This is a genomic window from Haliea sp. (genome assembly GCF_041395985.1).
In the GTDB taxonomy this organism is placed as follows: Bacteria; Pseudomonadota; Gammaproteobacteria; order Pseudomonadales; family Halieaceae; genus Haliea.
This window is the reverse complement of sequence record NZ_JAWKZJ010000002.1, coordinates 498,681-613,322: the sequence shown is the minus strand read 5'-3', so window position 1 is coordinate 613,322 and position 114,642 is coordinate 498,681. Positions and strand designations below refer to the sequence as shown.

Annotated in this window: 104 protein-coding genes, 2 tRNA genes and 3 pseudogenes (2 of these 109 running past the window's edge); 74 read left to right on the top strand and 35 right to left on the bottom strand. The window is 62.7% G+C overall.

Features of this window, described 5'->3' with window-relative positions; all coding sequences use genetic code 11:
- The 8 genes and pseudogenes from R3E49_RS06410 to R3E49_RS06375 form a co-directional block, all read left to right on the top strand.
- A protein-coding gene (locus R3E49_RS06410; protein ID WP_371294278.1) for an efflux RND transporter permease subunit crosses the window boundary here: on the top strand, positions 1-766 show its 3' portion. It extends 2,330 nt beyond the left edge of the window; 766 of the gene's 3,096 nt are visible here — the last part of the coding sequence; the start codon falls outside the window, past its left edge; the stop codon is at positions 764-766.
- Positions 766-1,830: an efflux RND transporter periplasmic adaptor subunit gene (locus R3E49_RS06405; protein ID WP_371294300.1), complete on the top strand. Its 1,065-nt coding sequence runs from the start codon at positions 766-768 to the stop codon at positions 1,828-1,830. The genes R3E49_RS06410 and R3E49_RS06405 overlap by 1 nt, the downstream gene beginning before the upstream one ends.
- Positions 1,831-1,926: 96 nt before the next feature.
- A complete protein-coding gene (locus R3E49_RS06400; protein WP_371294277.1) occupies positions 1,927-2,496 on the top strand; it encodes a hypothetical protein in 570 nt (189 codons plus the stop codon).
- Between the two features lie 267 nt (positions 2,497-2,763).
- Entirely contained in the window at positions 2,764-3,186 is a 423-nt protein-coding gene (locus R3E49_RS06395; protein ID WP_371294276.1) for a MarR family winged helix-turn-helix transcriptional regulator, read from the top strand.
- A gap of 10 nt (positions 3,187-3,196) precedes the next feature.
- The gene (locus R3E49_RS06390) at positions 3,197-3,490 is read left to right on the top strand and encodes a GFA family protein (RefSeq protein WP_371294275.1); all 294 of its coding nucleotides are present in this window, start codon (positions 3,197-3,199) and stop codon (positions 3,488-3,490) included.
- Between the two features lie 231 nt (positions 3,491-3,721).
- Complete coding sequence (locus tag R3E49_RS06385) at positions 3,722-4,321, top strand: exonuclease SbcCD subunit D (RefSeq protein WP_371294274.1); 600 nt, start codon at positions 3,722-3,724, stop codon at positions 4,319-4,321.
- Positions 4,322-4,816: 495 nt separating this feature from the next.
- Positions 4,817-5,002: pseudogene (locus R3E49_RS06380) on the top strand (AAA family ATPase); the annotation flags it as partial.
- 29 nt (positions 5,003-5,031) lie between these two features.
- Positions 5,032-5,574, top strand: a complete 543-nt coding sequence (locus R3E49_RS06375) for a hypothetical protein (protein WP_371294302.1) — start codon at positions 5,032-5,034, stop codon at positions 5,572-5,574.
- Here the strand turns inward: R3E49_RS06375 and R3E49_RS06370 are convergent.
- Entirely contained in the window at positions 5,537-5,941 is a 405-nt protein-coding gene (locus R3E49_RS06370; RefSeq protein WP_371294273.1) for a hypothetical protein, read from the bottom strand. The genes R3E49_RS06375 and R3E49_RS06370 overlap by 38 nt on opposite strands.
- Before the next feature lie 13 nt (positions 5,942-5,954).
- On the opposite strand from R3E49_RS06370, the gene R3E49_RS06365 reads away from it, so the two are divergent.
- On the top strand, positions 5,955-6,326 hold the full coding sequence (locus R3E49_RS06365; RefSeq protein WP_371294272.1) for a hypothetical protein: 372 nt from the start codon (positions 5,955-5,957) through the stop codon (positions 6,324-6,326).
- A gap of 58 nt (positions 6,327-6,384) precedes the next feature.
- A complete protein-coding gene (locus tag R3E49_RS06360) occupies positions 6,385-6,675 on the top strand; it encodes a hypothetical protein (protein WP_371294271.1) in 291 nt (96 codons plus the stop codon).
- Between the two features lie 892 nt (positions 6,676-7,567).
- Here the strand turns inward: R3E49_RS06360 and R3E49_RS06355 are convergent.
- The gene (locus R3E49_RS06355) at positions 7,568-7,849 is read right to left on the bottom strand and encodes a hypothetical protein (RefSeq protein WP_371294270.1); all 282 of its coding nucleotides are present in this window, start codon (positions 7,847-7,849) and stop codon (positions 7,568-7,570) included.
- A gap of 868 nt (positions 7,850-8,717) precedes the next feature.
- Here R3E49_RS06355 and R3E49_RS06350 point away from each other — a divergent pair.
- The 12 genes and pseudogenes from R3E49_RS06350 to R3E49_RS06295 all read left to right on the top strand — a co-directional run bounded on the left by R3E49_RS06350 (position 8,718) and on the right by R3E49_RS06295 (position 18,935).
- The gene (locus R3E49_RS06350) at positions 8,718-9,098 is read left to right on the top strand and encodes a DUF2726 domain-containing protein (RefSeq protein ID WP_371294269.1); all 381 of its coding nucleotides are present in this window, start codon (positions 8,718-8,720) and stop codon (positions 9,096-9,098) included.
- A gap of 737 nt (positions 9,099-9,835) precedes the next feature.
- Positions 9,836-10,300: a phospholipase D-like domain-containing protein gene (locus tag R3E49_RS06345; RefSeq protein ID WP_371294268.1), complete on the top strand. Its 465-nt coding sequence runs from the start codon at positions 9,836-9,838 to the stop codon at positions 10,298-10,300.
- Positions 10,301-10,566: 266 nt separating this feature from the next.
- Positions 10,567-11,043, top strand: a pseudogene (locus R3E49_RS06340) (DEAD/DEAH box helicase family protein); the annotation flags it as partial.
- A gap of 314 nt (positions 11,044-11,357) precedes the next feature.
- Positions 11,358-11,486 (top strand): annotated as a pseudogene (locus R3E49_RS06335) (helicase-related protein); the annotation flags it as partial.
- Between the two features lie 634 nt (positions 11,487-12,120).
- The gene (locus tag R3E49_RS06330) at positions 12,121-12,645 is read left to right on the top strand and encodes a DUF3427 domain-containing protein (RefSeq protein ID WP_371294299.1); all 525 of its coding nucleotides are present in this window, start codon (positions 12,121-12,123) and stop codon (positions 12,643-12,645) included.
- 86 nt (positions 12,646-12,731) lie between these two features.
- Positions 12,732-13,004 (top strand): class I SAM-dependent methyltransferase, encoded by a 273-nt coding sequence (locus tag R3E49_RS06325; RefSeq protein WP_371294267.1) that lies wholly within the window; start codon positions 12,732-12,734, stop codon positions 13,002-13,004.
- 150 nt (positions 13,005-13,154) lie between these two features.
- Positions 13,155-14,411: an HNH endonuclease domain-containing protein gene (locus tag R3E49_RS06320; protein WP_371294266.1), complete on the top strand. Its 1,257-nt coding sequence runs from the start codon at positions 13,155-13,157 to the stop codon at positions 14,409-14,411.
- Positions 14,412-14,744: 333 nt separating this feature from the next.
- Positions 14,745-16,208 carry a VOC family protein gene (locus R3E49_RS06315; RefSeq protein ID WP_371294265.1) on the top strand — a complete coding sequence of 488 codons (1,464 nt, stop codon included), beginning with the start codon at positions 14,745-14,747 and terminating at the stop codon, positions 16,206-16,208.
- A 116-nt stretch (positions 16,209-16,324) separates the two neighbouring features.
- Complete coding sequence (locus R3E49_RS06310; protein WP_371294264.1) at positions 16,325-16,945, top strand: nuclear transport factor 2 family protein; 621 nt, start codon at positions 16,325-16,327, stop codon at positions 16,943-16,945.
- 453 nt (positions 16,946-17,398) lie between these two features.
- On the top strand, positions 17,399-18,322 hold the full coding sequence (locus R3E49_RS06305) for an Rpn family recombination-promoting nuclease/putative transposase (protein WP_371294263.1): 924 nt from the start codon (positions 17,399-17,401) through the stop codon (positions 18,320-18,322).
- A 10-nt stretch (positions 18,323-18,332) separates the two neighbouring features.
- The gene (locus tag R3E49_RS06300; RefSeq protein WP_371294262.1) at positions 18,333-18,509 is read left to right on the top strand and encodes a hypothetical protein; all 177 of its coding nucleotides are present in this window, start codon (positions 18,333-18,335) and stop codon (positions 18,507-18,509) included.
- 24 nt (positions 18,510-18,533) lie between these two features.
- Complete coding sequence (locus R3E49_RS06295; protein ID WP_371294261.1) at positions 18,534-18,935, top strand: nuclear transport factor 2 family protein; 402 nt, start codon at positions 18,534-18,536, stop codon at positions 18,933-18,935.
- Between the two features lie 8 nt (positions 18,936-18,943).
- Here R3E49_RS06295 and R3E49_RS06290 read toward each other — a convergent pair whose 3' ends face one another.
- Positions 18,944-20,056, bottom strand: coding sequence for an NAD(P)-dependent alcohol dehydrogenase (locus R3E49_RS06290; RefSeq protein ID WP_371294260.1), 1,113 nt, complete (start codon positions 20,054-20,056; stop codon positions 18,944-18,946).
- A gap of 142 nt (positions 20,057-20,198) precedes the next feature.
- Between R3E49_RS06290 and R3E49_RS06285 the strand changes: the two genes are divergently transcribed.
- A complete protein-coding gene (locus R3E49_RS06285; protein WP_371294259.1) occupies positions 20,199-21,323 on the top strand; it encodes a DUF3524 domain-containing protein in 1,125 nt (374 codons plus the stop codon).
- On the opposite strand, the gene R3E49_RS06280 is transcribed toward R3E49_RS06285, so the two are convergent.
- Positions 21,292-21,471, bottom strand: a complete 180-nt coding sequence (locus R3E49_RS06280) for a PLDc N-terminal domain-containing protein (protein ID WP_339638443.1) — start codon at positions 21,469-21,471, stop codon at positions 21,292-21,294. The genes R3E49_RS06285 and R3E49_RS06280 overlap by 32 nt on opposite strands.
- Before the next feature lie 147 nt (positions 21,472-21,618).
- Positions 21,619-23,163, bottom strand: coding sequence for a tannase/feruloyl esterase family alpha/beta hydrolase (locus tag R3E49_RS06275; RefSeq protein WP_371294258.1), 1,545 nt, complete (start codon positions 23,161-23,163; stop codon positions 21,619-21,621).
- A gap of 281 nt (positions 23,164-23,444) precedes the next feature.
- On the opposite strand from R3E49_RS06275, the gene R3E49_RS06270 reads away from it, so the two are divergent.
- Positions 23,445-24,017, top strand: coding sequence for a heme-binding protein (locus tag R3E49_RS06270; protein ID WP_371294257.1), 573 nt, complete (start codon positions 23,445-23,447; stop codon positions 24,015-24,017).
- A 121-nt stretch (positions 24,018-24,138) separates the two neighbouring features.
- A complete protein-coding gene (locus R3E49_RS06265) occupies positions 24,139-25,359 on the top strand; it encodes a cytochrome P450 (protein ID WP_371294256.1) in 1,221 nt (406 codons plus the stop codon).
- 28 nt (positions 25,360-25,387) lie between these two features.
- On the opposite strand, the gene R3E49_RS06260 is transcribed toward R3E49_RS06265, so the two are convergent.
- Together R3E49_RS06260 and R3E49_RS06255 are read right to left on the bottom strand one after the other, a co-directional pair.
- Positions 25,388-26,920 carry an FAD-binding domain-containing protein gene (locus tag R3E49_RS06260; RefSeq protein ID WP_371294255.1) on the bottom strand — a complete coding sequence of 511 codons (1,533 nt, stop codon included), beginning with the start codon at positions 26,918-26,920 and terminating at the stop codon, positions 25,388-25,390.
- A 5-nt stretch (positions 26,921-26,925) separates the two neighbouring features.
- Positions 26,926-27,855 (bottom strand): LysR family transcriptional regulator, encoded by a 930-nt coding sequence (locus R3E49_RS06255; protein WP_371294254.1) that lies wholly within the window; start codon positions 27,853-27,855, stop codon positions 26,926-26,928.
- A gap of 132 nt (positions 27,856-27,987) precedes the next feature.
- On the opposite strand from R3E49_RS06255, the gene R3E49_RS06250 reads away from it, so the two are divergent.
- The 4 genes from R3E49_RS06250 (at position 27,988) to R3E49_RS06235 (ending at position 32,302) form a co-directional block, all read left to right on the top strand.
- Positions 27,988-28,821, top strand: a complete 834-nt coding sequence (locus R3E49_RS06250) for a DUF6671 family protein (RefSeq protein ID WP_371294253.1) — start codon at positions 27,988-27,990, stop codon at positions 28,819-28,821.
- 115 nt (positions 28,822-28,936) lie between these two features.
- Complete coding sequence (gene ilvD / locus R3E49_RS06245) at positions 28,937-30,610, top strand: dihydroxy-acid dehydratase (RefSeq protein ID WP_371294252.1); 1,674 nt, start codon at positions 28,937-28,939, stop codon at positions 30,608-30,610.
- Positions 30,611-30,620: 10 nt separating this feature from the next.
- Positions 30,621-30,911: a hypothetical protein gene (locus tag R3E49_RS06240; RefSeq protein ID WP_339638452.1), complete on the top strand. Its 291-nt coding sequence runs from the start codon at positions 30,621-30,623 to the stop codon at positions 30,909-30,911.
- Between the two features lie 89 nt (positions 30,912-31,000).
- Positions 31,001-32,302 (top strand): spinster family MFS transporter, encoded by a 1,302-nt coding sequence (locus tag R3E49_RS06235; RefSeq protein WP_371294251.1) that lies wholly within the window; start codon positions 31,001-31,003, stop codon positions 32,300-32,302.
- Positions 32,303-32,317: 15 nt separating this feature from the next.
- Here the strand turns inward: R3E49_RS06235 and R3E49_RS06230 are convergent, their stop codons facing one another.
- Genes R3E49_RS06230 through R3E49_RS06215 form a run of 4 tightly spaced genes read right to left on the bottom strand, consistent with a single transcriptional unit; the run spans position 32,318 to position 35,868 of the window.
- The gene (locus tag R3E49_RS06230) at positions 32,318-33,376 is read right to left on the bottom strand and encodes an alpha/beta fold hydrolase (protein WP_371294250.1); all 1,059 of its coding nucleotides are present in this window, start codon (positions 33,374-33,376) and stop codon (positions 32,318-32,320) included.
- 17 nt (positions 33,377-33,393) lie between these two features.
- On the bottom strand, positions 33,394-34,251 hold the full coding sequence (locus R3E49_RS06225) for a TIGR03619 family F420-dependent LLM class oxidoreductase (RefSeq protein ID WP_339638457.1): 858 nt from the start codon (positions 34,249-34,251) through the stop codon (positions 33,394-33,396).
- Positions 34,252-34,295: 44 nt separating this feature from the next.
- A complete protein-coding gene (locus tag R3E49_RS06220; RefSeq protein ID WP_371294249.1) occupies positions 34,296-35,423 on the bottom strand; it encodes an MltA domain-containing protein in 1,128 nt (375 codons plus the stop codon).
- A gap of 10 nt (positions 35,424-35,433) precedes the next feature.
- On the bottom strand, positions 35,434-35,868 hold the full coding sequence (locus tag R3E49_RS06215; protein WP_339638461.1) for an MAPEG family protein: 435 nt from the start codon (positions 35,866-35,868) through the stop codon (positions 35,434-35,436).
- 132 nt (positions 35,869-36,000) lie between these two features.
- On the opposite strand from R3E49_RS06215, the gene R3E49_RS06210 reads away from it, so the two are divergent.
- From R3E49_RS06210 to R3E49_RS06195, 4 genes are all read left to right on the top strand, one after another.
- Positions 36,001-37,332, top strand: a complete 1,332-nt coding sequence (locus tag R3E49_RS06210) for a serine hydrolase domain-containing protein (protein WP_371294248.1) — start codon at positions 36,001-36,003, stop codon at positions 37,330-37,332.
- A gap of 285 nt (positions 37,333-37,617) precedes the next feature.
- Positions 37,618-37,899 (top strand): hypothetical protein, encoded by a 282-nt coding sequence (locus tag R3E49_RS06205; protein WP_371294247.1) that lies wholly within the window; start codon positions 37,618-37,620, stop codon positions 37,897-37,899.
- A 100-nt stretch (positions 37,900-37,999) separates the two neighbouring features.
- Complete coding sequence (locus R3E49_RS06200) at positions 38,000-40,393, top strand: Lon protease family protein (protein ID WP_371294246.1); 2,394 nt, start codon at positions 38,000-38,002, stop codon at positions 40,391-40,393.
- Positions 40,383-41,129: a universal stress protein gene (locus R3E49_RS06195; protein WP_371294245.1), complete on the top strand. Its 747-nt coding sequence runs from the start codon at positions 40,383-40,385 to the stop codon at positions 41,127-41,129. Before R3E49_RS06200 ends, R3E49_RS06195 begins: the two co-directional genes overlap by 11 nt.
- Here R3E49_RS06195 and R3E49_RS06190 read toward each other — a convergent pair.
- Positions 41,104-41,574, bottom strand: a complete 471-nt coding sequence (locus R3E49_RS06190) for a pyridoxamine 5'-phosphate oxidase family protein (RefSeq protein WP_371294244.1) — start codon at positions 41,572-41,574, stop codon at positions 41,104-41,106. The two genes, R3E49_RS06195 and R3E49_RS06190, sit on opposite strands and share 26 nt — an antisense overlap.
- Before the next feature lie 186 nt (positions 41,575-41,760).
- On the opposite strand from R3E49_RS06190, the gene R3E49_RS06185 reads away from it, so the two are divergent.
- From R3E49_RS06185 to R3E49_RS06170, 4 genes are read left to right on the top strand one after another with little or no spacing between them, the layout of a single operon-like run.
- Positions 41,761-43,620, top strand: coding sequence for a DUF1302 domain-containing protein (locus R3E49_RS06185; protein WP_371294243.1), 1,860 nt, complete (start codon positions 41,761-41,763; stop codon positions 43,618-43,620).
- A 24-nt stretch (positions 43,621-43,644) separates the two neighbouring features.
- Complete coding sequence (locus tag R3E49_RS06180; protein WP_339638473.1) at positions 43,645-45,009, top strand: DUF1329 domain-containing protein; 1,365 nt, start codon at positions 43,645-43,647, stop codon at positions 45,007-45,009.
- Between the two features lie 10 nt (positions 45,010-45,019).
- Complete coding sequence (locus R3E49_RS06175; RefSeq protein WP_371294242.1) at positions 45,020-46,159, top strand: WD40/YVTN/BNR-like repeat-containing protein; 1,140 nt, start codon at positions 45,020-45,022, stop codon at positions 46,157-46,159.
- Positions 46,156-48,516 (top strand): RND family transporter, encoded by a 2,361-nt coding sequence (locus tag R3E49_RS06170; protein WP_371294241.1) that lies wholly within the window; start codon positions 46,156-46,158, stop codon positions 48,514-48,516. The genes R3E49_RS06175 and R3E49_RS06170 overlap by 4 nt, the downstream gene beginning before the upstream one ends.
- Here R3E49_RS06170 and R3E49_RS06165 read toward each other — a convergent pair.
- The 3 genes from R3E49_RS06165 to R3E49_RS06155 are packed head-to-tail and all read right to left on the bottom strand — an operon-like array spanning position 48,506 to position 54,110.
- Complete coding sequence (locus R3E49_RS06165) at positions 48,506-50,443, bottom strand: PQQ-binding-like beta-propeller repeat protein (RefSeq protein ID WP_371294240.1); 1,938 nt, start codon at positions 50,441-50,443, stop codon at positions 48,506-48,508. The two genes, R3E49_RS06170 and R3E49_RS06165, sit on opposite strands and share 11 nt — an antisense overlap.
- Before the next feature lie 2 nt (positions 50,444-50,445).
- A complete protein-coding gene (locus R3E49_RS06160; RefSeq protein WP_371294239.1) occupies positions 50,446-52,350 on the bottom strand; it encodes a pyrroloquinoline quinone-dependent dehydrogenase in 1,905 nt (634 codons plus the stop codon).
- Positions 52,347-54,110: a lyase gene (locus R3E49_RS06155; protein WP_371294238.1), complete on the bottom strand. Its 1,764-nt coding sequence runs from the start codon at positions 54,108-54,110 to the stop codon at positions 52,347-52,349. The genes R3E49_RS06160 and R3E49_RS06155 overlap by 4 nt, the downstream gene beginning before the upstream one ends.
- 159 nt (positions 54,111-54,269) lie before the next feature.
- Between R3E49_RS06155 and R3E49_RS06150 the strand changes: the two genes are divergently transcribed.
- A complete protein-coding gene (locus R3E49_RS06150) occupies positions 54,270-54,905 on the top strand; it encodes a DUF4136 domain-containing protein (RefSeq protein WP_371294237.1) in 636 nt (211 codons plus the stop codon).
- A gap of 22 nt (positions 54,906-54,927) precedes the next feature.
- Here R3E49_RS06150 and R3E49_RS06145 read toward each other — a convergent pair whose 3' ends face one another.
- From R3E49_RS06145 to R3E49_RS06130, 4 genes are all read right to left on the bottom strand, one after another.
- Entirely contained in the window at positions 54,928-55,755 is an 828-nt protein-coding gene (locus tag R3E49_RS06145; protein ID WP_371294236.1) for an HAD-IIB family hydrolase, read from the bottom strand.
- A gap of 132 nt (positions 55,756-55,887) precedes the next feature.
- The gene (locus tag R3E49_RS06140) at positions 55,888-56,625 is read right to left on the bottom strand and encodes an SDR family NAD(P)-dependent oxidoreductase (protein ID WP_371294235.1); all 738 of its coding nucleotides are present in this window, start codon (positions 56,623-56,625) and stop codon (positions 55,888-55,890) included.
- Positions 56,615-57,013, bottom strand: a complete 399-nt coding sequence (locus R3E49_RS06135) for an HIT domain-containing protein (protein WP_371294234.1) — start codon at positions 57,011-57,013, stop codon at positions 56,615-56,617. Before R3E49_RS06135 ends, R3E49_RS06140 begins: the two co-directional genes overlap by 11 nt.
- Positions 57,006-58,229, bottom strand: coding sequence for an acyl-CoA dehydrogenase family protein (locus R3E49_RS06130; protein ID WP_371294233.1), 1,224 nt, complete (start codon positions 58,227-58,229; stop codon positions 57,006-57,008). The genes R3E49_RS06135 and R3E49_RS06130 overlap by 8 nt, the downstream gene beginning before the upstream one ends.
- Positions 58,230-58,393: 164 nt before the next feature.
- Here R3E49_RS06130 and R3E49_RS06125 point away from each other — a divergent pair, with 164 nt between their 5' ends.
- The 10 genes from R3E49_RS06125 to R3E49_RS06080 all read left to right on the top strand — a co-directional run bounded on the left by R3E49_RS06125 (position 58,394) and on the right by R3E49_RS06080 (position 68,153).
- A complete protein-coding gene (locus tag R3E49_RS06125) occupies positions 58,394-59,071 on the top strand; it encodes a methylamine utilization protein (RefSeq protein ID WP_371294232.1) in 678 nt (225 codons plus the stop codon).
- Positions 59,049-61,385, top strand: coding sequence for a putative bifunctional diguanylate cyclase/phosphodiesterase (locus R3E49_RS06120; protein WP_371294231.1), 2,337 nt, complete (start codon positions 59,049-59,051; stop codon positions 61,383-61,385). Before R3E49_RS06125 ends, R3E49_RS06120 begins: the two co-directional genes overlap by 23 nt.
- On the top strand, positions 61,382-62,206 hold the full coding sequence (locus tag R3E49_RS06115) for a DUF3034 family protein (RefSeq protein WP_371294230.1): 825 nt from the start codon (positions 61,382-61,384) through the stop codon (positions 62,204-62,206). The genes R3E49_RS06120 and R3E49_RS06115 overlap by 4 nt, the downstream gene beginning before the upstream one ends.
- A 9-nt stretch (positions 62,207-62,215) precedes the next feature.
- Positions 62,216-62,644 carry a group 1 truncated hemoglobin gene (locus tag R3E49_RS06110; RefSeq protein ID WP_371294229.1) on the top strand — a complete coding sequence of 143 codons (429 nt, stop codon included), beginning with the start codon at positions 62,216-62,218 and terminating at the stop codon, positions 62,642-62,644.
- A gap of 110 nt (positions 62,645-62,754) precedes the next feature.
- On the top strand, positions 62,755-63,213 hold the full coding sequence (locus R3E49_RS06105) for a hypothetical protein (RefSeq protein WP_371294228.1): 459 nt from the start codon (positions 62,755-62,757) through the stop codon (positions 63,211-63,213).
- An 88-nt stretch (positions 63,214-63,301) separates the two neighbouring features.
- Positions 63,302-63,712, top strand: a complete 411-nt coding sequence (locus R3E49_RS06100) for a hypothetical protein (RefSeq protein WP_371294227.1) — start codon at positions 63,302-63,304, stop codon at positions 63,710-63,712.
- Position 63,713: 1 nt separating this feature from the next.
- Positions 63,714-65,411, top strand: a complete 1,698-nt coding sequence (locus R3E49_RS06095; protein WP_371294226.1) for an FAD-binding oxidoreductase — start codon at positions 63,714-63,716, stop codon at positions 65,409-65,411.
- A 64-nt stretch (positions 65,412-65,475) separates the two neighbouring features.
- A tRNA-Arg gene (locus R3E49_RS06090) sits at positions 65,476-65,552 on the top strand.
- A gap of 352 nt (positions 65,553-65,904) precedes the next feature.
- On the top strand, positions 65,905-67,464 hold the full coding sequence (locus tag R3E49_RS06085; protein WP_371294225.1) for an ATP-binding protein: 1,560 nt from the start codon (positions 65,905-65,907) through the stop codon (positions 67,462-67,464).
- Positions 67,461-68,153: a response regulator transcription factor gene (locus R3E49_RS06080; protein WP_371294224.1), complete on the top strand. Its 693-nt coding sequence runs from the start codon at positions 67,461-67,463 to the stop codon at positions 68,151-68,153. Before R3E49_RS06085 ends, R3E49_RS06080 begins: the two co-directional genes overlap by 4 nt.
- Before the next feature lie 110 nt (positions 68,154-68,263).
- Here R3E49_RS06080 and R3E49_RS06075 read toward each other — a convergent pair whose 3' ends face one another.
- Both R3E49_RS06075 and R3E49_RS06070 read right to left on the bottom strand, forming a co-directional pair.
- Positions 68,264-68,818 (bottom strand): hypothetical protein, encoded by a 555-nt coding sequence (locus R3E49_RS06075; protein WP_339638503.1) that lies wholly within the window; start codon positions 68,816-68,818, stop codon positions 68,264-68,266.
- A 68-nt stretch (positions 68,819-68,886) separates the two neighbouring features.
- Positions 68,887-69,558, bottom strand: coding sequence for an OmpW family protein (locus tag R3E49_RS06070; RefSeq protein WP_371294223.1), 672 nt, complete (start codon positions 69,556-69,558; stop codon positions 68,887-68,889).
- Positions 69,559-69,808: 250 nt separating this feature from the next.
- Here R3E49_RS06070 and R3E49_RS06065 point away from each other — a divergent pair, with 250 nt between their 5' ends.
- Both R3E49_RS06065 and R3E49_RS06060 read left to right on the top strand, forming a co-directional pair.
- Positions 69,809-71,221: an amidase gene (locus R3E49_RS06065; RefSeq protein ID WP_371294222.1), complete on the top strand. Its 1,413-nt coding sequence runs from the start codon at positions 69,809-69,811 to the stop codon at positions 71,219-71,221.
- Positions 71,222-71,230: 9 nt separating this feature from the next.
- The gene (locus tag R3E49_RS06060) at positions 71,231-72,430 is read left to right on the top strand and encodes a pyridoxal phosphate-dependent aminotransferase (RefSeq protein ID WP_371294221.1); all 1,200 of its coding nucleotides are present in this window, start codon (positions 71,231-71,233) and stop codon (positions 72,428-72,430) included.
- 42 nt (positions 72,431-72,472) lie between these two features.
- Here R3E49_RS06060 and R3E49_RS06055 read toward each other — a convergent pair whose 3' ends face one another.
- Positions 72,473-73,138, bottom strand: coding sequence for an energy-coupling factor ABC transporter permease (locus R3E49_RS06055; protein ID WP_371294220.1), 666 nt, complete (start codon positions 73,136-73,138; stop codon positions 72,473-72,475).
- 164 nt (positions 73,139-73,302) lie between these two features.
- Between R3E49_RS06055 and R3E49_RS06050 the strand changes: the two genes are divergently transcribed.
- The 5 genes from R3E49_RS06050 to R3E49_RS06030 all read left to right on the top strand — a co-directional run bounded on the left by R3E49_RS06050 (position 73,303) and on the right by R3E49_RS06030 (position 76,747).
- Positions 73,303-74,001: a tellurite resistance TerB family protein gene (locus R3E49_RS06050; protein WP_371294219.1), complete on the top strand. Its 699-nt coding sequence runs from the start codon at positions 73,303-73,305 to the stop codon at positions 73,999-74,001.
- A 73-nt stretch (positions 74,002-74,074) separates the two neighbouring features.
- Positions 74,075-74,392 (top strand): PepSY domain-containing protein, encoded by a 318-nt coding sequence (locus R3E49_RS06045; RefSeq protein WP_371294218.1) that lies wholly within the window; start codon positions 74,075-74,077, stop codon positions 74,390-74,392.
- Positions 74,385-74,696 carry a PepSY domain-containing protein gene (locus R3E49_RS06040; RefSeq protein ID WP_371294217.1) on the top strand — a complete coding sequence of 104 codons (312 nt, stop codon included), beginning with the start codon at positions 74,385-74,387 and terminating at the stop codon, positions 74,694-74,696. Before R3E49_RS06045 ends, R3E49_RS06040 begins: the two co-directional genes overlap by 8 nt.
- Before the next feature lie 30 nt (positions 74,697-74,726).
- Complete coding sequence (locus R3E49_RS06035; RefSeq protein WP_371294216.1) at positions 74,727-75,395, top strand: response regulator transcription factor; 669 nt, start codon at positions 74,727-74,729, stop codon at positions 75,393-75,395.
- Entirely contained in the window at positions 75,392-76,747 is a 1,356-nt protein-coding gene (locus tag R3E49_RS06030) for a sensor histidine kinase (protein WP_371294215.1), read from the top strand. Before R3E49_RS06035 ends, R3E49_RS06030 begins: the two co-directional genes overlap by 4 nt.
- 6 nt (positions 76,748-76,753) lie before the next feature.
- On the opposite strand, the gene R3E49_RS06025 is transcribed toward R3E49_RS06030, so the two are convergent.
- Positions 76,754-77,902 carry a class I SAM-dependent RNA methyltransferase gene (locus R3E49_RS06025; protein WP_371294214.1) on the bottom strand — a complete coding sequence of 383 codons (1,149 nt, stop codon included), beginning with the start codon at positions 77,900-77,902 and terminating at the stop codon, positions 76,754-76,756.
- Positions 77,903-77,905: 3 nt separating this feature from the next.
- Positions 77,906-78,823: a bile acid:sodium symporter family protein gene (locus R3E49_RS06020; protein ID WP_371294213.1), complete on the bottom strand. Its 918-nt coding sequence runs from the start codon at positions 78,821-78,823 to the stop codon at positions 77,906-77,908.
- Between the two features lie 91 nt (positions 78,824-78,914).
- On the opposite strand from R3E49_RS06020, the gene R3E49_RS06015 reads away from it, so the two are divergent.
- The 12 genes from R3E49_RS06015 (at position 78,915) to R3E49_RS05960 (ending at position 95,749) form a co-directional block, all read left to right on the top strand.
- Positions 78,915-79,619, top strand: coding sequence for an AzlC family ABC transporter permease (locus R3E49_RS06015; protein WP_371294212.1), 705 nt, complete (start codon positions 78,915-78,917; stop codon positions 79,617-79,619).
- Positions 79,616-79,921 carry an AzlD family protein gene (locus R3E49_RS06010; RefSeq protein WP_371294211.1) on the top strand — a complete coding sequence of 102 codons (306 nt, stop codon included), beginning with the start codon at positions 79,616-79,618 and terminating at the stop codon, positions 79,919-79,921. Before R3E49_RS06015 ends, R3E49_RS06010 begins: the two co-directional genes overlap by 4 nt.
- A 130-nt stretch (positions 79,922-80,051) precedes the next feature.
- Entirely contained in the window at positions 80,052-81,632 is a 1,581-nt protein-coding gene (locus tag R3E49_RS06005) for a wax ester/triacylglycerol synthase family O-acyltransferase (protein WP_371294210.1), read from the top strand.
- A gap of 1 nt (position 81,633) precedes the next feature.
- Positions 81,634-82,653, top strand: coding sequence for an SDR family NAD(P)-dependent oxidoreductase (locus R3E49_RS06000; protein WP_371294209.1), 1,020 nt, complete (start codon positions 81,634-81,636; stop codon positions 82,651-82,653).
- Positions 82,654-82,704: 51 nt separating this feature from the next.
- Positions 82,705-83,460: an alpha/beta fold hydrolase gene (locus R3E49_RS05995; RefSeq protein WP_371294208.1), complete on the top strand. Its 756-nt coding sequence runs from the start codon at positions 82,705-82,707 to the stop codon at positions 83,458-83,460.
- Positions 83,461-83,548: 88 nt separating this feature from the next.
- Positions 83,549-84,604, top strand: a complete 1,056-nt coding sequence (locus R3E49_RS05990; protein WP_371294207.1) for an HD-GYP domain-containing protein — start codon at positions 83,549-83,551, stop codon at positions 84,602-84,604.
- Between the two features lie 196 nt (positions 84,605-84,800).
- Positions 84,801-90,140, top strand: coding sequence for a PAS domain S-box protein (locus R3E49_RS05985; RefSeq protein WP_371294206.1), 5,340 nt, complete (start codon positions 84,801-84,803; stop codon positions 90,138-90,140).
- Positions 90,141-90,282: 142 nt separating this feature from the next.
- Complete coding sequence (locus R3E49_RS05980; protein ID WP_371294205.1) at positions 90,283-91,980, top strand: FAD-binding protein; 1,698 nt, start codon at positions 90,283-90,285, stop codon at positions 91,978-91,980.
- Entirely contained in the window at positions 91,973-93,016 is a 1,044-nt protein-coding gene (locus R3E49_RS05975) for a Rieske 2Fe-2S domain-containing protein (RefSeq protein WP_371294204.1), read from the top strand. The genes R3E49_RS05980 and R3E49_RS05975 overlap by 8 nt, the downstream gene beginning before the upstream one ends.
- Positions 93,017-93,156: 140 nt before the next feature.
- On the top strand, positions 93,157-94,482 hold the full coding sequence (locus R3E49_RS05970) for an alkyl sulfatase dimerization domain-containing protein (protein ID WP_371294203.1): 1,326 nt from the start codon (positions 93,157-93,159) through the stop codon (positions 94,480-94,482).
- Entirely contained in the window at positions 94,479-95,291 is an 813-nt protein-coding gene (locus R3E49_RS05965; RefSeq protein WP_371294202.1) for an SDR family NAD(P)-dependent oxidoreductase, read from the top strand. The genes R3E49_RS05970 and R3E49_RS05965 overlap by 4 nt, the downstream gene beginning before the upstream one ends.
- Complete coding sequence (locus tag R3E49_RS05960; RefSeq protein WP_371294201.1) at positions 95,288-95,749, top strand: nuclear transport factor 2 family protein; 462 nt, start codon at positions 95,288-95,290, stop codon at positions 95,747-95,749. Before R3E49_RS05965 ends, R3E49_RS05960 begins: the two co-directional genes overlap by 4 nt.
- Before the next feature lie 13 nt (positions 95,750-95,762).
- Here R3E49_RS05960 and R3E49_RS05955 read toward each other — a convergent pair whose 3' ends face one another.
- The 6 genes from R3E49_RS05955 to R3E49_RS05930 all read right to left on the bottom strand — a co-directional run bounded on the left by R3E49_RS05955 (position 95,763) and on the right by R3E49_RS05930 (position 102,871).
- On the bottom strand, positions 95,763-96,848 hold the full coding sequence (locus tag R3E49_RS05955; protein WP_371294200.1) for a DUF2855 family protein: 1,086 nt from the start codon (positions 96,846-96,848) through the stop codon (positions 95,763-95,765).
- Between the two features lie 75 nt (positions 96,849-96,923).
- Complete coding sequence (locus R3E49_RS05950) at positions 96,924-99,065, bottom strand: pyrroloquinoline quinone-dependent dehydrogenase (protein ID WP_371294199.1); 2,142 nt, start codon at positions 99,063-99,065, stop codon at positions 96,924-96,926.
- A gap of 2 nt (positions 99,066-99,067) precedes the next feature.
- Positions 99,068-99,490, bottom strand: coding sequence for a PaaI family thioesterase (locus R3E49_RS05945; RefSeq protein WP_371294198.1), 423 nt, complete (start codon positions 99,488-99,490; stop codon positions 99,068-99,070).
- Positions 99,491-99,522: 32 nt separating this feature from the next.
- On the bottom strand, positions 99,523-100,068 hold the full coding sequence (locus tag R3E49_RS05940; RefSeq protein WP_371294197.1) for a nuclear transport factor 2 family protein: 546 nt from the start codon (positions 100,066-100,068) through the stop codon (positions 99,523-99,525).
- Between the two features lie 82 nt (positions 100,069-100,150).
- Positions 100,151-102,391 (bottom strand): TonB-dependent receptor, encoded by a 2,241-nt coding sequence (locus R3E49_RS05935; protein WP_371294196.1) that lies wholly within the window; start codon positions 102,389-102,391, stop codon positions 100,151-100,153.
- Between the two features lie 108 nt (positions 102,392-102,499).
- Positions 102,500-102,871, bottom strand: a complete 372-nt coding sequence (locus R3E49_RS05930) for a VOC family protein (RefSeq protein WP_371294195.1) — start codon at positions 102,869-102,871, stop codon at positions 102,500-102,502.
- 138 nt (positions 102,872-103,009) lie between these two features.
- Between R3E49_RS05930 and R3E49_RS05925 the strand changes: the two genes are divergently transcribed.
- On the top strand, positions 103,010-104,362 hold the full coding sequence (locus tag R3E49_RS05925; RefSeq protein ID WP_371294194.1) for a YihY/virulence factor BrkB family protein: 1,353 nt from the start codon (positions 103,010-103,012) through the stop codon (positions 104,360-104,362).
- Positions 104,363-104,374: 12 nt separating this feature from the next.
- Here R3E49_RS05925 and R3E49_RS05920 read toward each other — a convergent pair whose 3' ends face one another.
- Positions 104,375-106,060: an alpha/beta fold hydrolase gene (locus R3E49_RS05920; protein ID WP_371294193.1), complete on the bottom strand. Its 1,686-nt coding sequence runs from the start codon at positions 106,058-106,060 to the stop codon at positions 104,375-104,377.
- Positions 106,061-106,242: 182 nt separating this feature from the next.
- On the opposite strand from R3E49_RS05920, the gene R3E49_RS05915 reads away from it, so the two are divergent.
- From R3E49_RS05915 to R3E49_RS05905, 3 genes are all read left to right on the top strand, one after another.
- Positions 106,243-106,632: a DUF4398 domain-containing protein gene (locus R3E49_RS05915; protein ID WP_371294192.1), complete on the top strand. Its 390-nt coding sequence runs from the start codon at positions 106,243-106,245 to the stop codon at positions 106,630-106,632.
- A 29-nt stretch (positions 106,633-106,661) separates the two neighbouring features.
- Positions 106,662-107,456, top strand: coding sequence for an OmpA family protein (locus R3E49_RS05910; RefSeq protein WP_371294191.1), 795 nt, complete (start codon positions 106,662-106,664; stop codon positions 107,454-107,456).
- A gap of 225 nt (positions 107,457-107,681) precedes the next feature.
- Positions 107,682-109,814, top strand: a complete 2,133-nt coding sequence (locus R3E49_RS05905; protein WP_371294190.1) for a VWA domain-containing protein — start codon at positions 107,682-107,684, stop codon at positions 109,812-109,814.
- 38 nt (positions 109,815-109,852) lie between these two features.
- Here the strand turns inward: R3E49_RS05905 and R3E49_RS05900 are convergent, their stop codons facing one another.
- Positions 109,853-110,566: an SIMPL domain-containing protein gene (locus R3E49_RS05900; protein WP_371294189.1), complete on the bottom strand. Its 714-nt coding sequence runs from the start codon at positions 110,564-110,566 to the stop codon at positions 109,853-109,855.
- 192 nt (positions 110,567-110,758) lie between these two features.
- Here R3E49_RS05900 and R3E49_RS05895 point away from each other — a divergent pair, with 192 nt between their 5' ends.
- The 3 genes from R3E49_RS05895 (at position 110,759) to R3E49_RS05885 (ending at position 112,885) form a co-directional block, all read left to right on the top strand.
- A complete protein-coding gene (locus R3E49_RS05895) occupies positions 110,759-111,211 on the top strand; it encodes a MarR family winged helix-turn-helix transcriptional regulator (protein WP_371294188.1) in 453 nt (150 codons plus the stop codon).
- Complete coding sequence (locus R3E49_RS05890; protein WP_371294187.1) at positions 111,212-111,988, top strand: enoyl-CoA hydratase; 777 nt, start codon at positions 111,212-111,214, stop codon at positions 111,986-111,988.
- Between the two features lie 69 nt (positions 111,989-112,057).
- Positions 112,058-112,885: an SDR family NAD(P)-dependent oxidoreductase gene (locus R3E49_RS05885; RefSeq protein WP_371294186.1), complete on the top strand. Its 828-nt coding sequence runs from the start codon at positions 112,058-112,060 to the stop codon at positions 112,883-112,885.
- A gap of 42 nt (positions 112,886-112,927) precedes the next feature.
- Here the strand turns inward: R3E49_RS05885 and R3E49_RS05880 are convergent.
- From R3E49_RS05880 to R3E49_RS05870, 3 genes are all read right to left on the bottom strand, one after another.
- Positions 112,928-113,003: transfer RNA gene (locus R3E49_RS05880), tRNA-Thr, on the bottom strand.
- A 56-nt stretch (positions 113,004-113,059) separates the two neighbouring features.
- Positions 113,060-114,433 (bottom strand): wax ester/triacylglycerol synthase family O-acyltransferase, encoded by a 1,374-nt coding sequence (locus R3E49_RS05875; RefSeq protein WP_371294185.1) that lies wholly within the window; start codon positions 114,431-114,433, stop codon positions 113,060-113,062.
- A gap of 8 nt (positions 114,434-114,441) precedes the next feature.
- Positions 114,442-114,642, bottom strand: partial view of a carboxypeptidase M32 gene (locus tag R3E49_RS05870; protein ID WP_371294184.1) — the 3' end only. It continues 1,299 nt past the right edge of the window; only the last 201 of its 1,500 coding nucleotides appear in the window; its start codon lies beyond the right edge, outside the window; it ends in the stop codon at positions 114,442-114,444.

The following is a 114,642-nucleotide window of genomic DNA, read 5'->3' as shown; positions in this document are numbered from 1 at the left end:
GAGCATTGAATACACCGTGGGCCCGGTGCAGTTGCAGCGCGTTGATGGCCTGCGCACCGTCACCATCAACGTCCTGCCGCCGGAGCACGTGACGCTGGAGGAAGCCATAGAGCGACTGCGCGCAGAGCTGGACCCGGCACTACAGGCCATGTTGCCGCCGGGCGCGTCCATTGCCTACCGCGGCAGCGCCGACCGCCTGCAGGAGGCGGTGAGCAAGATGCTGGTGAACTTTGCCATCGCATCCCTGATTCTGTTTGCCATCATGGCGGCGGTCTTTCGCTCCGCCTGGGACAGTCTGCTGGTGCTGCTGGTCATGCCGCCAGCCGTTGCCGGGGGCGTAATGGCCCTCAAGGCCTTCAATCTGTTCACATACCAATCTCTGGATATGCTGACCATGGTGGGGTTTATCATTCTGCTGGGGCTGGTGGTCAACAACGCCATTCTGCTCGTCGACCAGACACGCAGCAGGGAGCGCGAGGGCGCCACGCGCCGGCAGGCGATCCACGACGCTGTGCTGACCAGGGCACGGCCCGTTTTCATGAGCACCCTGACCAGCATTTTCGGCATGCTGCCACTGATGTTGATGCCGGGGGTGGGTTCCGAGATCTATCGCGGTCTGGCCGCGGTGATTGTGGGCGGCATGATCTCCAGCGGCGCGCTTACCCTGCTGCTGATGCCGAGTTTACTGGGCATGGGTGCGGCCAGGGCACCGTCACTGCCAGACGCTGCTGCCGAGGCGGCAAACGTGCCCGGGGGGCAGATGTGATGAAGCCGTTGCGGGAGTATTGTAGGTGCCGGGTGATGTGGGCGCCGGTGTTGCTGTTGATGTCGCTGTCGCAGCCGGGGCTGGCGCAAGAGCCTGCCGTGGTGGAAACCGGCAGGGTGGAGCGTGTAGCCATGGGCGCACGCCTGCCTCTGAATGGCAGCGTTTTCAGCCGCAACGACGTGGCGGTGACTGCGGCGGTCGCCGGTGAACTGGACTGGGTTGCCGAGCCAGGTACCCGACTTGCAGCGGGGGAGTCCATCGCACGGCTCGACCAGGCACCGCTGCGCTTGCGGCGGGAAGAACTGCAGGGGCTGCTGGAGCGGGAGGCGGTGAACGCTGCCTATCACGGCAAAGTGGTGGACCGTTATGCCGCGCTCAGCGAGGCACAGAACCTCTCCGTGTTCCTGCTTGATGAAGCCCTGTCGCGGCGGGACATTGCGCGCAAGGATATGGCCATCCTGGAGGCCCGCATCCGTCAGCTGGATGACGAAATCGACCGCTCCGAAGTCCGCGCCCGCTTTCCGGGTGTTCTGGTGGAGCGGGAGAAACTGGGGGGAGAGTACGTGGTGCCCGGTGAGATCATTGGCCGCTTCGTTGACATGGACCGGCTCGAGGTGCGGGTGGACGTGCCCATTCGCTACCGGGCCCGGGTGGCGCAGGGCGATCGCCTCGATGTTGTCGCAGGCGACCGGGTGCACCCGGGTGTGGTGCGCACGCGCATCGCGGCCGGCGACCCGGTGTCGCAAACCTTTGAACTGCGGATTGACCTTCCCTCGGCGAACAGCGACAGCATCATGCCCGGTCAGCTGGTCAAGGTGGAGATTCCGCTGGCGGACAGCAGCATGACCCTGGCGGTACCGCGGGATGCGGTGGTCATTCGCAGCGAGGGCAGCTATGTCTACCGCGTCAGCGAGGGTGATATTGCCGAGCGGATCAGTGTTGTCGTGGGCGCGGGCGATGCCAGTCTGGTCGCTGTCGAGGGCGAGCTGGCGGAAGGCCAGCGCATCGTCGTGCGCGGTGCCGACCGCCTGCAGCATGGCCAGGCGGTTGAGGAGCCGCAGTGACCGCGGCACAGGGCAAAATCGCGGTTTTGTGCTAATTTCAGAGTGGGCGCGCGATGGTGCGCGCTCGCAGACTTCACTTAACGCAGGACGACTCGAATGACAACAATCCGCTTGCTACTCGCCACGGCGCTGCTCGCCTTGGCCGCACTGGCTACCGCCGCTGACGACGCGCTGCCCGCCGTATCCGCCAGCCGCATGGTCGAGGCATCGGCCTCGGTGGCCGCGATCAATCACGAAACGCGGGAGGTCACCCTGACCACCGAGGGGGGAGAGTCCGTCTCCTTCACTGCCGGTGACAACGTGCGCAACCTCGACCAGGTCGCCGTCGGTGACGTCGTCACCATGACGGTACTGGAGGAAATCAGCCTGTCACTGGTGCGCCCCGACGAGCCCATGGCAGCCATGGAGGGCGGTATGGAAGCCGCCGCCACCGCCGCTGAGGGCGACAAGCCCGGCGTGGTGCTGGCTGACATCGAAGTCATCACCGCCACGGTGGAGGCCATCGACCTCGAGGCCGGAACTTTCTCGCTGAAAGGCCCCGAGGGCAACGTGATGGAGTTTGCAGCGCGTAACCCGGAAAACCTCAAGCAAGCCAGTGTGGGCGACCTCGTGGTATTCGAACTGGACCGCGCCATCAGCCTGGTGGTGGAAGCTCCAACGCTGTAAACCAGTACTGCATTCCTCGCGTCGCACGGCTGCGCCGGTGACGCGCCGGATGTTGTCCGCTGCCTGCCCCTCTCATGTACCTTGCGACCGTTCAGTCCTGACCGTCAACGCGACAGCCGCGTTGTCTCGCGACAGCCCCGAAACGCGTCAGGTCCCTGTTTTTCATCGCCGCGATGTGATCGCCCGACGTAGGAATGAAATCGTGCATTGACACTGTAGTATTATCACATATACTGTACTAATCAAGTATATGGGAAGTATATCGTCATGAACGTTGAAGACAAATACGGCGCAATCAGCAAAAGCCTGTGGCTGAAATCGGCCGTGATCTCTAAACATCTGGACAATAGTCTGGGTGCCATTCACGGCATCGGCTTAGCGGAATATATGGTATTGCTGAATCTGATGAAGGCGCCCAATCACGCGCTGCGGCGCATAGACATCGCTGAAGCGCTCGCGCGAACGGCATCGGGGATCACGAGAATGCTGATGCCGATGGAGAAAATCGGCCTTGTCAGCAAGGAAACCAACGCTAGAGACGCTCGGGTGAGCCTGGTGAAGATCACGCCTGCGGGAAAAGACCTATTCAGGAACGCCACCGTCACCCTTGATGCGAAATCGCAGTCACTCCTCAGAAACATCGACAGTGAGTCCGCCGATAAGATGCTGGCTTTACTGCAGTCGATATAAGGGCGCCAACATGGACATGATCAGCGGAAGTTGCCTCTGCGGACGTGTGGAGTTCAGTGTTCAGGATGCATTTGTGTATTCGGGCTATTGTCATTGTTCGCTGTGCAGAAAGGCATCCGGCGCGTCGGGAACTGCCATAGGTGGTATCCCCAAGGCACTTTTCTCAATTAAAAAGGGTGAGCAGCACCTGAAGAAATTCAGTCGCAGCAAAGAAAGTGTGTCTTGCTTTTGCCGACAGTGTGGCTCCATGCTCTATGGTGAAAAGCCGGCTACCGGTATGGTGCATGTGAGATACGGCGCCTGAACAGCAGCCCGACACGCTTGCCCCAGGCGCATATGCAATGCTTCAAAGGCCGATTGGTACGAGATCTCTGACACGTTGCCGCAGTTCAGAATTTCCTCCCCGGGCTGCGCCACCTGACCCTGTTTGACGCCCATGCCAGTACTGTGATGTACGTCAAAGTCAATCACAGCGTGCGTAGGCAGGTACGGTTTCCCCCCCATACTTCTGACAATTGGGGGGAAATAACAACACGTGAAATTCATCCACACATCCGACCGGCAGATCGGCATGACGCGGGCTTTCCTCAGCCAGGAAGCCGCCGCGCGCTACAGCCAGGCGCGCATTGATGCCATTCGCGCCCTGGGCCATCTGGCCGAGGAGCACGAGGCCAGTTTTATGGTGGTGGCGGGGGACGTGTTCGAGTCCAACCAGCTTTCCGCGCAAACCCTGAGCCGGGCGCTGGATGCGCTGAACAGCGTGCCGGTGCCGGTGTTCCTGCTGCCGGGCAACCACGACCCGCTGGACGCCTCCACCCTTTTCCGCAGCAAGGCCTTCCGCGAGCAGGCCCGCAGCCACATTATCGTGGTGGAGAACAGCGAGCCGATTCCCGTACCGAGGCTGGCCAATGTGGAGGTGGTGGGCGCGCCCTGGTTCAGCAAGCGCCCGGGGGTGGACCTGTGTGCCCAGGCACTGAAAGCCCTGGAGCCTGCTCCGGGCGTCTCCCGCATTCTGCTCGGCCACGGCCAGGTGGATTCCCTGTCGCCAGATCACAGCCAGCCCGGCGTTATCAGCCAGGCGCTGCTGGAACAGGCGCTGGCAGAGCGGCTGATACAGTACGTGGTCTTTGGGTGACCGACACTCCCTGACCAGGGTCGGCAACAGCGGCCGCCTGTGCTATTCCGGCACGCCATTGGTGACGGATTTCGATGAATTGGAACCGAACCAGGCCCTGCTGGTGGAGCTGGACAAAGGGGCCCGCCGGCTGACGCCGCTCACCACCGGTTTCGGGAGTTCCAGGCCCTGCAGCGGGATATCGATGGGCGCGGGAAGACCGCCGCGTTTGCCCAGTGGTTGACGCCGTGCGCGGCAAGGAGTGCACTGTGCCCAAGGTGGCTTCACCGGCAGCGAGTCAACCTGGCGCTGGCGGCGCAGCTGGACGCCCTGCTGGAAACCCAGTCCCCCTGTTTGCCAGCCTCAAACGCCGGAACGCACCACGGACCTCGCCGTCATCCCCGACGCCCTGGACGACAATGCCATAGCGCTCAGCGGCTACGCCGACGCCACCTGGAAGGCCCCCAGCGGGCTCCGGCCGCCAGCGACGACACCGCCACCGACGCCCTGCGCCTGATGTACCGGCTGGCCAGTGCGCCGGCGGCAATGACAGGGGGCGGCATGAAGCTGCTCACCCTCACCCTCGATAACTGGCGCGGGGTCAGCCACAGCGAGATCGAATTCGACAATGCAGTCACCCTGATCGAAGGCCGCAACGAGGTCGGCAAGTCCTCCCTGGTGGAGGCCCTGCGCATGCTGTTCCGGGAGAAGTCCGGTTCGAAGAAAAGGAAGTGCAGGCCGCAGCCAGTGGGCCAGACGTCGGCAGCAGCGTCGCCGCCGAGGTCCGCTGCGGCGACTACCACTTCCACTACAGCAAGACCTACAACCGCAAGGCCGGCACCGAACTGCGCATCCTCGCGCCGCGGGCGGAACAGCTCACCGGCGACGACGCCCACAACCGCGCCTGGGAGATCCTCAGCAGCCACATGGACATGGCCCTGTGGGACGCCCTGCTGGTGGAGCAGGGCAAGGAGATCGGCGGCGTCAGACTGGCGGACTCCGACGGCCTGGCCCGGGCCCTGGACAACGCCGCCGGCGGCGCCGGGGTCAGCGGTGAAGAAAGCGCCCTATTCGATGCGGTGCAGGCCGAATACGAACGATACTTCACCCTGAAGACCGGCAAGCCGCGCTACACCGACGCGCAGCAAGGGTGGAGCAACACCAGGAGCGCGCGTGCAGAAACTGCAGGCCACCCTGCGCGACCTGGACGACGACCTGCGCCGCTTGGAGAACGTTTCAGGAGAGATTGCCCGCCTGCAGCGCGCGGTGCCTGAACTGACAGCGGCGCAGGAGCAACACGCCCAGCGCCGGGCGGCCATCGACGGCCTGCAGTCCCGCCTGGCTGCGAAAGAGCATGATGCCAAGCCCTGCAAGACCTTGCCGCACAACGCTCGCAACCAGTGGCAGCCGCGCCAGCAGGCGGCGGCGGATATCGCCCACCGGGAACAGCAGTTGCAACAACAGCAGGGCGCACCGCAGCCGCTGGCCGAACAGGTGGCGCAACTGGAGCGCACCGTGCAGGCTGCCGAAGCCACCCAGCGGGAACCAGAACCCAGCGCCGCCCTGCAACAGGCCCCGCAGCAGGCCCGACGGGATGCCGACTATCTGCAGGATGCCGCCGAACTGAAACGCGTTGAGCAATTGCTGGAAAAAGGTGAATGCCCAGCGCGGCGAGCTGCTGGCTGCACGCGAAACCCTCTCGGGTATCCATATCACCCGTGCCGGGCGCAAGGCCATCCAGGCCGCCGCCAGCGCGCTGGACGTGGCCACCCGCACCCGCGACAACGCCGCCACCTGCCTTACCATCGAGGCCCAGCAGGCGCTGGACTGGCAGCTGGATGGTGAGCCCGTCACACTGCGCGCGGGTGAAACACTGGATCGGCACGTCGCGGCCGCCCTGCAGCTGGAGATTCCCGAGCTGGCGCACATTCGCATCGCCCCCGCAACCTCCGCCGGCGAACTGGCGGCGGAAGTGGACGCACGGCAGCAGGAAACTGGATACTCCTGCTGGCCCGCTTCCAGGTAGGCAGCGTGCGGAGCAGGCCATCACCCTGGATGAACGGCGAGTGGATGCGGAACAGGTTGTGAATACCCTGCGCGAGCGCATCGAGGACATGCTGCAGGGCGCGGATGAAGCATCCCTGCAGGCGGATTGCGCGCGGCTGCAGCAGGCCTGTGCAGCGGCCCTGCAACAGCGCGACCCCGGCCAGCCCCTGCCCGCGAACGCCCACGAGGCCAAGCAGCAGCTGGAAACCGCCGGTGAAGCACTGATGCCTGCGAATCCGAGCTGGACCAGGAAAACGGCCGGCTGGAGGAACAGCGCGCCGAACTTACCCGCGCCCAGGCCAGCCTGCATCAGGCCAGCATTGAGGTGAATGCGCTGACCAGCGTGCTGGAAGAGAAGCGCAACAGCCTGGCGCAGGCGGTAGCCGCCGAGCCGGATGCCGCGCTGGAGCAGGCTGTAACGGCGCGGGAGCAGCAGCTCGCGGCAATCACCGAGGAGTTGGAACAGCTGCGGGCAGAGCTAGAAGCCGCAGACCCAGGTACCGCAAAGCCGGTAACTGGACAACGCCAGCCACGCCCTGCGTCGGGCCGAACGCGACATCATCGACCAGCAGCAGGAGCAGGCCGTACTGCCGCCTGGACCGCGCCCAGGCCAATGGCCTGTTCGAAGAACTGGAAGCCGCCGAGCAGGCGCTGGCGGAAGCCGAGGACACCCTGGCCGCCACCGAGCGCCTGCGCCGCTGCCGCCAAACTACTGTGGGAGACCCTCAACGAACACCGCGACGCCCCGCCAGGCCTACGTGCGCCCTCTGCGGGAAGGCATCCAGAACCTGGGCAAGATCGTCTTCGGCAGCGACTTCGACATCGCGCGCTCGCCGAGGACTGACCATCCTCAGTCACTTCCGTAGCGGCCGAAACTGCACCCTCTGACCTCCCTCAGCGTGGGCGCCAAAGAAGCTCGGTATCCTCACCCCGCCCGGCCGCCGCCTGCATCGTCGACGACCAGGGCGGCGTGCCGGTAATCATCGACGACGCCCTGGGCTTCCTCTGATCCTGGCTGACTGCAAAAGCATGGGTGCGGCGATTGCCGCGGCGGGGAGGGATGCGCAGGTGGTGGTGCTGACGTGCACGCCGGGGCGGTTTATGTATTTGGGGGAGGTGGGGGTTAGGAGGTTGTGAGTGCGAGCAGCGCATTTCGAGGGCCTCTTAATCCCGTTGATTGTGGGTGGGAAGAGTGTATATCTATATGAATGTATGGGAAACCTACGAGGCCTGGGCGAGAGGTTTGGGAGTTAGCCGGCCCGGCATTATACGGCCCGGTCTTTCTAATACGCTGTTAATCCTCAAGGAGATATCCGGTTGAGTATTAATATTCGAAAAGAACAACCAAGGGATGCTCAAAGCATCCATGAGGTTACTGTTGCCGCCTTTCTTGAAGCGCCACACACCGATCATACGGAGCAGTTTATTGTTAGCACTTCGTGAGTCAGGCGCATTATCAATTTCACTTGTTGCCGAAGAAGAAGTTGTAATGTCGTTGGGCATGTGGCGCTTCTCCGGTTACTACTTCTGACAATACAGATAGTTGGTATGGTCTGGTCCAATATCAAATTTTTCCTGACAAGCAGGGTAAAGGTATTGGCTCAAAAGCTTATGAGCGCTGCCATCCAAGAGCTAAAGAATATAAGCTAAAGGTTGTGTATTGCTTGGAGATCCAGACTTTTACCATCGCTTTGGCTTTAAATCCCAGAGAAGGTTTAGTACTTCCCAGTTCCACCCGGAATATTTCCAAGCTTTGGTATTTCAAGGTGATTTACCTCAAGGAAAGGTTAATACCATGAGTCTTTTTCAGCAAGGGTTAACAAGTCAAAGCACTGGACGCAGCAAAGCTGCGCCGGTGTTTGAGGCGTTATGTGACGTAACCAGGAGCAAGAAGGTTTATGGATGACGCATTTTCACAGTTCTCAACGACGGTGTACACCAAAGATTAAAGCGCGACTGTCTTGTCGGGATTTTTAACTATATCGTTTTGGGCCTTATTTGTAGGCGCGCTGGCTTGGGTAGGGAGAGCGTAAAACACATTACTAGCTTGGTGGTGATATGCATTTTCGTTTCGATAGAAATTGCTCGCAATGTCAGATAGTGGTCAGGCATACGCCTCCTTCGATCGCCGGATCAAGCCATGTCGGGCGCTGAACTAGCACTACGTTGATGGACGTTAAATTCCGCGTGGTTTGCCGCCGATACAAGCGGCTTCAGGCATTTAGAGGAAGTACTGGATGAATACCTTGCTGCTTGCTGTAAGCATCATTTTTGTAGTGGTCCTCCTCTTGGCGCTTGCCAAGAGCAGGATCTCGGGCTTACCTGCATCAGTTATCCAAGTTTCTTCTCTCGAAGGCGGAGCGATCTTTCTATGGGGTCCTCGTACAAGCTGTCGGTGGCTCCGGGATTGTGTTCGAAGGTTCGTGTGGCCGATGTAATCTCCCAAGAAAGGCGCAAAGCCGATCCGATTGGCAGCGTGCGTTCAATGCTATTTCATCAGCACTTTGACTTTATCGTGTGCGAACCTACGGATTGCTCAGTCAAACTGGCTGTTGAATTGGATGATTCGAGTCATGGGTCATCTAAAGCCCAGAAGCGAGATGACCTGCTCAACGGAGCTTGTCAATCAGCCGGCTTGCCGCTTCTCCGGGTCATGGCAAAGTCATATGTTGTAGCAGAGTTGCAACGTCAAATTACGGGGGCCATGTCACCGCGCAACCGGTTGTGCCAGCAGAATCAGGACCTTCTATAACACTGAAATCGTCTATACTGTTTGAACAGTCTGAAGACAGTACAGCGCCTTTCTGAGCCCGGGTCTGCCATAGATCAGGGCCCAGTTCTATTTGAGACCGAATATAAAACAGAAGCGCAAACGCTTTTTGAAGTGTATGTCGATTCCCGGAAGGCCAAATCTGGAGCCGATGCAGGACAGGAATTTTGGGGTTGCAGTGCTTCCCAAGTGCCGAACCGTAGTGCACCGCCGGTGCCTAGCAAATCGTTGCAACGGGATGTTTAACCGCCACGCACTTTTGTTGTCGCAGAAGCACGCATCGCCGCAAATGCTGGCGTACTGCGTCGAGCGGCGCTGTATCTATCTCACAGCGCACGCTGCTTTCGCCTGCAGATCCCGGAGGCGGGGTGCAGCTTCAATGTGCTCCTGCAGAGATACCTATCCGTTCACAGCTTAACCAACTGGCGAAATAATGATGAAAGGTTTACCGGTTGGCCTCTACGAGCGTTTGTTGGACGAAGAGCTCCAAGAGCTTTTGGAATCCAAGCCAGAGCTGAAGGCGGTTTTGAGGTCAATCGATGACGAGTCACAACCTTATACCTATTCTCGGTTTCTGTTCGATGCTGGAGCAGGCGCTGCGAGCGAGAAGCCTGATGGAAGGCGCGCGCTGGTCAATCGAATTGTTCAGCTGGTGTCAGAAACCGATGGGCTGGTAATACCTAATCAAGCGGAAGATCCTCGCAAGGAAAGAGCAACTCTTGCTGGAAGTACAGAGCGACACCCGGAGAAGTGTCCGACCTGCGACGCCGCTATCGACCAGCATTTTGCTCACAGGACAACGCGGGGATCCGCCACTGGAGCACGAGTTGCGTGCGGAGATGGCGACCGCTGATCGGGTCGATATCTTGGTTTCATTTATAAAATGGTCCGGACTGAGATTGCTGCGCCCGGCATTTGAGTCGTTGGTGGGTTCGGGAGTTCGGGTCAGGATTATTTCCACCAGCTACATGGGTGCTAGCGATCCGGAAGCACTCGAGTGGCTGGCATCCCAGCCCAATATAGAAGTTCGTCTATCATACGACACAGGCGGTACGCGTCTACACGCCAAAGCTTACCAGTTCATCAGGGACACCGGTTTCTCGACGGCTTACATCGGCTCTGCAAACATGTCCCATGCGGCCATGACCAGTGGTTTAGAGTGGACGGTGAAGGTCACAGAGTGATATGGCTAACGTTCTGGAGCGTTTTTCAGCAGAATTTGCAAGTTATTGGGACAGCTCCAGAGTTTGAGCCGTTTCTCAAAGACGATTTTGCCAGGTTTAGAACGGCTATCGGTCGTGCTCGGGCGAGAGATGCAAGCATTCCGGTGTTCTGCTGATATCACTGCCAGACCCTTTCAGGAAAGTGGTTTTAGAGGCCTCCAGCGGCCGCAAGGGAGAGTGGAGAAAATCGAAACCTTGTCGTTGTTGCAACGGGAACCGGTAAGACGGTAATCTCGGCACTTGATTATCGCCGTTTCGTGGAGGCGTCAGGTGGGCTACCCAATTTGTTGTTCGTCGCACACCGCAAAGAGATTCTCCAACAGGCGCAGAGTTGTTTCCGAACAGTACTTCGCGACGCCAATTTTGGCGAACTTCTTGTCGACGGTCAGTCGCCACTTGAATGGAAGCATGTATTCGCGTCTGTACAGAGTCTGCGTGGAGGGCAGCCTTGGCAATCGCTTGGAGACAAACATTTCAAATTCGTAGTGATCGACGAAGCTCATCACCTGCTCATGGGTAGCTACCGACCCATCATCAACAACTTGCGCCCTGAGTTACTGTTGGGTCTGACTGCCACACCCGAGAGAATGGACGGAAGCTCGATCCTGTCCGACTTTGGTGGGCGCTATGCTGCAGAGATCAGGCTACCCGAGGCGTTGGAAGAGCGGCTGCTATGTCCTTTTCCATTATTTTGGGGTAACTGACACTATAGACTTGAGCGTGAGGAGCGGTTCTGGAGCAATGGGAAATACAACTCTGCTGGAGCTGGAAGCGGTCTATACGGGAGATGATTTCCGCAGCGCGGCAGCGGCTTGATTCGATTCTGAAGGCGCTTGCAAATTACCAACCCGACCTGTCAGACACCAAAGGCATTGGCTTTTGTGCTGGTGTGGTCCATGCGAAATATATGGCGGAAAGTTTTAGCGCGGCTGGGATACCGTCTGAAGTCCTTCTCGGAGACACGCCCTCCGGACGTTCGGCAGCAACGATTGCGTGATTTTAGAGAGGAACCACCGTTTTCCTGTTTACGGTTGATGTGTTGAGCGAAGGGGTAGACATTCCGGACATCAACCTCGTCATGTTTCTTCGGCCTACCGAGAGCCTCACCGCTTGCAACAGCTCGCGGTCTTCGTCATGCCCCCGGTAAGGATTGCCTGAGCTGTTCTCGATTTTGTAGGTCAGACCACAGACGGTACCGGTTGGATAGAAGTTTCCGCGCTGCTCACTGACGGTCGTATGCGGCTGGACAAAGAGGTGGAGCAAGACTTCCCCGAGTTCGCCAGCAGGATGCAATATCCAACTGGAGCGAGTTGCCAGAGATGAGGTCCTGAGAAAATCAGAGCGGTTCTGGAGATCTGAACAGTTTTATTCCGAAACGATTCGCACTCGGGAGTCTGAGTCAGATCAGCCCCTGCGGTTTGGATCCTTTATCGAAGCGACTGGCCCAGGTAAGCCGCCGATGTCTTGAGAACGAAAACCTGGTCAGAATGGAAGGCCGTAGCTCTCCGGGCGAGTCGCGGCCATCTGATGCCGATATATCAGCGGGTAGAAAAAGCGCTATCCAGAATTGCATGCGAACAGACCCGTTCTCCCAGGCAATTTCAAGAATGCCTTATCGAGAGGGACGAAGCCGGTATTGATGATGCGAGAGTAGGGGTGGCCCTGCATTACCTTCTCTGGGGGAAAACGGGCGCTACCGTTGGTGTAGCATCGGTGAATGAGTCAATTGGCAAATGGAGCGCGAATCCTACCCTTGTGAGTGATGCGGCTGATGATCGCGGATTGGCGGCTTTCAAGAGCAAGTACCGTCATGCCTGAAGTTCAGTTGCTCCTCTGGTCATCGCCTTCGGCTTCACGCGGAATACGGTTCGGCAGAAATCAAGTCGCTTCTGGATCTGGCCACGATAGACGCCTCGGGCTCTACCGGCGTCGGTGCTTTCCACTCCCGGGAGAACAAGTTCTACGTCAACCTAGTTACATTTCAGAAGGAAGAGAAGGATTTCTCTCCGACAACTCGGTACGAGGATTACCCGATTAGTCGAACCAAGCTCCATTGGCAAAGCCAGTCAGGAACGTCTCAGGACAGCGAGCGGGGCAAGGGCTATATCCATTTCAAGGAGAGAGGCTATGCCGTATTGTTTTTCGCGCGCCTCAAGAAGCGTGTAGGACGGGAAACGTCTCCCTTTGTGTTTTTGGGGCCCGTGAGTGAGCTGCTCTCCTACGAAGGTGACAGGCCGATCTCGATGGTCTGGGAACTCGAGTACCCTATGCCTGCTCACTTGTTCGAACATGCCCGTCCTGCGTAGCGCTTGTGATGAACACCAAACCCCCAAACTATTATAGTGCTCGCAGCTAAAGGCTATCTGAGCAGTACCAGGCACTATCCTCCGAAATGGTGCACGGTGGGTGGGTAAAAGGTAACTTACCGGAGGCCCCCGGCTTCGTTTGCGACATAGGCGCCGGCTCGGGCCGCGACGCCAACTGGCTTGCCGAGAAGGGCTGGGACGTCATCGCCGTCGAACCCAGCCGGGGCATGCGCGAACTGGCTATACCCAAATCCCATCCCAACGTCACCTGGCTGGACGACTCCCTGCCGGAGTTCTCTCGTCTGCGCGCTCGGCCACCGCTTCGACCTGGTGCTGCTCAGCGCCGTCTGGATGCATAAAGGCCGGGCCAGCGCGAGCGGGCCTTCCGCATCCTCACGGAGCTGCTCAAGCGTTACCGGGTTCGCCTAGCAACATGTCAACGTTAAATGCGTCGTACTGCAAGTAAATGACTCGAAATGATGACAAAACCAAGAAACCGGACCTGTCATTTGTCTAGCTCTTTAGAGCGCGGCTTCCATCCGGTATCCGCCGCGGAGCTCGCGGTCTTCGCCCAGCGCCGGGCGGTGGTGATGAAGGATCCCGTGCGGCAGCCGGACCAGACCCGCGCCCACGTGGAGTGGGAAACGGTGGTGTTCACCATCCCGGATGATGGCACCGGCAGCCTGCCGCTGCTGCGACACATCATCGTCAATGACAACAAGTCGGCGTCCTACAAGCTGGGGCTGCTGCGGGTGCTCACCCGGATTGCCGAGAGCGCGCCCGGGGTGGTGATGCGGCGCTCGGATGACTGGGTGGAGATTCCGCTCGGTATCGTCGGCCTCTACTGGCTGAAGCAGTACAAGCCCCTGTTGATCGACCATCAGCTGCGCGAACGCCCCGAGTCGGATCAGGGCTATGGCTTTGCCCGCGAAGCTTTCTGGAAGCTGGCACAGATATCGCCCTATGATCTGCGCGTGGGTGGCCATCTGGTGGATGACCATGCCGCCATCGTCACCCAGGCCATCCGCGATGCCTGCGCCAATATCACCACGATGCCCACCCGCTATATTACCTGGCCCGGCCGGGCTGACCCTGTATTTGAATTCGAACGGCGCGGGTTTCGTTTCCAGCCGCAGCCGCTGGTGATTTCCGCGGAGTACCTGGCGCGGTTCGGCGTGTTCCGTATTCCCGCCGCGATCTGGCAGACCCTGGGCCAGTACGCCTGCTGGCTGGAGCCCGCCATCCTGCGCGAGTGGGCGGCGCTGCACAGTCAGTGGAATGTGAGCGACCCCCGCGCCGGCGACCAGCAGGTATTTGCCTGGGAGGAGGGGCGGCGCGATACCAGCCTCGCCGCCGGCCGCTTGCTGGACCTGCGCCAGCAGGGTGTGGACGTTCCCTGCGTGTGGAGCGCCCGCCCGGTCCGCGAGGCGAACAGTCTGCATATCGACCACTGCTTCCCCTGGTCGCGCTGGTTCAACAACGACCTGTGGAACTTGCTGCCCGCCCGCAGCGACGTCAACCTGGCCAAGGGCGACAAGCTGCCATCCGCGCTCGCTCTGTCCTCCGCGCACGGGCGCATTCTGGACTGGTGGGACCAGGCGTGGCTGGGGTCGCCGTACCGTGAGCGCTTCCTGCTGGAGGCCGCGGTGTCACTGCCGACCCTGGTTGAGGAACCTGCCCTTGCGGATATCTATCAGGCCATGCTGCACCAGCGGGCGCGCCTGAAGGCGGATCAGCAGTTGGCGGAGTGGACGTTTGGGCGGTAAGTGCTGCGTTGCGGCTATCTGAAAAATAAATACAAAAAATACAATAAGATAGAGTCATTTTATCTGTCGAGAAACCGAGCCTCGCCAGGTGTAGAAGGAAGAAAAAAAATCTCCTCTACCGATAGGCTTGGCCGCGGAAAACGCAGCCAGTTCAGTAACGGTTCAAAATACTTGCAGGACACAAACAAGTGTCTATACTCAGTTTTCCGGGCTATAAGTCGTGGGCCGAGGCCCGGTTTGATTGCAGCGTTTTAATCCTGGATCCGCCTGGAGCCACGCCGGGTCTAACCCCGACGCCGGGCGTCATCAATAATAAGCAGCGAGGAAAAAATCATGACGAAAATGCACAGGATGGGAGCTTTTACCCAGTTTTGGGTCGGTGCGGCTGCGCTTGCTATGACCTTGATCTCGACCCAGGCGTGGAGTAATGACTCTGTTCTTGGCGGTAGCGTGATTCTGGATAGATTTGAGGCCACCTTTGAACGTGAGAAGGGATCGCCAGCCGAGCGGGCGGAGATATTCATCGGCAGTGCGGGGGAAGCTACCCTGACGCTGGTCGATTTGTCTGACTCGCGTTCCAAGAACATCGCCAGCGCGACAGTCATGTTGAACGGCGAGACCCTGCTGAAGCCAAGCGATTTCCGCAAGAAAGAATCAACTTACGAGCTTCCTGTGACGCTTCTGGCCGGGGCCAACGAAATTACCGTCAAGCTGGCGGGCAAGCCGGGTACCCGGTTCGACCTGCAGGTACAGCAGGAGGTATCCACGGGGGTAACGAGCCGTATCCACTTCAATACTCAGGTCAGCAGTTTCCGTGACGCACGGGAGTTCTACCGCAGGCTGGGATTCAATTTCAGCATCGATTTCCCGCAGACCAATACTGCGGCTGTGGCAAGAGCGATAGGCATTGAAATTCCGCCCGGGACCGATTTCAAGGCAGCGGAGTGGGAGGAGCGGCTGGACGAGGACCGCGCCGTCGGTTTCCCGATTGGTGTCGACGGTGGTTACCTGCTCAAAGGCCAGTTGATTGGTCTGCCGCTGTTCTTTGCCCGCGGCTTCTTCATTGATCTCATCGAGTTCACGATCCCGCGCCGGGACGATCCGCCCTATGAAAAGATCAACCATCTGGGTATGGCAATGGCGGCCATGGAAACGGCGGATATCGAATACGACTATAACTATTTGGTCTCCAACGGGATCGAGGTTCTTGCTGAACCGATAACCAACCCCGACGGCGAAAGGTTCGCGATCTTCAAGGACCCGGACGGCGTCTATTACCAGCTGATCGAGACGAATTCCAGTTTCATTGACGACGATGGTGATGGTGAGAGGGACATTGAGACCAACATCAACAGGCTCGGCAAGGTCACCATCAACGTCAGTGACTTGAGTGTGTCGGTGCCATTTTACGAGCGGATCGGTTTTCAAGTGGTACGCGACACTTATGAAACTGGCAGCTCCGACGTTGCAGAAGCTCTGGGAATGCCCATTGGTTTCCAGCGTAAAGGTACGCTAATGGCCCTGGCCGACGGCTCTCAAGTTGAGCTGGTCCAGTGGATCAATCCCTTTGACCCGGCCCCACCCTATAGCGGTCCAGTCAACCATATCGGAATTGGCCGCATCGCGTTTACCGTGGAAAACATTACCGGCGCCGTTGAGAAGCTCAAGCAACTGGATAGTGATATCGCCTTCGTGTCAGAGATTGCACCCTGTTGCACCGGTGACTTGTCGGACAGCGGAATTATTGCGTTCTATGATCCCGATGGAACGGTGCTGGAGTTCACTGGTCCTCGCTGACTGCTGTCGAAGTACCGCATGACAGTCCAGGGGCCCGCATGCTTGCCATGCAGGGTCCCTGGCAAGGAGTAAACGACGAGTCACTGAATATAACTTTAAATTTGAGGTGCAAGATAATGACTACAATACCGCTTCAAGCAACAGCATCACGATCCACCCTTCTGCGGAGCCTGTCGCTGGCGATGGCGATAGCGGTCGGTTTCTTTTCAACCACGGCATCGGCTGCAGAAAATCTGCAGGTCAAGAATGACATCGTCAATCTCATGCTGTGCTATGGCAAGGGCACTGACACTTTTGGTGCCCCCGGTAATCCGAACGCATATTGGGATGGCCTTGCAACCTACGAGGAGTGCTTCACCGAGGATGCCAAGTTTAACCTCTGGCCAGCCGGCTTTGATTTCAATGGTCCACCCGCTCTGAGCATTGTGGGTCCCACCGCATGGGCCCAGTTTGTGGATGCTGGCGTGCCCCGTAACGATGCAGGCGATTCCATATCTCATGGTCAGCACATGCTGAGCAACTTCATGGTTGAAACTCAAGGCACAGCAGGATCGCTGACGGCTTATCTGAATGCCACGCGAACGGTTTTTGATCCCGAGCAGAACGGTGTTGTCACCAACGTATCGGTCGCCAATGGTACCTATACGCTACACGTCGAGAAAATCCGCGGAAAATGGATGGTCAAGGAACTCGACCTGAAGCTGATCAGCTTTGTTGATCATTTTAGTGCCGAATAGCGAGCGCGATGGCTGGCAACCTGTGCTTGTTCATGCCCGGGCGACGCTGATACTCAACACAGAAGCAGCAGTCCACGGCCACCATTGCTGATCAACTACGAGCGGCGTGAGCGGCTTCCATCTCCCTGCCGACGCTGGTGGAACGGCCAGCGCCGGCAGATATCTACCAGGCCATGCTGCACCAGCGGGCGCGGCTGAAGCCGGATCAGCAGTTGGCAGAGTGGACGTTTGCTCGGTAGCCGCTGCGTTGCGGTTTCGCCTTCCTTTCGCAGCTGCGTGCGCTTTATGTCACTGTGCCTCTGTATCTGGCGCAGCTGATAACCGAAAAACGCTTCCGCGGAGACGCGTTTTGACCTCTCGGACTGGTTTGCGCCTCCATTTTCATCAAATGTACCCATGCGCTTGTACGTCGCGGTGTCATCCTGCAGAGTTGGCGGTAGAGGGAGGAGGGCGATGCCGGCTGCCAGGGAGGGCGCCATGGTTGCACTGCTGGACCCGAAAAACGACTACGTGTTCAAGCGGCTGTTTGCGGGTGATCCCGAGCTGACGGTGGCGCTGATCAATGACCTGCGGCCGGATTTGCAGCCGGTCGCTTCGGTAGAGATTCTCAATCCCCTCATCAGTGCCAGTGAACTCAGCGGCAAGGGGATTGTTCTGGATGTGCGCGCCCGCTGCGTTGACGGCCACCAGTACAATATCGAGATGCAGGTGCAGCGGCAGCTCGATTGGGGCTCCCGCAGCCTGTTCTACCTGGCCCGCCTGCTATCACAGCAGCTGAGCGCCGGGGATGAGTACCAGGCGGTGGCGAGCGCTATCGGCATACATCTGCTGGATTTTGACCTGTTTACAGTGAGCACCGCGGAGCGAGGGCAGGCCCTGTGGCGCTTTGAGATGCGCGATGCCGCCCTGCCTGACGTAACGTTGGGAAGCGAGCTACAATTGACGGTGATGGAGCTCAAGAAAGCGGACCGGCTGGGGCAGCTGCAAGGCCCCGCGAGTGACTGGGTCCGTTTCTTTGAACACTGGCAGGAGGACACGATCATGAGTGGCATTACCCACGAGCCAGTCAAGAAAGCGATAGGCAGCATCCGGCAGCTCAGCGCCGACGAGGAAGCCCAGCGCCTGGCCGAGGCACGCGAATGGGGGCGCATCAACTGGAACCTGAGTATCGCTGCAGCTCACCGGGAAGGGCTGGAGCAGGGACGGATAGACACATTGCGCAATGCTCTTGCCCAGCTGCTCGAACAGCGGTTTGGTCCCCTGTCTGAGTGGGCGAACACTCAGCTTGCCACTGCCAAGGTCGATCAGCTTGATACCTGGACGAAGCGCATACTGTCGGCGGGCAGTCTGGAGGAGCTGTTGGGGCGTTCGGGATGAAAACGTTTCTGTGGAGACGCTGTCCTGGGCCCATGGCCGCATTCTGGACTGGTGGGATCAGGCCTGGCTGGGGCCGCCGCACCGGGAGCGCTCCCTGCTGGTAGCCACCGTATCCCTGCCGACGCTGGTGCAGCAGCCGGCGCCGGCGGATATCTACCAGGCCATGCTGCACCAGCGGCCACGATAATAAATGTCTCAAAGGAGCCACCCCATGCCCACCAAAGAACAGATCGACCACGCCATCAACGAACATTTTGACGCCTGGAACGCCCAGGATCAGGTGCGCTGGTCAGCGAATTTTTCCGAGGACATCGTCTTTGAAGACCCCTACGGCGGCCTGCTCAAAGAAGGCCCGCTGGCGGTGCGGCAAAGCTGGGAAAACAGCTTCAAGAATGGCGACGTCTGGACGCTGGAGTGCCTGCTCAAGCAGGTCTGCCTGGATCAGGCGGCGCTGGTGGTGCGTTCCACCGGCAGCGTCAATGGCAAGCCGGTGGTGGTGGAAGGCATCGAGATTTACACCGTGAACGACGACGGCAAGGTGTGCCATATTCGCACGTACTTCAACCCCCCGGAGGGGATGGAACTGGACCCGTATTTTTCACACCAGAGCTGAAAGCGGCATTACTGCACCACATTCACCACCAGCTTCCCGCGCGTGCGGCCCCGTTCCAGATAGCGGATCGCCTCGGGGACGTCGGCCAACGTGAACCGTTGATCGATCACGGGCGTGAGTTGCCCGTTGTCCGCATAGCGGGCCAGCGCTGTCAGGTCCTCAGCGGTGGTGATGGCGAGCAGCGGCTCCAGCCGCTGTGAAACGAAGGGGGAGCGCACCACGGCGTGTAACGGCCGCGCCAGCGGGCCCCACCAGGGGTCTATCTTCATGGAGCCGACCAGCACCAGCACGCCATCCGGCTCGGTGACACCCAGTATGTCCGAGATGGCATGGTTGCCGACCATATCGATAATGGCGTGGTAGCGGGTGTCGCCTTCGGTGTAGTTCTGCTGCGTGTAGTCGATTACCCGGTCTGCACCCAGCGCGCGCACGAGCTCCGCATTGCGGCCGCTGCACACCGCCGTCACGGTGGCGCCCATGGCCTTGGCCAGTTGCACGGCATAGCTGCCCACGCCGCCGGACGCGCCGTTGATCAGCACGTGTTGGCCGGGCTGCACCTGCGCCTTGTCGCGCAGCGCCTGCAGGGCAGTGATCGCCGCCACGGGCAGCGCGGCGGCCTGCTCGAAGCTGAGGTTGGCCGGTTTCAGGGCCATGCCACCGGTTTCGCTGCGCACCACATACTCGGCGAAGGCGCCGTTGGCCACACCGAACACGGCATCGCCCGGCTCGAACCGTGTCACACCCGAGCCGACGGCTTCCACCACGCCAGCGAAGTCTGCCCCCATGCGTGGCGACTGCGGCGCATTCAGGCCGTTGACCAGGCGCAGCAGGTAGGGTGTGCCATGCAGGAAGTGCTTGTCGAGGGGGTTGACCGAGGCGGCATGCACCCGCACCAGCACGTCGCTCTCTGCCAGCTCGGCCTTCGCCACAGTCTCCACGGTGATGATGTCCGCATCGCCGTAGCAACGCTGCATGACAGCCGTGAAGCTTGAAGCGCCGTCTGCCGCTGGGGGCGGTGGCTCGCAGGCGGCGTTGTGGCTGACGACCAGTGCCAGCGCGCCCACGGCCAGCACCACGGTGGCAATGAGCCCCGCCAGTATTTTGGCAAAAAGTCGATACACGGTGTGTCCCCCGGCCGATGGTCAAAAGTGTACTGTCTACGGGGCGGAGTTCTGCTGCAAGGTTTTTGCGATGAATGGGGTGTGTGGGGCGGTAAGCTGCCGTTTGCAAAGCATGACAAGTCTCCTGCGGGTGTGATACATCATGGCCATGCATCGATCGTCATATTCCGCCGTCTCGGGCTCGTCGCCCTGTGCGTGGCTACTCTCCGCCTACCGCGCCGACAGCCACGCCGCCTGGGCAGACTGGCTGCTGGCCTCGCATCCGCAGTTTGCTTGGCAGCGGCTGGAGCTGCCGGGTCGACACTTCGCCTGGCGTATTCGCGGCAATCCGCTGTCCTGGCTGGCGGCCCTGCCACCGCAACAGCCGGACCTGATTTTGGCCACCTCGATGGTGGACCTCGCCACCCTCAAGGGCCTGCACCCGCGTCTGGCGGGGGTGCCCACGCTCTATTACTTCCACGAAAACCAGTTTGCCTACCCGCTCAGCAGCCGCCAGCGTCACTGGCTGGAGCCGCAGATGGTGCAGTTGTATGGTGGTCTGGCGGCCAGTCGGCTGGTGTTCAACTCCGCCTTCAATCGCGACAGTTACCTGCACGGCGTGCAGCAGCTACTGGAGCAGATGCCTGATGCGGTACCTGCCGGTATTGTCGACCAGCTGGCGCAGAAGAGTGGTGTGTGCCCGGTACCCGTAGACCCTGTGCCGCCGGCGGCGGAGCGCGACGGACAGTTGATTCTCTGGAACCACCGCTGGGAACACGACAAGGCGCCGGAGCTGTTCACCGAGGCGATGATTGCCCTGGCAGGGCAGGGTGTGGCATTCCGGCTCGCCTTGCTCGGCAAGCGCCCTTCGCGAGTGCCGCCGGCGTTGGCGCGCTTGCGCGAGGCCCTGCCGGAACGGATTGTTGCGGATGGTCAGCTGCCTCTGGATGCGTACCGCGCGCTGCTCGGCAAGGCGGCCATTGCGGTGAGCACGGCCCGCCACGAGTTCCAGGGGCTGGCGATGCTGGAGGCGGCGAGTGCGGATGCCAGGCCGCTGGTGCCCGATGCGCTGTGTTATCCGGAACAGTACCCAACGGCCTGCCGCTACCCGCCGGGGGATGCGGGCGCGCTGGTGTCACGGCTGCGTGACTGGCTGTCCGGGGCGCTGCCACCGCCGGTGGATGTCAGCCCCTGGTATGCCCAGCACCTTGGGCCGGTGTGGGCCGAACTGCTGGACAACACGCAGACGGTGATCGCTAACCCTTGGGCCCCATCAGCGCCCAGATAATCAGCCCCACCAGGGGCGCCAGTAACAGCAGCAGAATCCACAGCACTTTCGCCAGGCCCCCGGCGGAGCTTTTCGCCACCTTGATCACGGCCCAGATAACAATCACCAGCCAGATCAGCCCGAGCAGGCCACCTACTTCTACACCCATAACAACCTCCTTGATGAGGGTGGGGCGGCATCGGTGTGCGCCGTCCCGCGCCCTATGCGCTTCACTCTACGGAAAACACGCGCCTATAGCCACGTGCAAATCCCCCCTGCAGGCTGGACAGTCGCTGCGATGGCAAGCACGTTTGCGCTACTCGCCGCAGCGGTAGCTCGCGGCATCATCCAGCGGCCCGTGTCCGTCATGGATGGCGCGCAGGGGATAGGGGCACAGCAGCGCCGTTGCCGTGGCCGCCGCAGGGTCCAGTGTATCGCGGGCCACAATCTGTGCGGGTGGCTCAGCCTGCTCTACCCAGGCATCCAGGGCCTGCAGCGGGTCGAACAGGTCCGGTGCGAGGCCGGGCGCTTCCCAGCAATGCCCGTGGCCCGGCACCATGAACAGGCGCGCGTGTTCAGCCAGCGCCTCGGCGCCGCCGTTTTCCGCGGCCGCGTCGTTGAAATAGCGGATGGTGCGCTGCGGCAGAATCAGCGGGTCTGCCCAGCCGTGCCAGATGAGCAGCCGCGTGCCTGCGGCGCGTAGTCCGGAGAGATCCGCGTTGGTGGCATTGGCGCGCTGTGCCAGTGGCGAGGCCGCCATGGCCGCCGCTTCCGCCACCACGTCAATGCTCGCCGGGTTCACGTGCTGGCCTGCGGGCACATTGCGGTAGATGTCGAGGAAGCCCTGGGAGGCGTCTCTGCCCCAGGCGGGTTGGCCATCACGGCCGGTAATCCAGAACGGCCAGAGGTGCTCGGAGCCCGGCGGCAGGCCGGGAAACAGCTGCGTATCGCCGTCGTGCGCGCCGCGATACAGCGCGGCAACCTGTTGCAACTGTGCCGCGCTCAGGCAGCCGCTGTCGGTATTGGCTGTGCAGCGCAGCGCGCTGAGGTCGGGATGGCATCGCTCCGGTGTGGCGATCAGCCCGTCTTCCAGGCCGTCCAGCGCATCGCAGGCCTCGCGTACATGGGTGGCCAGGCGATCGATGTGTGCGGGGGTGAACCGGGGCTCACCATCGGGGGTCCAGGCCTGCTGGATCATCCACGCGCCCTGCACACCGGCATTGCCGGACAGGTCCAGAATCGGGCCGCCCGCGGCGATGCCGTCAAACAGCTCGGGATAGCGCTGCGCTGCTACCAGGCCCAGCCGGCCCCCGTTGGAACAGCCGGAGAAGTAGCGCCGCTTCGGGGCCTGCGCATAGTAGGCCTGAATCACCTCGGTGCCCAGGGTGGCCAGCGTCGGCAGCACGGCCTCGGCCCACAGCGCAACGGCCTGGTCATCGCCACTGCGCGCCCAGTCGGTGTCCGAGGTCGGGGCCTGGTGGCCGCTGTCGTGGGCCATGGCGGCATAGCCCTGCTTCAGGGCTTCGTTGATGCTGTTGGAATAGCCCGGCTTGTCGGGCAGCAACTGGCCGCAGAAACCGCCGCAGCCGGCGAGCACGAATTTACCGTTCCAGTCTGCGCGAGGTGGCAGGCGCATTTCGAAGCCCACTTTACCGGTGGCCTGGCCGCGCACCTTGCAGAACGCTGGCAGGTCGCCCGCGGGCATCAGTTGGGGCGTTTCCGTGAGGGTGACACCTGCGGTGGCAGCCAGTGCCGGTTGCAGCGCTGCGCAGTTTGCGTTGTCGTTATTGGCGGCGAACGCCAACTGCGCCATGAAGAGTGTACCGATGAGGCCGCCCAGCCGTTGCCAGTCGCTCGACATTGCAATCTCCCCCCAGTCAGTCCAGAGTTTCCACTCGCCGCGGCCGTGCCTGCAGGGAGCGACCCATGCCCATACCGGCCGACAGACTTATCAGGGTATCGCGGCCGAAGGGCCCTTTACCTTACGCATTTTCGGAGCGCGTATCCATGCCAATGGCCTTGCCCCCACTCTACACTGTCACCCCCGCAGGGGTTGGGAGAATCACCCTGCGCTCACTGAAGCGCATGTGCAGGCCGTTCGCTGTGGGCGCGTTCCTTACGCTGGCGGGGATGGGGAATGCTATGGCCGTTGAAGAAGCGGAATACACCGTTGTGCAGGCGGATGAGCCCTTTGAGCTGCGCCACTATGCGCCGCATATTCTGGCCGAAACCGTCGTCGAGGGCGATTTTGAGGGCGCGGGCAGCAAGGCCTTTCGCCGGCTGTTTGACTATATATCGGGCAGCAACACATCGCGTGAAAGCCTCGACATGACATCACCCGTCGGCCAGCAGGCGGGCAGCGAGAAGATCGACATGACCTCGCCGGTCGGGCAGCAGCGGGTGGATGGCCGCTGGGTGGTGAGTTTCATGATGCCCGCGTCCTACTCCCTGGAGACGCTTCCGCAGCCGGATGATCCGGCCGTCACCCTGCGCCAGGTGCCCGCGCAGTTCATGGCCGCGGTGCGCTATTCAGGCTTCTGGTCGGAAGAGCGCTACCAGCAGCACCGGGAAAAACTGGCCGCGTGGATTGCCGAGCAGTCCCTGACGGTGGTGGGTGAACCGGTCTGGGCCCGCTACGACCCGCCGTTCATGCCGTGGTTCATGCGGCGCAATGAGATTCTGGTGCCCGTATTGGATCCTTCCAACAACCAGTGAGCAGACCCGGTGCAACTCGAGGGTTGCCTCGGTAGTGTCGCAGGGTGGTGGCACCGCGGCAGTTCCACGAATGCGTGATGACAGGAAATCCAGGACCCAGCAGCGTATGAAAAACTGCCCGATGACGAAACACAGCCTCGCGAATCTGGCCCTCTACAGTCACGGCGCGCCCAATCACCTGATTGCGGAGAACAGGCAGCAGCATTCGGTGTCCTGGGAGGCAGGCAGTGCCGGAGAATCGGGGCACTGGAATGTGTTTGCCACTCCCGAAATCGACACGGTGTTAAAAAACCCGGCGCTATTCAGCAATGCTGCAGGTCCACGCCTCGTCGACACACCCAAGGAGGCCATCAGGGGGAGACATGTTTCGCTCAACCTGATGGACCCACCGGTGCACCGCGATTACCGTCGTCTGGTGGATGCAGCCTTCAAGCCAACCGCGATTAAACAGCGCGAGCCCAACATCCGGGCCATCGCCGACACCATCATTGATGACGTTATCGGGCAGGGCCGCTGCGAATTTGTGACGTCGGTTGCAACACAGCTGCCACTGCGTGTAATCGCCTGGATACTCGGCATTCCGGATGCGGATCGCGCGCACCTCTGTGCCCTTACCAACACCATGATGATCGCCGACGATCCGGACTTTGCCGGCAGTGTCATGGAGGGCTACGACGCGCAGCGAGCACTGGTGCAATACGGTGCCCAACTGGCTGCCAGTCATCGACTCAATCCCCGGGACGACCTGACCACCGACCTGTTGGCGGCGACGCGGGAAGGGGGAGAGCAGCTCACTGATCTGGAATACGGGCTGTTGTTTCTCAACCTCATTATTGGTGGCGTCGAAACCACGCGCAATGCCACGGCCTACGGTCTCCATGACCTGATACAACACCCCGAGCAGTTCCAGATGCTACAGAATGACCCCGAGTTGATTCCCGGTGCAGTGGAGGAAATGTTGCGCTTTCGCGCACCGATAATGAACTACCGGCGCACCGCCATGGCAGACGTTGAGCTGGGAGGGCAGACTATCCGCAAAGGTGACAAGGTCATCGTGTGGCTTGCGTCCGCCAATCGGGATGAGCAGGTCTTTGCACACCCCAACAGCTTTGACATTACCCGCTGTCAGCGCGAAAGAGTGCAGCGGGACGCCCGTACCTTTGGCGCAGGGCCACACTATTGTCTGGGTGCACATCTGGCTCGCTTGCAGCTCAAGGTGGTTTTTGAGGCAATCACCGCGCGGATGACCAATGTGCAACTGGTCGATCAACCCAGAAATGCGCTGTCAGCCTTTGTCGACGGCTACAAGGAAATGCACATTACCTTCGACCGACGGGCTTGATGTCAGCGCAAACGGTTGTGAATCCGGTTTAACGGGGGCTCACCGTTCCGCGCCCCTGACTGCGCTGGCGTTGTCTGCCTCGCCCGCGTTCGATGTGCCGCCCCAGTATCCGCTCCGCCTCCTGCATCACCAGCGGGTCATCGCGCAGGGCCCAGAGCTGCTCCCGTGCCCGCCGGTGGGCGGCCTGCAGGTCGACGATGGGTGCCGGGTAGTCAAGGTCCAGCCCCAGCCAGGCCGCTTCCATCGGCGCGATCGCCCAGGGCCGGTGAATCAGCGGTGCCTGCAGCGCACGCAACTCGGGCAGCCACTGGCGCAGGAACTGTCCGTCGGCATCGTGCTCCATGGATTGCTTGACCGGATTGTAGATGCGCACGGTATTCATGCCCGTGACACCCGCCTGCATCTGGAACTGCGGGTAGTGAATGCCGGGCTCGAAGTCCAGAAACAGGCGGGCGAGGTGCGCGGTACCCAGCCGCCAGTCCTGCCACAGGTGGTGGGTGAGAAAACTCACCAGCATGGCGCGCCAGCGAAAGTTCAGGTAACCGGTTGCGTGCAGGCAGCGCATGGCGGCATCCACGGCGGGAAAGCCGGTGGTGCCTGCTGCCCAGGCGTCGACATGTGCCTGGTTGCGTGGGCGCTCGAGCCGGGCGTAGCCGCGGTTCAGGTCGCGAAACTGCATCTCGCACTCCATCTCGAATTTCTGGATGAAATGGCAGTGCCAGTAGAGCCGTGACTCGAAGGCCGCCAGCGACCGCTGTGGGCCACCGCGGGCGCGCGCCTGCTGTAGCGCCTGCCAGAGCTGGCGCATGCTCAGGTTGCCCCAGGCGAGGTAGGGCGAGAGCCGGGAGCAGTGCTCGCGGCTGGTAACGGGGCTGGACAGGCTGGAGGCGTAGCGCGTGTGGCGCTGTGAGAGAAAACTCTGCAGCCAGCTCTGTGCCTCTGTTTCACCGCCGCGCTGGAACGCCGCCTCGTCGGCAAGCCAGGCGGGGTCGACGCGCCCGCGTGCGCGCAGGGCTTCGCTCTGTCCACCCGCCGGCAGCAGGGCCGGGCGCGCGCCCTGCAGCTGTGGTGTAGCGAGTGGCTGTTGCATGCTTTGTTGCCAGGCGGCGGCCCAGCCCTGCCGGTTGCGCCGCCCGCGCTGCACACCGTTACTCGGCGACTCCAGCCAGGGTACGCCTGCCGCCCTGCAGAAATCGGCCACGGCGCGATCCCTGTCATAGGTGATGGCCAGACCGGTTTCCTCGTGGCTGTGCAGCGAGCCGAGGCCCACGTCCTGCTGCAGGGCCTGCAGCAGCGGCAGCATTTCGCTGAGAAAGACATGAACGCGGGTGCCCAGGGGTTTCAGGCGCCGGTTCATGTCCCGCAGTGACTGGGTGACAAAGCGCCAGTGGCGCGTGGCGTAGTGCGGGTCCGCAAGCAGGGAGGGCTCGAAGCAGTAAATCAGCAGCAGCGGCCGGCCGCTGGCGATCGCTTCGCAGAGGGGGGCGTGGTCGCTCAGGCGCAGGTCGCGCTTGAACCAGATTACCGCGGGTGCCGTGCCCGTATCGCCGTGCCCAGCCACGTGGCTCAGCGTGTCCGCTTGCCGGCCTTGCCCCGCCGTGGTGTTTCCGGGGGGGTGTTCTGGTAGCGTTCCAGCAGGGTTTTCAGCGCCACCAGCTCGAAATGGCGTTTCGCGGTGATGGCATAGAAGCGCTCGACAACCGTGTCCAGCACGCAGTAGCGCTGCAGCCTGCCGGACTCCAGTTCATCCTGTACCACGACCTCCGGTACCACCGCGAGCCCGCCGGAGTCGCGGGCCAGCAGGCGCAGCATGGCCATGTCCTCCACCTCGGCGTAGGGGTCCACCTCAACCCCGTGCTGTTCGCAGAGCAGGTCGAACTGGTTGCGGATCTCGCTGTTGGGGCCGGGCAACAGCAGTGGCAGGGTGCCGAGATCCTGCGGGAAGCGGAAGGTTTTCGCCGCTTTGCCCGGTGGGCCGACAATGCACACGCTCTGTTCGGCAATCTGCTGGCAGCGCCAGGGTGTGGATGTGTCTGCGGCCACGGCGCGGTTGGAGAGGATCAGGTCCAGCCTGTGCACGCGCAGCTGCTCCAGCAACTCCTCCAGGCTGGCTGAACGGATAACCAGCTTGATTTTCGCCTCGCCGATCACCGGCCGCAGGAAGTTCTCCTGGAAGTTGCGCGACAGGGTGGCCACTGACCCGATGCGCAGCCGCTGCAGGCGCTGCAATTCGCCGCTCTCGGTGAGGGCCAGCAGTTCGCTGCCCAGGTTGAAAATGCTCTCGGCGTACTCCAGCACCAGATGGCCCACTTCCGTCAGGCGCAGGGAGCGACCATCGCGGCTGAACAACTCGTGGCCGAGCTGTTCCTGCAGCTGCTTGATCTGTGACGACAGGGCGGACTGTGACACGTGCAATTGCTGCGCTGCCCGCGTCAGGTGGCCCTCCTTGGCGACCACCCAGAAGTAGTACAGGTGGTGAAAGTTCAGCTGGCGCATAAAAAGTTCTCGAAAAAAGAACGATACTATCGAAAGTAACTGTTATACAAAATCCAGTCATGACCGCAGTATGGCGCGGTCGCAGCTGCCTGCCTGGGATACTATACGGTCTGTTCTGGAATGATGGATGATATGCGCGCACTCTCCGACCGCCCGATTGCCCTGCTCACCCGCCACGCCAAAGGCGACCTGGTGGCGCCACCGCTGGCGGCGTTGGGCCTTGTGCTGACGGTCACCGATGCCTTCGACACCGACCAGCTGGGCACCTTTTCCGGTGAAGTTGAGCGCAGCCTGAGCCCCCTGGACTGCGCGCGGCACAAGGCCCGGCTGGCCTGTGAAATCACCGGCCTCGACCTGGGCCTGGGCAGTGAGGGCAGCTTCGGCGGCGGCCCCATGGCGGGCCTGGTGAACTGGGACGAAGAGCTCCTGGTGCTCTGGAACCGTCAATCCGGCCAGGAAATCGTGGCGCGGGCCGCGGGCCCGGTGCGGGTCGCGCCTGTCACCTGGGTCTCCGAGCAGCGGCTTGCGCAACAGTTGGCAGCCCACGGTGACGAGCAGGGCTGGATCGTTCGCCATCCGGGGGGCGTGAGCAAGGGGTTGCGCGGCGCGGCGGCTGTATTGCAGGCCCTGCGTGATACGGTGTCGCCGCAAGGGGCGGGCGGCGATCTGGACAGGCTGTTGATTGAGCCGGATCTCAGGGCCATGCATTGCCCTGAGCGCCAGGCCTATATCCGTCAGGCAGCCGAGCAGCTCGCCCAGCGCCTGCAAACACTGTGCCCCGCCTGTGCCGCCCCGGACTTCTGGGCAGACCGTTTCGAACCGGGGCTGCCCTGTGCCGAGTGCGCCGCGCCGACCTCGCTGCCGCTCACCGTCATACACCGCTGCAGCGTATGCCGGCACGAGCAGCGTGAGCCGCCGCCACAGGAAACCGCTGACCCGCAGCATTGCGGCTGGTGCAACCCCTGATGACCGGCTCGGCAGTGGCGCCTCAGTCGGCGCCGGGGTGCTGCGCCCGGTGTGCCAAGCCAGTTCAGTGCCCGCAGCGTATACTCAACCAGCAAAACCGGAGGACAGCATCACCGTGAAAGACAAACGCAGCCACTCGTCCCTTGTTGTGGATGGCGTCGAGAAAGCCCCGGCCCGCGCCATGCTGCGCGCGGTGGGCTTCACCGACGAGGATTTCCACAAGCCGCAAATCGGCATCGCATCCACCTGGAGCATGGTCACCCCCTGCAACATGCACATCAACGCGCTGGCAGACGAGGCCTGTGCTGGTGCCGATGAGGCCGGCGGCAAGGGTGTGGTGTTCAATACCATCACCATTTCCGACGGCATTGCCAATGGCACCGAGGGCATGAAGTACTCGCTGGTGTCGCGGGAGATCATTGCGGACTCCATCGAAGCCGTGGCCGGCTGCCAGGGCTTTGACGGCCTGGTGGCTGTGGGCGGCTGTGACAAGAACATGCCGGGCTGCATGATCGGCATTGCGCGGCTCAACCGTCCCGCGGTGTTTGTCTACGGCGGCACCATCCAGCCCGGCGCCAACCACACCGACATTATTTCGGTGTTCGAGGCGGTGGGCCAGCACGCGCGGGGTGACCTGAACCTGCTGCAGGTGAAGCAGATTGAGGAGACCGCCATCCCGGGCCCCGGCTCCTGTGGCGGTATGTACACGGCAAACACCATGGCGTCGGCAATCGAGGCCCTGGGCATGAGCCTGCCCAACAGCTCCGCACAGGAGGCGGTGTCCCGCTCCAAGGCGGAGGACTGCCGGCAGGCGGGGGCAGCGGTACTCGCGCTTCTGGAGCGCGACATCAAGCCCTCCGACATCATGACCCGGGAGGCGTTCGAAAATGCCATCGCCACGGTCATTGCCCTCGGTGGCTCCACCAACGCCGTGCTGCACCTGCTGGCCATGGCCCACGCAGTACAGGTGGAGCTGACGCTGGATGATTTTGTCCGCGTCGGCGCAAAAGTCCCGGTGCTGGCGGACCTGCGTCCGAGCGGCAAGTACATGATGTCGGAGCTGATTGCCATTGGCGGCATCCAGCCGCTGATGAAAATGCTGCTGGATCGGGGTTTGCTGCACGGCGACTGCCTCACGGTCACGGGTAAAACACTCGCCGAGAATCTGGCGGACGTGGCACCGTACCCCGAGTCGCAGGACATCATCCGCGCCTTCGACAACCCCATCAAGCGCAACAGCCACCTGATGATCCTGCGCGGCAACCTTGCCCCGGAGGGTTCGGTGGCGAAGATTACCGGCAAGGAAGGCCTGCGCTTCCAGGGCAGGGCGCGCGTGTTCCACTCGGAAGAGGAATCCCTGCAGGCGATTCTCGACGGCCGCGTGGTGAAGGGCGATGTGGTGGTGATTCGCTACGAAGGGCCCCGCGGCGGCCCTGGCATGCGGGAGATGCTGAGCCCCACATCGGCCCTGATGGGCAAGGGTCTCGGCGCCGATGTGGCGCTGATCACCGACGGTCGCTTCTCCGGTGGTAGTCACGGCTTTGTGGTGGGGCATATCACGCCGGAGGCGAGTGAAGGGGGGCCGCTGGCGATCGTCGAGGATGGCGATGAGATTGTCATCGATGCGGAAGCGGCGCGGATTGACGTTACCCTGGGCGCGGAAGAAATCGCCGCGCGACTCGCGCGCTGGCAGCCGCCGGCACCGCGCTACACCCGCGGCCTGCTGGCCAAGTTCGCGAAAACCGTGGCCTCCGCATCGGAAGGCGCGGTCACCGACAAATACCTGTAAGGACTTCAGCATGACAGACGAGTTGGATGCACAACGGTTCCGATTGATCAGCGGCGTGTTCTACCCTGACGAGGCCAATCAACTGTTGATGACGCTGATTGAGGACAAGATCAGTTTTCACCAGCGCAATAACTGGAGCCGGCGTGAACGGTTCGGTGAGACCGACGCCGCCGGCGTCAAGCGCATCAATGAACTGCGCCAGACCAAGGCCGACCTCGCGGCTCTGGTCGAGGCCGCCGAGGCAGCGGGGATGAAACTCAGTATCAGCGGCAACATCGATATCACGTTGACACCCAAATAGGGCGGCGAGGGCGCGAGCAGTCACCTCACCGCTTGCACCCCGGGCGATAGACACATAGTCTGTCGGACAATAAGAAAAGGAGCCCCGACGTGGCTGAAGCACCGCCCGCTACCGGCGTTGCGTCCTCGCTGTTTTCAGCGGGCACGCGACGCTACGTGCTGACCATCCTGGTCATCGCCTACACCTTCAATTTCATTGACCGCCAGATTCTCGGGATACTGGTGGAGCCCATCCGCCTGGAACTGGGCGTCAGCGATACCGCCATGGGCCTGCTCACGGGCCTTGGGTTCGCGGTGTTCTATACCCTCATGGGTATTCCCATAGCCCGCTACGCGGACCGCGCCAACCGCCGCAACCTGATTGCCGCCGCGGTGGGTATCTGGAGCGTGTTCACCGCGGCCCAGGGCCTGGCGCAGAATTACTGGCAACTGCTGGTCTATCGCATTGGCGTCGGGGTCGGGGAGGCCGGGTGCTCGCCGCCTGCGCATTCCATGCTGGCGGATTACTACCCCGCCAATGAGCGGGCCACGGCACTGGGTATTTATTCGCTGGGGATTCCGATCGGCATCCTGTTCGGCTTTTTCGTTGGCGGCTGGATGAACGAGTGGTTCGGCTGGCGCGTGGCGTTTTTCGTGGTGGGTATTCCGGGCATTGTGCTGGCGCTGGTGATCCGCTTCACCGTGCGTGAGCCGGACCGCGGCATGTCGGAAACCCGGGTGACCGCGCCCGGGCAGCAGCCCGCGATCGGTACCGTGTTTCGCTACCTGCTGGCGCGCCGCTCCTTTGTGCACATGGCGCTCGGCGGCGGCATCACCGCCTTTGTCGGCTACGGCCTGATTTCCTGGTCCGCCGCTTTCCTGGCGCGCTCCCACGGCATGTCTTCGGGTGAGATCGGTACCTGGCTGGGCCTGATATTCGGCATTCCCGGCGGTATCGGGATCGTGCTGGGCGGGCGGCTCGCAGACCACTTCGGCGCCCGCGATGCGCGCTGGTATCTGTGGGTCGTGGCGGTGGCCCTGCTGATTTCGGTGCCCGCCGGGGTGTTCGTGTTTGTGCTGGATGATATTCGCGCGGTGCTGCTGTTGATGGTGCTGCCGGTGATGCTGGGCAACTTCTACCAGGCCACCACCTTCGCCCAGACCCAGACCCTGGTGGGCCTGCGCATGCGCAGCGTGGCCTCGGCCATTCTGCTGTTTGTGATCAATATCATCGGGCTGGCGCTGGGCCCGTCGGTGGTCGGGCTGATCAGCGACCTGCTGGCCGCGGACTACGGGGTGCACTCACTGCGCTGGGCGCTGTTGATCTGCTCGCTGGCCAATGTCTGGGCGGCCTGGCATTACTGGCGCGCCGGTGCGGCCTTCCCCGGTGACCTGGAACGCGTTCAGGACTGACGGCGCAGCGCGCGGTTATTGCCTCGCGGGCAGCGTATCCAGAAAGTGCAACAGGGCCCGGTTGAATGACTCGGGCTGTTCCTGCTGCACAAAGTGGCCGGCCCCCGGTATCAGCTCGATACCGCGCAGGTCGCTGGAGCAGCGCGCCAGTACGGCGAGCGCATCGTCGCCAATCATCTGCAGCACCGGGTCTGCGCTCCCGGCGATGAACAGCGACGGCGGCGTCACCCGGGCATCCGCCCACGCCCGACCAATCTCCCAGTTGCGGTCCGCGACCCGGTAGGAGTTGATGCCACCGATGAACTCCAACCCCGGCGCGCAGTGGGTGAATTCGTCGACGTAGGTCTGCAGGTCCTGTTCAGTCATCCACGGCCAGGGGAGGGGTATCGAGGGGTCCGCGAGCACATCGAGGTAGCTGTTGCCCTCGGTGGAGAAGCGGGTCCAGTCCAGCAGGTGACCGTCGGCGCACAGTGCCCAGAACAGGCGGGTCAGGAACAGGCGCGGGTTCTGCGCCAGCTCGCGCTCCGGCCGCTCCGGCTGTTGATAGTAGTGCATGTGGTAGAAGTGCTGCGCCGCAACCTCGGCAAAGCAGGTGCTCGGTGCCTTGTCCGGACGGGCAAAGGCGCGCGGGTATGCGCTGCCCGGGGGCGGGTTGGCGCCGGCGCCGCCGCGTCCGGCGAGGTCGAAATCGTAGGGGCAGGCGACGCCGACCACCGCCATGACACGGTCCGGGTGACGCACGGTCACGTTGTAGACCTGCGCCGCGCCGAAGTCGTGCCCCACCAGCACCGCGCGCGACAGGCCCAGGTGATCCATCAGGCCCAGCACATCCCCTACGGTGTGCTCGCTGTCATACAGCATCGGGTCGGTGGGTCGACTGGAGCGGCCATAGCCGCGCTGGTCGAAGGCCACGGCGTTGAAGCCTGCGCTGGCCACAGCCGGCAACTGGTGACGCCAGCTGTAGGCGAGCCCCGGGAAACCGTGGCAAAAAATCACCCAGGGTTGCTCCGCCCCGGCGCGACACTCAACGTAATGCAAGGTCACGCCATCACGTACCACGCTGCCATAGTTCATTGCGGTCACCTTGGCGCTCAGCGCGGTTTGATGAAACGGTCGGCAAACTGCTCCATGGCTTCCAGCTTGGCCTCCAGCGGGTGGAAGGCCGGGTCGTCAACGGTCCAGGCCATGGCGATGGTGCCGTCGATGCCCCAGTCCTCCAACTGGTGGTAGATGCCGGGGTCCGGCTCGGTCTGCGGCATCACAAAGCGGCCGAAGGGCTCTGTACCACGTTCCGCCTCGACGATCGCGCGCTCGGCGTTGAGCCGATCCAGCAGCTCGCGGATCTCCGCCATCGGGTAGTTCATGCCCATCCAGCCATCGAAGCGCGCTGCGCGGCGCAGGGCCGCAGGGGATTTGCCGCCAATCCATACCGGTACTTTGCCGGGCACCGGAAACTGCCCGGTGGGCGGGAAGCGGTAGAAGGCGTTGTCCGCTTCCGCCATGCCGTCTTCCCAGAAATCCTGCATCACCTCCAGCATCGCGTCCATGCGCTTGCCGCGGTTACGCGGGTCGTGGCCGAGCACGGCAATCTCATCCTCGCACCAGCCGGCGCCCACGCCAAACACGAACCGATTGTCTGTCTGCATGGCAAGCGTGGCGGCCTGTTTTGCCGCGCTGAACGGCTCGCGCATGGTCAGCACATACACGTAGGTCATGAAGCGCAGTTGTTCCGTCACTGCCGCCATGGTGGCGATGGTGATCATGGGGTCGGGAAAGCGAGTGTGGGCGTGGATGTGGCGCTGCCCGGAGGGATGCACAGCGGTGTAGTCGCGGGGAATGGCCACGTGATCCGACACCGCAATGCCGGCATAGCCCATTTTTTCCGCCGCCGCGGCAACCTGTTTTACCTGATCGTTACCTTCGTGAAACCAGGCCAGCCAGTACTCCATACAACCTCCCAAGTGGTGTGATGCGGGCCGGGCCGGGGTGCAGCTTACTCCCGTTTCAGCAGCAGCCAGGCGTCGGCATAGTCGCCAATGTGGCGGTTTGCCGCATGATACCCCGCCCAATCGCGGTAGTAGCCGCTCAGCCAGTCGAGCTGGTACAGATTGTCATGAAAAGCGCCGCCGGTGTCCGCCATCACGTTCAGCCGGTACGTGGGCTGGCCCGCTTCCTCGGTGCGCAGCAGCACCAGGCGTCCGAGGCCGAGCTGGAAAATATCCCCCGCCACGGTCACCAGGGGCTGCACGCGAATCTTGTAGTCGGCGTCCTTGCCATAGCCGAGCACGCCGGGTACTTCCTTGAAGAACCAATAGCGCTCTTGCTCTTCGGGTTTCTGCGTGCGGTCGTAGGCGATGCCGTTATTGCGGTGGACGTTGAAGTAGCGTTTCTGGCCGTTGGCGCCCTCGACCACGGCGGTGCCCTGCAGCAGGGCGCCTTCCAGGTCGGCCCGGCTCAGCCAGATCAGCGGCGGCGCGCGCTGGGCCATGGCACTGGCGGTTGCCGGGTTGGTCTCCTGCGCCACGATGGCCTGCTTGCCGAACTGGAAGCGGGTGATAGCGCTGCCCAGCGCGTCCGCCTCGTCCAGGGTCAGCTGTGCCTCATCGTGGGGCAGGCCGTAGAGCGCGTGCGGCGTGGCGGGGGATGGCTGCTCGCTGCCCGACGCCACGCGCACGTAGTACTTGGTCATCAGCAGGCGTTCGGCCGGCAGGTTCTGCAGTAGCGGCTTGCCGCTGGCCAGCTGCGCTGCCCGCGCACGGTCCGGCTGCCAGCGCAGCAGTTCGAAGTGCTGCTGCACAAACGCCGGGTCGGCAAGACGCGATGGGCGCCCCAGGCGCGCATCCTCCGCCTGGACTGCACACACGAAGTCCAGCGTGGCGCGGATGCGCTCGGGTGGCGTCCGCAACCACGCCGTGGTACCGCCGTGAATCGCAGCCGGGTCGTAGGCGTTGCCGCGGGCCAGGTAATCCGCTGTGGCGGCGGCAACGTCACACAGTGCATCACCGTGATCCACCCAGTGTCCGGGCGGCAGGGCCTGGGCGGGCTGGAACGTGGGGGCCGCGAGTGCGCTGATGCTGCCTGACAGCAGGGCGGCCAGGAGGGTCCTGAAGAGGAGAGCCATGCGGGGTGTCCTAGAGGGTGGCGCGTACCGCGATGGCGGCCAGGCCGGCGAGTGCCAGCGAGGACAGCAGGAACAGCAGGAAGCGCACCGGTACGTAGTTGGTGGTGACCTGCACGATACTGTGCGCGATGCGCAGCAGCAGGTAGGCCCAGGCCAGCTGAACGGCGAGGCTGCTGTCGATGCCGGTGATCGCCAGAATGCAGCACAGCGCGTAGAACACCGTGGGCTGTTCGTGCAGGTGCGTATAGTTGTGCGCCTTCCAGTTCACGTGGTCGGGCAGTACCCCTTCGAGGTCGGCGCCGCGGCGGCCACCCGGCTGTGGCTTGGACAGATCCAGCCCCGATTTGCTCATGGCGGGCAGGCGGGTAGCGGCCATCCAGATCAGCATCACCAGGGACCAGCTGGCGAGGAGGGCGGCGGGGGCAAGGATTTCCAGGGCGGGCATGGCGTACACTCTTGGTGACAGGGTGTAGCGAGTAGAACTGATCGCGCGGCTTGGCGTCAAGCCTGTTTCTGGCGCAGCAGGTTCTGACGTAAGCTGGCTGTGCTGTGCCCTGCGCTGATACGGAAACTGCTGATGAAACGTGTGTTGCTGATTCTCCTGCCGTTGTTGATGGTGTTGTTTGTGGCGCCCCCCGCGTTGCTGGGTACGCCGCTCTGGCAGCTGGGCAACGCCCTTGCGCTGGCCACCGGGCTCGGTGCCAAGCTGGCCTGCTCCGGGCGCTTTGTCAGCGGCTTCGACGACCAGCGCATACTGGATGACCTGGCCAGTTACGCGGAGGTCAATCGCCGGCTGTCGCTGGACTTCACGGCCGACGGTGTGCAGGTCACCCTGTTTGGTCTGGCGGCTACCTCCGCGACCTACCGCCCCGGGCTGGGCTGCACCCTCGATACTGGCGACGCGGCGCTGCTTGATGGGTTGTCGGTGCCTCCCACGGCAGCGTCACCCGGCATGCCGCTTGCGGTGGCTATTGCGGATCCGGCGCAACAGGCGACGCAGGCCTTGCTGAGGGCCGATAACGCCGAGGGGTTGCAGACCCGCGCCCTGCTGGTGCTGCAGGGGGACACCCTGATTGCCGAGAGCTATGCGCCGGGCTTTGATGCCGGTTCCCGCCTGCTGGGCTGGTCGATGGGCAAATCCCTGATGGCCATTGTGATTGGCCGCATGGAGGCGCTGGAGATCATTCCCGCCGGTGTCCCGGGGCCGCTGTTTCCCGCATGGGCCCGGGATGATCGCGCGCGTATTGGCCTGACCGCGGTATTGCAGATGACCTCCGGGCTGGGCTGGCAAGAGGACTACGTGCCGGGCAGCGATTCCACGCGGATGCTGTTTCGCGCACCCAGCGCCTCGGCGGTGGCACTGGCGAGCCCGGCGGAACACCCGCCCGGAGAACAGTTCTACTACTCCTCGGGCAGCACCAACCTGCTGGCGCGTTTCGCCGCGGAGCGGCTGGGCGGCCCGCAGGCGCAGCTGGACTTCCTGCAGCGCGAAGTGCTGCAACCCCTGGGGATGGCGGGCGCGGTGCTGGAAGTGGATCCCACCGGGCTTGTGGTCGCAAGTTCCTTCGTCTACGCCACCGCCCGTGACTGGGTGCGGCTTGGCAGACTCCTGCTGGACCAGGGTGCCGTCAACGGTCGCCCCTTTCTGCCGCCGGGCTGGGTGGCCCGCGCAACCCGGCCGAATAACAGCCTCAACGACCCACGCTACGGCTATCAGCTGTGGCTGAACGGCGGCGGCAGCCAACTCCGCTGGCCCGGCCTGCCGCCCAATGCGTACGCCATGCTGGGTAACCGGGGGCAGGCGGTGCTCGTGCTGCCCGACGAGGCGCTGGTGCTGGTGCGTCTGGGCTGGACGGCAGGGGATTACCCGCTGGCGCAGAAGATGGGCGGCCTGCTGTCGAGGCTCTAATGGGTGGGTAACACTCTGGACAATACCGGTACGGTAATTTTCACATTTTTCCGATTAATTTTGTCGGGTATTTAAAAGACCATATAAAACAATAGTTTAAATAATCCATGTAGATTCATTCGAGGATTTTTCAGTCTTCAAGCCGCGATCATGACAAACAATTCATGATCCATTCACCTTTAAAATGAGTAAAAGCGTTACCATATGTGAAGTGTGGTAACAAACCGGCAGGACGAGAGGTGGCAGATGGTCTGCAACCGTTGCCGGCATCTGAGGAGAGTGGAAATGAAAATGTTGGCTGCAACAGCCAGGCTCGGCACCCTGGCGCTTACCGCTGCCCTGGGCAGCACCGCCTTCGCGCAGACGGCCGAACAGGAGGGCCGCATGCTGCTGGCCATGAACGAACCGGCGCTGAACGCAGACTGGCAACCGGCCACGCGTGCAGAAGAGCAGGCCCAGGCCGAGGCCGTGGAGCGCGAACTGGCGGTATCCGCCGAGGCGATCTCGCGCAAGCTGGACGAACAGTTGGAAGATCGGCTGTCACGCAAGCTGGAGATGTCAATCTAGGCGCTGCCTGTTGATGTGAACCCGAGGCCACTGCCTCGGGTTTTTTTTGCCCGCTGCCTGCTATGATTCGCTCTCCCGTTGTTGCAAAGGAGGGCTCTCAATGCTGGAACCACTGGCCGCGGAACAGATTTATCGTGCCTGCTCGGGCGAAGGATTCGATTTCACCACCACAGAAGGCCTGGAGTCCCTGGACCTGCTGTATGGTCACGACCGGGCCCGCGACGCACTGAGTTTCGGCACCGCCATTCGCAGTGACGGGTTCAACCTCTACGTGCTGGGTGACCCCGGCCACGGCCGTCACGACCTGGTGGAGCAGTTCCTGGCCCAGCGCGCCGCGGCGGAGGACACGCCGGGTGACTGGGCCTACCGTTATAATTTTGACGACCCCACCTCACCGCGGTATCTGGCGCTGCCTGCCGGCATGGGCCGGCAACTGGTGGCCGACCTCACGCAACTGGTCGACGAACTCCGGGCGGCCATCCCCGCACTGCTCGAAAGCGAGGAATACCAGAACCGCCTGCAGGACCTGAACCAGGCCATGGGGGAGCGTCAGCGCGATGCCATTGAGGCGATCCGCCGGGAGGCCCGTGAGCAGGACATCCTGCTGGTTTCCACGCCCAACGGATTCACCTTCGCGCCGGTTGACGGCAAAGCCGATAGCGACGCGATGATGTCGCCCGAGGATTTTCGTGCCCTGCCCAAGGCGGACAAGGAACGCATTGAGGCGACGGTGGAGATTCTGCAGCGCAAGCTGACGCAGGCCATTCGCCAGATGCCCCTGCTGGCCCGGGAGCTGCGCCAGCAGGTGGATACCCTCAATGCCGAGATGTTGACGACGGCCATCGGCGCACCGCTGACCGAACTGGAAGAACGCTACCAGCAGCAGCCCGCGGTGCTGGAGCACCTGGCTGCCTGTCGTCAGGCGGTGCTGTCCCACGCGGCCGCGTTTCTGGCCGAGAATCCGGAGCTGTCTCCCGAGGCGGTGTTCAGCCGTTTCCAGGTCAATCTGCTGGTCGACAACGCGGAGGCGAAAGGGGCGCCGGTGGTCTATCAGGACCTGCCCAGCCACCAGCACCTGGTGGGTCGCACGGAACATCATGTGCACAACGGCACCCTGGTGACGGATTTCTCCCTGATCCGTGCCGGCGCACTGCACCGGGCCAATGGCGGGTACCTGGTGCTCGATGTGCGCGGCCTGCTGACCCAGCCCGGTGCCTGGGAAACGCTCAAACGCGTGCTGCGGGCGGGGCAGATCCGCACCGAGAGTCTCGAGCAGGCCTACGGCCTGATCAGCACCGTGAGCCTGGAGCCCGAACCCATTCCGCTGGATGTGAAGGTGGTGCTGTTGGGGGAGCGCCTGTTCTATTACCTCCTCTGCGAGCATGATCCGGAATTCCTGGAGCTGTTCAAGGTGCAGGCCGACCTGGAGGATACGCTGGACCGCGATCCTGCCAACCAGGCACTGTATGCGCGGATGATCGCGACACTGGCCCGGGACGCCGGCCTGCAGCCTCTCGATCGCGGCGGTGTGGCCGCGGTGATCGAGCGCGCCAGTCGCCTGGCCTCCGACCAGCGCAAGCTGACTGCGCGCCAGCGTGAACTGCGCGACCTGCTGCGGGAGGCGCAGCACTGGGCAATGGAGGCGGGTGCGACGACGATCGGCCGCGAACACGTGGAAACGGCGATCGAGCAGCAGTTGCGGCGCGCCAGCCGCCTGCGCGAGCGCAGTCACGAGGCGATCCACCGCGGCATCGTCATGATTGCCACCCAGGGTGAGGCCGTGGGGCAGGTCAACGGCCTGTCGGTCCTGTCGCTGGGTGACTTCGCGTTCGGCCAGCCGTCGCGCATCACGGCCACTGCGCGGCCCGGCAGTGGCCAGCTGGTGGATATCGAGCGCGAGGCGCGCATGGGCGGGCGCATACACACCAAGGGGGTGATGATCATTGCCCGCTACTTGGCGAACCGCTACGCGCCGGACACCACGTTGTCGCTGTCCGCCAGCCTCGCGTTCGAGCAGTCCTACGGTGGTGTTGACGGTGACAGCGCCTCGGTGGCGGAGATCTGCGCCCTGGTGTCGGCCATCAGCAAGGTGCCGTTGAAGCAGGCCTTTGCGGTGACCGGTTCGGTGAACCAGCGGGGCGAGGTACAGGCCGTTGGTGGGGTGAACGAGAAGATCGAGGGCTTCTTTGATGTCTGCGCCGCGCGGGGCGAGGTGGACGGCCACGCGGTGTTGCTGCCAGCGAGCAATGTCGAACACCTCATGCTGAAGCAGGCGGTGCGTGCGGCCGTCGAGGCCGGGCGCTTCCGCATTTACGCCATTCACCATGTGGACGATGCCCTGACACTGCTCACCGGCCTGGAGCCGTCCGAGCTGGAGCAGCGCGTCACCCGGCGGCTCGCGGCGTTTTCCGCTGTGGTCAAGGCGGCGCGCGCGGATGATGATAGTGCTGCGGCCGCCGCGCCCTCGAGCGAGGAGGCGGACGATGAACAGTGAGGCGTTGCAGCAACAGCAGGCGCGCCGCGTGCTCGCCATGCTGGATGCGTCTCGCCACAGCCTGGCGGCGCTGCGGGCCGCGGTAGAGCTTGCGCATGCGCACCGGGCGGAGCTGGTGGCGCTGTATGTGGAGGACGAGAACCTGCTTCGTTCAGCGGACTTCCCCTTCGCGCGTGAAGTCGGCGCGCGCACCGGGCTGGCCAGGCCGCTGACGGTCACCGGGATGCAGGCCACGCTGTCGCGGCAGCTGCAGCAGGTCAACCGCGCCCTGGAATCCGCGGCGGGCGGTGGCAGCCTGCGCTATTCACTGCAGGTGCGCCGCGGCGGCGTTGTCGCCGCCACGCTGGCGCAGGTCGGCCCCGCCGATATGCTGGTGCTGGGCAAGGCCGGGCTGTCCGCCTACTGCGGTGGTGTGCGGCTGGGTTCCACCTGTCGCGCGCTGCTGCAGCAGGCGCCCTGTACGGTGCTGGTTTACGACGAGAGGGCGCCGTTGCGCCCCGGGCCGCTGCGTGTGCTCTCACAGCCGGTGCCGTCGGAACTGCTGCAGCTACCGCTGTGCACCGCGGTTGAGGCGCTGCAGGCGCGCTCGGCGCGAGCGCTTGAACAGCAACTGCAGCGTGCCAGCAGCGGCGCACTGCTGCTGCATCGCGCGGAGTTCAAGGTGCTGGCGGATGAAGATGCGCAGCTGCTGGCCAGGATTCCGGTGCCGGTTATCGTGCTGCCGGATCCGGCGTGACGTCGGCCATCCGCTGCCGGTAGTCCCAGGTGAAGATACGCTCCGGTTCCACGCGTATCAGCATTTCTTCTGCCTTGCGTGAGAGCAGCCAGTTGCCGACGCGCGATTCCTGCTGCCCCAGATAACGTTCCAGCAGCACCTCGAGCAGATCGCTGTCGCCCAGCGGGGTCATGCTGGCCCGACCCTGGCCCCGGGCCCCGTGGTAGGGCGGCTCGTTGGGTGATATTTCAAAGCCAACTCGCGGGTCGCGTTGCAGCAGTTTCACCAGCGCCGATTTGCGGTGGGAAACGCACAGCAGCGCAGTGTCAGCGAATGCGTACCACACCGACACCACGCGCGGGTAGCCGTCGGTCCCGGTGCTGGCAAGGCGCAGCGGGAAGGTGCTTTCGCGCAGAAATTCGCAGGTGTCCTCGAGGGACCAGGGTCCCTTCAACGTCGGTGTCATGAGCATCTTCAATCCATTGCCAGCCTGCAGTATAGGGCCCTTGTCCCCCAGCGTGAATGGCTGCACGCGGTATATTGCGATATGGGCAAAAATTGATCCTGAGCAACATTCCTGTGCCGATACCGGGTGATACTGCTATCCTATTGCCAAGATAAATCCTAACAAAAGACAGCAGGAGCGCTGATTGTGAAAAAACAGCCCGGATGCTTTATTCCGCACCGTAAATCCACGTTGATCCTGGCCCTGGTGGCCGCCGGCATGGCACTTCCCGCTTCGTCCCAGACCTTCCAGCTGGGGCCCTTCGAAGGCAATTTCTCCTCGAACATCTCTGTGGGCGCAAGTTGGCGCACGGAGGCCGCCGACCTCGGCGTATTGTCCCCGGGGAACACTGATGGGCGTGGTCGAGCGTCTTCCAGCGTGGCGGATGACGGCAACCTCAACTACGACCGCGGCGACATGTTCTCCCTGCAGGTACGGGGTATCCACGACCTCGAACTGGCGGCGGACACCTACGGCATGTTCACCCGCGTGAAGTACTGGTACGACCACGAAGTGGGCACCAGCGATGTGCCCCACGGCCACGCGGCCAACGGCTACCAGCCCAACCGCAAGCTCGATACCTCGGACTTCGAGTCGCTGGCGCAGTACAGCGGCATCGAATTTCTCGACTACTACGTGTACGGCAGTTTCCAGCTGGGTGAAAGTCCGCTGGAATTGCGGGCCGGTAACATGGTGCTGAGCTGGGGCGAAAGCACGTTTATCCAGAACGGTGTGAACGTCATCAACCCCTTCGACGTTACCGCCCTGCGCAAGCCGGGTTCGGAAATCAAGGAAGCGCTGCTGCCCGTCGGCATGGTGTACGCCAACTACGGCCTCACCTACGACCTCAGCGTGGAAGGCTTTGTGCAGTACGACTGGCAGCGCACCATCCTCGATGAGTGCGGCACCTACTGGAACGCCGCGGACCCCTACGGCGGCGGCTGCGACTACCTCACCATTTCCAATGCCATCCCGGATGGCGAGGCAGAGGCCGCCGGCCTGATCCTGCCCCGGGGCGCGGATGACGAGGCATCGGATTCCGGGCAATGGGGCCTGGCGTTGCGCTACTACGTGGAAGAACTGAACGGCACCGAGTTCGGCCTGTACTACATGAACTACCACAGCCGCACCCCGATCTTCAGCGCCACCAACGCCACACAGAGCTTCGGCCTGCCGGTGAACTTTGGTGCCAACCCCGAGTTTTTCTTCGAGTTCCCCGAAGATATTGAACTCTGGGGCCTGACCTTCGCGACCAATGTGGGCGACTGGGCGGTATCCGGTGAGTTGAGCTACCGTCCCGACTTCCCGCTGCAGATCAACACCACGGACCTGTTGCAGGCAGTGGCGCTGGGCACGGCGGCGGAATGGTCGCGCATGCTGTCGCGCTCGCTCGAGCAGGGGCCCGGTGGCTACGTTGCGGGCTACGACGACGTGTCCTACACCCAGTTCCAGATGACGTTCATCAAGTTTTTCGAGCAGGTGCTCGGGGCGCAGCGTCTGTCGTTCGCCAGCGAGGTGGGTGCCGTGTGGCTGAACGGTATGGACGACAGCATCAACTACGGCCGTTCGCCCAATTACGGCGTGGGTGATTTCGAGCCCTTCGCCAGCAACTTTGCCCTGTGGCCCGGGTCCCCCATCGCCTGTGATTCCCACCCCGCGGCAGAGGCCTTCGCCGGTATTCGTCCCAACAGCAACGGCGACTACTGCACCAACGATGGCTTCACCGATGACTTCTCCTGGGGTTACCGGGTGCGCGCCGGCCTCGAATACACCGACGTGATGGCAGGTATCAACCTGACGCCCAATATGGCATGGTCGCACGATGTACGGGGCAATTCGCCAGCACCGAACTTTGTCGAGGACCGTATAGCCTTGAGTGTGGGTGTTACGGCAGACTACCTCAACGTGTACCGCGCCGATCTGTCCTACACCAGTTTCTTCGGGGCGGATTATGACGAGTTGAAGGACCGTGACTTTGTCTCCCTCAGCTTCTCGGTGGCGTTCTAGACCTAACGATAAAAGGAGTTACACATGAACAAGAGATTGATCGCCATGGGCCTGGCGTCGCTGCTCGGCATGGGCAGCAGCCTGGCTCTGGCCAAGGTCAGCCCGGAACAGGCCGCACGCCTCGGCGGCGAAGAACTGACACCGATGGGCGCGGAGCGCGCCGGCAACGCGGACGGCAGCATTCCGCGCTGGGAGGGCGGTTACCAGGAGCTGCCCGAGGGCTACACGCCGGGCGAGCGTCTGGTGGATCCGTTCAGCGCTGACCAGCCACTGTTTACCATCACCGCGGACAACGTGGACCAATATGCGGACAAGTTGTCGCCCGGGCAGATTGCCATGTTCCGGCGTTACCCCGATACCTACCAGATGCCGGTCTATCCGTCGCGCCGCAGCGCGCGCCTGCCGGAATCCGAGTACACGCTGATCAAGGAGTGGGCGACCAAAACCGACCTGGTGGCGGGCGGCAACGGCCTTGTGGACTTCAAGGCCAACGTGCCTTTCCCGATACCGCAGAGCGGCATTGAGGTGATCTGGAACCACATCACGCGCTACCGCACACCGCTGGGTGTGAAGCGGCGCTACATCCAGGCGCCGGTGCAGGCCAATGGCGCCTTCGCGCCCGTGCTGTTCGAGGAAGAGGCGATTTTCGCCAACCGTTTCCCCGATAACCCCAACCCCAACCGCCTGTTTGTCTTCCTGCAGCGCATCCTCGCCCCGGCCCGCCTTGAGGGCGATGTGCTGCTGGTACACGAGAACGTGGACCAGGTGAAAGAGCCGCGTTCGGCATGGGTCTATAACGCCGGCCAGCGACGTGTGCGGCGCGCGCCGAACATCGCCTATGACGGCCCGGGTGTGGCCTCCGACGGTCTGCGTACTGCGGATGACCTCGATCTGTTCAATGGTGCTCCCGATCGCTACGACTGGGAGCTGGTTGGCAAGCGCGAGCTCTATATTCCCTACAACGCCTATGCCCTGCGTCGTGGCGACCTGGCCTACACCGATATCATCAAGCCCGGTCACATGGACCCGCAGTACCTGCGTTATGAACTGCACCGTGTGTGGGTGGTGGAGGCAACCCTGAAAGAGGATGCACGTCACATCTACGCCCGCCGCACGTTCTACGTGGATGAGGATACCTGGCAGATCGCTGTGGTGGATCACTATGACGGTCGTGGTGAGCTGTGGAAAATGAAAGAAGGGCACATGGTGATGCACTACCAGGTTGCGGTGCCCTGGCTCGCCGCAGAGTCTCTGCACGACCTGATCTCCGGTCGCTATGTGGTGATCGGCCTCGACAACGAAGAGCGTGGCTACCAGTACGACTTCGACTACGTGGGTAATTTTGAGGACTTCACCCCGGCGGCCCTGCGCCGTGCCGGCCGCCGCTAGGTAGGCCGCCGTGTGTAGCGCAGGAGCGGTGAAGGGCCTGGTGCGGCCTTTCACCTGGCTGTTGGGCTTGCTGGTTCTTGCGCTGCCTGCGCAAGCTGGCGAGGAGTTTGCGTTTCTGCCCGCGGTGCGCATGGATGACCCGCAGCATGCGCAGTTGCTGGATATTGCGCTGGCGGGTGAGCGCCTGGTCGCGGTCGGTGAGCGCGGTGTTATCGTGCTCAGCGATGACCACGGCGCGAGCTGGCAGCAGGCCGATGTGCCGGTCAGTGCCACCCTGACCGCTCTGCATTTTCCACAGCCCGACGTGGGCTGGGCCGTGGGCCATTCCGGTGTCATTCTGCACACCACCGATGGTGGGCTCAGCTGGGCACTGCAGTTTGACGGGCGGGATGCCAACCGGCAGTACCTCGCCTGGGCAGAATCCCGCGTTGCCGCGCTGGAGGAAGCCGTGGCCGCCAATGAGGATCCCGAGCAGCAGGACGCGCTGGAATACGCATTGGATGATGCCGTGTTTGCGGTGGACGATGCGGCCGAGGCGATCGAGACCGGGCCGGCCGACCCTTTCCTGGATGTGCTGTTCCTGGACGCCAGAACCGGCTTTGCCGTGGGCGCCTATGGCATGCTCTACCGCACCGAAAATGGTGGTGAGGACTGGCAGATCGCCGTGGACGGCGTAGCCAATCCGGATCGCTTCCACTATTACGCGATGGCTGCGGGCGCCGACGGTCGCCTCTATTTGAGCGGCGAAGCCGGTCTGCTGTATTACTCCGCCGACCGGGGCGCGAACTGGACCCGGGTTGAAGATCTCTACGACGGCTCACTGTTCGGCACCGTCGTCAGCGAGGGCACCGTCTATACATTCGGCCTGCGTGGTCATGTCTTCGCCTCTGCGGACGAGGGTGTGAACTGGGCTGAAGTGGCAAACGACGAGCGCAGCAGCCTCTACGGCGGGGTGCGTCTGGCCGACGGTCGCGCACTGATGGTGGGCTCCGGTGGTCTCGTACTGGCCTTTGACGCTGGCGGTAATCGGCAGGCCTGGCGACATCCGTCCCGCGCCAGCCTGTCGTCGGCGGTGCAGGCTGACAATGGCGATATCTGGCTGGTTGGCATGAAAGGCCTGACGGCACTGAGTGAGGCAAAATCCCTGTGACTGATCACGAGAGCACCACCATAGAACCGGAAGACGGCCGCCTGCGTCCGCTGCTGGGCACCTTGCTGATGCGGGCGCGCCTGCCGCTGATCCTGCTGTTCGCTGCGGCGACCGTGTTCTTCGCCTGGCAGGCCAGCCAGCTGCAGCCGGATGCCAGTTTCGAAAAGATGCTGCCCACCTCGCACCCGTATATCCAGAATTTCCTCAATCGGCAGGATGACCTGAAGGGCCTGGGCAATTCGGTGCGTATCATCGTCGAAAGCCGCAAGGGCGATATCTTCACGGCGGAATTCCAGGATCTGCTGAAGCAGATCACCGACGAGGTGTTCTATGTCAACGGCGTGGACCGTTCTGCGCTGCAGTCCCTGTGGACCCCGAACACACGCTGGATGGAGGTCACGGAGGAGGGCTTCGTCGGCGGTGCGGTCATACCCGATGATTACGACGGCAGCGAACGCACCCTGGCCAAGCTGCGCGAAAACGTGCTCAAGTCGGGGCAGATTGGCCGTATTGTCGCCAACGATTTTCAGTCCACGATTATCGTTGCGCCCCTGATTGAGACGGACCCGAATACCGGCGAGCGGCTCGATTACGCGCAGTTCTCGCGGGACCTCGAAGAGATGGTGCGCGAGAAGTACCAGTCTGACGACATCAATATCCGTATCACCGGTTTTGCCAAGCTGATCGGCGACCTGATTGAAGGCGCCACGCTGGTCGGGCTGTTTTTCCTGGTCGCTTTCGCGATTACCGCGGTGATGCTGTTTCTCTACTCCCGCTGTGGCTGGCTGACTTCTGCCGCGCTGCTCTGTTCCACGGTTGCCGTGGTCTGGCAGATGGGGCTGTTGAAACTGATGGGCATGGGCCTGGACCCATACTCCATGCTGGTGCCGTTCCTGGTGTTCGCGGTCGGCGTGAGCCACTCGGTGCAGATCATCAACCGCTTCGGCACCTTTATCTACTTCAAGACCTCGCGTATCGAGGCGGCCAGGCTTACGTTTATCCGCCTGTCCAAGCCGGGCTTCGTCGCCCTGGTCAGCGACGGCGTGGGGTTCTTCACGCTGCGGGTGATCGACATTCCCGTAATCCAGGAACTGGCGGTGGTGGCCGCCACCGGCATCGCGGTGCTGGTGTTGACCAACCTGCTGCTGTTGCCCCTGGTACTGACCTATACCGGTATTTCCGATCGCTGTGTCAGCTATCGGGCAACCAAGGAAAACAGCAGTTTCAGTCACTGGCGCCTGCTTGCCCGGGTGACGCACCGTGGTCCGGCGCTGACCGTTTTGGGTGTCTGTGCGCTGTTGTTCGCCGGCGGACTGTATTACGGGCAGCACCAGAAAATCGGCGACCTGGATCCGGGTGCGCCGGAACTGCGTCCGGATTCGCGCTATAACAAGGACAACGCCTTCCTGACCGCCAACTACAGCACCAGCACGGATGTGTTTGTGGTGATGGCGAGTACCGGCGAACAGCAGTGTGGCAGCTACGAATTCATCTCCGCCGTGAACTATTTCCAGGGTGTGATGGAAACGGTGCCCGGCGTGCAGTCGGCAATGTCGCTGGTGGATGTGTCGAAACTGGCGATTCAGGGGATGAACGAAGGCAGCCCCAAGTGGCATGAAACCAGCCGTAACCGCTACATCCTCAACAACTCCCTGAGCAGTGCGCCGAATATGTTGCGCAACACCAACTGCTCCATGGCACCGGTGATTCTGTTCCTCGACGATCACAAGGCCGACACCCTGGACGGTGTGGTCGCGGCGGTGAGCGAATTCGCCGAACAGCACAACAGCGACACGCTGCAGTTCGACATGGCAGCGGGGAACGCCGGTGTGGAAGCGGCGACCAATATCGTCATCCGCGAGGCGCAGACGAAAATGCTGCTCTGGGTGTATGGCGTCGTGATCGCGCTGTGCCTGATCAACTTCCGCTCACTGCGCATCACTACCTGCATTATCGTGCCGCTGATGTTGACCTCGGTCCTCGGGCAGGCCTTGATGGCTGCGCTGGGCATTGGCGTGAAGGTGGCCACACTGCCGGTCATTGCCCTGGGTGTTGGTATCGGGGTGGATTACGGTATTTATATCTACTCCTCATTGCAGACCTATCTGCGCAGCGGTGAGACGCTGGAGAATGCTTATTTCTATGCCCTGAAGTCCAGCGGCACTGCGGTCGCCTTCACCGGGCTGACCCTGGCGGTCGGGGTGGGGACCTGGATGTTCTCGCCGATCAAGTTCCAGGCTGACATGGGCCTGATGCTTACCTTCATGTTCTTCTGGAACATGATTGGCGCCTTGCTGTTCCTGCCCGCCCTGGCCTGGCTGCTGTCGCCGCGGGAAAAAGTGGCCGCTAGCGCGTGACGCGGTAAGCCAGCAGGACATTGCCCGGCAGCTGGCCGAACATGCTGTAGCCCGACAGCACGTAGAGCCAGCCGTCGTACACCACCTGCCCGGTGACATCGATTGCGCCGCCATGCCCGTCGACGCCGTTATCACCGCGCAACGGCACGGCGGTGGCGGCCTGCCACAGCAGCTCACCGTTACGAATATCAAAGGCACGCACACGACCGTCCAGGGCGCCGCTGAACGCCAGCTCCGGCGTGACCGTCGTGGCGGCTGACAGGCCGTAGTAGAAGGAGCAGCGGTATTGCTCGGCGAGGGGCTGGCCACCACCGGCACGGACCTGGGCCAGGCCAACCAGCGGGGCGTGTTCCATGGGGAAATCACAGTCCCGACTGACCGGGTGCGCCCAAAGTACCTTGCCGGTCACAGCGTCCAGCGCATAGAGTCCCGGCGCCGGGGTATAGCCGGGGATGTCTCGCTCCGGGTCGGCCACCGGTACGATCAGGCGTTCGCCGGCAAGCCCCATGCCCCAGTGCACGCCGCCATTGGTCGTTCCCTGGCTGACACGCTGCTGCCAGAGCAGGGCGCCGTTGGCATCGGGGTCCAGCGCGTGCACCACACCGGATTTCTGGCCAACCAGCAGCATCTGCCGGCCCTCGGCGGCGTCGCTTATGATGACCGAGGCACCGAAGTCGAAGTCCGGGCCGGGTTGGCTGGGGCAGTTGGCGCCACCGTTCTGGCAGGCGGCGTTCCAGACATCATCCACCGTGGCCTGATAGCGCCAGATGGCTTCGCCGCTGTCGAGATCCAGCGCAATGATGGCATCGCTGGTATCGGTTGCCGGGCGCGACAGGTTCTGCCCGGTGCCGATGTACAGGCGGTTGCGTGCAGCGTCGATCGCCGGTGTGGTCCAGACCGAGGCGCCTGAGGGCCCGTAGCGCGCACTGCCATCTGCGTTGTGGCCCTGCAGCGTCGCGTCGGGTGTCGCATGCCAGGCCCAGAGCTGCTCGCCAGTCTCCGCATCCAGCGCAATCACACCGCCGTGGGATTGGCAGCAGGCGTGGCCGGGTCCGCCCGCCACCGCAACCTCATAGGACGATACCGGCACATAGAGGCGCCCGGCATGGTGGCTGATGGAGCCCGTCACCACCGAGCTATCAAACAGCTTTGCCGGCGTTTGCCACACGGTCTCCAGCGTGTCAGGGTCCAGCGCGAAGACGGTGGCGAGCGAGTCGGCGAAGACCAGCAGGCGCTCGCCGTTGCGGCCCTCTGCCACGGTGATGGCGGAGCGTACGCCGGCCATCACCTCGCGCTGGCGGTGAATGCAGCCGGTGTGCCGGTCCAGGGCATAGAGCATGCCTGCACGATCACCCAGGTACAGCGTGTCGCCCAGCAGCGCGGGCTGCGAACGCATGTCGGTGACGCGGGGCAGCGCGAGTGTCCAGGCGAGTTCCAGGGTGCCCACGTTGCTGCGGTCGATGCCGGCATCAGCGCTGCTCACGAAGCGGCGGTTGTGCGGACCCAGCCCCCAGCTGCCAACCCGGGTGGCACCGCTGTCCAGCGGCTGTTCGCACGCTGCGTCCGCCAGCCAGTCGTATACGCCCTCGGCGGAGTCCGTCAGATACAGGGCAATCAGGCGTCGCTGCTGCTGGCTGAGGTGTGCCGCCATGGGCTGCATTTTGCCGAACTCCAGCGCGACGAGAATGGCTTCACGGGACTGATTCCCCAGGGCCTGGCGCGTGGGGGCTTTCATCGCGGGGTTCTCATGACAGCCCGCGCAGTGCGCGTCATAGAGCCGCCCCCCGAACCAGGCCAGGGGCAGCTTGTCGGCATGGCGCATCACCAGCGCTTCGCCCGCCTTCACCGGGTCGCGAAAAACACCCTCGCTCGCCAGCCAGTAGGCGAGCGGTACCAGCAGCAGGAGAACAAGGTAGCGTTTTTTCATGGTTAGAGTCCGAAAGCGTACAGGTAATCGCCGCTGCCGCGGTTGAACATGTGGTGGCCGCCGGCATTGATCACCACGTACTGCCGCCCGCGGTAGCGGTAGGTCATGGGGGTAGCCGTGGCGTCCACCGACAGGGTGTAGCGCCAGAGTGTCTCACCCGTATTGACATCAAAGGCGCGGAACTGGCGGTCCATGGTGGCGGCGATGAAGAACAGGCCGCCGGCCGTCGCGATGCCGCCACCGAGGTTGGGTGTGCCCCATTCAATGTGAAAGGGTGCTTTCACCGGGCCCATTTCATGCACGGAGCCGAGCGCCGTCTCCCAGAGAATACGGCCGCCGTACAGGTCGACTGCGACCAGCTTGCCCCAGGGTGGCGGGTTGCAGGGCATGCCGAGGAAAGACTGCAGGCTGCCGATTTCGACGGCATAGGGGGTGCCCTGCATGACCACGCGAAAACGCTTGCCGGCCGCGGGCGGCCCGTTGCCGGCGGTGGCGTCGCTGTCCAGTGGCACCAGGCGGCCGCTGAAGGCGACATTGTTCACGTTGACCAGCAGCAGGCCGCGCTCGGCGAGCAGGGCGCCACCGCCCCAGTTGGGCCCGCCCAGGCTGCCTGGGTACATCAGTGTGGGGGTTTCGCTGATGGGTGTGAACAGTCCCAGGTTGTGCAGCTGCTCCAGTTGGTTGCGGCAGTCGGCGCGGTCCAGCGGCGTCAGGCCCCAGGCGTCGTGGGGCATCAGGAAGGAGTCCAGCAGCGGAGGCGGTGCGATGGGCTTGGGCTGGGTGAGTGCAGCGCGCTCGCCCGGCACCTGCGAGGGCGGAACGGGTTGTTCCGTCATCTCCCACAGCGACTCGCCGGTGAGGCGGTTGAGGATGAACACCAGACCCTGCTTGGTCAGTTGCACCAGCGCCGGTACGCTGACGCCGTCGCGCTGCCAGTCGAAGAGGATGGGCTGTGCCGGCGTGTCGTAGTCCCAGAGGTCGTGGCGCACGTGCTGGAAATGCCAGCGCAGGTTGCCGGTCTTCAGATCCAGCGCAACGATGCTGTTGGCGTAGTGATTATCGCCAATCCGACCGGCGCCGTAGTAGTCGGGGGAGGGTGAGCTGGTGGGCAGGAATACCAGCTCGTGCTCGCTATCCACCGACAGCGGCGCCCAGACGTTGGCGCTGCCGCTCTGGGGGTTGTCCAGCAGCGGGTCGAATTGCCAGAGCGGTGCGCCGCTGTGCGCGTCCAGCGCCTGTACCACGCCACGCGGCGTCTGTGCCCGGGTGAAATCGATGACGGTAGAACCGCTGATCACTACCCCGTGGGCCACCACCGGCGCGGAGGAGTTGCTGACATCGCCGGGTGCATGGCCGCTGGCGCCGTACAGGGCGACGCGGCCCGACTCGCCGAACCCGACGCAGGGTGTTCCATCCTGCGCGTCCAGGGCCCACAGCTGACGGTCGTGCGTCGACAGGTAGAGCCGGTGTCGGCAGTGTGCCGTCGCCGCAGTTGCGCGGTCCTCGGCGTAGGCCACACCGCGGCAGCGAAAGGGGCGGTCACCACCGAGGCTGATCTGCGGGTCGAAGCTCCAGCGCTGCTCTCCGTTGCCCGGGTCCAGCGCGATCACGCGGTTGAAGGGAGTGCAGTAGACCAGGCTGGCCCCCGCGGCCTCCGGCAGGAGAATCGGCGTGCTCTGGGTCGAGGTCCGGGACATGTCTTCCGCGTGCACGCGGCTGTCGCCGCTGCGAAAGGTCCAGGCCACCTGCAGCTGTGCAACGTTATCGATGTTGATGTCGTTCGCCGTGCTGTAATGGCGGCCACCGGGGTCACCCCCGTAGACCGGCCACTCTGCGGCCAGCGGCGCCGCCGTCAGGGCCCACAGGCACAGCAGCAGGCTCCCGGTGCGCAGCTTCCTCACGTTCATGGGGACGGGGGCGTAATGCGCAGCAACGTGGGCTGGCCGCCTTCGGTCTGCCAGCTGGGAAAGTGGGAATTGCTGGTGTATACCGCGCCATCCTTCTCCGACACCTCCACATCCCGGGTGAAGAAGCGCTGCCGCGGCATCGGGTAGACGTGCCAGGCCTCTGTCGCAATGTCAAAGCTCAGTAGCGTGTCACTCTGGTTGCCATTCACCCACACCACACCCCGCTCCCGGTCGACATTGAGCGCATAGGGGATTTCATTGCGTACCGGCAGCGGGTATTCGCTGAAGCGGCCGCTCTCTGGTTCATACTTCACCAGCAGTGAGTCCTGGAAGGCCACGATCCACAGGTTGCCCTGGGCATCGGCGCGCAGGCGTCGCGGCCCGGCATAGGGAAACTCGATCATGGTGACCTCATCGGTCGCCGGATCTATCACCGCGAGGTCGTTGGCATACAGGCGCGCGACCCAGATGCGACCATCCGGCGCCACATCGATGCCATAGGGCATGGGCAGGCCAGTGCCTTCCCGGTCGGGATCCGGTTGTGGCCGCACCTCCGGGTCCAGGCTGAACAGCAGCGGCAGGGATTTCAGCACCAGCCACTCCTTGATACTGCGCGCGGGGAGGTCGTACAGCGTGAACTCGGCACTGTCGCGGTCGAATCTGGCGACCTGGGAGGACAGGGCCAGGGTGAACCACACCCGGTCCTGCGCATCGATGCGGATGGTGTGCGGGTAGTAGCCACGTTCCATCTCGTGGATGGTGAAGGCCTTGGTGCGGGGATTGAACTCCAGTAGCGCCTGTTGCATGGACGGGGTGATAAAGATATTGCCGTCCCGCGGCGATACCGCGAAGGAATGCACCCCCATGTAGTTGTACATCTTGGGAAATACCGTGAAGCGGTTGCCAAGAATACCACCGATGTCGTCGTCCGCGCGGTGAGGCACTTTATACACCGTGTATTCACCGCTGTCCGGGTCCACTTCGTAGAGGCGGTCAAACAGGTTGTCGCCCACATAGACCATGCCGTTGGGGTGCAGCAGGAAGTCGTGCATCTGTGAGAAGCCGTCGCCGATGGGCCACTCGGTCATGCTCACCCCAGCAAGAAACTCATCCCAGGCGCGCGGTTCCGGCACGGTCTCAGGCTGCTCGCGCAGCGCGCGCAGCTCACGCTGCAGGTGTTCGGCGATCGCCCGGTGGTCTTCGGTGGGCAGTCGCGCCCCGTAACTGTTCATGCGCTCGAATACGGCCAGCCACTGCTCCACCGTACGCTCGTTGCGCATGAACGGTGAGGCCTGCTGGTGACAGAACGCACAGTTCAGTTGAAAGGTTTTTTTCAGTTCGGCATCACCGCCAAAGCTCAGCTGCGACAGCCAGACGTTGGAGGGAAAGCTGGCGATATACTGCTCCGGCGTCATGGTCTGCAGGGAGACTGACAGGCTGGCGGCACCGGGTTCAGCGGTAACCGTGGCGTCCACATACCCCTGGGCGCGTACCCGCACCTGCCGGTCATCCTCCGCATCGGGCAGACTGGCGCGACCGTCGACGTCGGTGAAGCGGGTGAGGGTCACGGCGGCGGTATTGGTCACGCCATGGGGCGGATAGCCGTCATCACTGAGGTCGGCAGGAGGCAGTTGCAGGGGGCTGGCCGTCACCATTGCGGTGGACACCGGGTTGCCCTGGGCGTCCGTGACCTGGATATCGGTGGCGTGACTGATAGCGGCAAACAGCAGCATCGACAACGCGGGGAGGTTTCTGATCATTATGGTAGCCCCTTGCTCAAGAGGCTAATGATAGCGCGCACGCCGGTCGAGCTAAAGTACAGGTGCCCAGCGGCGTGCCCCGAAATTCACGCTACACCTCGCTGCATACAGGCGCTACAATTGCGTTCCTTCTTTGCGAAGACTTTACAGGGTCCCCTCATGGCTACATCGTTGTACCGCTCGAACATCCACACGGCGCTCGCTCTGTTGGCCGCCGTTTTCCTCGCTGCCTGCGCCAGTGCGCCGCCAACGCCCTCCGTGGATTACAACCCCGAGTACGACTTCAGCGCCGTGAAGACCGTCGCGCTGTACCGTGCTGCGGAATCTGCGCCCGGTGAGGATCCGCTGAAACTGAGCGATATGACGCGCGACCGTATTGAGAACGGGTTGAAGTCCGCACTCGCCACCCGCGGTTTCACCCTGGTGGACAATGTGCAGGACGCAGATCTGCTACTGAGCTGGCACCTGGTGACCGAGGACAAGATGGATGTGCGCAGCTACGAGGTGCCCTCTGCGACCACCATGGGCATGTATGGCCCCGGTTTCTACCGGTACAACACCTACAGCATGTACAGCTGCTGGTCCTGCATGTCGACCCGCACGGAAGTGTCGGTGCATGAATATACCCAGGGCACCTTCGTGGTGGACATGATCGACCCGGAACAGAACCGCTCGGTCTGGCGCAGTGTGACCACCTCACGCCTGAAGGGCGAGTTGGGCCGTGACCAGAGCAAGTATGACGAGGCGGCCAACCTGGTGCTGGGTGCCTTCCCGCCCGGGAACGCGGCACCCTGAGGCACATCAGGCCTGCCGGACGTCAGTCAGGCAGGCCGAACCGCTCGCGCAGGAAGCGCGCGATGCCGTCCTCGTTATGGTGGCCAATAACGGCGCTCGCGGCTGCTTTCACATAGGGTTTGGCGTTGTCCGGGGCGTAGCACTCGTCGGCCAGGGCAAACATGCTCAGGTCGTTGTCGCTGTCGCCAAAACACAACACACGCTGTATTCCCAACTCGCGCTTCAGCACCTCCACAGCGTTGCCCTTGCTGGCGTCGCTGTGATGGATGTCTATCCAGCTTAACTCGGCGCCCTCAAGGGCATCGCCACTGTAGGCAACGAGATTGTCCTCGTTCTCCACCATCGCAGCAATCGCCTGGATGCGCGCAGGCTTGCCCAGCGCGCTGATGTTGGTGATGTCCGCGTCAGCGGGCATGCGCTCCACCGGCAGTACATCCACCTCGGAGCGCTGCGCGAAGGTTTCGGACAGGCGCTTTTCCACGTCGTTGCGCAGGGGCGTGTGGTAGATCGCGTGGTAGTTGCCGGGTGCGAGTGTGAAGATGAAGGGCGTGACGTCCTGTGCCATCACGGCCTCCAGCACGTGCTGGATTTCACGCTGGGTCAGGAAACTCGTGTGGCTGTAATCCGTGGCCTTCGGGCACCAGATCATCGCGCCGTTCTTGTAGATCTGCGGTAGCGCGAAGCCGTGGCCATCGAGGATGTCGCGGGCTGCGTGCAGGGTGCGCCCGGTTGCCACCGTATAGGCGATATTGCGCTCTGCCAGCATCGCCAGCGTATCCCGGGTGTAGCTGCTGATACCGGATTCGCTATTCAGCAGAGTGCCGTCGAGATCAAAAACAACCAGTTCCACACCGTATCCCGTAGGCCGCACAGGCCAGTTAGTCAATGCGATGGCAGGATAGCGGTTTGCTGTGGCGAGGTCGAGGAAACCCGGGCGCCTACCTCGACGGGATCGGGGCAGGCCCGGTGTTCCAGCAGGGTGCTACCAGTCTATGGGCTTGTTGTCCCAGTCGAGGTAGGAGAGTGTGCCATCTGCGTCTGCATGATCCATGATGTCCAGCAAGCGGCCGGCGACAAAATCCGGGGTGAAGAGTTTTTCGCTGGGCACGCGCGCCTGAAAGGGGCGAGACAGTGCGGTGTCTGTGGTGCCCGGGTGAAAGGCTATCAGCTTGCATGCAGGCGCCCGGCGGGCCAGCTCTACTGCGGCGGTTTTCAGCAGCATGTTGAGCGCCGCTTTCGACGCCCGGTAACTGTACCAGCCGCCCAGCTGGTTGTCGGTGATGCTACCCACCCGGGCACTGAGCACGGCGATCCTGCAGGCCTGTTTGCGCTGCAGCTTGCCCGCCAGGGCGCGCAGCCAGAGCATCGGGGTGATGCTGTTGGCCTGCAACACGGTGGCCATCCACCCCGCGTCCAACTGCTCCAGCGACTTCTCGGGGCCGTGCTCTGCGTCGTGCAGGATGCCGCTGCAGATAACGATGCGTGAGAGCCGGGGCAGCGCGTCTTCGAGCTCGGCTGCCGTTGCCTCAATCGCTGCGGTTGTGCCCGCGCAGGGCAGCCAGCGCAATTGCGCCTGTGTCGCAAGCTCGGACGGGGGTGCCTCCGAGCGACTGATGCCGATGACGCTCTGGTAGCGAGCGTCTTCCAGCAGGCGTTTCACCAGTGCCCGACCGATGCCGCCGCTGGCCCCCACGATCAGGGCGCTCTGGTCAGTGGTCATCGGTCAGGGCGCTCCTGATCGCGGCGATCTCGACGGTGGACCACTCACCCGCCGCGGGCAGGTTGCCCCAGACCGGCTGCGGCCAGCAAGGGTCCCCCGGGCGTCTGCCAACCACGTGCAGGTGCAGTTGCGGGACCAGGTTGCCGAGGGCGCCAAAATTCACTTTCGGGTAGCCGCAGGCCTGCTTCAGCCACTGGCTGATACGCCGGCAATCCTGCAGCGCAAGGCCCAGCGCGTCGTCCGGCAGGTCCAGCAGATCAACGGCCTGTGTGTCCGGCACCAGAATCAGCCAGTGCAGGCTGGCGTTGCGCGATAGCAGCAGGCGACCGCTGTCGATGCGCCCCAGGTCGTGGCAGTCGGCCTGCAACTGTGGATGTAGTTCAGGCATCGACATAGCGCTTGATGACCATTTTCCCCAACGCCATCTGGTGAACCTGGTCCGGGCCATCCGCCTGGCGACACCAGCGGGCGTAATTGAAGGCCTCTGCCATGCAGTAGTCCTCGGTGAGGCCGCCGGCCCCGTGGATCTGCATGCAGCGATCAATCACATTCTGCATCAGCAACGGTACGGTGCTTTTTGCTGCGGCGATATAGTCCAGGGAACCCTGGGGGGTCAGTTCGTCCATCTTCGAGCAGGTTTTCAGCAACAGCAGGCGACCCATCTCGATTTCCGAGAAGCAGCGTGAGAGGTCTTCGCGTACCGACTGATGCTGGCTCAATTTGCGGCCGAAGGTGGTGCGGCTCTCGGCGCGCGCACAGGCCAGTTCCAGCGAGCGCTGTGCGGCACCGATCAGGCGCATGCAGTGATGGATGCGGCCCGGGCCGAGCCGCCCCTGGGCAATCTCGAAACCGCGTCCCGGCCCCAGCAGCATGTTTTCTGCCGGCACCCGCACATTCTCGAACAGCACCTCCGCGTGACCCAGGGGCGCGTCATCGTAGCCCAGCGTGGTGAGCGGGCGCACCAGGGTGACTCCGGGGGTGTCCCGCGGCACGAGGATCTGGCTCTGCTGCAGGTGACGGTTGGGGTTGTCTGGGTCGGACTTGCCCATGACGATGAAGATCTTTGTGCGTTCGTACATCGCGCTGGTGATGAACCACTTGCGGCCGTTCAGCACCCAGTGGTCGCCGTCCTGTTCGATGCGCAGTTCCACGTTGGTCGCGTCAGAGGAGGCAACCTGGGGTTCGGTCATGGCGTAGGAAGAGCGTATGTCACCGGCCAGCAGCGGCTGCAGCCAGCGCTCCTGCTGCGCCGGGCTGCCATAGCGCATCAGGACTTCCATATTGCCGGTGTCTGGCGCGTTGCAGTTAAAGACTTCGGCGGACCACAGCACGCGACCCATCATCTCGGCCAGCGGTGCATAATCGAAATTGCTGAAACCGTCGTGGTCGCAAAACTGCGCCTCGTGGGGTGAAATGAACAGGTTCCACAGGCCCGCCGACCTGGCCTTGGCCTTCAGTTCATCCATCAGTGGCAGGGCGGCGAAGCGGGAGCTCGAAGCATGCAGTTCTTCAGCATAGCGTTGCTCGTTCGGGTAGATATGCTCGTCCATGAAAGCCTGTAGCTGCTCCTGATAGGCCACGGACTGCGCGCTGAAGTTGTACATGCTCTGTCTTCCTCTGGATATGAAAGCGGAGCAGTGTAGCGCTCACTGGCGCTTTCGCAAAACGCTCCCTTACATCGCGGCGGTTCCGATTTTCTGGCGTGCAGCACGCGAAATCGCAACGGAATGCGCTATCATCGCGTCCCTGGACAGGATGGTCTTGAAGTATGCGAGTTGGTGTAGTGCAGCTGCCCGTATTGGCGGTAGCCTGGGTACTGTGTTTTAGCGAGGTGAGCGCCGGCGAGTTGCAGGTGCGGCTCGCGGGCAGTGATGGTGAACCGGTTCCGTTCGCGGTGTTGACCGTGCCGGGTGTCGAGGCGGCGCCCGGAGTGCCGCAGAACGGCGCCAGGGTGGACCAGCGCGAGCGGCGCTTTGATCCCCTTGTCACCACCATCACCCCTGGTACGGAGGTGACTTTTCCCAACAGCGACGACACCCGCCACCATGTCTATTCCTTCTCCCCCGGCAATGCCTTCGAGCTCAAGCTGTTCCGCGCCAACGACGCCCCGCCGGTAGCGTTCAATGCCCCGGGTGTGGTGACGCTGGGTTGTAATATCCACGACAGTATGAGGGCCTATCTGTACGTCAGCGCCAATCCCAGTGCGGTAGTGACTGACGCAGAGGGCAGTGCGACCCTGCGTTGGGAAGGGGCCGCGACAGCCATTGAAGTGTGGCATCCGCAGCTGTCTGAACCACTGCAGTTCCCACTGCCGGCGGATGGCGCTGGCTCGCTTGCGCTGGAGTTGCCCATGGCCTGGCAGGACCCTCAGGGCAGCAAATCAGACTCTGAACTGGAAAATATGCTGAAACGATTTAGCCGCGATGCGAATCAGCTTTCGCAATAAGCTCCTGCTGCTGATTGGCGGGCTCCTCGCGGTGACATTGGCGAGCAGCCTGCTGGCAGTCATGCGCGCCTCCAACACGGCGGTCGAGAGTATTGTGCGCGACGAACTGGAAGTCGTGGAACGGGTGTTTCGCTCCCTGCTGGAAGTAGACCGGGAACAGCTACGCGGAAGGGCGCAGGTCCTGGCTGCGGATTTCGCGTTCAAACGTGCGATTGCCACCGGTGAACAGGCGACCATGCTCAGCGTGCTGGCCAACCACGGGGAGCGCATAGCAGCAGATTTCGTCGTTATGCTGTCCCGTGAGGGTGACATCCTGCTCAGCACCCACGAGGTCAAACGCCTGCCCGAGAGCGTCGCTGCTGTATTGCGTGAGAAGGCCACCGGCGGCACCGCGATCCTGGCCCTGTTTAACGGAGAACCCTTCCAACTGGTCCTGGTGCCGGTATTTGCACCCGATCTGATGGGTTGGGTCGGCCTGGGCACAGCCGTGGATGAGTCTATGCTGGAAGCCCTGCGGACGCTCACCAATGCCGAAATCACACTGCTGGCCCAGAGCGGCGGAGAGCCGGCGCGCGTGTTGCACTCCACATTGCCGGAGGGCTTGAGCGCGGAGCTGCAAGCGCTCGCGCAGCCTGAGCCCGCAGCCACGTCGGCGATGACGCGCTGGGTCACTCGCGACGTGCCGTTGCTGAATGAAGGCGGTGCGCGTCTTACAGCCCTGCTCTCGCAATCGCTGGAGCAGGCACTGCAGAACTATGCGCCGCTGCGCCAGCAGATGATCATCATTGGCTGCGTGGCATTGCTGCTGGCCTTCCTGACCGCGCTACTCATCGCTCGCGGCGTGACCCAGCCCATCTATGCACTGGTGCGTGCCGCCCGACGTATCGCGGACGGTAATTACACGCACCGGATCGAGCTGCGTTCCGGCGCCGAGTTTGGCATGCTCGCAGACACCCTGAACCTGATGCAGGACACCGTCTCGGAGCGTGAGGCGCGCATCCGCTACCAGGCCCAGCATGACATGCTCACCCGTCTGCCGAATCGCAGCTACATTGCCGGGGCTTTCAACAGTCGGCTGGCGGAACCCAATGCAGAGAGCCACTACGCCATGGCCCTGCTGGAACTCGGCAATCTGCGAGAGCTGACGGACCTGTACGGCAACGACTTCAGCGACAGCGTGCTGCAGGCGGTGGCAGAGCGCGTCAGCAACAGCCTGCGCCGCGGCGATATGGCAGCCCGCATTGCCGACTCCCAGATCCTGCTGTTCTTCGACGCGTTGACGCACGCCGGCGTGGATGTGGTGCTGGACAAGCTGCGCGGCGACTTTGCCTCGCCGCTGTCGATTGAGGGTATCCCGGTGCGCGTTGAGCCCTTGCTGGGCTTCGTGTTCGCACCGCAGCACGGCCAGGGGTTTGAGGAGCTGTTACGTCGAGCGCAGATTGCGCTGGGCAATGCGCGCAACGTCAAACACGGCTATTCGTTCTATGAAATCGGACAGGATGAGAACCACCTGCGCCAGATTACCCTGGCACACCGTTTACAGGCGGCCGTGGATGCAGAAAACTTCCGCATGGTCTACCAGCCCAAATATGACATGGCTGATCACCGTGTGCTGGAGGTCGAGGCGCTGATGCGCTGGAACGACCCTGAGTTGGGTGAGGTGTATCCCGACGAATTCATTCCGGTGGCGGAACAAACCGGCATCATCACCGATATCAGCATGATTGTGCTGCGACTGGTGCTTCGCCAGATCCAGGATTGGGAGCGCGCCGGGCTTGAACTCACCGTCTGTATCAATCTGTCGGGGGCCGACATTCTGCAGCTGGACTTCGTGCGCCACGCGATCAAACAGCTGGCCAGCTCCGGCCTGGACAGCAGTGCGGTAGTGTTTGAGATTACCGAAACCATGATGATGTCGGATATGGATCTCGCGCTGGCCAACATCCGCGAGTTCGAACAAGTGGGTATACGCCTGGCCATCGATGATTTCGGCACGGGCTTTTCCTCCCTGGCGCAGCTTAAAACCCTGCCGGTGCAGGAGCTCAAGATCGACAAGAGTCTGGTGCTGCAGCTGGACCAGGACGCAGACGACCAGCAGATCGTTCGCTCAACCATCGAGATGGCGCACTATCTGGGCCTGAAGGTGGTTGCGGAAGGTGTGGAGAACATCGCCTCCCTGCGTCTCCTGCAGGCAATGGGTTGTGACGCCGTGCAGGGTTATTACATCGCCCGGCCGATGTCGGCAGCTGACCTGGAAACCTGGTTGGGTGACCTGCCTGTGCCGGTGCTGGCTATTCGGGGAGAGCCGGCATGATGACAGTGCGCGCGTCCGTCGCGGCGCTGGCGCTCTGTCTGGCTGCCACTTCGCAGGCCGACAGCCGGTTGCTGGCGACGGGTGGCGCGAGCAGCATAGAAGGGCAGGCGGGTGGCGGCATCACTCCCTGGGCGGTTATCAGCGGTTACGGTGATGTCGGTGAATGGGGCGGTGCCCTGGGCCTGAGCAGGGTTGAGGTCGACGATTTCCAGCTGGATACGCAGAGTGCCAGCCTGGGCTTCGACAACCGCCTGGAGTTCAGCGTCAGCCGCCAGGACCTTCAGGTTGAGCCGCTGGGCCTCGCGATTCGCCAGGACGTGTTCGGGGCAAAGGTGCGACTGGCGGGGGACTTCATCTACGGCAGCACACCGCAATTGACGGCGGGCCTGCAGTACAAGCGCAACCGCGACATGGCCGTACCGCAGGCCCTGGGAGCGGCCCGGGACAGCGGCACGGACCTGTACCTCGCCGTAGGCAAACTCTGGCTCAATGGGGTCCTGGGGCGCAATGTGTTTGCCAACGGCAGCCTGCGCTGGACGGCGGCGCACCAGACGGGTTTGCTGGGCTTTGCGGAACAGCGCGAACTGGTCGCCGAGCTCAGCGCCGGCCTCTTTCTGGATCGCCACTGGGTTATCGGCGCCGAATATCGGCAAAAGCCCGACGGCCTGCAGGCCGTGGCCGAGGACGACTGGGCTGATATTTTCCTGGGCTGGTTTCCCAACAAGCGTGTCGCCGCCGTGCTCGCCTGGACCGAGCTGGGTGACATTGCGGGTCTGGAGGACCAGAGCGGCTGGTACCTGTCAATTCAGTTGAGCCAGTAGGAGCCGGAGATGTCTGATGCGCTGAAAGTCTTGTTGGCCTGTACCCTGCTAGCAGCGGGCTGCACGCCGCAGGTTCATTCGCCGCGACCGCTTTACACCCAGCTGGGTGGCCAGGCGGGTATAGACAGAATTGTCGATGGCCTGCTGTGGGAGATAGCGGAAGACGCGGAGATCCGTGCGTTGTTCGCCGACACCGACATTCAACGTTTCCGCAACAAACTTGCTGAGCAGCTCTGCGCGGTCAGTGATGGCCCCTGCGTTTACACGGGTGACAGCATGCGTGAAACGCACCGCCATCTCGCCGTCACCTCCGCCCAGTTCAACCGTCTCGTCGATGACCTGATCCGGGTCATGGAACAGGAACGGATCGCCGTCGGCGCGCAGAACGCGCTGTTGCAGCGACTGGCAGCCATGCACGGTGATATCGTCGCGGAGTAGGCCTGCAGTGCATACGGTCGCTCGTCCGACTTTACTCCGCAGCGCGAGCTGTGTAGTCTCAAGGGGTCCTGTGCGGACGCGACAACACAACCAAATCAAGGGGTGATTGTATGAAAACACAAAAAGTAGCGGGTGCCGTACTGGCAACGATGATGGTCTTCGGACTTTCTGCATGCAGCAAGGAAGACGCCGAGGCGGTGAGCGAGTCGGCTTCCGATGCCATGAGCACGGTGGTGGAGAAAGCGGAAGAGGCGGGCAACGCCACAGTGGAAGCGGCAGGCAATGCCATGGACGCAGCGGGTGACGCCATGGACGACGCGGTTGATGCTGCCGGCGATGCCATGGACAGCGCTTCCAGCTCAGCCAGCGACGCGATGGACGAGGCAGGCAATGCCATGGACGATGCCGTGCACGATGGCAAGCAGATGGCGGAAGATGCCATGCACGATGCGGGTCAGGCCGCTGAAGATATGCAGCATGAAGCCGGGCAGGCCATGGACGACGCCAAGGAAAAAGCGGGCGAGATGGCTGACGACGCCAATGCAGCTGTCAAGGACGCCATGCAGTAACTGTCGTCGGGGCAGTTCTTTCCGGTCCGTTTTGGACCGGCCTTGAGGAACTGCCCCACCTTCCCCGCAAGGCACGCTGGAGGTCATCATGCTGGTTCGTTCTGTCTGTCTGTCGAGTGCGCTGTGTATGATGCTTACGGCCCCCGTGTCCTGGGCCGACCAGGCGATTACTGAGAGTGGTTGGCTGGAACTGGTGAAAGGCCACCTTGATGCTGACTCCGGTATCACCGTCGGCAATGTAGAGCCCGGCGAAGCCACCGGTGAACGCAAAATCACCCTGATCATTCCCAAGGCGCGTGTGGCCTTCGACCCTGACGCACTGGAAGAGGTGAGGGTGGTGGGGCGCCGTCCCGAGCCCATCGACATCCTGCCGGACTTCCGCTACGAGTGGGTCGCGGACTATGACAACGACAACTACGGGTTGATCATCCACCTGAAAGACGATGGCAGCCTGCCGTTGCGTCTCTACATGGAATCCAGCACAGGCTTTATCCGCTGACGTGAGCGCCTCGCCTGCAACCCTCGGCCACCGGCGTGTGCTGCGCTTCTGGGGCTGGGGTTACGCCGATGAGGTGTTGGATGCGGCCGAGGAAACACGTCTGGCTGACCTGGTGTCGCTGCTGGGGGGCGGGTCGCCTGTTGCCGCACCGACGCTGGCGGATTTCACGCTACCCGCGCCACGCATCACTCCACCCGCGCCGCTGCAGGCCATCTGCTCCGCCTCACCCTACGACCGCCTGTCCCATGCCCTGGGCAAGTCGCTTGCCGACAGCCTGCGCCTGCTGCACCGCACGGTGCCGGCAGTGCCGGATCAGGTAGTCTTCCCACACAGTGAGGGGCAACTCGAAGCGGTGCTTGACTGGGCGAGCAGTGTGCGTGCTGCGGTGATTCCCTTCGGTGGCGGCACCAGCGTCTGCGGTGGTGTCGAAGCCGATATCCCGGGCGACTACGACGGCGTGCTGTCCGTCGACCTGCAATACATGAATCGCGTGCTGGATGTTGACCGCAGCAGCCGGGCGGCGCTGATCGAGGGGGGCGCCCTGGGCCCCGAACTCGAGGCGGCCTTGAAACCCGCGGGGCTGACGCTGCGGCATTTCCCCCAGAGCTTTCAGTTCTCCACCCTGGGGGGCTGGATAGCGACCCGCGCCGGCGGCCACTACGCCACCCAGTACACGCACATCGACGACTTTGTCGAGAACCTGCGCATGCTGACCCCCCGTGGTGTGCTGGAGACGCGCCGCCTGCCCGGCTCCGGCGCTGGCCCGTCCCCCGACCGGATGCTGATCGGCTCCGAGGGGACGCTCGGCTTTATCACCCGCGCCTGGATGCGGGTGCAGGACCGCCCGCGCTACCGCGCTTCGGCCAGCGTGCACTTCCCCGATATGGCGCGGGCCACCCCTGCGGTTCGCGCCGTGAGCCAGGCAGCGCTGTTTCCCAGCAACTGCCGCCTGCTGGACCCGGCGGAAGCGCTGCTGAACGGTGTCGGTGACGGCACCACAGCGCTGCTTGTGCTGGCCTTTGAATCCGCCGATCACCCGCTGGATGCCTGGCTGGCGCGTGCGCTTGAGTTGATGGCAGACCACGGCGGGCGCTGGGATGCCGAGGCGGTGCAGCGCTCCCTGCACGGCCAGGATGACAGCGCGGCGGCGGAGCACCGGCAGGGCGCAGCGGGCACCTGGCGTGACCAGTTCCTGCGTGCGCCCTATTATCGCAACTACCTGACACCCCGTGGCGTCATGGCGGATACCTTTGAGACCGCGATCACCTGGGACCGCTTCGACGCTTTCTACACCGGTGTGCGCGCTGCACTGGAGCGCGCCATTCGCGAAGCAACCGGGGCAGATGGCCTGCTCAGTTGCCGTTTTACCCACGTCTACCCCGATGGCCCTGCACCGTACTTCACCTTCTATGCGCGAGGCACCGACCGGGGTGACATGCAGGCGATGCTGGACCGCTGGCGGCATATCAAGCGTGCCGCCAACGCGGCGGTCACCGGCCTTGGCGGCACGGTGACACACCACCACGCCGTGGGGCGGGATCATCGTCCAGCGGGCTATGACGAGCAGGTGCCAGCGCTGTTCCGCGAAGCCTTCGCCGGCGCTCGCGCCGTGCTCGATCCGCAGGGCATGATGAACCCGGGCGTTCTGGTCGACACGCCGTCCCGCGGCGCGGTGGCGGGCGGGGTGCTGAGCGATTGACGTGTTTTTGGCGCGGGGGGACTTGACGAACAGGGTATCGATACCTATAGTAGCGCCCCTCAACGCGCCTGTAGCTCAGCTGGATAGAGTACCTGGCTACGAACCAGGCGGTCGCACGTTCGAATCGTGCCAGGCGCGCCATATCAAACCCGCATTGCTGTAGGCCTTGCGGGTTTTTTTTGGGCTCTACCCAGTCAAGGGGACGGGCGCTCATCTGTATCCCATCGAACATACCGTCCCACCCTCAGCGGGGCGGTACTCTCAAAAGTCAGTCCTCAAAGCTCGGTCCTTCTCAGGCTCGTGGTACTTTCTAACGGACATGCAATTCCTTACCTGTGCCGCGATTATGCTCTGTCGGGGCAGATTTCCTGCATGGTCGTAAAACCACTCTGCCCGCCGCAGACGTATGTATGAGCACCCCGGTATACTGACAGGCAATCGCTGATCCACTCGTGCATGGATATCCTGGTCAGCGTCACACGGCAACCGACTCATGTATAAACGAAAGCTTTTCTATTTCGGGTTTACCACCGCGTTCATTCTGCTGGTGGCGTTGATCAGCACCGCGATATCGGCGCACCTCACCCGAGACAATCTCCGCCAAAGCACCATTGCCCAGTCCCTGCTTGTCGAACATGAGAAGCTGGCGGGCACGTCCTATCGCCTTTTCAAGCAACTTACGGATGAACTGATTTTCGGTCGCAACGCCAATCAGGCTTTTGTGCGCAAGAAGCAGCTTGCGATCCAGGAGTCGCTCGACAGGATTCGTCAGTTGGAACTTGAGCAGCGGGAAGCTCTGGGTGTGGCTATCACGCAGGGCAGCGTCGAGGACACTGACGAGCTTGTGCGTCTTATTGATCATATTATCGGTGAGTTCCAGGCGGTGGTTGTCAGTAACAATGGCTTGCCGCTAAATCAACAGGAACAGCTGCGCAACCTGCTCGAAGTGACGATTGATGACGAGTTCAGAGAGTCGATCAACGCCGCTGTATCACGGCAGAGCCGTGTGGTTGCCGCGATCAATGCCAGGATAGATACGCTCAACATTGTTATCGTCTGGTTCACCATAGGCCTTGCTGGCTTGTCGCTGCCATTGATCATCTACGGCTGCTACTGGCTCTTCAACCAGCTTTACCAACCGCTTGTATTGATTCAGGGGGCAACCAATGCCATCGCCTCCGGGCATTACGATAGCCCCATAGCCGTCACCCTGGACGATGAGTTTCAGGCCCTGGCGATGTCCATCAATCAGTTGGCGGTGCGTCTGCAGGAGCATGAGGCCAACGAGTTGGAATCGCGGCAGAAACTCGAGTTTGATGTGAAGCAGAGAACGAGTGAGTTGACGGAGGCGAACCTGCAGCTGACCAAGATCGACTCGCGGCGTCGGCAGTTTATCGCCGATGTGTCGCACGAGCTGCGGACCCCGCTCACCATCATCAGGGGTGAGGCGCAGGTCACGTTGCGGTTGCAGTCGGCCTCCGAAACGGATTTTAAAGAGACGTTGCGCGCGATTCTGGACCAATCGGTCAAGTTAAGCCGCCTGGTGGACGACCTGCTGCTCTTGACGCGGGCAGAGATGAGTCAACTGCACCTGGAGTTCAGCAATAATGAGCTGGAGCCGCTGCTTGAGCAGGAAGTGGCCAAGTGGCAGAAGCTCAATACCGAGCGTACGTATACCCTGTCTGTTGAACCCCAGCTGATCAATGTCCCGCTGGCGATCGACAAACCGCGGATTCAGCAGGTGGTGTCCATCCTGCTGGACAACGCGACCAAGTATTCAGAGGCAGGTAAACCGGTGGAAATTGCAGCCCGTGCCGGGGAGGAGCTGGTTACGATCTCAGTGAGGGATTCAGGCGGCGGCATTTCCGCGGCGGAAGTGGACAACATATTTGAGCGATTCGTGCGCTTCAGCAAGCACAATCAGGGCCTGGGCCTCGGTTTATCCATCGCAAAAGCCATCGTAGAGGCGCACGGTGGGCAGATTATGGTTGAGTCGGTGCAGGGGCAAGGCTCCTGTTTTTCCTTTACGTTGCCGACTGAGCGGCGGTCATGAGCATTCTTCTGGCCGACGACGAAGCACCGCTGCTGCATTTCCTGGCACGTGGATTGCGCGCCGAGGGTCACGCCTGCACCACACTGACCGACCTGCATGACGTAGTACCCTTCGCGCGCAAGCACTCGCCCGACATCGTGGTGCTCGACCGTCTGTTCGGTTCACAGGATAGCCTGCAGATTATCAGTGTTATCAAGGCCTTACCTGAGCCACCCATGATCCTGATGCTGACGGCGTTGGACGATGTCAGCGAAAGGGTCCGGGGCCTGCAGGAGGGTGCCGATGACTACTTGTGCAAGCCTTTCGATTTCGACGAGTTTTTGGCGCGCATCACGGCGCTGCAACGGCGCGCCGGTGCAGTGCCGCGTGACAGCCGGAGCACGCTGGAGGTCGGCACGCTGGTGCTGGAGCGGGAGGAACGGGTCGCGCGGGTGAAGGGCGCGGAGATGTCGCTGACCAAGATTGAATTCGAGCTGCTGATTTACCTGACCGAGAATCAGGGAAAGGTGTTATCGCGGGAACGCATCCTGAACCGTGTTTGGAAAACGCACAGCGATCCGCAAACCAATATTGTCGATGTCTACATCAGCCGCCTGAGGCGCAAACTGGTAACCGACGCGGATATCGCGATCCAGACATTGCGGGGCAACGGGTATCGGCTTGCCTTACGGGAACGCCCGGAGGTCTGAGCGGCGAGGCGCCAGTTGCGAAGTCGGCACGAAAAAAAAAGCGCCCGCGTGGAGGCTGGCGCTGCCGGAATGTTTGCCGCTCTTACCGCGGCAAAAACCGTGTGGTTAGATCAGTTCTGGTATTCCAGCGAGGAGTGGTGCAGCACGATCCGCACATCACCGGCGTCATCCTTCACGAAGCCCCAGGTTTTGTCGACAGACGTCACACTGCCGTCTTTGCCGGTGAAATGCACCTTGCCAATTGTGGAGGCACTGTCACCCGCGATGAATACGGCGTTGTTGTCAATCTCGCACTTCTGCCAGCCTTTGAGCGCGAAGCCTGTATCGCTGGGGAAATTCGGGTCGCCACCAACAAAATAGGACAGCGCGCCTTCACTGGTGGGACGGAAAGTCTGCGGTTTCACGGTCAATGTGGGTTTGAAGAGGACTGCACCCATCTGATAGCCGTAAGCCGCATCGATGACGTTCTTAGCGAGTGACTTGGCGGCTGCCTGGCCTTTCTCCTCGTGGGTTTTGCTGATATCGACCAGCGCCTGGCACCAGCCTTTCTGTGCCGCCAGTACCTCCTGCTCCGAGAGGCCCTGATTCACCACGACGGCGCTTGCGAAGGCCTGGCTGGAGGCCAGAACGAGTGCGGAAATACCTGCGGCTGCTTTAAGTTTCATGGTCTAACTCCTGTGTTGGATGGTATGTGGCGGGAAAAATAGTCCGTTGGTCAAGGTCTTCCTGCGCGCTAGAAGCGATAGCCGATGGAAAGGGTGTACACCATCGGATCAATTTCGATGGAGTCCACGCGTCCGGGCGCCCCGTTTAGGGTGAACGAGGCCTCCGTATCGATGTCAATCCAGCGTACCGATCCGTTGACGAACCACTGGTCGCTGATCATGTAGTCAACGCCGACTTGTGCGGCGAAACCCCAGGAATCGTCCAGCGACAGGTTCGCCAACCCCGCGTCCGCGTTCGGGCCGGTAAATTCCTCATCGAAAAACACCGTGTAGTTCAGGCCGGCGCCTACGTAGGGCTGGAAGGCGCTGGATGGCGCGTTGAAGTAGTAGTTGACGGTAACGGTCGGGGGTAAGTGGGTGACTTCGCCCAGGCGATTGCCCGTGCCCAGGGGGTCGCTGACGCCAAAGTCAACATCGTGGGTAAACGGCGTGGCGGCCAGCACTTCGACATTCAGCCTGTCCGTGAAAAAGTAGGCGAGGTTGAGGCCGAGTTGGGTATCGTCGCCCACCGCCAGGTCGACCCCGAGGTCTGCACCGACAAATATGTTTGACGAGGAGTCGTCAGGTGACACATTTGCAAGCCCGGCACGTACGATGATATCGCCTTGCTCGAATGCGAAAGTGCTTTGCGATGCCGCCGCCACAGACAGAGCGATCAATCCAAGTTTGATGTTTTTCATAAGCTCCCTTTACTGGTTACGTTTAACCGAGGGAAATACTAGCGGGCGTCTCTGAAAAACACCTTTCGCAAAGATTAAAAACAGATTAACGGGGAGTTCGGTGCCGGCTCTTGGTCAGGCCGCCCGGCAAATCCGGGTATTTTGCATTTCAACCAACGCTGATTGACAGCGCTGCTCCCGGGGGCATACGGTCAGGGTTTGAGGCATTGCACTGCCAAACGATCCGTTGGCTAGATATAAGGAGCGTCGCATGAGTAATGAGATTGTCGCCATGACAGCGATGGAGTTGTTGTCCCGCTACCGTGATGGCAGCCTCTCCCCGGTAGAGGCCACCGACGCGATGCTCGGCCAGATTCGGTCCCTGGATCCGGCGGTGAATGCCTATTGCCTGGTCGATGAAGAAACTACCCTTGATATTGCCCGGGCCTCGGAACAGCGCTATCAGAAGCGTGCGCCGCAGGGTGTGCTCGACGGTGTGCCGGTTGCCGTGAAGGACGTGTTCCTGACACCGATGTGGCCGACGCTGAAAGGGTCCCGCACGATCGACCCTGCGAGCACACTGGGCAAGAGCGCGCCCTGTGTGGCGGCCCTCGAGCGCCACGGCTATGTGCCGCTGGGTAAGACCACAACACCGGAGTTTGGCTGGAAGGGCGTGACCGACAGCCCGCTGTGTGGTCCTACCAACAACCCGTGGAATCCCGAGAAAACCGCAGGCGGATCAAGCGGTGGTACCGGAGCCGCCGTGGCATTGGGCATGGGGCCCATCGGCCTCGGCACCGATGCCGGGGGTTCGATACGCATTCCCGCGGCGTTCTGCGGGATTGTCGGTCACAAGCCCTCTTTTGGGGAAGTGCCGCACTGGCCCGCCAGTCCGTTCGGCACCCTGGCCCATGCCGGCCCGATGACCTGGACGGTTGAGGACTGCGCCCTGCTGATGAATGTGATCACCGAAGCGGATCACCGGGATGCCAATGCGGTGCCGCGTCGAGGCATCGATTACCTGGCCGCGCTGCGCGATGGGGTCGCCGGCATGAAGATTGCGTTCAGTCCCAATCTCGGTCATGTCGAAGTTACCCGGGAGGTGGAGACGAGCCTGCGCGAGGCGGCCCAGGTGTTCCGGAGCCTGGGGGCATCGGTCGTCGAGGTGGACCCGAGTTTCAGCGATCCCCTCGGCTCTTTCGGCCACCTGTTTTATGGCGGCGCTGCGAATGCGATGCGCGACCTTGGGGCGCGCAAGCGGGAGCTCATGGACCCGCAACTGGTCAGCGTTGCAGAGAAGGCGGCGCGGCTGTCCATGCTGGATTACCTGGCGGCGATGAACGAGCGCGCGGCGCTGTGCGAGCGCATGGCGAGCTTTCACCAGAAATACGATCTTCTGTTGACCCCGACGTTGCCCATCACGGCGTTCAAAACCAATCGGGAGGTGCCCGAGGACTGGCCGAGCACGCGCTGGCCTACCTGGACGCCCTTTACCTACCCCTTCAACATGACTGGACAGCCGGCCCTGTCCGTACCCTGTGGATTCTGCAGTGAGGGCCTGCCGATTGGCCTGCAGCTGGTCGGCGCGAAGTTTGATGATGCCCGGGTGTTGCAGGCGGGCTACGCATACCAGTGCGCCGCGCCACTGACCGCGCAGCGTCCCCCGATGTTCACGCAGCGCTGAGGAAACGGCATGGGCGATCTGGATAGCGATTTCTACGAGAGCGAGGACCCGGTCTGGAATCCGGCCCTGCTGGCGATTCCCATGCCCGGTATTCGCAAGATGGTGAACCTGGCCTCCACCATGGAGGACGTCATACACCTCTCCATCGGCCAGCCTGACCTGCCCGCGCCGGCGCATGTGGTGGATGCCACGGTGGCGGCCCTGCAGGCAGGGCAAACCGGCTACACCATGGACGCCGGCTTGCCGGAGTTGCTCGAGGCGCTGTCCGACTACTACGGCGCCCGCTACGCCCGCGAGCTGACGCCCGACAACATCCTGGTAACCACGGGCGCCACCGAGGCCATATACCTCGCATTGACGGCGACCTCGTCCTCCGGACGCGAGTTCATCATTCCGGAGCCCTCGTTCATGCTGTATGCGCCTCTGGTGCGGATGAACGGTGGCACGGTCAAGACCATTCCAACCCGGGCGGAGAGTCATCACCAGCTGGACCCGCAGGACGTCATCGATGCGATCAGCGCTGACACCTGCGCCATCGTGCTCAACTCGCCGAGTAATCCCACCGGCACGCTGTACCCCCGCGAGACCATCGAGGCCATTGTGCAGGAGGCGGCGTACCGCGGTGTGTATGTCATCAGCGACGAGGTGTATGACCACCTGGTGTACGACGACAAGACCTACCCCAGTGTACTGTCCTGCTGCTCCGACCTTGATCATGTGATGGTGATCAGCAGCTTCTCGAAAACCTTCAGCATGGCGGGCATGCGCGTGGGCTGGTTGATCGCCAGCCAGGGCGCGATCAAGAAGCTGCGTCGCTACCACATGTTCACCACCACGGTGGCAAATACGCCCTGCCAGTGGGCGGGGGTGGCAGCGCTGCGCGGTGAACGGGACTTCGTCGACACTATGCTGCAGGTGTACACGCAGCGTCGTGATCGCGTGGTGGAACTGGTCAGGCAGACACCGTTTCTGGAAGGCTACAAGCCGGAAGGGGCTTTCTATATCTTTCCGGCGCTGCCCGAGGGCATCAACGGCAATAATGTGGCGTTGCGTCTGCTCAAGGAGACAGGGGTGTGCACCATTCCGGGTGAGACCTTCGGCCCCTCCTGCAGCAACGCCCTGCGCATCAGCTATTCCACCTCCATAGAACATATCGAGGAGGCCTTCCGGCGTTTAATCCCCTGGATGGAAAGGCAGGACTTCGCCTGAGGTTTGCAATGCCCTGCGGTATCCCCTGCTGGATCAGGGCCTCTAGCCGGAGAAATAGTGCTCGTCGTCAAAGGTTTTTACCAGGTCGGGGTAGAACACGGTGAGCGCCGTGATCACCATGCCGTTGATGAAACCCTCGGGGAACAGTAGCAACAGCGCGGCAGGCCAGTTCTCCAGCGCCAGCGTCACCAGTGCCTGCTGCCCCGACACCCAGAGCAGTGCCACTGCACTCAGGGTGGCCGCCAGTGAGGACAGGGCGCCTCCACCGAAGCCTGCTCCCAGCATGTAGATAAACAGATTCTGCGCGCGGGTGTTGCGCAGCTGATACACCAGCCAGCGCGATACCGTCGCCGGCACCGCGACCGTCAACAGCCAGGCGGCCGGAACGGAAATCGCGGGCTGGCCGATCGCCAGCGTGTGTGCCAGCACCGCTGCGCTGCCGGCGAGGATGGCGAAACGCCAACCCAGTATCAGGGTCAGCGCGGTCATGCCAAGGAAGTGCACGCGCACGCCATCAATCACGGGAAATGAAATCAGCCACAGGCCCAGGCAGGCAATCGCCCCACCGAACAACAGATGGGCGCGGTTTGGTGCCTGACGCACCGCCGCCCAGTTGGCCGTCCACAGGCAGGCCGCGCAAACGAGCGACATCAGGCCCAGCAAAAGGGCACTGAGATACACGGGGATGAGGTGAACGGACAGGGTCATGCACCGATGATAGCCCTGTGACTCCCCGCTATGCCAGAGACCGGCGCGGCGGATGCCTGCGCGCCGCTGGTGTAGAGCCAGCCCGTGCGGGAACCTATCCCGCTGTGTCATGGTCCTATGTGCTTACACAGACGTATCAACTCCAACACGCAGAGGCGCTAACGATGGATGTGTCAAACCTGTTAAATCAGCTGCTCGGCGCTTCCGGTGGCCAGCAGCGCGGTACCTCAGGGCCTGCAGCTGGTTCCTCGACGGGCGGCGGTGTCGCCGATTTCCTTGGCGGCCGGGGCGGTGCTGCGCTGGCCGGTGGGGCGCTGGGTTTGCTGCTGGGCAGCAAGAAGGGCCGCAAAATGGGCGGCAAGGCCCTGAAGTACGGTGGTGTGGCCGCGCTGGGTATGATGGCCTACAAGGCCTACGGCAACTGGCAGGCCAGCTCGGCCCAGGGCGCTGCACCGGCGGCCGCGCCACCGCAAACCGTCGACAGAGTCACTGGCCCGGCGCTGGAGCAGCACTCGACGGCGGTGTTGAAGGCAATCATCGCTGCGGCCAAGTCCGACGGTCATGTGGACGATCGTGAGCGGCAGCTGATTGACGAGGGCCTGCGCGGCATGACATCGGATCCGCAGCTGCTCCAATGGGTCGACCGCGAGCTGCGGAAACCCCTGGACCCGGTCGAGGTGGCCTCAGCCGCCGGCAACATGGAGATCGCTTCGGAAATGTACCTGGCCAGTGTGCTGGTGATTGATGAGCAGAGTTTCATGGAACGCAGCTACCTTGAGGAGCTGGGCCGCCAGTTGAAGCTGCCTGCGGAACTGCTGGCGGAACTGAATAGCCAGGCCACTGCGGCACAGGCGGGTAACTGAGGCATCGATTTCAGATTGGATTAAGGATGCCCTGTTAGGATCTCCACTGGTTTCTATCACTGGAGTACAATTCATGAAAAATGTTGCAAACACACTTTCCACCCTGGTTGTCGCGCTGCTCGCTTCGGCGCCCCTGGCGGTCGTGGCGGATAATGTGAATCACCACGAGGCGTTCCAGTTGCAGGAAGCCGGCACGATCCAGTCGTTTCAGGCACTCGGGGATATCGTGCTCGGTTTGCACCCCGGTGCCACCATCACGGATACCGAGCTGGAGCAGGAGTTCGGCCGTTACATCTATGAAGTGGAACTGCGTGATGCGTCGGGCCTGGAGTGGGATGTGTATCTGGATGCCGCGTCGGGCGAGATAATGAAAAACGTGCGTGATGACTGATTTACGCTACCGGCTGCTGGGTCTCGCAGCAGGTGTGCTGGGCAGTGGGATCGCAGCGGCAGGCGACGTCGATCATCGACAGGCGCTTGAGCTGCGTCGCAGTGGCGTGATTCTGCCTCTGGAAACGATGCTGGCAACCGTGCAGGACCGCTATCCGGAGTCGACCGTCGTCGAGGTTGAGCTTGAGCAGGAAGCGCGAGGGTTTATCTACGATATCGAGATCTTCAATGCCGCGGGTGAGCTCAGGGAACTCGAGCTGGATGCACGCACCGGCGAGATATTGCAGGATGCGCTTGAAGACTGAACGGGCCGCCGGATTATCGGCCGAGTATCCATGCGTCTTTTGCTAGTCGAGGACTCGGTTGCCCTGGCGGACGAGCTGCTGCCGCAGCTCAGAAGCGAGGGCTATGCCTGTGACTGGTTGGTCGATGGCCGCGATGCCCTGGCCGCGCCCGGGGTCGACGACTATGACATTGCAGTCCTTGATCTTGGCTTGCCCGGCATGGGTGGCCTCGAGGTGCTTGCGGCCTGGCGCCGGGCAGGGCATCGGTTCCCCGTGTTGGTACTGACGGCGCGGGACCGCTGGACCGATCGGATTGCGGGTCTGGACGCGGGTGCCGACGATTACCTCGGGAAGCCTTTCCATCCGCGTGAGCTGGCGCTGCGTCTGCGGGCATTGCTGCGGCGCAGCAACGCTTCGCCTGCAGGCGCACAGCTGACAGTGCTCGGCATAACGCTGGACGAGACGGCGCAGGCCATCTGCACGGCAGCGGGTAACGTGTCGCTGACGGCGGCCGAGTTCCGGTTGCTCAGGTACTTCATGCTGAATCCGGGCCGCCTGCTCAGTCGCTCGCAGTTGCAGGACCATGTGTATGATCACGCGTCCGAGCGCCAGAGTAATGTCGTTGAAGTCTATGTCAGTAAGCTGCGGGAAAAGCTCGGGCGTGATGCGATAGAAACCCGGCGTGGCCAGGGTTATTGCTTTGTCGGTCAACGCGCGTGAGCCGTGTTTGGCGGCGCCTGTCGTTGCGCAGCCAGCTCACGCTCGGGCTGCTTGCATGCATGTTGCTGTTGGGCGCGGCGATAACCCTCGCACTATTTCTCTACTTTGAACGGTTTCAGCAGCACCTCACTGAACAGGGACTGAGAGAGCGCAGCGAACGTTTGCTGACCGCCATGGTGTTGCGCAATGGTGAACCGGAACTTGCAATCAAACGCATCGATCCCGCCTACCAGCGGCCGCTGTCGGGGGACTACTTCGTTATCCGCATGAACGGCCGGGAGTGGCGCTCGCGGTCCCTCTGGGATTACGAGATGCTCCAGCATCAGCCGCCAGCCAACGGCAGGCTCCAGCGCCTGCCGGGGCCTGTAGGTCAGCGCTTGTTGCTGCAGTCGGAGGTGTATGAACGCTTTGGTCAGCGCGTGGTGATTACGGTGGCCAGTGACTACGCGCCGTTGCGTGTCGAGTTTCAGCGAGCGCTCTGGCAGTTTACCGGACTGTGGCTGGGCGTATTGATGCTCGCACTACTGGGCATGCAGGTCTATGTGCGCCTTGCCCTGGCGCCGTTACAGCGCGCACGCAGTGAGTTGCAGGCGGTTCGAGAGGGACGGCAAACCGGGCTGTCCGAGGCGGTTCCTGCGGAGCTCGAACCGCTGATCAGCCAGATCAATGACCTGCTCGAGCACACGCGCGGGTCGTTGCAGCGTTCGCGCACGGCCCTGGGCAATTTCGGACATGCCCTGAAAACGCCGCTGGCAGTGCTCGCGAATCTGGTGGCACGCAGCGAGCTTGATGAGCACCCTGTCTTGCAGGCGCAGTTGCGTGAGCAGGTGGACTCGATAGCAGGCCGTGTGCAGCGCGAGCTGGCGCAGGCCCAGTCTGCGGCCGACAGTCACGCGTTTGAGCCCTTCCTGCCGGAGCAGGATTTGCAGCAGCTCGCGGCCGCCCTGGAGAAGGCGCATGGTCGTGCATTGGAGGTGCGCTGGGAGGTGGCGGGCGTTGATGTTGTCGGACTGGATCGTTCAGACCTGCTGGAGATCTACGGCAATGCACTCGACAACGCCTGGAAGTGGGCCCGCTCCACGGTGCTTGTGCGAATTGCCCCCCGCACTGACCACTGGCTGCTCGAGGTGGAAGATGACGGCCCCGGTATAGCCGATGTTGCGGATCGCCAGAAGGCACTGCTGCGTGGTGCGAGGTTGGACGAAAGCGTGGCAGGGCAGGGCCTGGGCCTGGCCATCGTCGCCGATATCGTGCAGGCCTACGGCGGGCAGGTGAGCCTGCATCGCTCTGCGCTGGGCGGCTTGAAGGTCAGCGTTATCCTGCCTCGAAGGATGGCGGCTGCATTGCACTGAGCGGGGTTAACGCTGTAGCCAGCAGAGCAGCTCTACATGCGGTGTATGCGGGAACAGATCCAGCGGCTGCAGTTCTCGCACGGTCAGGCCGGCCTGGAGCAGGAGCTGCAGGTCGCGGCTGAACGTCGCCACATCGCAGGAAATATAGAATACGTCCCGGTATGCGTGCTTCTTCGGCAGCAGGGCAGCGATGTGTCTGAAGCCATCGCGGGGTGGGTCCAGCACCAGAACACTGGACGTCGCCGTACGGGCTTGCAGCCGGTGACACTCGGCCTCGATAAACAGGTTGTGACACAGTGCGCGGGTTCCCGGCAACTCGCGTGCGGCGAGCTGAGCGACGCTCTCGGCTACGCCTTCCACCGCCTGGATAGCCTGGAAGCCGCAGGCCGCAATCACCTCGGTGAAATTGCCCGAACCCGCGAACAGCTCGGTGACCGTGCGCGATGGATCGAGGCTCTGCAGCCGCTCTGCCAGCCAATGGCGCATAAAGCTGTTCTGTGCACTGTTGCCCTGGCGGAACGGACGTCGCTGGTTCGCTACCACCTCATCGGCCTGCATCGCCTCATCCACATCCAGGGTCGTCCAGCTGTGTTTGCGTTGCGGTTTCCAGGCGTTATTCGGGAGCTGGCCCAGCAGGGTGCGCAGCGTGTCGCGGTTGTCGGCAGTCAGGACGGGGCAGTCGCTGATCGGGGCAAGACGGTTGGAGCCTGCAGCGACGAACCCCAGTTGACGTCCATCCGTTTTGAACTGTGCACGATTGCGGTAGCCAAGAATTTCCGGCGCTGGCCGCAGCGAGGCAATGCGCGCATCGATGCCATGGCGAGCCAGCGTCTTGCGCACCCGCTGCTCCATGGCGGCGCACTGTGCCCGGTAGTCCATGAACTGCCAGGGGCAGCCACCGCAGTCGCGATCGCCGACACCGTGATGGGGGCAGGGCGGTGTAACACGCGCCGGTGCAGGTTCCAGCAACGCCACCAGCTGCGCAAACCCGAAGCGCTGTTTGAACCCGGTGACCCGGAAGCGTGCGGTTTCTCCCGGCCAGACGCCGGACACAAAAAATACCTGGCCCGTTGGATGCTCCACGATGCCGCGGCCGTCCGTGGCGAGGTCCCGCACCGTGGCGGTGAATCCCTGATGCAGTGCAGCGGGTTGCACGGTCTAGCCTGCGTCCCCGGCGCTGGCGGCCGGCGCTGCATTGCCCTTGCGGCGCAGGCGAATCAGCGCCGCGCCGATAAGCAGTTGCAAGCCGCCATAGAGCAGTAGCGTCAGCAGCGCCAGGTTGCCAATCGGCGCCAGCACCGGGTCGGCGGCGGGGAAAATGGAGACTTTCAAGAGGACGCCCAGGTTGATATTGCGCACCACCACCTCGAGCTCGATGGCGGTCGCCTTGCTGCGGTTCATGCCGGTGAGCCGTGGCACCAGCCATCCGGCCACTGCCAGCGCGACGCTGAACAGGACGACCAGCAGCACATTCCCGGCCCCAAAGGCCGCGGGGTCGAAGCGTCCGGCGAGCAGGGAGCCCACCACAATCAGCAGGACACCCAGCAGTGAACCGCGTATGCACCACAGCGAGAAGGCGGGAGCCTGGCGCGGGTAGTAGCGCAGGAACAGCATGCCGATCAGCAGGGGCAGCAACAGGGTGCAGCCGATCTCCAGAACGATGCCGAGTCGCGGCATGACAAAGTCCGCCGGCAGGTGCTGGCCGATCAGCAGGTCGAGGATCAGCGGTGTGGTAACCAGGCAGGCGACGGTGGTGAGTGTGGTGATGCTGATGGAGAGCGCGATATCGCCGCGCGCGAGGTAGGTAAATATGTTGGATACAGTGCCGCCGGGAATTGCGGCGATCAGGGCAATACCAACCGCGACGCCCGCGGTCACGCCGGGCCAGCTGATGAACAGCAGCGCCAGCAAGGGCACCATCAACAGCTGTACCGCCATGCCGGCCGTGATGGGCCGGGGAGCGCGGGCAATGTCCTGAAAGTCACGACCGGTGAGCGTGGCGCCCATACCGAGCATGGCCAGAATCAGCTGCACGGCTGCAATGCTGTACTCATGTGCAATGTAGAGTTCACCCATCCGTCGCCTGTCCTCTGCGCGCGCCTCTGCTCAAAGCCCGCAAGTATGCTGGTATCATGGTGCGCTCACAACGGTCACAGGTGACATCCTCATGAGCACCCCAGTCGCCCCGGCGCTGTCCTTTGCCGAATGCAGGCGCGGTTTCTGGCGCCTGCTGCCGCTGTCGCTGTTTGTGGCGGCCTTCGGTGCGGCCTTCGGCCTTGCCGCCGTGCAGGCCGGCTTGCAGCCTGTGGAGATCGTGGTGATGAGCGCCACGGTATTTGCCGGTACGGCGCAATTCGCGGCACTGGATCTGTGGGGTGCCCAGGTGCCGCTGGTGCCCCTGTTGGTTACCACCCTGGCAATCAATGCGCGCATGCTGCTGATGGGGGCGACGCTGTATCCCTGGCTTGCCCTGGTGCCGCCGCGTCGCCGCTACGCATCACTGATCACCCTTTCGGATGCCAACTGGGCGATGGCGCTCAACGACCTGCAGTCCGGACGCAACACCCTGGGCGCCCTGGTGGGCGGCGGTCTGGCCATCTGGCTGACCTGGCTGGCAGGTACGCTTGCCGGCATGGTGTTCGGTGGCCTGATCGCAGATCCTCGTGCCTTCGGCGTGGACATGGTACTGGGCTGCTTCATGCTCAGCATGGCGCTTGCGGGGCGGCGCACCCTGCGCACGGTGGCTGCCTGGGTTGCGGGCGGGGTGGCCGCCTGGGCAGCCCTGCGCTGGTTGCCGGCCAATACCCATGTGGTGGCAGGGGGGCTCGCTGGCGGTCTGGTCGGCGCGCTGTGGCTGGAGCGTGAACCATGATTGCGACGACCGGCGCCGGCGCCCTGCTGATTATCGCCTGCATGGCACTGGTCACCCTGCTGGTGCGCTTTGGCGGGGTGTTCATCATGGGGCTGATCCCGCTCAATCGACGTGTCGAGGGTTTTATCAATGGCATGGCGGGCTCGGTGCTGGTCGCCGTGCTGGTCCCCATCGGCCTGCAGGCGGACAGTGGAGGGCGGCTGGCGCTGTTGGCCACAGCGGGGATGATGTTCTGGCTGCGCCGGCCAATGCCGGCGATTGCCCTGGGTATCGCGGTGGCGGCGTTGTACCGGGCGCTGTAGACGGGCAGCCTGTGCTGAGTCAATAAACCGGCGGTTTGTCTGCAAGAACGCACCGGCGGGTCTTCCTGTCACCGGCAACACGCGTTACCGTAGCAGGTAGCAGACACTGCCACTCAGGGGGACGACGCGTATGCAGCAGCTGTCGGGACAGGACGCCATGTTTGTGCATGCAGAACTTGAAGGCATGCCGCAGCACATCGGCGGTATCAGTATCTACGACCAGAGTACGGCGCCGGGCGGGAAAGTCCGCTTCAAGCAGATTCTCAAGCTGATGGAATCGCGCCTGCACCTGTCGCCGATCTTCAGGCGCAAGCTGGTGAGTGTGCCCCTGGGACTGGGCCAGCCCTACTGGGCCGACGACCCGGATTTCGACCTCGAATACCATGTGCGGCATATCGCGCTGCCCAAGCCCGGCGACTGGCGCCAGCTGTGCATTCTGGCCGCGCGCATCCATTCGCGCCCGCTGGCGCGCGACAAGCCTCTATGGGAGATGTACATCATCGAGGGGCTGGACAATGTGCACGGCCTGCCGAAGGGGTGCTTTGGCATGTTGCTGAAAGTCCACCACGCGGCGATGGACGGTGCCACGGGCTCACGCTTCATGAGCCTGATGCTGGATACCTCGCCAACGGTGGCGCGGGTCGCGGAGGCGCCGCCCTGGGAGCCGGATATACCCTCTCGGGTTGGCATGTTGAGCAAGGCCTACAGTGACGCCTGGAAGATGCCCGGCAAGGCCCTGCGCCTGGTGGGGCAGGCGGTGCCGATGTGGCTGCGGCTGCGCAAGGGGTATGCGGAGCACGCCTTCGAACCTCGCCCGCCGGCGCCGAGAACCCGCTTCCAGGGGCGTATTTCGCCGCACCGGGCGGTTGACGCGGCACGCTTTGACTTTGAGGCGGTGCGCAGCCTCCGCCAGCTGTGCCCCGGCAGTACCATCAACGACGTTATGCTCGCCGTGGTGTCGGGGGGGCTGCGTCGCTACCTGCAGGCGCGCGACGAGTTACCTACCAACGGCATGGTGGCTGGCTGTCCGATCGATGTGCGCACGCCGGAAGAACAGATGGCTGGCGGCAATATGGTCGGCTTTATGGGGGTTGGGCTGTGCAGTGATGTCGAGGATCCGGTGCAGCGACTGCGCGCGATCAACCAGGAAAGTCGCCAGGCCAAGGCCTATGCAGCAGCGGTAGGCCCCAAACTGGCACTGGAGCTCACAGACCTGGTGCCGGGTAATCTGCTGGCACTGGCCCTGCGCCTGGCATCGGCCACCGGGCTGACGGAATCATCGGTGATGTTCAATACGGTAGTCACCAACGTCCCTGGCCCGCCGTTTCAACAGTATTTCTGCGGGGCGCGGCTGGTTGATGCCCTGAGCCTCGGGCCGCTGCTGCCCAGCATCGGCCTGTTTCACGTGGTCTATAGCGCCGTGCAGAACCGGCAGGGCACTATCACGCTGTCCTTTACCGCCTGTCGCGAGATGCTCCCGGATCCGGCGACCTATGTGGCGTGCCTGGAAGCCGCGTTTCAGGAGTTGCTGGCACAGCTGCCCACGTCGACGCCGGCGAGCAGTCCGGCTGCGGCAACGGCCGGAGCCCCGCGCAAAAACACCCGCAAGGCAAAATCCGCGCCGAAAACACCGCGGTCGAAGGCTGCGCGGGCCAGGCCCAGGGCTGGCGCGAAAGCGCGGCCAAAAAGCGACACCGCGGCGGATCGCTGAGATGCGCGTCATGATCACCGGTGCCACCGGTTTTGTCGGCTTCCATACCGCACAGGCGTTACTGGCCCAGGGGCACGAGGTGAGCCTGCTGGTGCGCAGCGTCGACAAGATGCTGACCCTGTTTGGCGAAGACCGCGTGCAACAGGTTGTGCGCGGCGATGTGACGGACGCAGCGCAGGTTGCGCGCGCCCTTGATGGCTGTGATGCCGTTGTGCACTCCGCTGCGATGGTCTCTACCCATGCAGCGGATGCGGAGCGCGTCTGGCGCACCAACGTTGAAGGTACGCGCCTGGTGATCGGCGGCGCGGTGGAGCGCGGCATTGACAGAGTCATCCACGTCTCCAGTGTGACGGCGCTGTACGATCCGCGGGCCGACACGCTGACTGAGGACTCCCCGCCGGGCAGGGCACGCAATGCCTACGGGCGCTCCAAAGTGGCTTGCGAGGAATATGTGCGGGGCCTGCAGGCCGAAGGTGCAGCGGTGCAGATCACCTACCCGGCACAGGTGATCGGCCCGGATGACCCCGGCCTCACCGAGCCGCACCAGGGTCTGCAGATGTTGTTGAAAGGCATCATCCCGATCACTTCGTCCGGCACGCAGTATGTCGACGTGCGCGACATTGCCGAGGTGCATCGCAGGCTGCTGGAATCCCCGGCGCCGAGTAATCGCTATGTGCTGGGAGGACATTATCTCGACTGGCGGGAGGTGGCCGAGAACCTGCAGGAGATTACCGGGCGACGGTTGCTCACGGTGCCGATGCCCGGCCTGGCGGCCCGTCTCAGTGGGCGCCTCTATGACCGGCTGAGTGGTCGTTTGCCGGTTGATCTGCCGTTCGGCCTGGAGGCCATGGAGTACGCAACACGCTGGGTGCCGCTTGACAACTCGCGCGTGGAACGGGAGCTGGCGTTTTGCTTCCGCCCCCTGCAGGACAGCCTTTACGATACACTGCATTGGCTTTACGACAGTGGCCACATCAGCCGGCGGCAGGCCGGCCGCGTGATTGAACCGCAGGTGAGATGATCCGCCCACAAACCGGGGCGTATAACCCACTATAAGTGAGGTACCCGAGTCATGTCAGTAGCCAACGTAACCCCGCCGCCGCGACCACCGCTTATTCGTCACAGTGTCACCGAGGTGGGGCGAGTCTTTCTCGAAATGGGTGGCAGTGCCCTGCTGCGCCCGCTGTTGCGCCGCCTGCCCCGCGGCGATGGCCACAGTATTATCGTGTTGCCCGGGTTCATGGCTGCCGATGCCTCCACGGCGGGCCTGCGCAACTTCCTCAATGCACAGGGTTACAACGCCATGCCCTGGGGGCTGGGGCGGCACGGGGGCGGAGATCGCGCTGCCAGCCTTGAGGCAGCCCTTGCGGCACGCAGTGACACGGAAAGTCGCGTTGCGTCTTTGGTGCACAGCGAATTCCAGCGCACCGGGCGCAAGGTCACCCTGATAGGCTGGAGCCTGGGTGGGCTCGTGGCGGTGGCGTTGGCGCATCGCCACCCGGACTGGTTGCGCCGTGTGATCACCCTGGGTACACCCTACGGCGACCCGCGCGGTACCGCACTGTACCGGGTAATGAGTGGCCGCAACCCGGGGCCAGCGGATGAAGAGGGCATTCGGCGCTGGGTGCAGCATGCCTACCAGGGTGAGTTGCAGGTTCCGGTGCTGGCGCTCTACAGCAAGACCGATGGCATTGTCGGGCGTGATATCGCCCAGTGTGAGGCTGACGCGCGCTGGGTGCGCAACGTGGCGGTGCCGGCGAGCCACATCGGCTTCCCGTTCAACCCCCTGGTCAGGGCCGTGATTGCGCGTGAACTGGCACAGGTATAAGGTACGGAACAGCCCGTTGCGGGGTGCACAATACGCAGCATAGTCTACACTGTCAGACGAGGCTCGCAGGCAAGTCCCAGGGAGTTACGTGGCTACAGAGAACCGCAGGAAGACATTGCTGGTTGTCGACGACATGCCGGAGAACCTGGATGTTCTCTCTGAGGTATTGCGTGATAGCTACCAGGTGAAGGTGGCAACGCGGGGTACACGGGCGCTTGAGATCGTGCGTCGTACACCGCCCGATATTATTCTGCTCGATATCATGATGCCGGAAATGGATGGCTTCGAGGTCTGCCGCCGGCTCAAGGAAGACTACACCGCCCGCCATATCCCCGTCATTTTTGCCACCGCCAGTATTGATCCCAAGGATGAACTGCGCGGCTTCGAGCTGGGTGCCGTGGATTACATTACCAAGCCGGTCAGCCCGCCCCTGGTGCTCGCCCGTGTGCGTACCCACCTGGCGCTGTACGACCAGAATCAGGAGCTTGAGCGCAAGGTGCGTCAGCGCACGGTGCAGCTCAACGACACACGGCTGCAGATCATCCAGCGCCTAGGGCGCGCGGCGGAATACAAGGATAATGAAACCGGCCTGCACGTGATTCGCATGAGTCACTATTCACGCCTGATAGGCCTTGCGGCCGGGATGGACCAGGGTGACGCAGACTTGCTCCTGAACGCCGCGCCGATGCATGATCTTGGCAAGATTGGGATACCGGACAGCATTCTGCGGAAACCGGGCAAGCTGACGCCAGCGGAGTGGGAAATCATGAAGACTCACTCCGCGATCGGGGCGGAAATCCTTGGCGACCCGCAGGGGTCCGGCCTGCTGGCGATGGCGTCGACCGTGGCCCTGTCGCATCATGAAAAGTGGGATGGCAGCGGTTATCCAAAGGGTCTCTCGGGCGAGGCTATTCCGCGTGTCGGACGCATCGTCGCCCTGGCAGATGTGTTCGACGCACTGACCAGCAAGCGACCCTACAAGGAAGCATGGCCTTTGCAAACAGCGCTGGACTGGATCGTGGGGCAGTCGGGCCGTCACTTTGACCCTCACCTGGTTGATTGCTTCCTCGACTGTATTCCCGAGATTGAACTGGTGCGCAGCCGCTATCGGGAGGACGGCGCCATTCGTCCTGCACGAGAGTAGGCCCTCAATGCATTGGTTGTCTCCCTCACGGGTATTGCTCACCCGGTTGTGTTGTCTCTTGCTTCTGTGGCCGGACATGCTGTCTGCCGAGCCGCTCCCGTCGTTTAATCTCATGGGAGACTCCCTGTTACTTCTTGTGGGCCTCGCAGGTCTTGTTGCGCTGGTCGTAGCACTTCTACTCTTTCTGTTGAGGGGCGTGAGCCCCCAGCGACAGCTGATCCTCTTTTCTGGCGTCCGCTTTCGCTTTGCGGTATACGGCGTTGCCGTCCTGTTTCTCAGCATTACGGTGCTCGCTGCGCAAGCCACACTGCAACGTCTCGAGTCCGAGGCCCGCAGTGCCCAGGCGCTTATTCTCACGTCTATTAACAGTGGCGTGCGCTCGGGGCTGGAACTCTGGTTCGAACGACAGCTTGTCTACCTGAGGGACCTGCTCCAAACCGGGGACATCCAGCAGGTTATTGGGGAGTTGGTGGCCAGCCCAATGCAGCGCAACACGAAGCAGTCGACGGCCAGACTGCAGGCGCTGCTCAACGTGCACCCAAACCTCAGGCAAGCCTATTTCATTGTGTTCGATGGCGAGGGTGAGGTGCTTGCCGCCAGTACAGACTTCGCTCCGGATAGTGGTTTCTATGTCGAACACATGGCGCAGGCGCTCGAGACGGCGTCTTCCATGCGCGGGCCTTTGCTACTGGCCATCGATCGAGAGGGGGCTGAGCATGATAACCATCTCGCACTGTTGCAGGCATTGAGAGTGGCAGATGGCGGTCTCGCGTTCCTGCTCATCGAGGCAGCTGACCACGCAGAACTGAATGCGCTGTTGCAAAGGGCCAGAGCGGGTGCCTCTGGCGAGTCCTTCATTTTCAACCGTCGAGCTGAGATGCTCAACGGCTCGCGCTTCGCAGAGAGCATGCTGCGGCTTGCTGAGCGTTACCCGGCTATTTTCTCTTCCGGGGGTCATCCGAAGCTGCACGATCCAGGGGTAGATCTGATGGCCGGCGATCTGCCCCAAACTGACTCGTCCGCCTGGCCGCTGACGCGAATGGCCAGTCAGGCGATCGCGGGGATAGCGGGTGTGGATACACGGGGTTACCGGGATTACCGAGGCGTTCCCGTGATGGGTGCCTGGAGCTGGTCACCGGAAGTGGGTATGGGTGTGGGAACGGAGATTGATGTCGCCGAGGTACTGCAACAGTACCGTTTGGTGGAGCGCCTGGTTTACGCCACGGCATTGGCAATCACGATTCTCGTTATCAGCATGCTGGCATTTGTCTTGTGGCTATCAGAGCGCGGACGGCGCTATCTGCAGCAGCGTCTGCGGGAGCAGGGTGACCAGATGCGCGCAGTGGGTTCTGCGGTGGAGCAGAGTCCGGTTTCTGTGCTGATTACCGATACCAGTGGGCGTATTGAGTACGTCAATCCCGCCTTTACCCGTCTCACCGGATATACCGAAGCCGACGTCTCGGGACGCGACCCCGGCCTGCTGAAGAGCGGGAAGATGGATGCCGCACACTATAAGGATATGTGGCGGACCATATCCGCAGGGCAAGTGTGGCATAGCGAAATCGTCAACCGCAGCCGCGATGGGGGGCTGATCTGGTGCGACCAGGTGATCGCACCGGTCTTCGATGCTGCCGGCGGTATCAGTCACTATGTTGGCTTGTTGCAGGACGTGACAGAAACTCGCCGGCTTCTGGCTGAGCTTCATGCGGCCGAGCTGAGCCGCACTGAATCGTTACGTGCGGCGCGTGCGTTCATTTTCGAGTGGGACATCGTTGCGGATCATTGGACCTGGGAAGACGCCTTTCTTGCCGAACTGGGGGTAGACCGGGCAGAAGCGGGCAAGGATGCAGAATGGTATCTGGCGCTCGTGGACCCGGATGATCGTGCGTCGTTGCAGACAGCATTGCGCCGGGCAGTCACAACGGCAGCGCCGGTGGAGGCTGATTATCGCATGCAGCGGACGGACGGCAGTACACTCTATGTGCATGCTCGCGGTCAGGTACGTTGCGATCCTGCCGGCAGGGCGATTTCCATGACAGGCGTTAATTTTGATGTCACTGAGCTGGAGCTGGCCAGGCAGCAGGAGACGGAAAAGCAGCGGCAGTTTGAGGCTTTATTGGAAGCGGCGCCAGACGCACTGGTCATCACTGACGCCAACGGCTGCATTACGCTTGTTAACCGTCGTGCGCAGGTGATCTTCGGCTACACCCCCGAGGAGATGATTGGCCAGCCCGTCGAAATTCTCATGCCTCGGGCCCAGCGTCAGGGGCATGTCGCGCTGCGTGACGCATTTGTCAACGCGGCTCGCGTGGGCTCGGTGCGCAATGCCAAGGCACGCGAGTTGGTGGCTGCGCACAGCGATGGGCATATCGTGCCGGTCGAAATCAGTCTCAACCCGATGGGAGAGGGCGATCGCTTGCGGATTATTGCATCACTGCGTGATATCACTGAGCGCAAGGCAATGCAGCGCGCGCTGAGTCGGCGCGATCAGGAGTACAGCAGGCTCGTTTCCACCATTCCTGGCACCGTCTACCGTGCGTTGATAGATGAACACTGGACCATGTTGTACATGAACGATGCGGTGCAGGAACTCACGGGATACCCTGCAAGCGACTTCATTAACAATGCGGTACGCAGCTACGCAAGCATCATTCACCCGGAAGATACCGGTCGCGTCAGCGACGTTGTGAGTGCAGCAATCGATGAAGACCGAAGCTTCTCTCTGGCCTATCGTATTCTGGATAGCGCTGGCGAAATCCGTTTCCTCTTTGAGACCGGTCGCGCCGAGTCTGACGAAGATGGCAATGTTGAAACCCTGGTCGGTACGCTCATTGACATAACGCCGCGCGTGCGCGCAGAGCAGCAGCAGAAAGAAAGTGAGCAGCGTTTGTTGCTGATTGCCGAAGCCGCTGATCTGGGGCTGTGGGAATATTTCCCCGAGACTGATCGCTTTATCGTCAACGAGAATTTCGCGCGTCTAATGGCCTATGCACCGCTTGATCTGCGCGAGAGCGATGAGGTCTGGTCGCCGTTGCGGCGGGGCATAGATACCGTTGTGCGCTTGATACATCCTGATGACATTGACAGGGCGACGACGCTCGCCACGGATTGCCTGGAGGGGCGCACGGATACCTACCGCTGTGAATACCGGCAGCTGTGCGCCGATGGAGAATGGCGCTGGTTCCTCGATGTTGGTCAAGTGGTGGAGCGGGATGAACGCGGAAGTATCACGCGCATCGCCGGTGTGCGTATCAATCACCACCTGGAGCGCCTGCTCAATCAGGAACTCGAAGGCGCACGTGATGCAGCGCAGGCTGCTACCGCCGCCAAATCAAGCTTTCTGGCGAATATGTCACACGAAATTCGCACACCGATGAACGCCATTATAGGCATGTCACACCTCGCCTTGCGTACCCAGCTCGACGACAGGCAGCGCGACTACATCAACAAAATCGAACTCTCCGCCAAGACATTACTGTCGATCATTAACGACATTCTGGATTTCTCCAAGATTGAAGCGGGCAAGCTGAGCATGGAGACGATTCCCTTTGCACTGGATGAGGTGTTTGAGCGTCTGGCAAACACAACGGGAATGCGCGCGGCCGAGAAGAATATCGAGTTCCTGTTCAACATGCCTGCCGATCTGCCGCGCCTTCTGCTGGGTGACCCGGTGCGCCTCGGGCAGGTTCTGGTGAACCTGTGCAGTAACGCCCTGAAGTTTACTGAAGACGGTGGTGAAGTGATCGCCGCGGTTGAGATTATCGAGCGCAATGACAAGCAATTCCTGCTGCAGTTCAGTGTGTCAGATACCGGTATTGGATTGACAACGGAGCAGCAGTCCGCGTTGTTTCAGGCATTTACCCAGGCGGATCCCTCGACCACACGCAAGTATGGCGGTTCCGGCCTTGGCCTGGCCATTTGCAAGAACCTCGTTGACATGATGGGCGGGCACATCTGGGTAGAGAGTGAATACGGCGTGGGCTCGGTGTTCCGCTTTACGTTCCCCTGCAGCGTTGAGGATCCCCGGCCCAGCCTGTCGCCCGTGCAGCGTCCGTTGCGGGTTCTGGTGGTGGACGACAACCGCAATGCCCGGGAGATCCTCGGTCGTTACCTGAGCGCATTCGGCCACCGGGTGGATTTTGCTGCTGAAGCCGCCGAAGCCGTGGAAATACTGCAAAGCAGCACACAGGATACGTCCTACGCCGTTGTCCTGCTTGACTGGAAACTGGGCACGGTCAGCGGATTGGATGTCTTGCGTCAGCTGCAAGGCGATGCAACGTCGTTGCCAATGCCTGCGGTGATTGTTCTGTCGGATTTCAGTGCCGACCAGATTGAAGGGCCTGCCAGCGGGCCCAGCATTGCGGCCTTGCTGACCAAGCCACTGACGCCTCTGGCGCTGTTTGACGCCGTCGTGCAGGCAGTTGAGCGCAGCGCGCCGCCTGGCGCTCGACTGGCGTCCGGCACGCGTGAACTGCAGCAGGCTGTGGATCGCCTGCGCGGTGCGCATGTGTTGCTGGTCGAGGACAATCTGGTCAATCAGGATGTGGCGCGTGAATTGCTGGAAGGCTACGGCATTCGTGTAACGCTGGCGGGGGACGGCCGTGAGGCGCTGCAGTTACTGGAAGCGCAGCGCTTTGACGGCGTGTTGATGGATTGCCAGATGCCGGTGATGGACGGCTATGAGGCCACGCGCCGTATACGCGCCAACCCGACAACGCAGGCGCTGCCGGTTATTGCCATGACGGCCAACGTCATGTCGGGAGACCGGGAGCGCGTGCTAGCGGTCGGGATGAATGACCACATCGGCAAACCGCTTGATGTGGCTGTCATGCTGGCGACAATGGCGCGCTGGATAACGCCGGCGGAGGGTGCCCAGCCTGTGGAGGCGCCTTCCAGCAACTTGACCCGTTCTGCTCACGGCGTGCCTTTGCCAGAGGAGGTGTTGGCGCTGCCCGGTGTTGATGCCGCCGCCGGTCTGGAGCGGCTGCAGGGCAATACCGGCCTGTACCTGCGTATCCTGCACGGATTTGCGACGGACCAGGCGCAGTTTGTCGACGACTTCAATACGGCAGCACAGGCGGACGACTGGCGTCTGGCGCAGCGCAGTGCACATTCGCTGAAAGGTCTCGCCGCTACGGTGGGGGCGACGGGGCTGTCGCAGGCGGCCGCCGCGCTGGAGCAGGCCTGCCGCACGGCTGCGCCGGATACCGCCCAGGTGGAGGCGTTGCTGCAGGATGTCGCGCGCCTGCTGCTGCCGCTGCTGGCGGCGCTGGAGAAGGTGCCGGCGCCAGCGGCCCCAACGGGTACGGGTGATAGCGGCCATCAGGCAGGAGGTGACGCCGTCGGCGCATTGAACCGGCTGCGCGCACTGCTGGCCGAGGACGATGCCGCCGCGCGTCCCCTGTTGAATGCGGCGGCCCCGGCCCTGCGAGCCGCGGCCCCGGAGCGGTTCCGCAGTCTGCAGCGCGCATTGACGGCCTACGATTATGCGCGTGCTCTGGCGCTTGTAGACGACTGGTTGGCCAGCCTCCCGTGATCGCTGGCCGGAAATCCACTACTCGCGACTGACGTTCAGTCATTCATACCACTCTGCACTTTACCGCCCTGCGGGTTTCTAGGGGCGGTTCAGCCCCGTATTCTCCAGACTACTTCCCATACGACAAAAAGCGAGGTCGGCATTGCAATACGATCAGGAAGTGGACTGGCTGGTGGCTGGCAGTGGTGCTGCGGGGATGACGGGCGCCATCGTGGCACACCAGCTGGGTGGTCGTGTTCTGGTTGTGGAAAAAGAGCCGCGCTACGGCGGCACAACCTGTAAGTCGGGTGGCGTCGCATGGCTGCCGGGCAATCATCGCCAGGCTGAGCTGGGCATTGATGACAGTGCGGAGGAGGGCTGGCGGTATCTGCAGGCGCTCATCGGCGACAGTGTCAGTCCGCCCCGGTTGCGGGCGTTTGCGACGCGCGCAGGCGACATGCTGGACTTCATGATGCGCCACAGCCGCGTCGAGTTCACGCCGCTGCCGGAGTACATGGATTACTACCCCACCCAGCCGGGCTATAAATCCGGGGGCCGCTCCATGGACCCGGGTGCCTTCTCATTGCGCGAGCTTGGCCCCGAGGCCGAGCGCATACGAAACGACTATGACTCGCTGCTGCGCTGTAATATCACCGTGCCCGAGGGGCGCAAGTTGGGTGACATGGGGCTCGCGGCGATGTGGCTCGGTGTGCGCCTGTATGCGCGTTACTGGCTGGATCTCTCTGCACGCCTGCGCGGAAAGCCCGACCAACGGGTAACACTGGGCGCGGGGCTGGTGGCCCGCTTGCGACGCTCGCTGATGGATCGGGATATCCCCCTGTGGCTGAATGCGCCACTGGGCGAGCTGTTGCTGGAAGATGGCCGGGTCACCGGTGCGGTGGTGGTCCGGGAGGGCGTGGAGCAGCGCATTCGGGCGCGCCGCGGTGTGTTGCTGGCGATGGGAGGCTTTTCGCACAACGCTGCGATGCGACAGGCCTTCCAGCAGGCGCCGATCGGCGCCGATTGGACAGCCGCCGCGCCGGGTGCAACCGGCGATGGCATCCGTATGGGGCAGTCGCTGGGGGCGGCGCTGGGTTTTATGAGAAGCGCCTGGTGGTCGCCGACCTACAGGATGCCCGACGGGCGCGTGCTTGCCCTGATCGCCGGCAAGGCCTACCCGGGGTCCATCATGGTGAACCGTAAAGGCCTGCGCTTCACCAACGAAGCGCAACCCTATGAGGATGTGGTGAAGGACCAGTACGCCTCTGAAGCACGTGGAGAGGGCGCCATTCCCTGCTATCTGGTGTTCGACGCCCGTTATCGCCAACAGTACCCTGTCGGCCATATCAAGCCTGGGAAAATGGTCGGTGATGGGCAGCTTCCCAAGGCGTTGTTCAGTTCCGGCCTGCTGACCCGGGCGGAGTCGCTGGACGAGCTTGCTGCGGCGCTGGACATTGACGCAGCGGGCCTCAAGGCCACCGTCGAGCGGTTCAATCGGCACGCCCGGGAAGGGCGAGACCCGGACTACGGACGCGGTGACTCAGAGCACGACCGCTATTACGCGGATCCGAAGGTGCAGCCCAACCCCTGTCTCGGCCCGCTGGATACGGCCCCCTACTATGCGCTGCGCTGTGAAGCCGGTGATCTGGACACCAAGGGTGGATTGCTGTGTGACGAGCATGGGCGGGTACTGAAGGAATCGGGCGAGGCCATACCGGGACTCTATTCCGCGGGGAATACCAGCGCTGCCGTGATGGGGGACACCTATCCGGGAGCGGGGGCCACAATCGGGTCTGCCATGACCTTTGCCTACCTTGCAGCACTACATGCGCTGAACGACGAGGAGTCGGCCAATGAGTGATTACCGTTACGCGTTTCTCGAGCCCGGCCGCTTCGCCCGTGGCTGGCATATTGTCGCGTTTTCCAGTGAATTACCGCCGGCCACCGTGCAGCGGCTGCATTATTTTGGTGTTGATCTGGTGCTGTTTCGCGGCGAGTCCGGCAAGGCCTCGGTGCTCGACGCACACTGCCCGCACCTGGGCGCGCACCTGGCGAGCGATGGCGGGCGGATCATCGGCGATGCGCTGGCCTGCCCCTTCCACGGCTGGACCTTCGCCGGCGACGGAGAGTGCATCGACATTCCCTATGCCAGTCGTATACCCGATCGCGCACGGAATGCGCTGCGTGGCTGGCCGGTGCTGGAGCGCAATGGCTTTATCGCGGTGTGGCATGACCCGGAGGCGGGTGCGCCGGAGGATTACCTGCCCGGCATCGACGAGTGGGGCGATGGCGAAGGTGGCTGGGGCGACTGGCGTTTCCATCGCTCACGGATTCGCGCGCAGCCCTGTGATGTCATCGAGAATATCGTCGATATTGCGCACTTTCCCCACGTTCACGGCGGCGAGGTGCGGTCTTTCGAGAACCGCTTCGGCGAGCGCACGGTCACCCAGGTTTCGCGGGTGCAGCAGAGCGCGGCGGCGCGCGGGGTTATCCCGCCCGGGCTGCCTTTCGATATGCAGGCCATGCGCGCGCAGAGCATCGCGAACCCCGCAGATGCCTGGGGCGATGCCACCTACCATGGCCCCTCGATCATGTATTACTACACGGAGTCGCGGGGCGGTGGGGTCGACTATCGCAGCTGGTGGGTCAACTACCACACCCCGGTCAACCGTGAAGAAGTGGATCTCTGCAGTGCCGTGATCGTCAGCGGGCTGGACGGCGAGCCGGTACCGGAGGAGTTCGCGGCGCAGTACGCCATTGGTGCCCACGCAGCATTCGGTCAGGATGTTGAGATCTGGAAAGACAAGGTCTACCGGGCGGACCCTATCCTCTGCGATGGCGATGGCCCCATCAACAAGCTGCGTCGCTGGTACGAGCAGTTTTACCTGCCGCGCTAGGGACGTGCGCGCCGCCGTCAGGACCGGCAGGCGCTGGTACAGTTTGACGAACCGGTGGCGGGCGATAAGGCGCGCGCAGTAGAGCGCCGGCCTCGCCTCGCGCTACTGTCGGGGGCCATGCCGCCAATAAGGAACCTGTCGTGGACGATAACAACAAGGCAGCCCTGCGACGCCGCGGGGAACCGCTGTACAGGTCGCGCCCCGTTGAGCCCAATGCCGCACGCTTCGGAGCGCGCCGCATCAATGCCTTCATCCTGCAGTGTGAGGCTTTCTCCAACAGCTACCTGCTGCAAACGCCAGCGGGCAACATTCAGGTCAATGCCGGAATGGGATTCGAGGCCCCCGTCATCAAGCAGAGCTACGATGCGTTTACCCAGGATCCGCTGACCCACCTGATCTTTACCCAGGGGCATGTGGATCATGTGGGGGGCGCGGACTGGCTGCGCCAGCAGTATCCGGGTCTGCAGGTCATTGCCCAGGCGGGCAATCCCGAGCATCAGGCTTACGATGCCCGCCTGCATGCCTTCAGGGGCAGCCGGTCCGCCTTTGCTTTCGCGGACAAGTTCAGGGACACCTTCGCCTACTATGCGTCACAGGGCTATACCGATTTTCCCGCGCAGGCGCGACCGGTACCCGACCTGTTGTTTCAGGAGCGCCACTGTTTCGAGCACGGTGGCCTCGAGGTTGAATTGATTGCCGTTCCCGGTGCCGAGACCAATGACTCACTCGTCGTCTGGCTCCCCCAGCACCGTATCTGTCTCACGGGAAACCTGTTCGGTTGTCCTTTCGGCCACTTTCCGAACCTGGTGACCATCCGCGGAGACCGCTACCGCGATGCGCTGGTCTGTGCCGCGGCCGCGGAGACCGTGCGCGCGTTGGAACCGGAGCTGATTCTGTATGGCCACCACGGCCCTGTAGAGGGCAGGCAGTTGATACAGGAGGAACTCACTGTATTGCGCGATGCCATTCTCCATGTTCATGACGCCGTGGTTGAGGGCATGAACGCGGGGAAGGACGTGCACACGCTGATGACAGAGATTGTCCTGCCGCCCGAACTCGAGGTGGGGCAGGGCTACGGCAAGGTTGCCTGGGGCGTGCGGGCCATCTGGGAGCATTACGCGGGCTGGTTTCACCACCGCTCGACCACCGAGCTGTATGCGGTGCCGGCGGGGGCGGTGGCCGCTGACATTGTGGAACTGGCCGGTGGCATAGAACCGTTGGTAGCGCGCGCGGCGACAAAACTGGCCGCCGGTGAGGTGGTGCAGGCCTTACATGTGCTGGATATTGCGCTGCAGGCTGACCCCGCCCACAGGGCGGCCCGGGCGCTGTCGGCAGATGCACATCGTGCACTGCTTCAGGACAGCGGCAACTTCTGGCTGAGCGCCTGGTTGCGACACCAGATACAGCGGCTGGAGGCACCCGGGGCGCAGGGTGCGGAAACCGACTATCGGGAGAAACCCCAATGAAGGAGAACGCTTTTACAACCCGCTATGGCCCAGCGGCCCTGGTGACGGGCGCCTCATCAGGCATCGGGCAGGCCTTTGCCCAGAGTCTGGCTGAACGCGGTTGCGACCTGTTGCTGGTAGCGCGGCGCGGTGACCGTCTGCAGGCGTTGGCAGCGCAGCTGGCGTCCGCGCACGGTGTCAAGGTGGCGCTGTGCTGCGTCGATCTTGCGCACCCCGATGCAATAGAGGCCATTGCCAAGGCGGCAGAGGCCATGGATATCGGCCTGCTGGTCAGCAACGCCGGTTTCGGCCTCAAGGGGCCGCACCAGGACAACGATCCGGCACAGATGACGGCGCTGCTGCAGGTCAACTGCGCTGCACCGCTGCACCTCACACAGCGCTTTATCCCGGTGCTGCTGCAACGCGGTCGTGGCGGCATCATCCTCACCAGCTCAGTGGAAGGCTTTATGGGGATTCCCTTTTCGGCGGCCTACGCGGCGAGCAAGGCATTTACCAACAGCCTCGGGGAGTCCCTCTGGGGCGAGTTGCAACCACTGGGTATCGATGTGCTGGCGCTCTGCCCCGGCAGTACCGATACCGAGGCACATGCCCTGCAGGGGATCGACCCGGCGACGCTGGAAGGCATGATGACTCCGCGGGAGGTGGCTGAGCTGGCACTGGAGCACCTGGATAACGGCCCCGTGTATATCGCCGGCGAGCAGAACCAGGCCATGTTTGACGCGTTGCTGGGCATGCCGCGACGCGACGCGTTACGGCAGATGGCAGACAACATACGCGCGGTGTTGCTGCCGCGGAAGGAGCAGCAATGAGCGAAGCGACACTGGCCACACTGCTCGCCGAGCGCGCCATTTACCGCAACCTGGTTGCGATTGCCCGGGCCATGGACAATCGGGACTGGAAGGCCCTGGGTGAGCTCTGCGCAGCGGAGGTTACGGCGGACCTCGGCACCGGGGAATTGCGTGGTGTAGAGGCGATCATCACGCTGCTGCGCTCCTTTCTCGACGCCTGCGGCCCTACCCAGCACCTGCTGGGCAACGTGCTGATAGAGGTGCAGGGCGAGCGGGCCAGCAGTCGCGCCTATGTCAGTGATATGCATCTCGGTAGCGGGGTGCATGAGGGGCAGACGTTCAGTACCCTCGGTGATTATCACGATGAGTGGCGGCTGGTGGCGGGTTGCTGGCGCCTGCAGCATCGCTGCAAGCACAACCGGGGCCACGTGGGCTCTTATGCGGTGCTCGGCCCGGGGCCCGACCACTGGCGCGCCTGAGCGCGCTGCTGGTCTACGGTTGAGCCAGTGACAGCAGCAGGCCGCGCTGCGCCGGGGCGCGGTTGTCCAGCAACTCCAGCCACGCATCGCGCAATGCCTCGGTGCCGTGCCGGTGTTCTATGACGGTGTGTTCGGCCGTGGCTGTCGCGATGTCGGCGCTCGCCTGAGTCGCACGTTCCATGATCACGCCCGGCCCCCATTCTTTTTCGCGTTTGCCGATCTGCGCCGGCGCAAAGAAAAACTCGGGCCTGGGCCCGGGGAGTGGGCCTTTGCGGGCAGGTGCGTCCCAGTGGGTGAGTCCCACGCTCACACTGGCCCGCAGCCGGGTATTCAGGCTCTCATGCACCGCGGCGGTCACCCCGGTGTTGCCGGACATGTCCACCCACACGCTGGGTAGTGGGTTCAGCTGCGCCTCCGTGCCGTAGGTGAGCACGCTGTCATAGCAGCCGAGGGCACTTGTGAATGTCACGTTGCCGGGCGAGGTGAGCCCCACCACAGGTGGTGCCGCCGTCGACTGGCGCAGCAGCCAGGCCAGCCCGTAGGCCGTCTTCGACGACGCTGAACCGATCACGATCTGGGTGGCCCCAAACCAGGCATTGTCCTGCAGGTAGTCGAAGAGTACGTAGGCCGTCGAGAACAGTGGAAACAGCAGGCTGCGCTGACTTTCCATGGCCTGCAGTAAGGCCGGTTCTGCCGCGGTGCGGCGGAAGTTGTTGTAGAGGGCGGGCAGTGGCTGGCGGTGTTCGGCCACGTCAGTGAGCTGGTCCTGCCGCACACGTCCTGCGGTGAGCACCGTATGGCTGGCCATGGGGAAGAACCCCCACAGGCGCTCACCTTCCGGTATTTCGGGATGGGCAGACTGTATGACGGTACCACTGCCCCAGGCGGGCACGATGCCCCAGGGCGCAGGCGCCGGGTAGTACTGCCAGTAGCCGATCATATCGCCGGCAACGGCGTAGCTGACGTTGTTGGAGGTCAGTGCGAACTCGTCTATCCGCACCAACAGCTGGTCGTTGTCCAGTGCCGCGCAAGCGTGCCGCTGAGTGCGCGTTTCGCGCACGTTGTCGCGATGTACCTGAAATTCCTCAATGACGGTCATGGGCTGCTCTCCGCGCGGACGAAGGGCGATACTCGCATCCACGTCCACTCAACACAACCGCAGGGTGGCCTGCCCCTAGTCTGTTGCGGGCTCAGGCAGGGCGAAGGCGAGGTACTGATCCCCGGTAGGGGTGCCCAGCTTGCCGCCGCTGGCCGTGATCACAATGTACTGTCGACCATCGATGGCGTAGGTGGCGGGGGTGGCGTAGCCGCCCGCCGGCAACTGGTACTCCCAGAGCAGCGTGCCGTCCTGCTTGTCGAAAATGCGCAGCTTCTCGTCGGCGGTGGCGGCAATGATCAGCAAACCGCCGGCGGTGACCACCGGTCCGCCGAAGTTACGGGTGCCGGTGGGGGCAATGCCGCGCGCGGTGAGGGCGGCGTATTCGCCCAGCGGAATCTGCCAGCGGATCTTGCCGCTCACGAAGTCGATGGCGGTCAGCGTACCCCACGGCGGTTTGATCGCAGGGTAGTACTCGGCGTCGACAAAATCGCGGTAGCCGGCGAACACGTATACCGTTTCCTTCTCGGCGTCCTCATCCTCGCTTCCAGTGCCCAACTCGCCCGCGCTGTAAGCAAACAGATAATCCACCACGGCATCACGTTCGTGTCGGGACAGGTGCCCAAAGGGCATCATGCGCCCTTTGCCGCCGGTGACCACCTCCAGTGCCTCGCGGCGGGAGATACGCTGTTCAACCCCGGTAAGTGCGGGCGCATAGGGATAGAACCCTTCGAGATCGACGCCGTGACAGCCGGCACACTGCTGACGGAACAGGAATTCCCCGACTCCCATCGTAGAACCCCGTGTGACCTGCACTGGCTCCATCTGCAGAATGTTGGGCGCGTTGGTCGCGTTGATGTAATACAGGTTGGTTTCCGGGTCGAAGGCACCACCGCCCCAGTTGGCGCCACCGTAAAATCCCGGCAACAGGATGGTTTTGCGCAGGCCGGCGGGGCGCAGATAGGCCAGCTCGTGCGCTTCTTCCCACACCTTGCGCGCGGCCGCATTCGCCTCGGGTGACAGATCGGTGAGATCGTCAGCTGTCATGTGTTGGCGGGCAAAGGGTTCCGGCAGGGTGACCCGGGGCTGTGTGGGGGAGCTGTAGACGCCGGGTATGTCAGAGGGGGGTACCCGGATCTCTTCTATCGGGAACACCGGCTCGCCGCTGTCGCGGTCGAACAGGTACACCACACCCTCCTTGGATGCCTGGGCCACCAGATCCCGCTGTTCGCCATTGCTGGTAACGGTCGCCAAAGTCGGCGCCGAGCTCAGGTCGCGATCCCAGAGGTCGTGATGCACAGTTTGGAAGTGCCACAGGCGTTTGCCGCTGCGGGCATCAAGCGCCAGCAAGGTATTGCCGAACAGGTTGTCTCCGGGTCTGCCTGAGCCGTCGAAGTCCGGAGCCGGGGAGCCGGTGGGGACATAGACGACGCCGCGCGCGTGGTCCACGCTCATGCCCGCCCAGGCATTGGCACCCCCGGCGGTCTCGCGAGCGCCCGCGGGCCAGGTTTCGGCGCCGAATTCACCGGCAGCGGGGATGGTGCGGAAGGTCCACGCGAGTTTGCCGCTGCGCACGTCGTAGGCGCGGATATCACCCGGTGCAGAGCCCGCGGTTTCCGTCACCGCAGAGCCCATGACGATCAGGTTGTCGAAGATCACTCCGGGGGAGGGGGCGTTGATGCTGACCTGGTCAGGCGCGCGCCCCAGGCCTTCCCGCAGGTCCACCCGTCCCTGATTGCCAAAGCCACGGATCAGCTTGCCGCTGTCGGCATCCAGGGCCATCAGGAAGTGGCCCGTGGTGAACAGGATGCGGCGGTCATCGCCGTCCTGCCAGTAGGTGACGCCGCGCATGTTCGACATGCCCACATGCGCCTGATCCGGTGCAAAGGTCCACAGTTCACGCCCCGTGGCGGCGTCCAGGGCAAACACGTTGTACAGCGGGTTGCGCCCATAGAGCACGCCATCCACGACAATCGGGTTAACCTGCAGCTCGGAGCTGTGGGGCAGCGGCTGACCGGCCGCACTCGCGTAGCGCCAGGCCAGGGTCAGGTCGCTGACATTGTCGCGATCAATCTGTGCAAGGCTGGAGTAATGCGTGTTGCCTGCGTCGCCGCCATAGCTGCGCCACTCCCTGTACTCTTCGGCGGAAACCGGCAGGCAAGCGGCGAGGGCGGTGGCGAATCCCAGAGAGCGCAGGGCGAGCGAGCGGCAGGGCAACATGGTCAATCCTCTTTCTTGCGCACGACTTTGGCGGTGGCGGAGGCCACGGCAGCCAGTTGGCCCGCGGGGTTGATCAGGGAGCCCTCGAGGAAGGCGATGCTCTTGCCGCACTTGACCACTTTGCCGCGGGCAACAATGCGTCCGGCGAGGGTGGGCTCCAGAAAACTGACCTTGAGTTCCAGCGTGGGGATGGCCGCCACATCGGCCTGCTGCATGAACAGTGCGTGCGACATGGCAGCGTCCAGCATGACGGTGACGTTGCCGCCCTGCACCACATTGACCGAGTGGCAGAACTGCTCGCTGACGTCGAACTGCATCTCCGCCGTACCCGCGGTGTCATCGAAGTCCAGCAACGCCCCGTGCAGGACCTGCAGGCAGGGTGGCAAGTGGGCGTTGGCATTCTTCAGTTTTTCAGCTTTGCTCATGGGTATCCTTGTCCGGTGTACAGGGGCGGTGACTAGCGCTGCCCCCATTGCAGCAGGTCGAAAATCGAGTAGGAGGGGTCTTCCGGCCCCGGGCGACCGATGTGTGCGCCGTCGATAATCGGGTTCTTCAGGTTGACCAGCGAAGGCTGATGCAGGTGGGCCCAATCGGCGTCCACCGCGCGGTAGGTGAATTTCCACTCCCCGTTGCGCTTTTCGTACTTGTCAAAGTAACGCCCGCCAATCAGCAGGTCCAGCGGCCCCTCTTCAGTGCTGATCTTGTGGAAAGCCAGAATGTAGACCTCGCCCTCCGCGCGGTCACCGTCCAGCTTGATGTTTACCGTGGTGACGTTGTGGTGCAGGATTTCCATATTGGCCTGGATATCCGGCAGTGTATCGATGAAATCCATGGCGAGGCCCTTGAAGAAGGAGCCGTGGTCATCAATCGCGTCTTCGTGGTAGAGGGAGCGGAATTTCTCGTTATCGTGTCGATCTGCCGCGTTGCAGTAGGCGTTGATCAACTCCATGATGGCCTGCTTGTCGAGCAGCGCCTGCAACTGTTGTTCCATGTCTGGCGTCATGTGCGCCTCCTTCTGCAGTGGTTGCGTCCCGTTCGCTACAAAAAACAATGGCGCCCGAAGGCGCCATTGCTGCGGCTGCGTGTCAGAACTCGTAGGTGGCTTCCACGCCGTAGGTGCGCGGGTCACCGTAGTAGCTGGCGGTCCAGATGCCGAACGGAATGGTGTTGATCCGGTATTCCTTGTCGGCCAGGTTTTTACCCCAGAGGGCAAACTTCAGTGACTGGCCGTCACCGACAGGCACATTGGCGAGGGTCAGGCGACCGTTCACCAGGCCATAGGGTCGCACTTCGGAGGTCGCATTCTGGCTCGGCTCGATGTAGGGCACGTGGCGATCCACAAACTCGTAATCGAGGCGGGCCGTCAGGTCACCCCAGTTGCCGGCGGCAATGCTGTACTCCGCTGACAGGCTCGCGCTGTTGCGGGGTGCGTAGGGGAAGTCCTTCTGGTCCTTTACGTCCACACCGTTTTCGATGAACTCGTTGTAGGTAGTGTCCAGATACCCATAGCTCGCCGCCAGTTCCAGCTGCGGGATGGGGAGTGCAACCAGTTCCACCTCGAAGCCCTGGATGGTGGCTTCACCGGCGTTCTGGACGATGGACGCAGCGCTGCTGCCCGCGACGAAGATCGACATCTGCATGTCGGTCGAGTCATTGTAGAAGTAGGCACCATTGACCTGCAGCCGGTTGTCTTTCCAGCGCGATTTGATACCGACCTCGTAGGAGAGGATCTCCTCCGCATCGTAGGGCGTGGTGAACGCGGCCTCAAAGGGCGCTTCGCCGTTGAAGCCGCCGGCCTTCCAGCCGTTGGCGATCTTGCCGTAGATATTCACGTTGTCGCTGGCATCCCAGGCGGCAACAAAAGTCGGTGATACGTTGTTGAAGGTCTTCTTGGCACGGCCGGAAAAGGGCGCCGGGTTACCCTGCGCATCGACGTCGTTGGGGTGGTCGATGTAGGTATCCTTGGTCTCTTCTGTCCAGCGTGCACCCAGGGTCAGGGTCAGGCGATCCTGGAAGATGTCCGCGGCGGGGCGCCATTCAACCTGGCCGAATACGGCCACGGAGTCGTTGTCGAAGCCGTAACGGTTTTGCGACACCGGTGCGCCGAAGGCACCGAAGAAGCTGATCGGGTTGTAGACGTCCGCCTGCTCTTCGAAGTAGTACACGCCGAACACGTAGTTGGTGCGTTCAGTGCTGCCGATCATCTGCACTTCATGCGAGGTCTGTTCGTAGTCGATGAAGCGCGCAGAGGTGAACAGGTTGACCGGAGAGCCGTCGATATCGATATCGTCATCCCAGTCGAGTGAGCGGTCGTTGCCGATGTAGCGCAGCGTGACGTCGCCCAAGGCACCCCAGCTGCCCGCATCATAGTCAGCAAACAGCGACTGTGAGATGGATTTGGAGCGTTCGAATTTGGCCTGGTCCAGGCTCACGCTGTCGCGGTTTTCGTTCTCGCCCGTGACATAGGGTGCCAGCAGCGCGTTCACCCCGGCCACGTCGTTGGGGTCCAGATAGGTGAGCTGGTTCTTGGACGGTGCCAGGTCCAGGTCGCTGTAATCCCAGGTGTAGCGCAGGTCGAAGCGATCCGAGGCTTCCCAGAGAATATCGTAGCGCCCGACGGTGTTGTCGATATTGTTGAACTCATTGATCAACACCGGATTTGCCAGCGGGTTGCCAAAGGGGTCGTTGACGTTGTCGTACAGACCGTCACGCTCGCGGTATGAACCGGTCACTTTCGCCATGACTTGTCCGGCACCGCCGAGATCGAAGGCTGGAAGGTCCAGGCTGCCGTAGATCGTGCTCAGTGAATAGTTGCCGACACCGGCGCGCAGCTTGCCGCTGAATTCGCCGCTGGGCTTGCTCGTTATCAGGTTGACGGCGCCGCCAACCGTGTTCTTGCCGTACAGCGTGCCCTGCGGGCCACGCAGCATTTCCACGCGCTCCAGCTCGGCGATATCAAAAATGCCGCCGACGTTTTTGCCAATGAAGACGCCATCCAGGTAGATGCCGACGGTCGGTTCCCAGGTGATCGCCGGGTTGATCGTGGCAGAGCCGCGGATTGCGATGGTGGCGGCGGAGGTGTTGGACGGTGAGCGGGTGATCTTGACGTTGGGTACCGAGGTGCCGAGGTCGTCGATGGTGTTGACGCCTTTCTGCTCCAGCTGGTCAGCATTGAAGGCCGCAATCGAGATCGGTGCATCCTGCAGGGTCTGTTCGCGCTTTTGCGCGGTGACGACCACTTCCTCAAGGCCCTGTGCCATGAGGTTGACGCTGCCGGCGCCCAGGCAGGCGGCGACGAAAAGTGTGATGGGCTTGCGTGCGTGCATAGAGTTTACCTCTTTTTCTGTACGGTTATTGCGGGCGCAGAGAGTACGGCTGAGCGGGCCGCGGTTGCATACCTTGTTTGGGGTATGCAGCCCGCTGCCTGCATCCGATCAGCCGAACACGTAAAATGCGATTTTGTTGCCATCGGGGTCGCGCACATAGGCACCGTAAAACATGTCCGGAATGCGCTGCCCGGGTTCGCCATCGCAGGTGGCGCCCAGCGCGATGGCCTTGTGGTAAAGCTTGTCGACATTCTCCTTGGTACCGCCAGTGATCGCGAACATGTTGCCGTTGCCCGGATTGGGAGCATCGCCATTGTAGGGTACACAGACGGCGAGCATGGGCTGCTCCATGCCGGTACCGAAAAACGCGATGCGGTCCATGTCGATGGTTATCTTGGCCCCCAGGTCAGCCAGCAGTTCGCTGTAGAAGGCCTTGGCCTTGGCCATGTCGTTCACGCCGATGGTGATGTATCCAATCATGTGCAGTCTCCTTGAGGTTGGGCGGCAGCTAGCGGCCGTGCCACAGAATAGCCGAAATCACACGGCTGGCCCATGCCCCCGGGTTTTCAATCTGCGCTATGATGGAGGGCGGAACGCGCGCAGGTAAAAGGAGACACCATGCAAAGCCCGGCAGGTATTTACGGCACCATCAGGGGCTTTCTGCTGAACGAACTCTGGCGAGTGGACCTCGAGCAGCTCTCCAGCCTGCAACGCTGGTCCTACAAGGCGATACGGTTTGTGTTTGTGCTGGTGCGGGAAATATCCCAGGGCCAGCTCACGCTGCGTGCCATGAGCCTGGTGTACACCACCCTGCTGTCCATGGTCCCGCTGCTTGCGGTGAGTTTCTCGGTCCTCAAGGCTTTTGGGGTACACAACCAGATAGAGCCGCTGCTGTACAACCTGGTGGCCCCCCTGGGCGAGCAGGGGCATGAAATCGTGCTCAACCTGCTGGATTTTGTCGAGAACATGAAGGTTGGCGTACTCGGATCGCTGGGCCTCGCGCTGTTGCTCTACACGGTGGTATCGCTGATCCAGAAAGTCGAAGTGTCTTTCAACTATGTGTGGCGTGCCAAGTCTTCCCGGCCCATATCCCGACGCTTCAGTGATTACCTCAGCGTGATCATGGTGGGCCCCGTGCTGGTGTTTTCCGCCATGGGGCTGACCGCCTCCATGATGAACAGCAGTGTTATGCAGTCGGTCATGGATATCGAACCCTTTGGTAGCCTCCTGGTGCTGGCCTCGCGCCTGCTGCCATTGTTGCTGGTGATATTCGCTTTCACCTTCGCCTACGTGTTCGTGCCCAACACGCGGGTGAACTTTGCGTCGGCATTCGTGGGGGGCGTTGTTGGCGGCAGCCTGTGGCAGGGCTCAGGGTTGGTGTTCGCCGAGTTTGCCGCTGGCTCCACCAAGTATGCGGCTATCTACTCCGGGTTTGCGATTCTGATCATGTTCATGATCTGGCTGTATGTCAGCTGGTTGATCCTTTTGATCGGTGCGCAGGTGGCGTTCTATCACCAGTATCCTGAGCGCATCCGGCTTTCTGACCAGCGGGTTGCGCTGAGTGGCCGTTTTCGCGAACAGCTCACCCTGCTGGTGATCTACCAGATCGCCCGGGCCTTCATCGGCAAGGCGCCGCCGATGACGGTGGATGCGCTGTCTGATGCGCTGCAGGCGCCCCCTGACCGCGTTGCCGAGGCGGTGGAATTGCTGGCCAGCCGTGACCTGCTGGTGGAAACCAGCAGTGAGCCCCCCGAGTACCTGGTGGCACGCGACCCGTCCACCATGACCGTCGCACAGTTGCTGCGCAGTATCCGCAGTCCCAATGAGGAACAGGCGCTCATGGAGCGCCGCGTGGTTTCCGCAGAGCCGGTGGATTCGCTGTTGCAGGGCATTGACGATGCGGTCAGCGCCCAGTTGGGAGAGCGCACCCTGCGTGACTGTGTGCTGGCCGGGGAGCAGCCCGCGGCCTAGAGCGGCTGCGCGTCAATCGCCGAGCACCTCTGCTGCGACGATGAAGTCGAGCAAGGGGTAGTGGGTGAACACGTAGTCAGCGCCGCCCTGCTCGATGGGGCCCTGGCGACCGTGTCGCATACCGCCCCCGGCTTCATTACCGTACAGCGGATACAGGCGTTCCACCACCTCCATTCCCTCAACGACTTCGCCAAACGGCGCGAAGCCCTCGGTATCCAGCTGCGTGTTGTCTCCCAGGTTGATGTACACCTGTGTCGAGCGGGTGTCGGGGCCGGTCATGGCGAAGGCCACGCGCCCCGGGGAGTTACTGACCTGCGCCGGGTCGTCCAACAGCGTGTTGCCCTTCCACGCCGCCGTGACTGCAGGGAAAGGGCTCAGTCCGAACTGCGCGATATAGCCGGGCATCACGCGATTGATGTGTACGCCATCATAGAAACCCTGCTGCACGAGCTGGTAAAAGCGGTCGGCGCCCCGGGGAGCCCAGTCGCGGTGCACCGCCACGGTGAATGCGCCTTCGGTGGTGAGGAAACGCGCCTTGAAACGCTCCGGTGCGCGCTGGGTCCAGGCCGGGTCAGCTGTGTCCAGCAACACGCCGGGCGGTGATCCTTCGGACGCGGGTTCGGGCCGGGTGGCGGCGAGTAGCTGCGCCAGATACGGCCCCCACACAGTGGGCTGCGAATGGGTACTGTGGCCACGCGTCATTTCGGTAATCGGTAACACAACGGCACGAGCCCCCGGAATACGCGCCGTTTCCCGTTCAAGAATGCCGAGCTCGGGCGGGTTGACCTGGTCGTCCGCCGAGTTGATGGCCAGCAGGGGTGCACGAATGGACGCCAGGTGCGGTGCCGGGTTGTAGAATCGCGAGGCGTCGAAGGCGTAAACGAGGTCATTGGCATCAAGGGCTGAGCGGTAGCGCTCCACCAGTGAATCCATCATGGCCTCAGCGGATTCGCGGGTTGGTGCCTGTAACTGGTATTGCAGGGGACTGGAGACCATGAACAGCAGGCCGTACATCGCCTCCTTCAGGCCAGGCGGCTGCTCTGTGTAATCACCGCCGTTCCAGGCCGGGTCGTCCAGCACGGCGTCGATGATCATTTTGCGTGTCATGCGGTTGCGGCCGGCGATCTCCACCGGCAGGCTGGCCAGCGGCATCAGGGCATCCATGAAATCGGGATAGGTGTAGCCCCATACCCAGCTCATCATGCCGCCCATTGAGGTGCCGGTCACCAGCCGCAGGTGGTCGACATCCAGGTGCTCGGTCAGCAGTCTGTACTGTGCCCGCACCATGTCGTCATACGTGTATTTGGGGAAGCCGGCCCGGAGCCCGTCGCTGGGCTTGCTGGAGTGCCCGTGGCCGATTGCATCGGGCAGGATGAGGTAGTAGCGATCTGCGTCCAGCAACTGTCCTTTACCGAACAGCACGCCGGCAAAGTTATCGCGCAGAAAGCCGTCACCGCTGCCCGTCGTACCGTGCATGATCAGCACCGCATTTTCAACGCGTCCGTCGGCGCCGCGTCGGGGCGTACCGAGGGTGTAGTAGTGCTGGCGCAGATCGAGTACCGAGCCGTCATCAAAGGTGAAACCCTCCAGCACGCTGCTGCCGGAGGTGGGCGCAAGCCCGCTGCTGTCGGCGGTCTGGGCCGCTGTCGCCAGGCAGGTGATGACGGCAATCAGCGTTGTGGCAAGCAAGCGATGCATGGGCGATCTCTCCGTGGTGGGGTGAGGGTGGGGCCTTCGATGCCAGGCCGCAATATTACCGTTTCTGCGGCCTGCATGCCGCTTGTTTAGTTGTACCGCGAGGCGCATGATCCGCGCGTTTGAGCCCCAATGTATTTCATAGACGGGCAACGCGCAGTTACCCGATAAGGAGCGTAGCGACAATGAATGTACTCCAACCCCAATGGCGGCGGATTACCGCGGCCGTCTTCGCCGGCAGTGTACTGGTCCTGGTGCAGGGCTGCAGCAGCACGCCGCGCCCCGAGGCCGAGATGGCCAGCGCCAGCACGGCCCTGACCAGCGCCGAGAACAACGAGGCGGCGCTGCATGCGCCGGTCGCAATGGACCGCGCCAAGGAGAAGCTGCGGCGAGCGCAGCGCGCCATGGACCAGAAGGACTACGCAGAAGCCAGGCGACTGTCCGACGAGGCGGCAGCGGATGCGGAGTATGCCCAGGCCTTTGCCAGCAAGACCCGCGTAGAGACCGCTCTGCGTGAGTTGGAGGCCAGCATTGAGGCATTGCGCAGCGAAATCGAACGCGGCCAGCGTAACTGAGCGCGTCATACAGGATAGCAGGAGCGTTTATGAAACTTTCAACCGGGATCAAAGTGGGTGTGCTGGTGGCGTCTGTGGCCGTATTGTCGGCCTGCGGTAGCCTGCAGAAGAACCAGGCGTTGTTGGATGCGGAAGCGAGCTACAACGCCGCCAAACAGAGCGAGACGGTACTGCGTTACGCCGCTCCGGAACTGCAACGGGCCAACAAGGCGCTGGAGTCTGCGGCGGTCGCGACCTCCGAAGAGGATATGACCTCCCTGGCCTACGTCGCCAAGGTGCGGACCGATACCGCGGTGGCCATCGCAGATCGCAAGGCAGCCAGCGAACAGCTGAAAACGCTGGGCAAGACCAAGGACCAGATTCTGCTGTCGGCGCGTGAGGCGCAACTGGAGGCACGGGAGGCCGAACTGCAACGCACCCAGGCGGATGCCGAGTCCCTGCGCCGTGAGCTGCTTGCGCTGCAGGCGGTAAAGACGGAACGCGGCATGGTGATGACCCTGGGTGACGTGCTGTTCGCCACCGGCAAGGCGGAGCTGCAGCCCGGCGCCGCGACTACCATTCAGCGGCTGGCCAACTTCCTCGAGGAATACCCGGAGAAAACGGTGTTGATCGAGGGGTTCACTGACAGCACCGGCAGTGCGGACTTCAACCAGGGCTTGTCTGAGCGTCGTGCCCTGTCGGTACGGCAGGCCCTGCTCAATGCCGGTGTCAGCTCCGACCGTATCAGCACTGAAGGTTTCGGCCTGTCGCGGCCTGTGGCTGACAACGCGACGCCTGAGGGTCGCCAGAGAAATCGGCGGGTGGAGATCGTGATCCAGGATTGAGGGAACCTCTCGCGGTTCCACGCCCGACACCTGAAGGGGCGCAAACGCAGCCCCTTCAGGTTTTTCTTTTTACACCCCCGCGCCTGTCCGTTTGCGGCGCAGTCACTCGCTGTATCCTCAACTCTGCACTATGCTTGGGATGTGTCGCTGCGTCGATGCCTTGTCTGTGGCAACAGCGCGGGTGTGACATGCCGATCGCCTGAATCCAGTGTGTGGGGTGCAGCAATGAACCTGTCCAGACTCTCAGTGCCCGGCGCCGTCCTGGCCGCCATGCTATTTTTATCGGTCTTGCCGGCTAGCGCATCATCCCCCAACGATGCCATTTTGGTGCTGGATGCCTCTGGCTCCATGTGGGGGCAGATCGATGGGCTCAACAAGATCGTGATTGCCAAGGACGTGGTCGAGGGCCTCGTCCTCGGGCTGCCGCCGGAGCAGCGTCTGGGGCTGGTCGCCTATGGTCATCGCCGCGAGGGCGACTGCAGTGACATCGAGACGCTTGCGGGTGTTGGAGCAGAGCGGGCCGACATGGTCGCCGCTCTTCGGGAACTTACACCCCACGGAAAAACGCCATTGGCGAAGTCGGTGGAACACGCCGCGCTGACGCTGGATTACCGCAAGCGGGCGGCCTCCGTTATCGTGGTGTCCGATGGACTGGAAACCTGCGATGCGGATCCCTGTGCACTGGCCAGAATGCTGGAACAGAACGGTCTTGATTTTACCGTGCATGTGGTGGGCTTTGACGTCACCGTGGAAGAGCGCGCGGGTTTGCAGTGCATGGCGGATGAAACCGGCGGCACCTTTGTGGCCGCAGCCAGTGCCAGTGAGCTTGCATCAGCGCTGCGTACCCTGGCGGAAGCGGGACCGGCCGCCGGGGATGTTGAGGGCGACGCGGTGCCGTCGACCCTGGCGATGAAAGCCACCGTACTGCCCGGTGGGCCTCTGATCCAATCGCAGCTTGAGTGGACGGTCACAGCCCTTGCGGGCGGCGAGACGGTTTTTTCCGCCACCGATACCGGCAGCGCGATGACCGAGGTCCTGCCCGGCGAGTATGTCGCCGAGGCGCGTTGGCGGGGTTGGCAGGATGGCCGCGAGGTGAAAACCGGGCGCTTGCAATTCACCGTCGAAGCCCAGCAGCCGAAAGTGATTACCGTGCCCGTGGACCTGGGTTTCAAGGTCAGTCTCCAGACCCCGGCGGTGACCCGTGAGGGTGTCCCGTTCGATGTCACCTGGTCGGGCCCTGATGAGTTGGGTGCGTATCTCCACGTCGCCAGCCCCGAAGACGGTCCACGTGAGCCCATCTATTTCTTTGCCGCCATGCCCGCGCGTGCCAAGGCTGGCGTGTCCGACGCCAGCCAGCCATTCACGGCCTCGCTTGCTGCCCCGTCCACAGAGGGTGTTTATGAAGTGCGCTACGTGCTTGATCAACCGCGCCTTATCCTCGCCCGCAATGCGTTACGTGTGACGGATGGCGGCTTTACCGTGTCGGCGCCGGCTGAGGTCCCGGTCAGTTCGGTGTTCTCGGTCGCGTGGGCCGGGGAGGCCACCCCCGGTGACTTTGTCACCATTGTCGAGGCGGGCAGCGCGGCGGCCTTTGCGCGGGGATATACCAGCCCGTTGCGGGAGGACGGCAGCGCAGAGCTTACTGCGCCGCCGCAGCCGGGGGAATACGAGGTCCGCTATGTATTGGCGAATGGCTATACCCTGTACCCAGGCATGCAACACGCGGTGCAGGCAACGACACCTGTCAATGTAGTGCCGGTCGTGGCGGGCATTGCGGGGCCTGCGACCGCAGTCGGAGGATCCAGTGTCCCGGTGTCGGTCACGCTCCCGCCGGACTGGGAAGACGACTACATCTCCATTGCCGCGCCCGGCGCGACCCGCGCAAACCGCGATGCCAGAGTCACGCTGGGTCGCGCTGGCGCCGGTGATGGGCAGCTGGCACTGCAAGCGCCCAACATAGCGGGCGACTACGAGCTGATCTACTTCCTCAGCCCCGGGAATGCCGTGCTCGCCAGACAGCCCATCACCATTACACGCGCCGATGCAGCAGTACAGGCGCCAGAGCAGGTGGTGATGGGTGACAGTTTCGACATCGCCTGGTCTGGCCCGGGGTACCGCGGTGACCGCGTGGTCATAGCCCCGGTGGATGTGCCCGATGAAAAGATGTGGGGTTGGGGTGCTCGGCATGGGTTTATCGTGCCGACGGGTGAAACCGAGGGAACGGGCAGCGTCAGACAGTATCCGTTCGAGGCGCCCGGCGTCTACAGTGCGCGCTACGTTACGGGTTTGCAGCATCAGGTATTAGCGACAGATACCTTTACGGTGGTGGCTGCGCCGGAGGGCGTCTCCTCGCCCTGACGGCCGGGCGGCACCGTGCACCGCGGTGGGCCGACGCCTTACTCCAGCGTGTACTCGAAGGTGCTCACCACCCGCAGGCGTTTTACCCGGGAACTGCCATCGTCCCAGTCATTGCCATCGCTGCCAGTGATGCGGATGACGCCCTGATTGGCCGTGCGCAGCGCACCGACCCGGGCCCCGGCCTCGGCCGCAAATTTTTCTGCCTGTTCCCGCGCGTTGCGTGTGGCCTCCGCCAACAGCGCCGGTTTGATTTCGTTGAATCCGCGCAGTTGGTAGCGCGGGCCGCTGCCGCCTTCGATTTCAACACCGGCTTCGATCAGCGGGTCTATCGCCAGCGCCGTGGCTTCCACCAGCGCCACCCGGTCTGACTGGACGATGATCAGGCCGCTGCCGGTATAGCGCAGGGGCTGGTTGCTCGCACCGTACTCCCGGGAATAGGCGTCCTGCACCTGCAATGGCCTGATCTCCAGTTCCTCGGCAGTGAAGCCGGCGGTTTCCAGGAAGCGCATAACCCGCGACCGGTCTTCGGCAAGCGCCTGCTGGACGTCAGCGAAGGCGTTGCCGGCGCGGCGAAAGGTGAGATTCCAGGCTGCGAAGTCGCTCTCCACATCCGCCTCCGCCAGCCCCTTGATGGTGACTGAACGGTCGGCCAGCTTGAAGCGCTGCAAACCGTCACCGACAGTCCAGCCGGCCGCGGCAACACCCAGCGCCAGTAGCAGGGCGCCGAACCAAACGCCTGGTTTGTTTGTCATCGCATGGGATCTCCGGGCAAGGCCGCAACAGGGAAGGCGGCATACCAGATTACAAGCGAGGGTTGAGGGGAAGCAAGCGCCATGTGTATAGGGCGGACGTGCCGCAGTTCATTCAGGGCACTGCGGCCGCGCTTGACTGGCACAGGTAGACAGCTAAACTGATAATAAGTATAACTGAACATAGGGTGCTGTGTGGCGGTCGGGTACGACAAGCATGAACTGGGCATGGCGTTGCTGCTGGCATTGGAAGATTTCCAGCGTCGCCTTGACGCCGAACTTGCCCGAAACGGGTTTCCTGGTATTCGACGCCGCCACCGCATGGTGTTCAGGCACATTGCGACTCACGGTCCCAGTCGCAGTGTTGACCTGGCCGGAGCGGTGGGTATCCGTTCCCAGTCGATGATGAAAATCGTGCACGAACTGGAGGAATTGGGGTGGGTCAAGCGCAGGGTCGATCCGGCCGATTCGCGTGCCAAGTTGATCGCTTTCAGCCCGCAGGGAGAGCAGTTGCTGGCGCAGCTGGATGTCTCCACCCAGGTTGTGTGGGAGCAATATGCGAAACAGCTTGGCGTGGAAGCGCTGGATACCCTGCTTGAGTCATTACGTTTGATGGTCAGTCCTCCGCACTGCAAGGGGAACCAGTGAATGAATACGGTCCTGCTCGAGAAGCATGAAGGCTATGCCATTGTAACGCTGAACCGTCCCGACGCGATGAACGCTTTGTCGCGGGAGCTCAGGGCGGACTTTGTGTCGGCGTTTGCAGAGTGCGTTCGCGACCGGGCTGTCAGGGTCATCATATTGACGGGTAAAGGCCGCGCTTTCTGCGCAGGCTTTGACCTGAAGGAGCTGAGTGCCGGTGACGGCGATGCCGCGGATGCGGCGGACAACACGGTCGCCCGTGCGATGGACGCGTTCACCGGCCCGATTATCGGCGCGATCAATGGCCATGCGATCACCGGCGGGTTTGAGATGGCACTTGCCTGCGATGTGCTGATCGCCTCCGAAAACGCGCGGTTTGCCGACACCCACGCCCGTGTGGGTATCTTGCCCGGCTGGGGCCTGAGTCAAAAGTTACCACGGTTGATCGGACTCTCCAGAGCCAAAGAGATTTGCTTTACCGGTACGCCCGTTTTTGCCCAGCAGGCCCATGCGTGGGGGTTGGTCAATCACGTTGTTCCGGCCGACCAGTTGTTGCCTCGAGCGAGAAAAATGGCCGAGGACATGTGTGCCTGCGTCCCGGACGTTCTCGCTCGTTACAAGCCGCTGATTGACCAGGGCTTCAACAAACCCCTTGACGAGGCGCTGCGCTGGGAAGAACGCATCGCTATCGAATCGGCCAGGCAGGCGAAAGGGCAGGTTATCGCCCAGCGGCGTGAAAGCGTGCTGGCGCGAGGACGCAGCGAGCGTGGCAAATCAGAGTAGCCGGCGAAAGGCTATCGACCTCATTGAAATCGCGGCACACAGGTGCCCTGCAGAAAGGAAAAACGGGATATGAAAAAGGTGGCTTTTATCACCGGCGCCAGCCGCGGCATGGGTGCTGCCACGGCGATCGAGTTTGCCCGCCGGGGCTACAACCTGGTGCTGACGGCTCGCACCATGCAAGAGGGCGAGCAACATGAATACGGGAGCTGGAAGCCGACGACCACCTCCCTCCCGGGCTCACTGGAAGCGACCGGCGAAGCGGCGCGCGCCCACGGCGCAGAGGTCCTCCTGCTGCGCTCCGACATACTGGACCTGGCGTCGGTACAGACCGCGGCTGATCGCGCCCTGGAGCACTTCTCCAGGGTCGATGTCCTGTTCAATAATGCCTGCTACCAGGGGCCTGGCAACATGCAGCGGGTGCTGGAGGTCGAGATTGAGCAGGCGCGCAATGTGTATCAGGGCAACATTCTCGCGCCGCTGGTGCTGGTGAAAGCCCTGCTGCCCGGCATGCTGGAGCGCGCCAGTGGTGCGGTGATCAACATGGTCTCGGGCTCCGCGCTCAGTGACCCGCCGGCACCGGCAGACGAAGGCGGCTGGGGCTTCGTATATCCGTCCTCGAAGGCTGCGTTGATTCGCATGATGCCCGCGCTGCGGGTTGAGCACCGGGACAGTGGCGTTCGGTTTTTTTCCGTGGAACCCGGGTTTGTGCTCACAGAGGTGATGAAAGCCAACGGCTTTGACGACAAGATCGCCCAGCGCTTCAAGCCAACCGCACCCGAGGCGGTGGCGGATATAGTGTACTGGCTGGCAGAGGATGCAGCGGCACTGGAGCACCACCAGCGTACGGTGATCTTTGCTCCCCAGCTGCACAAGAAACTGTTCGGGGAGGTAGGCTGATCTTGACTATTCCCTATCCGGCCGGAATGCACCGTGGGGAGATGGTGCCGGAGATAGGAGTCGAACCTACGACCTTCGCATTACGAATGCGCTGCTCTACCAACTGAGCTACACCGGCGGGGCCGCGATTATAGCAAAAGGGGCGCGGGCGGCCGCAAGTTTTTTCTCGAACACCTACCGCCCTGCCATCTCCTTTCGCAGTGCGTTATAGCTGGCGCGGATATGCACGGGCAGTTCATCAATGGCCGCCTGCCGCTCCGGGCAGCCGGCAATGCCAAAGCAGAGCTTGCCGGCATGGCTTACCACCGTGATGTTCAGGCCCATGCCGTGGGTGATAATCGAGAGCGGGTAGAGGGCCTCCAGGCGTGCGCCGTTCAGGTAGAGCGGTGTTTTGGCTCCGGGAACATTGGAAAAGATGGCGTTGATTGCCGGCCGCACGCGTTCGGCGTTGCCGCTTAATGTGAGCAACACCGCAGGTAACATCAGCAGCGCGTAAAAGTCTTCTGCCGCTGTCACCGACATCGCCGCCATCTCCCGTTTGGCAGCGCGGGTCGTGCGGACAACCCGCTGCAGGCGTTTGGCGTCGTTGCTCTCGCTGGTGAAGAACGGGCTCAGGATGTAGCTCAGGCGATTGCCGTCTTCGCCCTGCGCAGACTTCAGCGACACCGGCATGCCCACAATCAGCGAGCTCTTCGGTAACGCATTTTGCGCCTTGAGATACCGGCGCAGGGCACCACCGCAGATCGCCAGCAACACATCGTTGACGGTGCCGCCACTCTGCTTTGCCAGACGACGCACGGTGCTCAGTGGCAGATCACAGATGGTCAGGCTGCGCCGGGCCTCCAACTCGGTATTGAACAGGGTCCGTGGGGCGGTGAAGGGCAGTCGCATGCCCTCCGCATTGCCCCTGAGGATATCTTCGCCCATGTGCAGCAGCAGCCGCGACAGCTGCGGCACGGCGCGATACTGCTTGAGGGTGCTGCTGGCAACGCGGCCCAGCTGTTCGAACAGGCTGTGGTGACTATGCTGGTGGCCCTGTTCACGCCGCACCTGGCGGAAGTTGATACCTGCCGTCTCATCCGTGCTGAACAGGCTCTGGATCATCCGCATGGCGCCGATGCCATCGACCAGCGCATGATGGGTCTTGCAGTACATTGCAAAGCGGCCGCCGGGAAGCCCCTCAATGATGTGCAGTTCCCACAGCGGGCGGTGACGGTCCAGGCGCCTCTCATGTGCGCGGGTCACCAGCTGCAGCAGGTCCTGCATGCGCCCGGGTTGCGGCAGGGCATAGTGGAACACGTGGTTTTCGGGGCAGTAGTTCGTGGCCTCCTCCCAGTGTGCGCCAGAGATATTCTCAGGGTCCGACAGCTGCCTGTTGAACGCGGGCAGGATCTCGTTGAGCCGGCCACAGTCCCGGGCCAGTTTGCGCAGGAAGTTCCCGGCAGCGCCTTCCGGGGGGCGCAGCACCATCAAGGCAGCAACGTGGAAAGGGCAGCGCGGCGTTTCGATGCGAAGAAAACCGGCGTCCTGGGCGCTTAATCGGGTCATTGGCGTGCTCAGCCTCCTGCCAGGTAGCGCGCCTCCAGATGCGCGCGAAACCAGGATGACTGCAACGGGCTGCCGGTCGCTTGCTGCATGAGCGCGTTGTAGTCGAGGAATTTACCCTGGCTGTGGACCTGTTCACGCAGCCAGCCCAGCAGGGCGCAGAAGTTGCCTTCAGCCAGCTGCGCGGGCAACTCGGGCAGCGACCGGCGTGC

What these genes read in the sequence shown, in the direction of transcription:
- R3E49_RS06405 (WP_371294300.1), top strand. Translation starts at nt 766, where the DNA reads ATGAAGCCGTTGCGGGAGTATTGTAGGTGCCGGGTGATGTGGGCGCCG.
- R3E49_RS06400 (WP_371294277.1), top strand. Translation starts at nt 1,927, where the DNA reads ATGACAACAATCCGCTTGCTACTCGCCACGGCGCTGCTCGCCTTGGCC.
- R3E49_RS06395 (WP_371294276.1), top strand. Translation starts at nt 2,764, where the DNA reads ATGAACGTTGAAGACAAATACGGCGCAATCAGCAAAAGCCTGTGGCTG.
- R3E49_RS06390 (WP_371294275.1), top strand. Translation starts at nt 3,197, where the DNA reads ATGGACATGATCAGCGGAAGTTGCCTCTGCGGACGTGTGGAGTTCAGT.
- R3E49_RS06355 (WP_371294270.1), bottom strand. Translation starts at nt 7,849, where the DNA reads ATGCCCAACGACATTACAACTTCTTCTTCGGCAACAAGTGAAATTGAT.
- R3E49_RS06350 (WP_371294269.1), top strand. Translation starts at nt 8,718, where the DNA reads ATGGGGTCCTCGTACAAGCTGTCGGTGGCTCCGGGATTGTGTTCGAAG.
- R3E49_RS06325 (WP_371294267.1), top strand. Translation starts at nt 12,732, where the DNA reads ATGGTGCACGGTGGGTGGGTAAAAGGTAACTTACCGGAGGCCCCCGGC.
- R3E49_RS06315 (WP_371294265.1), top strand. Translation starts at nt 14,745, where the DNA reads ATGACGAAAATGCACAGGATGGGAGCTTTTACCCAGTTTTGGGTCGGT.
- R3E49_RS06310 (WP_371294264.1), top strand. Translation starts at nt 16,325, where the DNA reads ATGACTACAATACCGCTTCAAGCAACAGCATCACGATCCACCCTTCTG.
- R3E49_RS06305 (WP_371294263.1), top strand. Translation starts at nt 17,399, where the DNA reads ATGCCGGCTGCCAGGGAGGGCGCCATGGTTGCACTGCTGGACCCGAAA.
- R3E49_RS06295 (WP_371294261.1), top strand. Translation starts at nt 18,534, where the DNA reads ATGCCCACCAAAGAACAGATCGACCACGCCATCAACGAACATTTTGAC.
- R3E49_RS06285 (WP_371294259.1), top strand. Translation starts at nt 20,199, where the DNA reads ATGGCCATGCATCGATCGTCATATTCCGCCGTCTCGGGCTCGTCGCCC.
- R3E49_RS06280 (WP_339638443.1), bottom strand. Translation starts at nt 21,471, where the DNA reads ATGGGTGTAGAAGTAGGTGGCCTGCTCGGGCTGATCTGGCTGGTGATT.
- R3E49_RS06275 (WP_371294258.1), bottom strand. Translation starts at nt 23,163, where the DNA reads ATGTCGAGCGACTGGCAACGGCTGGGCGGCCTCATCGGTACACTCTTC.
- R3E49_RS06270 (WP_371294257.1), top strand. Translation starts at nt 23,445, where the DNA reads ATGGCCGTTGAAGAAGCGGAATACACCGTTGTGCAGGCGGATGAGCCC.
- R3E49_RS06265 (WP_371294256.1), top strand. Translation starts at nt 24,139, where the DNA reads ATGACGAAACACAGCCTCGCGAATCTGGCCCTCTACAGTCACGGCGCG.
- R3E49_RS06255 (WP_371294254.1), bottom strand. Translation starts at nt 27,855, where the DNA reads ATGCGCCAGCTGAACTTTCACCACCTGTACTACTTCTGGGTGGTCGCC.
- R3E49_RS06250 (WP_371294253.1), top strand. Translation starts at nt 27,988, where the DNA reads ATGCGCGCACTCTCCGACCGCCCGATTGCCCTGCTCACCCGCCACGCC.
- R3E49_RS06240 (WP_339638452.1), top strand. Translation starts at nt 30,621, where the DNA reads ATGACAGACGAGTTGGATGCACAACGGTTCCGATTGATCAGCGGCGTG.
- R3E49_RS06230 (WP_371294250.1), bottom strand. Translation starts at nt 33,376, where the DNA reads ATGAACTATGGCAGCGTGGTACGTGATGGCGTGACCTTGCATTACGTT.
- R3E49_RS06225 (WP_339638457.1), bottom strand. Translation starts at nt 34,251, where the DNA reads ATGGAGTACTGGCTGGCCTGGTTTCACGAAGGTAACGATCAGGTAAAA.
- R3E49_RS06220 (WP_371294249.1), bottom strand. Translation starts at nt 35,423, where the DNA reads ATGGCTCTCCTCTTCAGGACCCTCCTGGCCGCCCTGCTGTCAGGCAGC.
- R3E49_RS06215 (WP_339638461.1), bottom strand. Translation starts at nt 35,868, where the DNA reads ATGCCCGCCCTGGAAATCCTTGCCCCCGCCGCCCTCCTCGCCAGCTGG.
- R3E49_RS06210 (WP_371294248.1), top strand. Translation starts at nt 36,001, where the DNA reads ATGAAACGTGTGTTGCTGATTCTCCTGCCGTTGTTGATGGTGTTGTTT.
- R3E49_RS06205 (WP_371294247.1), top strand. Translation starts at nt 37,618, where the DNA reads ATGAAAATGTTGGCTGCAACAGCCAGGCTCGGCACCCTGGCGCTTACC.
- R3E49_RS06200 (WP_371294246.1), top strand. Translation starts at nt 38,000, where the DNA reads ATGCTGGAACCACTGGCCGCGGAACAGATTTATCGTGCCTGCTCGGGC.
- R3E49_RS06195 (WP_371294245.1), top strand. Translation starts at nt 40,383, where the DNA reads ATGAACAGTGAGGCGTTGCAGCAACAGCAGGCGCGCCGCGTGCTCGCC.
- R3E49_RS06190 (WP_371294244.1), bottom strand. Translation starts at nt 41,574, where the DNA reads ATGACACCGACGTTGAAGGGACCCTGGTCCCTCGAGGACACCTGCGAA.
- R3E49_RS06180 (WP_339638473.1), top strand. Translation starts at nt 43,645, where the DNA reads ATGAACAAGAGATTGATCGCCATGGGCCTGGCGTCGCTGCTCGGCATG.
- R3E49_RS06165 (WP_371294240.1), bottom strand. Translation starts at nt 50,443, where the DNA reads ATGAAAAAACGCTACCTTGTTCTCCTGCTGCTGGTACCGCTCGCCTAC.
- R3E49_RS06160 (WP_371294239.1), bottom strand. Translation starts at nt 52,350, where the DNA reads ATGAACGTGAGGAAGCTGCGCACCGGGAGCCTGCTGCTGTGCCTGTGG.
- R3E49_RS06155 (WP_371294238.1), bottom strand. Translation starts at nt 54,110, where the DNA reads ATGATCAGAAACCTCCCCGCGTTGTCGATGCTGCTGTTTGCCGCTATC.
- R3E49_RS06150 (WP_371294237.1), top strand. Translation starts at nt 54,270, where the DNA reads ATGGCTACATCGTTGTACCGCTCGAACATCCACACGGCGCTCGCTCTG.
- R3E49_RS06140 (WP_371294235.1), bottom strand. Translation starts at nt 56,625, where the DNA reads ATGACCACTGACCAGAGCGCCCTGATCGTGGGGGCCAGCGGCGGCATC.
- R3E49_RS06135 (WP_371294234.1), bottom strand. Translation starts at nt 57,013, where the DNA reads ATGCCTGAACTACATCCACAGTTGCAGGCCGACTGCCACGACCTGGGG.
- R3E49_RS06130 (WP_371294233.1), bottom strand. Translation starts at nt 58,229, where the DNA reads ATGTACAACTTCAGCGCGCAGTCCGTGGCCTATCAGGAGCAGCTACAG.
- R3E49_RS06125 (WP_371294232.1), top strand. Translation starts at nt 58,394, where the DNA reads ATGCGAGTTGGTGTAGTGCAGCTGCCCGTATTGGCGGTAGCCTGGGTA.
- R3E49_RS06120 (WP_371294231.1), top strand. Translation starts at nt 59,049, where the DNA reads ATGCGAATCAGCTTTCGCAATAAGCTCCTGCTGCTGATTGGCGGGCTC.
- R3E49_RS06115 (WP_371294230.1), top strand. Translation starts at nt 61,382, where the DNA reads ATGATGACAGTGCGCGCGTCCGTCGCGGCGCTGGCGCTCTGTCTGGCT.
- R3E49_RS06110 (WP_371294229.1), top strand. Translation starts at nt 62,216, where the DNA reads ATGTCTGATGCGCTGAAAGTCTTGTTGGCCTGTACCCTGCTAGCAGCG.
- R3E49_RS06105 (WP_371294228.1), top strand. Translation starts at nt 62,755, where the DNA reads ATGAAAACACAAAAAGTAGCGGGTGCCGTACTGGCAACGATGATGGTC.
- R3E49_RS06100 (WP_371294227.1), top strand. Translation starts at nt 63,302, where the DNA reads ATGCTGGTTCGTTCTGTCTGTCTGTCGAGTGCGCTGTGTATGATGCTT.
- R3E49_RS06085 (WP_371294225.1), top strand. Translation starts at nt 65,905, where the DNA reads ATGTATAAACGAAAGCTTTTCTATTTCGGGTTTACCACCGCGTTCATT.
- R3E49_RS06080 (WP_371294224.1), top strand. Translation starts at nt 67,461, where the DNA reads ATGAGCATTCTTCTGGCCGACGACGAAGCACCGCTGCTGCATTTCCTG.
- R3E49_RS06075 (WP_339638503.1), bottom strand. Translation starts at nt 68,818, where the DNA reads ATGAAACTTAAAGCAGCCGCAGGTATTTCCGCACTCGTTCTGGCCTCC.
- R3E49_RS06070 (WP_371294223.1), bottom strand. Translation starts at nt 69,558, where the DNA reads ATGAAAAACATCAAACTTGGATTGATCGCTCTGTCTGTGGCGGCGGCA.
- R3E49_RS06065 (WP_371294222.1), top strand. Translation starts at nt 69,809, where the DNA reads ATGAGTAATGAGATTGTCGCCATGACAGCGATGGAGTTGTTGTCCCGC.
- R3E49_RS06060 (WP_371294221.1), top strand. Translation starts at nt 71,231, where the DNA reads ATGGGCGATCTGGATAGCGATTTCTACGAGAGCGAGGACCCGGTCTGG.
- R3E49_RS06055 (WP_371294220.1), bottom strand. Translation starts at nt 73,138, where the DNA reads ATGACCCTGTCCGTTCACCTCATCCCCGTGTATCTCAGTGCCCTTTTG.
- R3E49_RS06050 (WP_371294219.1), top strand. Translation starts at nt 73,303, where the DNA reads ATGGATGTGTCAAACCTGTTAAATCAGCTGCTCGGCGCTTCCGGTGGC.
- R3E49_RS06045 (WP_371294218.1), top strand. Translation starts at nt 74,075, where the DNA reads ATGAAAAATGTTGCAAACACACTTTCCACCCTGGTTGTCGCGCTGCTC.
- R3E49_RS06040 (WP_371294217.1), top strand. Translation starts at nt 74,385, where the DNA reads ATGACTGATTTACGCTACCGGCTGCTGGGTCTCGCAGCAGGTGTGCTG.
- R3E49_RS06035 (WP_371294216.1), top strand. Translation starts at nt 74,727, where the DNA reads ATGCGTCTTTTGCTAGTCGAGGACTCGGTTGCCCTGGCGGACGAGCTG.
- R3E49_RS06020 (WP_371294213.1), bottom strand. Translation starts at nt 78,823, where the DNA reads ATGGGTGAACTCTACATTGCACATGAGTACAGCATTGCAGCCGTGCAG.
- R3E49_RS06015 (WP_371294212.1), top strand. Translation starts at nt 78,915, where the DNA reads ATGAGCACCCCAGTCGCCCCGGCGCTGTCCTTTGCCGAATGCAGGCGC.
- R3E49_RS06010 (WP_371294211.1), top strand. Translation starts at nt 79,616, where the DNA reads ATGATTGCGACGACCGGCGCCGGCGCCCTGCTGATTATCGCCTGCATG.
- R3E49_RS06005 (WP_371294210.1), top strand. Translation starts at nt 80,052, where the DNA reads ATGCAGCAGCTGTCGGGACAGGACGCCATGTTTGTGCATGCAGAACTT.
- R3E49_RS06000 (WP_371294209.1), top strand. Translation starts at nt 81,634, where the DNA reads ATGCGCGTCATGATCACCGGTGCCACCGGTTTTGTCGGCTTCCATACC.
- R3E49_RS05995 (WP_371294208.1), top strand. Translation starts at nt 82,705, where the DNA reads ATGTCAGTAGCCAACGTAACCCCGCCGCCGCGACCACCGCTTATTCGT.
- R3E49_RS05975 (WP_371294204.1), top strand. Translation starts at nt 91,973, where the DNA reads ATGAGTGATTACCGTTACGCGTTTCTCGAGCCCGGCCGCTTCGCCCGT.
- R3E49_RS05965 (WP_371294202.1), top strand. Translation starts at nt 94,479, where the DNA reads ATGAAGGAGAACGCTTTTACAACCCGCTATGGCCCAGCGGCCCTGGTG.
- R3E49_RS05960 (WP_371294201.1), top strand. Translation starts at nt 95,288, where the DNA reads ATGAGCGAAGCGACACTGGCCACACTGCTCGCCGAGCGCGCCATTTAC.
- R3E49_RS05955 (WP_371294200.1), bottom strand. Translation starts at nt 96,848, where the DNA reads ATGACCGTCATTGAGGAATTTCAGGTACATCGCGACAACGTGCGCGAA.
- R3E49_RS05950 (WP_371294199.1), bottom strand. Translation starts at nt 99,065, where the DNA reads ATGTTGCCCTGCCGCTCGCTCGCCCTGCGCTCTCTGGGATTCGCCACC.
- R3E49_RS05945 (WP_371294198.1), bottom strand. Translation starts at nt 99,490, where the DNA reads ATGAGCAAAGCTGAAAAACTGAAGAATGCCAACGCCCACTTGCCACCC.
- R3E49_RS05940 (WP_371294197.1), bottom strand. Translation starts at nt 100,068, where the DNA reads ATGACGCCAGACATGGAACAACAGTTGCAGGCGCTGCTCGACAAGCAG.
- R3E49_RS05935 (WP_371294196.1), bottom strand. Translation starts at nt 102,391, where the DNA reads ATGCACGCACGCAAGCCCATCACACTTTTCGTCGCCGCCTGCCTGGGC.
- R3E49_RS05930 (WP_371294195.1), bottom strand. Translation starts at nt 102,871, where the DNA reads ATGATTGGATACATCACCATCGGCGTGAACGACATGGCCAAGGCCAAG.
- R3E49_RS05925 (WP_371294194.1), top strand. Translation starts at nt 103,010, where the DNA reads ATGCAAAGCCCGGCAGGTATTTACGGCACCATCAGGGGCTTTCTGCTG.
- R3E49_RS05920 (WP_371294193.1), bottom strand. Translation starts at nt 106,060, where the DNA reads ATGCATCGCTTGCTTGCCACAACGCTGATTGCCGTCATCACCTGCCTG.
- R3E49_RS05915 (WP_371294192.1), top strand. Translation starts at nt 106,243, where the DNA reads ATGAATGTACTCCAACCCCAATGGCGGCGGATTACCGCGGCCGTCTTC.
- R3E49_RS05910 (WP_371294191.1), top strand. Translation starts at nt 106,662, where the DNA reads ATGAAACTTTCAACCGGGATCAAAGTGGGTGTGCTGGTGGCGTCTGTG.
- R3E49_RS05905 (WP_371294190.1), top strand. Translation starts at nt 107,682, where the DNA reads ATGAACCTGTCCAGACTCTCAGTGCCCGGCGCCGTCCTGGCCGCCATG.
- R3E49_RS05900 (WP_371294189.1), bottom strand. Translation starts at nt 110,566, where the DNA reads ATGACAAACAAACCAGGCGTTTGGTTCGGCGCCCTGCTACTGGCGCTG.
- R3E49_RS05890 (WP_371294187.1), top strand. Translation starts at nt 111,212, where the DNA reads ATGAATACGGTCCTGCTCGAGAAGCATGAAGGCTATGCCATTGTAACG.
- R3E49_RS05885 (WP_371294186.1), top strand. Translation starts at nt 112,058, where the DNA reads ATGAAAAAGGTGGCTTTTATCACCGGCGCCAGCCGCGGCATGGGTGCT.
- R3E49_RS05875 (WP_371294185.1), bottom strand. Translation starts at nt 114,433, where the DNA reads ATGACCCGATTAAGCGCCCAGGACGCCGGTTTTCTTCGCATCGAAACG.